General features: G+C 72.2%; 87 protein-coding genes, 2 pseudogenes and 1 riboswitch (1 of these 90 running past the window's edge). Of the genes and pseudogenes, 54 read left to right on the forward strand and 35 right to left on the reverse strand.

What is annotated here, in order from left to right; genetic code table 11:
• From frr to ACF07V_RS23845, 8 genes are all read left to right on the forward strand, one after another.
• A protein-coding gene (gene frr, locus ACF07V_RS23810; RefSeq protein ID WP_026057589.1) for a ribosome recycling factor crosses the window boundary here: on the forward strand, positions 1-394 show its 3' portion. It extends 164 nt beyond the left edge of the window; the window shows 394 of its 558 coding nt (coding positions 165-558); its start codon lies beyond the left edge, outside the window; the stop codon is at positions 392-394.
• Positions 394-1,497, forward strand: coding sequence for a phosphatidate cytidylyltransferase (locus ACF07V_RS23815; RefSeq protein ID WP_392156921.1), 1,104 nt, complete (start codon positions 394-396; stop codon positions 1,495-1,497). Before frr ends, ACF07V_RS23815 begins: the two co-directional genes overlap by 1 nt.
• Before the next feature lie 140 nt (positions 1,498-1,637).
• A complete protein-coding gene (locus ACF07V_RS23820) occupies positions 1,638-3,257 on the forward strand; it encodes an MFS transporter (protein WP_392156922.1) in 1,620 nt (539 codons plus the stop codon).
• A 58-nt stretch (positions 3,258-3,315) separates the two neighbouring features.
• On the forward strand, positions 3,316-4,422 hold the full coding sequence (gene rlmN / locus ACF07V_RS23825) for a 23S rRNA (adenine(2503)-C(2))-methyltransferase RlmN (RefSeq protein ID WP_033204794.1): 1,107 nt from the start codon (positions 3,316-3,318) through the stop codon (positions 4,420-4,422).
• Between the two features lie 29 nt (positions 4,423-4,451).
• A riboswitch (TPP riboswitch) is annotated at positions 4,452-4,561 on the forward strand.
• Positions 4,562-4,641: 80 nt separating this feature from the next.
• A complete protein-coding gene (locus tag ACF07V_RS23830) occupies positions 4,642-5,736 on the forward strand; it encodes a thiamine ABC transporter substrate binding subunit (protein WP_392156924.1) in 1,095 nt (364 codons plus the stop codon).
• A gap of 38 nt (positions 5,737-5,774) precedes the next feature.
• Complete coding sequence (locus ACF07V_RS23835) at positions 5,775-7,391, forward strand: ABC transporter permease (RefSeq protein WP_392157069.1); 1,617 nt, start codon at positions 5,775-5,777, stop codon at positions 7,389-7,391.
• Positions 7,391-8,413: an ABC transporter ATP-binding protein gene (locus tag ACF07V_RS23840; protein ID WP_392156926.1), complete on the forward strand. Its 1,023-nt coding sequence runs from the start codon at positions 7,391-7,393 to the stop codon at positions 8,411-8,413. The genes ACF07V_RS23835 and ACF07V_RS23840 overlap by 1 nt, the downstream gene beginning before the upstream one ends.
• 80 nt (positions 8,414-8,493) lie before the next feature.
• A complete protein-coding gene (locus tag ACF07V_RS23845) occupies positions 8,494-9,141 on the forward strand; it encodes a dihydrofolate reductase family protein (protein WP_392156927.1) in 648 nt (215 codons plus the stop codon).
• Here the strand turns inward: ACF07V_RS23845 and ACF07V_RS23850 are convergent.
• The 6 genes from ACF07V_RS23850 to ACF07V_RS23875 form a co-directional block, all read right to left on the reverse strand.
• Entirely contained in the window at positions 9,113-10,150 is a 1,038-nt protein-coding gene (locus ACF07V_RS23850) for a hypothetical protein (protein WP_392156929.1), read from the reverse strand. The two genes, ACF07V_RS23845 and ACF07V_RS23850, sit on opposite strands and share 29 nt — an antisense overlap.
• A gap of 78 nt (positions 10,151-10,228) precedes the next feature.
• Positions 10,229-11,365 carry an LOG family protein gene (locus ACF07V_RS23855; RefSeq protein ID WP_392156931.1) on the reverse strand — a complete coding sequence of 379 codons (1,137 nt, stop codon included), beginning with the start codon at positions 11,363-11,365 and terminating at the stop codon, positions 10,229-10,231.
• Positions 11,366-11,414: 49 nt separating this feature from the next.
• Positions 11,415-12,566: a hypothetical protein gene (locus ACF07V_RS23860; protein ID WP_392156933.1), complete on the reverse strand. Its 1,152-nt coding sequence runs from the start codon at positions 12,564-12,566 to the stop codon at positions 11,415-11,417.
• Positions 12,548-13,276 carry an ABC transporter ATP-binding protein gene (locus ACF07V_RS23865; protein WP_392156934.1) on the reverse strand — a complete coding sequence of 243 codons (729 nt, stop codon included), beginning with the start codon at positions 13,274-13,276 and terminating at the stop codon, positions 12,548-12,550. Before ACF07V_RS23865 ends, ACF07V_RS23860 begins: the two co-directional genes overlap by 19 nt.
• A 206-nt stretch (positions 13,277-13,482) precedes the next feature.
• On the reverse strand, positions 13,483-14,862 hold the full coding sequence (locus ACF07V_RS23870) for an aspartate aminotransferase family protein (protein WP_392156935.1): 1,380 nt from the start codon (positions 14,860-14,862) through the stop codon (positions 13,483-13,485).
• Complete coding sequence (locus ACF07V_RS23875) at positions 14,847-15,338, reverse strand: Lrp/AsnC family transcriptional regulator (protein ID WP_329850608.1); 492 nt, start codon at positions 15,336-15,338, stop codon at positions 14,847-14,849. The genes ACF07V_RS23870 and ACF07V_RS23875 overlap by 16 nt, the downstream gene beginning before the upstream one ends.
• Before the next feature lie 205 nt (positions 15,339-15,543).
• On the opposite strand from ACF07V_RS23875, the gene ACF07V_RS23880 reads away from it, so the two are divergent.
• The 4 genes and pseudogenes from ACF07V_RS23880 to ACF07V_RS23895 all read left to right on the forward strand — a co-directional run bounded on the left by ACF07V_RS23880 (position 15,544) and on the right by ACF07V_RS23895 (position 19,413).
• The gene (locus tag ACF07V_RS23880; RefSeq protein WP_392156937.1) at positions 15,544-16,980 is read left to right on the forward strand and encodes a gamma-aminobutyraldehyde dehydrogenase; all 1,437 of its coding nucleotides are present in this window, start codon (positions 15,544-15,546) and stop codon (positions 16,978-16,980) included.
• A gap of 143 nt (positions 16,981-17,123) precedes the next feature.
• Positions 17,124-18,287, forward strand: a complete 1,164-nt coding sequence (locus ACF07V_RS23885; RefSeq protein WP_392156939.1) for a PotD/PotF family extracellular solute-binding protein — start codon at positions 17,124-17,126, stop codon at positions 18,285-18,287.
• An 11-nt stretch (positions 18,288-18,298) separates the two neighbouring features.
• Positions 18,299-18,828: pseudogene (locus tag ACF07V_RS23890) on the forward strand (HXXEE domain-containing protein).
• 63 nt (positions 18,829-18,891) lie between these two features.
• Complete coding sequence (locus tag ACF07V_RS23895; RefSeq protein WP_392156941.1) at positions 18,892-19,413, forward strand: hypothetical protein; 522 nt, start codon at positions 18,892-18,894, stop codon at positions 19,411-19,413.
• Here ACF07V_RS23895 and ACF07V_RS23900 read toward each other — a convergent pair.
• From ACF07V_RS23900 to ACF07V_RS23925, 6 genes and pseudogenes are all read right to left on the reverse strand, one after another.
• On the reverse strand, positions 19,395-20,561 hold the full coding sequence (locus tag ACF07V_RS23900; protein WP_392157070.1) for a serine hydrolase domain-containing protein: 1,167 nt from the start codon (positions 20,559-20,561) through the stop codon (positions 19,395-19,397). The genes ACF07V_RS23895 and ACF07V_RS23900 overlap by 19 nt on opposite strands.
• 102 nt (positions 20,562-20,663) lie before the next feature.
• Positions 20,664-21,361 (reverse strand): annotated as a pseudogene (locus ACF07V_RS23905) (response regulator); the annotation flags it as partial.
• Positions 21,358-22,476: a sensor histidine kinase gene (locus ACF07V_RS23910; protein ID WP_392156943.1), complete on the reverse strand. Its 1,119-nt coding sequence runs from the start codon at positions 22,474-22,476 to the stop codon at positions 21,358-21,360. The gene ACF07V_RS23910 and the pseudogene ACF07V_RS23905, both read right to left, overlap by 4 nt.
• Before the next feature lie 14 nt (positions 22,477-22,490).
• Entirely contained in the window at positions 22,491-23,270 is a 780-nt protein-coding gene (locus ACF07V_RS23915) for an SAM-dependent methyltransferase (protein WP_392156945.1), read from the reverse strand.
• The gene (locus ACF07V_RS23920) at positions 23,267-23,956 is read right to left on the reverse strand and encodes a glycerophosphodiester phosphodiesterase (protein WP_392156947.1); all 690 of its coding nucleotides are present in this window, start codon (positions 23,954-23,956) and stop codon (positions 23,267-23,269) included. Before ACF07V_RS23920 ends, ACF07V_RS23915 begins: the two co-directional genes overlap by 4 nt.
• A gap of 19 nt (positions 23,957-23,975) precedes the next feature.
• Positions 23,976-25,007, reverse strand: a complete 1,032-nt coding sequence (locus ACF07V_RS23925) for an adenosine deaminase (RefSeq protein WP_392156949.1) — start codon at positions 25,005-25,007, stop codon at positions 23,976-23,978.
• A 75-nt stretch (positions 25,008-25,082) separates the two neighbouring features.
• Here ACF07V_RS23925 and ACF07V_RS23930 point away from each other — a divergent pair, with 75 nt between their 5' ends.
• Positions 25,083-25,766, forward strand: coding sequence for a DUF4190 domain-containing protein (locus ACF07V_RS23930; RefSeq protein WP_392156951.1), 684 nt, complete (start codon positions 25,083-25,085; stop codon positions 25,764-25,766).
• 57 nt (positions 25,767-25,823) lie between these two features.
• Here ACF07V_RS23930 and ACF07V_RS23935 read toward each other — a convergent pair whose 3' ends face one another.
• Complete coding sequence (locus tag ACF07V_RS23935) at positions 25,824-26,372, reverse strand: NADAR family protein (RefSeq protein WP_392156952.1); 549 nt, start codon at positions 26,370-26,372, stop codon at positions 25,824-25,826.
• Between the two features lie 175 nt (positions 26,373-26,547).
• Here ACF07V_RS23935 and ACF07V_RS23940 point away from each other — a divergent pair, with 175 nt between their 5' ends.
• The 8 genes from ACF07V_RS23940 (at position 26,548) to ACF07V_RS23975 (ending at position 36,234) form a co-directional block, all read left to right on the forward strand.
• The gene (locus tag ACF07V_RS23940; protein WP_392156954.1) at positions 26,548-28,062 is read left to right on the forward strand and encodes a gamma-aminobutyraldehyde dehydrogenase; all 1,515 of its coding nucleotides are present in this window, start codon (positions 26,548-26,550) and stop codon (positions 28,060-28,062) included.
• A 49-nt stretch (positions 28,063-28,111) separates the two neighbouring features.
• Positions 28,112-29,359, forward strand: coding sequence for a PotD/PotF family extracellular solute-binding protein (locus ACF07V_RS23945; RefSeq protein WP_392156956.1), 1,248 nt, complete (start codon positions 28,112-28,114; stop codon positions 29,357-29,359).
• Positions 29,360-29,402: 43 nt separating this feature from the next.
• On the forward strand, positions 29,403-30,572 hold the full coding sequence (locus ACF07V_RS23950; RefSeq protein ID WP_392156957.1) for an ABC transporter ATP-binding protein: 1,170 nt from the start codon (positions 29,403-29,405) through the stop codon (positions 30,570-30,572).
• Entirely contained in the window at positions 30,569-31,501 is a 933-nt protein-coding gene (locus ACF07V_RS23955; RefSeq protein ID WP_392156959.1) for an ABC transporter permease, read from the forward strand. Before ACF07V_RS23950 ends, ACF07V_RS23955 begins: the two co-directional genes overlap by 4 nt.
• A complete protein-coding gene (locus ACF07V_RS23960) occupies positions 31,501-32,295 on the forward strand; it encodes an ABC transporter permease (RefSeq protein ID WP_392156961.1) in 795 nt (264 codons plus the stop codon). The genes ACF07V_RS23955 and ACF07V_RS23960 overlap by 1 nt, the downstream gene beginning before the upstream one ends.
• A gap of 37 nt (positions 32,296-32,332) precedes the next feature.
• Positions 32,333-33,751: an NAD(P)/FAD-dependent oxidoreductase gene (locus tag ACF07V_RS23965; RefSeq protein ID WP_392156963.1), complete on the forward strand. Its 1,419-nt coding sequence runs from the start codon at positions 32,333-32,335 to the stop codon at positions 33,749-33,751.
• Between the two features lie 114 nt (positions 33,752-33,865).
• Positions 33,866-34,339: a hypothetical protein gene (locus tag ACF07V_RS23970; RefSeq protein WP_392156964.1), complete on the forward strand. Its 474-nt coding sequence runs from the start codon at positions 33,866-33,868 to the stop codon at positions 34,337-34,339.
• Between the two features lie 92 nt (positions 34,340-34,431).
• Positions 34,432-36,234 carry a chitinase gene (locus ACF07V_RS23975; protein ID WP_392156965.1) on the forward strand — a complete coding sequence of 601 codons (1,803 nt, stop codon included), beginning with the start codon at positions 34,432-34,434 and terminating at the stop codon, positions 36,232-36,234.
• A gap of 9 nt (positions 36,235-36,243) precedes the next feature.
• Here ACF07V_RS23975 and ACF07V_RS23980 read toward each other — a convergent pair whose 3' ends face one another.
• The 4 genes from ACF07V_RS23980 to gabT form a co-directional block, all read right to left on the reverse strand.
• Positions 36,244-37,533: an McrC family protein gene (locus ACF07V_RS23980; RefSeq protein WP_392156967.1), complete on the reverse strand. Its 1,290-nt coding sequence runs from the start codon at positions 37,531-37,533 to the stop codon at positions 36,244-36,246.
• Positions 37,523-39,985, reverse strand: a complete 2,463-nt coding sequence (locus ACF07V_RS23985) for an McrB family protein (protein ID WP_392156968.1) — start codon at positions 39,983-39,985, stop codon at positions 37,523-37,525. Before ACF07V_RS23985 ends, ACF07V_RS23980 begins: the two co-directional genes overlap by 11 nt.
• A complete protein-coding gene (locus ACF07V_RS23990) occupies positions 39,928-40,746 on the reverse strand; it encodes a phosphatase PAP2 family protein (RefSeq protein ID WP_392156969.1) in 819 nt (272 codons plus the stop codon). Before ACF07V_RS23990 ends, ACF07V_RS23985 begins: the two co-directional genes overlap by 58 nt.
• A gap of 100 nt (positions 40,747-40,846) precedes the next feature.
• Positions 40,847-42,181, reverse strand: coding sequence for a 4-aminobutyrate--2-oxoglutarate transaminase (gene gabT / locus ACF07V_RS23995; protein ID WP_392156971.1), 1,335 nt, complete (start codon positions 42,179-42,181; stop codon positions 40,847-40,849).
• A 688-nt stretch (positions 42,182-42,869) separates the two neighbouring features.
• On the opposite strand from gabT, the gene ACF07V_RS24000 reads away from it, so the two are divergent.
• The gene (locus ACF07V_RS24000) at positions 42,870-45,323 is read left to right on the forward strand and encodes an ATP/GTP-binding protein (protein ID WP_392157072.1); all 2,454 of its coding nucleotides are present in this window, start codon (positions 42,870-42,872) and stop codon (positions 45,321-45,323) included.
• A gap of 192 nt (positions 45,324-45,515) precedes the next feature.
• Positions 45,516-47,078, forward strand: coding sequence for a PucR family transcriptional regulator (locus tag ACF07V_RS24005; protein WP_392156973.1), 1,563 nt, complete (start codon positions 45,516-45,518; stop codon positions 47,076-47,078).
• A 79-nt stretch (positions 47,079-47,157) separates the two neighbouring features.
• Here the strand turns inward: ACF07V_RS24005 and ACF07V_RS24010 are convergent, their stop codons facing one another.
• On the reverse strand, positions 47,158-47,361 hold the full coding sequence (locus tag ACF07V_RS24010) for a hypothetical protein (protein ID WP_392156974.1): 204 nt from the start codon (positions 47,359-47,361) through the stop codon (positions 47,158-47,160).
• 151 nt (positions 47,362-47,512) lie between these two features.
• Here ACF07V_RS24010 and ACF07V_RS24015 point away from each other — a divergent pair, with 151 nt between their 5' ends.
• Both ACF07V_RS24015 and ACF07V_RS24020 read left to right on the forward strand, forming a co-directional pair.
• Positions 47,513-48,487, forward strand: coding sequence for an EamA family transporter (locus tag ACF07V_RS24015; protein ID WP_392156976.1), 975 nt, complete (start codon positions 47,513-47,515; stop codon positions 48,485-48,487).
• 163 nt (positions 48,488-48,650) lie between these two features.
• Positions 48,651-50,096: an aldehyde dehydrogenase family protein gene (locus tag ACF07V_RS24020; RefSeq protein ID WP_392156977.1), complete on the forward strand. Its 1,446-nt coding sequence runs from the start codon at positions 48,651-48,653 to the stop codon at positions 50,094-50,096.
• 61 nt (positions 50,097-50,157) lie between these two features.
• Here ACF07V_RS24020 and ACF07V_RS24025 read toward each other — a convergent pair whose 3' ends face one another.
• The gene (locus ACF07V_RS24025) at positions 50,158-50,460 is read right to left on the reverse strand and encodes a putative quinol monooxygenase (RefSeq protein WP_351189532.1); all 303 of its coding nucleotides are present in this window, start codon (positions 50,458-50,460) and stop codon (positions 50,158-50,160) included.
• A gap of 133 nt (positions 50,461-50,593) precedes the next feature.
• Between ACF07V_RS24025 and ACF07V_RS24030 the strand changes: the two genes are divergently transcribed.
• The 8 genes from ACF07V_RS24030 to ACF07V_RS24065 all read left to right on the forward strand — a co-directional run bounded on the left by ACF07V_RS24030 (position 50,594) and on the right by ACF07V_RS24065 (position 61,090).
• Positions 50,594-52,516, forward strand: coding sequence for an acyl-CoA dehydrogenase family protein (locus tag ACF07V_RS24030; protein ID WP_392156979.1), 1,923 nt, complete (start codon positions 50,594-50,596; stop codon positions 52,514-52,516).
• Between the two features lie 118 nt (positions 52,517-52,634).
• Positions 52,635-53,870, forward strand: coding sequence for a 3-phosphoshikimate 1-carboxyvinyltransferase (aroA, locus tag ACF07V_RS24035; protein ID WP_392156981.1), 1,236 nt, complete (start codon positions 52,635-52,637; stop codon positions 53,868-53,870).
• A 33-nt stretch (positions 53,871-53,903) separates the two neighbouring features.
• The gene (dxr, locus tag ACF07V_RS24040; RefSeq protein WP_392156982.1) at positions 53,904-55,154 is read left to right on the forward strand and encodes a 1-deoxy-D-xylulose-5-phosphate reductoisomerase; all 1,251 of its coding nucleotides are present in this window, start codon (positions 53,904-53,906) and stop codon (positions 55,152-55,154) included.
• A complete protein-coding gene (locus tag ACF07V_RS24045; protein ID WP_392156984.1) occupies positions 55,151-56,458 on the forward strand; it encodes a M50 family metallopeptidase in 1,308 nt (435 codons plus the stop codon). The genes dxr and ACF07V_RS24045 overlap by 4 nt, the downstream gene beginning before the upstream one ends.
• Before the next feature lie 103 nt (positions 56,459-56,561).
• Positions 56,562-57,719, forward strand: coding sequence for a flavodoxin-dependent (E)-4-hydroxy-3-methylbut-2-enyl-diphosphate synthase (gene ispG, locus ACF07V_RS24050; RefSeq protein ID WP_392156986.1), 1,158 nt, complete (start codon positions 56,562-56,564; stop codon positions 57,717-57,719).
• A 126-nt stretch (positions 57,720-57,845) separates the two neighbouring features.
• Positions 57,846-58,691 carry a GNAT family N-acetyltransferase gene (locus tag ACF07V_RS24055; RefSeq protein ID WP_392156988.1) on the forward strand — a complete coding sequence of 282 codons (846 nt, stop codon included), beginning with the start codon at positions 57,846-57,848 and terminating at the stop codon, positions 58,689-58,691.
• Positions 58,692-58,733: 42 nt separating this feature from the next.
• The gene (locus ACF07V_RS24060; protein ID WP_392156990.1) at positions 58,734-59,279 is read left to right on the forward strand and encodes a GNAT family N-acetyltransferase; all 546 of its coding nucleotides are present in this window, start codon (positions 58,734-58,736) and stop codon (positions 59,277-59,279) included.
• A 107-nt stretch (positions 59,280-59,386) separates the two neighbouring features.
• The gene (locus ACF07V_RS24065) at positions 59,387-61,090 is read left to right on the forward strand and encodes a proline--tRNA ligase (RefSeq protein ID WP_392156992.1); all 1,704 of its coding nucleotides are present in this window, start codon (positions 59,387-59,389) and stop codon (positions 61,088-61,090) included.
• Positions 61,091-61,491: 401 nt separating this feature from the next.
• Here the strand turns inward: ACF07V_RS24065 and ACF07V_RS24070 are convergent, their stop codons facing one another.
• From ACF07V_RS24070 to ACF07V_RS24085, 4 genes are all read right to left on the reverse strand, one after another.
• A complete protein-coding gene (locus tag ACF07V_RS24070; RefSeq protein ID WP_392156994.1) occupies positions 61,492-62,412 on the reverse strand; it encodes a slipin family protein in 921 nt (306 codons plus the stop codon).
• Between the two features lie 45 nt (positions 62,413-62,457).
• Positions 62,458-63,357, reverse strand: a complete 900-nt coding sequence (locus ACF07V_RS24075; RefSeq protein ID WP_392156996.1) for an aminoglycoside phosphotransferase family protein — start codon at positions 63,355-63,357, stop codon at positions 62,458-62,460.
• 67 nt (positions 63,358-63,424) lie between these two features.
• Complete coding sequence (locus ACF07V_RS24080) at positions 63,425-63,841, reverse strand: ferritin-like domain-containing protein (RefSeq protein WP_392156998.1); 417 nt, start codon at positions 63,839-63,841, stop codon at positions 63,425-63,427.
• Positions 63,838-64,389: a hypothetical protein gene (locus ACF07V_RS24085; RefSeq protein WP_392157000.1), complete on the reverse strand. Its 552-nt coding sequence runs from the start codon at positions 64,387-64,389 to the stop codon at positions 63,838-63,840. The genes ACF07V_RS24080 and ACF07V_RS24085 overlap by 4 nt, the downstream gene beginning before the upstream one ends.
• 168 nt (positions 64,390-64,557) lie before the next feature.
• Here ACF07V_RS24085 and rimP point away from each other — a divergent pair, with 168 nt between their 5' ends.
• The 9 genes from rimP (at position 64,558) to ACF07V_RS24130 (ending at position 76,101) form a co-directional block, all read left to right on the forward strand.
• Complete coding sequence (rimP, locus tag ACF07V_RS24090) at positions 64,558-65,055, forward strand: ribosome maturation factor RimP (protein ID WP_392157002.1); 498 nt, start codon at positions 64,558-64,560, stop codon at positions 65,053-65,055.
• 2 nt (positions 65,056-65,057) lie between these two features.
• Positions 65,058-66,053 carry a transcription termination factor NusA gene (nusA, locus tag ACF07V_RS24095; RefSeq protein WP_086832025.1) on the forward strand — a complete coding sequence of 332 codons (996 nt, stop codon included), beginning with the start codon at positions 65,058-65,060 and terminating at the stop codon, positions 66,051-66,053.
• A 74-nt stretch (positions 66,054-66,127) separates the two neighbouring features.
• Positions 66,128-66,409 carry a YlxR family protein gene (locus ACF07V_RS24100; RefSeq protein WP_078908518.1) on the forward strand — a complete coding sequence of 94 codons (282 nt, stop codon included), beginning with the start codon at positions 66,128-66,130 and terminating at the stop codon, positions 66,407-66,409.
• A gap of 149 nt (positions 66,410-66,558) precedes the next feature.
• Positions 66,559-69,648 carry a translation initiation factor IF-2 gene (infB, locus tag ACF07V_RS24105; RefSeq protein ID WP_392157004.1) on the forward strand — a complete coding sequence of 1,030 codons (3,090 nt, stop codon included), beginning with the start codon at positions 66,559-66,561 and terminating at the stop codon, positions 69,646-69,648.
• A 142-nt stretch (positions 69,649-69,790) separates the two neighbouring features.
• Complete coding sequence (locus ACF07V_RS24110; protein WP_392157006.1) at positions 69,791-70,084, forward strand: DUF503 domain-containing protein; 294 nt, start codon at positions 69,791-69,793, stop codon at positions 70,082-70,084.
• A 30-nt stretch (positions 70,085-70,114) separates the two neighbouring features.
• Positions 70,115-70,555, forward strand: a complete 441-nt coding sequence (rbfA, locus tag ACF07V_RS24115) for a 30S ribosome-binding factor RbfA (protein ID WP_189848183.1) — start codon at positions 70,115-70,117, stop codon at positions 70,553-70,555.
• Positions 70,552-71,451, forward strand: a complete 900-nt coding sequence (gene truB, locus ACF07V_RS24120; protein WP_392157008.1) for a tRNA pseudouridine(55) synthase TruB — start codon at positions 70,552-70,554, stop codon at positions 71,449-71,451. The genes rbfA and truB overlap by 4 nt, the downstream gene beginning before the upstream one ends.
• A gap of 204 nt (positions 71,452-71,655) precedes the next feature.
• Positions 71,656-75,108 carry a trypsin-like peptidase domain-containing protein gene (locus ACF07V_RS24125; protein ID WP_392157010.1) on the forward strand — a complete coding sequence of 1,151 codons (3,453 nt, stop codon included), beginning with the start codon at positions 71,656-71,658 and terminating at the stop codon, positions 75,106-75,108.
• Between the two features lie 39 nt (positions 75,109-75,147).
• Positions 75,148-76,101, forward strand: coding sequence for a bifunctional riboflavin kinase/FAD synthetase (locus ACF07V_RS24130; protein ID WP_392157012.1), 954 nt, complete (start codon positions 75,148-75,150; stop codon positions 76,099-76,101).
• A gap of 430 nt (positions 76,102-76,531) precedes the next feature.
• On the opposite strand, the gene ACF07V_RS24135 is transcribed toward ACF07V_RS24130, so the two are convergent.
• The 8 genes from ACF07V_RS24135 to eccE all read right to left on the reverse strand — a co-directional run bounded on the left by ACF07V_RS24135 (position 76,532) and on the right by eccE (position 88,020).
• Positions 76,532-77,494: an ABC transporter ATP-binding protein gene (locus ACF07V_RS24135; protein ID WP_392157013.1), complete on the reverse strand. Its 963-nt coding sequence runs from the start codon at positions 77,492-77,494 to the stop codon at positions 76,532-76,534.
• Positions 77,491-78,456, reverse strand: a complete 966-nt coding sequence (locus tag ACF07V_RS24140) for an ABC transporter ATP-binding protein (RefSeq protein ID WP_392157015.1) — start codon at positions 78,454-78,456, stop codon at positions 77,491-77,493. Before ACF07V_RS24140 ends, ACF07V_RS24135 begins: the two co-directional genes overlap by 4 nt.
• The gene (locus ACF07V_RS24145) at positions 78,453-79,349 is read right to left on the reverse strand and encodes an ABC transporter permease (protein ID WP_392157017.1); all 897 of its coding nucleotides are present in this window, start codon (positions 79,347-79,349) and stop codon (positions 78,453-78,455) included. Before ACF07V_RS24145 ends, ACF07V_RS24140 begins: the two co-directional genes overlap by 4 nt.
• Positions 79,346-80,407, reverse strand: a complete 1,062-nt coding sequence (locus ACF07V_RS24150; protein WP_392157018.1) for an ABC transporter permease — start codon at positions 80,405-80,407, stop codon at positions 79,346-79,348. Before ACF07V_RS24150 ends, ACF07V_RS24145 begins: the two co-directional genes overlap by 4 nt.
• 3 nt (positions 80,408-80,410) lie before the next feature.
• The gene (locus tag ACF07V_RS24155) at positions 80,411-82,243 is read right to left on the reverse strand and encodes an ABC transporter substrate-binding protein (RefSeq protein WP_392157074.1); all 1,833 of its coding nucleotides are present in this window, start codon (positions 82,241-82,243) and stop codon (positions 80,411-80,413) included.
• Between the two features lie 192 nt (positions 82,244-82,435).
• Positions 82,436-85,714 carry an SCO5717 family growth-regulating ATPase gene (locus ACF07V_RS24160; RefSeq protein WP_392157019.1) on the reverse strand — a complete coding sequence of 1,093 codons (3,279 nt, stop codon included), beginning with the start codon at positions 85,712-85,714 and terminating at the stop codon, positions 82,436-82,438.
• A gap of 228 nt (positions 85,715-85,942) precedes the next feature.
• Positions 85,943-86,716: a hypothetical protein gene (locus ACF07V_RS24165; protein ID WP_392157020.1), complete on the reverse strand. Its 774-nt coding sequence runs from the start codon at positions 86,714-86,716 to the stop codon at positions 85,943-85,945.
• The gene (gene eccE / locus ACF07V_RS24170) at positions 86,716-88,020 is read right to left on the reverse strand and encodes a type VII secretion protein EccE (protein WP_392157022.1); all 1,305 of its coding nucleotides are present in this window, start codon (positions 88,018-88,020) and stop codon (positions 86,716-86,718) included. Before eccE ends, ACF07V_RS24165 begins: the two co-directional genes overlap by 1 nt.
• 190 nt (positions 88,021-88,210) lie before the next feature.
• On the opposite strand from eccE, the gene eccB reads away from it, so the two are divergent.
• From eccB to ACF07V_RS24190, 4 genes are all read left to right on the forward strand, one after another.
• Positions 88,211-89,755 (forward strand): type VII secretion protein EccB, encoded by a 1,545-nt coding sequence (gene eccB, locus ACF07V_RS24175; protein WP_392157024.1) that lies wholly within the window; start codon positions 88,211-88,213, stop codon positions 89,753-89,755.
• A gap of 12 nt (positions 89,756-89,767) precedes the next feature.
• On the forward strand, positions 89,768-91,030 hold the full coding sequence (gene mycP, locus ACF07V_RS24180) for a type VII secretion-associated serine protease mycosin (protein WP_392157026.1): 1,263 nt from the start codon (positions 89,768-89,770) through the stop codon (positions 91,028-91,030).
• A gap of 190 nt (positions 91,031-91,220) precedes the next feature.
• On the forward strand, positions 91,221-91,571 hold the full coding sequence (locus ACF07V_RS24185) for a WXG100 family type VII secretion target (protein ID WP_351193332.1): 351 nt from the start codon (positions 91,221-91,223) through the stop codon (positions 91,569-91,571).
• Positions 91,572-91,624: 53 nt separating this feature from the next.
• Positions 91,625-91,915, forward strand: coding sequence for a WXG100 family type VII secretion target (locus tag ACF07V_RS24190; RefSeq protein ID WP_017235850.1), 291 nt, complete (start codon positions 91,625-91,627; stop codon positions 91,913-91,915).
• A 63-nt stretch (positions 91,916-91,978) separates the two neighbouring features.
• On the opposite strand, the gene ACF07V_RS24195 is transcribed toward ACF07V_RS24190, so the two are convergent.
• The gene (locus ACF07V_RS24195; RefSeq protein WP_392157028.1) at positions 91,979-92,263 is read right to left on the reverse strand and encodes a DUF397 domain-containing protein; all 285 of its coding nucleotides are present in this window, start codon (positions 92,261-92,263) and stop codon (positions 91,979-91,981) included.
• A gap of 119 nt (positions 92,264-92,382) precedes the next feature.
• Positions 92,383-96,336, reverse strand: coding sequence for a type VII secretion protein EccCa (gene eccCa, locus ACF07V_RS24200; protein ID WP_392157029.1), 3,954 nt, complete (start codon positions 96,334-96,336; stop codon positions 92,383-92,385).
• Positions 96,337-96,562: 226 nt separating this feature from the next.
• Here eccCa and eccD point away from each other — a divergent pair, with 226 nt between their 5' ends.
• The 6 genes from eccD (at position 96,563) to ACF07V_RS24230 (ending at position 103,641) form a co-directional block, all read left to right on the forward strand.
• Positions 96,563-98,035, forward strand: a complete 1,473-nt coding sequence (gene eccD / locus ACF07V_RS24205; RefSeq protein WP_392157031.1) for a type VII secretion integral membrane protein EccD — start codon at positions 96,563-96,565, stop codon at positions 98,033-98,035.
• Positions 98,036-98,238: 203 nt separating this feature from the next.
• Positions 98,239-98,529 carry a 30S ribosomal protein S15 gene (gene rpsO, locus ACF07V_RS24210; RefSeq protein WP_015036567.1) on the forward strand — a complete coding sequence of 97 codons (291 nt, stop codon included), beginning with the start codon at positions 98,239-98,241 and terminating at the stop codon, positions 98,527-98,529.
• A gap of 283 nt (positions 98,530-98,812) precedes the next feature.
• Positions 98,813-101,029: a polyribonucleotide nucleotidyltransferase gene (locus ACF07V_RS24215; protein WP_392157032.1), complete on the forward strand. Its 2,217-nt coding sequence runs from the start codon at positions 98,813-98,815 to the stop codon at positions 101,027-101,029.
• Positions 101,026-102,405, forward strand: a complete 1,380-nt coding sequence (locus tag ACF07V_RS24220) for a M16 family metallopeptidase (protein WP_392157034.1) — start codon at positions 101,026-101,028, stop codon at positions 102,403-102,405. The genes ACF07V_RS24215 and ACF07V_RS24220 overlap by 4 nt, the downstream gene beginning before the upstream one ends.
• Before the next feature lie 25 nt (positions 102,406-102,430).
• Complete coding sequence (gene dapB / locus ACF07V_RS24225) at positions 102,431-103,183, forward strand: 4-hydroxy-tetrahydrodipicolinate reductase (protein WP_392157036.1); 753 nt, start codon at positions 102,431-102,433, stop codon at positions 103,181-103,183.
• A 5-nt stretch (positions 103,184-103,188) separates the two neighbouring features.
• Positions 103,189-103,641 carry a hypothetical protein gene (locus tag ACF07V_RS24230; protein WP_392157037.1) on the forward strand — a complete coding sequence of 151 codons (453 nt, stop codon included), beginning with the start codon at positions 103,189-103,191 and terminating at the stop codon, positions 103,639-103,641.
• Here ACF07V_RS24230 and ACF07V_RS24235 read toward each other — a convergent pair.
• Together ACF07V_RS24235 and ACF07V_RS24240 are read right to left on the reverse strand one after the other, a co-directional pair.
• A complete protein-coding gene (locus ACF07V_RS24235; protein WP_392157039.1) occupies positions 103,631-104,191 on the reverse strand; it encodes a hypothetical protein in 561 nt (186 codons plus the stop codon). The two genes, ACF07V_RS24230 and ACF07V_RS24235, sit on opposite strands and share 11 nt — an antisense overlap.
• 54 nt (positions 104,192-104,245) lie before the next feature.
• Positions 104,246-104,485 carry a hypothetical protein gene (locus tag ACF07V_RS24240; protein WP_351193305.1) on the reverse strand — a complete coding sequence of 80 codons (240 nt, stop codon included), beginning with the start codon at positions 104,483-104,485 and terminating at the stop codon, positions 104,246-104,248.
• A 336-nt stretch (positions 104,486-104,821) separates the two neighbouring features.
• Between ACF07V_RS24240 and dapA the strand changes: the two genes are divergently transcribed.
• Together dapA and ACF07V_RS24250 are read left to right on the forward strand one after the other, a co-directional pair.
• On the forward strand, positions 104,822-105,721 hold the full coding sequence (gene dapA / locus ACF07V_RS24245; RefSeq protein ID WP_392157041.1) for a 4-hydroxy-tetrahydrodipicolinate synthase: 900 nt from the start codon (positions 104,822-104,824) through the stop codon (positions 105,719-105,721).
• 100 nt (positions 105,722-105,821) lie between these two features.
• The gene (locus ACF07V_RS24250) at positions 105,822-107,507 is read left to right on the forward strand and encodes a ribonuclease J (protein ID WP_392157043.1); all 1,686 of its coding nucleotides are present in this window, start codon (positions 105,822-105,824) and stop codon (positions 107,505-107,507) included.
• Positions 107,508-107,878 lie beyond the last annotated feature (371 nt).

The raw sequence follows: 107,878 nt of genomic DNA on the forward strand, positions 1-107,878 counted from the left end.
GTCCTTCTCCGTCCCGGAGCCGCGCATGGCCGTGGTGACGCCGTTCGACAAGAGCGCCCTGCGCAACATCGAGCAGGCGATCCGTGACTCGGACCTCGGCGTCAACCCGAGCAACGACGGCAACATCATCCGCGTGGTGTTCCCCGAGCTGACCGAGGAGCGCCGCCGGGAGTACATCAAGGTCGCCAAGGGCAAGGCCGAGGACTCGAAGATCTCGATCCGCTCGGTCCGCCGCAAGGCCAAGGAGACCATCGACAAGCTCGTCAAGGACGGCGAGGTCGGCGAGGACGAGGGCCGCCGCGCCGAGAAGGAGCTCGACGACACCACCGCGAAGTACGTCGCGCAGGTGGACGAGCTGCTCAAGCACAAGGAAGCCGAGCTGCTCGAGGTCTGATGAACGACTCTTCCTGGGGGGCCCCGGCCGGTACCGGCCGCGGGGGACCCGACCAGGGGCCCGCCCCGGCGGGTCCCGCATACGATCGGCATCAGGCGGCGCAGACTCGGCCCATGCCCATCGTGCCCGACGTTCCCGCCGGCGGATTCCAGGACGGTCACGGCCGGGGGGCCGCTCACCCGAGCGGTCCCCTGTTCCGTGACGAGACGCCGCACGAGCACCCGCAGGAGCCCATGTCCAGCCCCACCCCGCCTCCGCCGCCCGCGCCGACGGCGCCACGGCAGAAGAAGAGCGCGGGGCGCGACCTGGGCGCGGCCATAGGGGTCGGGGTCGGTCTCGGTGCCGTCATCATCGCGTCGCTGTTCATCTGGAAGCCGGCGTTCGTCGGAGTGATAGCGGTCGCCGTGGTCGTCGGCCTGTGGGAGCTCACCTCCCGCCTCCAGGAGCGCAAGGCGATCAAGGCCCCGCTGGTGCCGCTCGCGGTCGGCGGCGCGGCGATGGTCGTCGCCGGCTACGTCCGGGGCGCCGAGGGTGCCTGGGTGGCGATGGCCCTGACGGCGCTCGCGGTGCTCGTCTGGCGGATGACGGAGCCTCCCGAGGGCTACCTGAAGGACGTCACGGCGGGCGTCTTCGCCGCGTTCTACGTGCCGTTCCTGGCGACGTTCGTGGCGATGCTGCTCACCGCGGACGACGGGCCGCAGCGGGTGCTGACCTTCCTGATCCTGACCGTGGTCAGCGACACCGGGGCGTACGCGGTCGGCTGGCGCTTCGGCAAGCACAAGCTGGCCCCGCGGATCAGCCCCGGCAAGACCCGGGAGGGTCTGGTCGGCGCGGTGGCGTTCGCCATGGCGGCGGGCGCGCTGTGCATGGAGTTCATGATCGACGACGGTGCCTGGTGGCAGGGCCTGATCCTCGGTCTCGCGGTGGCGGCGAGCGCGACGCTCGGCGACCTCGGCGAGTCCATGATCAAGCGTGACCTGGGCATCAAGGACATGGGCACGCTGCTGCCGGGCCACGGCGGCATCATGGACCGCCTGGACTCACTGCTGCCGACGGCGCCGGTGGTGTGGCTGCTGCTCGCGCTGTTCGTCGGGACCGGCTGAGCCGTTCGACTCCGTTGTCCGTGGACGGGCCCGCTGCCTTCGTGGCAGCGGGCCCGTCCGCGTCTCAGGTGTTCCGCCATGTGGGGGGAAGCGGGAGGCAGCCCGGCGGTCCGTGCCCCGGCGCGGGAAGGTTGTCTCGCATGACATCTCCCACGGCACGGCCGGCCGAGCCGCCCTCCGGGGCCCTCTCGATCCTGCTGACCCTCGCGGCGGGGCAGTTCCTCATGGCGCTCGACAGCTCCGTCATGAACGTGTCGATCGCGACCGTGGCCGAGGACGTCGACACCACGATCACCGGGATCCAGGGCGCCATCACGGCGTACACGCTGGTGATGGCGATGCTCATGATCCCCGGGGGCAAGGTCGGCACGCTGATCGGCCGCAAGCGGGCCTTCATGATCGGCTGCTGCGTCTACGGCGCGGGCTCCCTCACCACCGCCCTCGCGCCGAACCTGCCGCTGCTGCTGTTCGGCTGGTCGTTCCTCGAAGGCGTCGGGGCCGCGCTCATCATGCCCGCGATCGTGGCCCTGGTGGCCGGCAACTTCCCCACGGAGCGGCGCCCCATGGCGTACGGCGTCGTCGCGGCGGCCGGAGCCGTCGCGATCGCGCTCGGGCCCCTCATCGGCGGCATCGCCACCACGTACTTCTCCTGGCGCTGGGTCTTCGCCGGCGAGGTGCTGCTGGTGCTTGTGATCCTCGTGTTCGCCCGCCGTATCGCCGACGCCGTCAGCGAGGAACGCCCGCGGGTCGACTACCTGGGCGCCCTGCTCTGCGCGGCCGGACTCGGGGTCTTCGTGTACGGCGTGCTCCGCTCCGACGAGTGGGGCTGGGTGCGGCCGAAGGCGGACGCGCCCGCCTGGCTCGGGGTGTCGCTCGTCGTGTGGCTGATGCTGGCGGGTCTCCTGCTGATCTGGCTCTTCCTGCGCTGGGAGGCCCGGCTCGTCGCCCGCCACCGGGAGCCGCTCGTCCACCCGGACATGCTGCGCAACCGGCAGCTGACCGGCGGCCTGACCATGTTCTTCTTCCAGTACCTCGTCCAGATGGGCGTCTTCTTCGTCGTCCCGCTCTATCTGTCGGTCGCGCTGGGGCTCTCCGCGCTCAGCACCGGCGCCCGGATCCTGCCCCTGTCGGTGACCCTGCTGGCCGCCGCCCTCCTGATCCCCCGGCTCTTCCCCGACGCCTCCCCGCGCCGGGTGGTACGGATCGGGGTGTTCGCGCTGCTCGCGGGCGCGATCGTGCTGATGGCCGCGCTCGACGCGGACGCCGGCGCCGAGGTCGTCACCGTGCCGCTGCTGCTCGTCGGATTCGGGATGGGCGCGCTGGCCTCCCAGCTCGGCGCCGTCACCGTGTCCGCCGTCCCGGACCGGCAGAGCGCGGAGGTCGGCGGCATCCAGAACTCCGTCACCAACCTCGGCGCCTCCATCGGCACCGCCCTCGCCGGATCGCTCATGATCGGCGTGCTCACGTCCTCGTTCCTGGCCTCCGTCGAACAGAACCCGGCGGTTCCCGCCGAGGTGAAGGAGACGGCTGCCGTGGAACTCGCGAGCGGCGTCCCCTTCCTCTCGGACGAGCAGCTCACCACCGCCCTGAACGAGGCCGGCGTCAGCCCGGAGGTGTCCGCGGCCGCGCTCGACGCGAACGCCGCCGCCCGCCTCGACGGCCTGCGCGCGGCCCTCGCGATCCTCGCCGCCGCCTCCGTCGTGTCGCTCTTCTTCACCTCCCGCATCCCCCGCACCCAGCCCGGCCGTCCCGCGCCGTGAGCCCCCACACCCTGCACGCGCAGGGACACCGGCGCGTGTCTGCGACACTGGTAGCACCATGCCGAAGCCCGGAGAACTCACTTTCGTCGCCCCCCGCGGAGCCAAGAAGCCGCCGCGGCACCTGGCCGACCTCTCGCCCGCCGAGCGGAAGGAGGCCGTCGCCGCGATCGGCGAGAAGCCGTTCCGCGCCAAGCAGCTGTCCACGCACTACTTCGCGCGGTACGCGCACGACCCCGCCGAGTGGACCGACATCCCGGCCGCCTCGCGGGAGAAGCTCGCCGGGGAGCTGCTGCCCGACCTGATGTCCGTGGTGCGGCACATCTCGTGCGACGACGACACCACCCGTAAGACCCTGTGGCGGCTGCACGACGGCACGCTCGTGGAGTCCGTGCTCATGCGCTACCCGGACCGGGTGACCATGTGCATCTCCTCGCAGGCCGGCTGCGGCATGAACTGCCCGTTCTGCGCGACCGGGCAGGCCGGGCTCGACCGGAACCTGTCGACCGCCGAGATCGTGCACCAGATCGTGGACGGCATGCGGTCCCTGCGCGACGGAGAGGTGCCCGGGGGACCGGCGCGGCTGTCCAACATCGTGTTCATGGGGATGGGCGAGCCGCTCGCCAACTACAAGCGGGTCGTCGGCGCGATCCGCCGGCTCACCGACCCGGAGCCCGACGGGCTCGGTCTCTCGCAGCGCGGCATCACCGTCTCCACCGTCGGGCTCGTGCCCGCGATGCTGCGCTTCGCCGACGAGGGCTTCAAGTGCCGCCTCGCGGTCTCGCTGCACGCCCCGGACGACGAGCTCCGCGACACCCTCGTGCCCGTCAACACGCGCTGGAAGGTGCGGGAGGTCCTCGACGCGGCCTGGGAGTACGCGGAGAAGTCCGGGCGCCGGATCTCCATCGAGTACGCCCTCATCCGGGACATCAACGACCAGGCCTGGCGCGGCGACCTGCTCGGCAGGCTGCTCAAGGGCAAGCGGGTGCACGTCAACCTGATCCCGCTGAACCCGACGCCCGGCTCGAAGTGGACGGCCTCCCGCCCGGAGGACGAGAAGGCCTTCGTCGAGGCGATCGCCCGCCACGGCGTGCCGGTGACCGTGCGGGACACCCGCGGTCAGGAGATCGACGGTGCCTGTGGACAGCTCGCGGCGGCCGAGCGCTGACCTTGTAGTCTGAGCTCGAACACATCTCCATATTCCGACAGGGGAGCGCCACAGCGCTGAGAGTGCGGTAACCGTAGACCGCAGACCCTCTGAACCTCGCCCAGGTCATTCTGGGTAGGAAGTTCGGTCGTAACTCAAGCTGTTGCGCCCTGCCCGCGCCCGGTCCGCCGGACGTGGGCAGGGCCGCGTCTCTTCCTGGTCATACCCAGGAGGAATCCAGTGAGCATCAAGAAGGCCGCCGCCGTCGCGATCGTCGCGGCGCTCGGCGTCACCAGCCTCGCCGCGTGCGGCACCGACGACGGCCAGGGCTCGGCCGGCAAGACCGACCGGCCCGCGCCGAAGACGGTGACGCTGGTGAGCCACGACTCGTTCAACGCCTCCAAGGAGGTGCTCGCCGACTTCACCAAGCAGACCGGTTTCACGGTCAAGGTGCTGAAGAGCGGCGACGCCGGCGAGGCCGTCAACAAGGAGATCCTGACCAAGGGCTCCCCGCAGGGCGACGTCTTCTTCGGCGTCGACAACACGCTGCTCTCCCGCGCCCTCGACAACGGGATCTTCGTGCCGTACGAGGCGAAGGGCCTGGACCGGATCCCGGCCGCGTACCAGCTGGACAAGGAGCACCGGGTCACCCCGATCGACTCCGGCGACATCTGCGTCAACTACGACAAGAAGTACTTCGCCGACAAGAAGCTGGCGCCGCCGCAGACCTTCGACGACCTCGCGAAGCCGGCGTACAAGGACCTGCTCGTGGTGGAGAACCCGGAGCGGTCCTCCCCGGGCCTCGGCTTCCTCCTCGGCACGGCCGCCAAGTACGGAGACGAGGGCTGGCAGGACTACTGGAAGAAGCTCAAGGCCAACGGTGTGAAGACCGTCGACAGCTGGGAGCTCGCCTACAACCAGGAGTTCTCCGGCTCGGCCGGCGGCAAGCAGGCCAAGGGCGACCGGCCGCTCGTGGTGTCGTACGCCTCCAGCCCGCCGGCCGAGGTGCTGTACGGCGAGCCGCAGCCGAAGGTCGCGCCCACCGGGGTCTCCACCGGCACCTGCTTCCGGCAGATCGAGTTCGCGGGCCTGCTGAACGGGGCGAAGAACCCCGAGGGCGGCAAGGCGCTGATCGACTTCCTGATCGCCAAGAAGTTCCAGGAGGACATGCCGCTCCAGATGTTCGTCAACCCGGTGGCGAAGGACGCGGCCCTGCCGGAGCTCTTCACCAAGCACGGCGTGGTGATCGAGAAGCCGGAGACCATGGCGCCCGAGAAGATCGCCGAGAAGCGTGACCCGTGGATCCAGCAGTGGTCGTCGCTCGTCCTGAAGTGACCCGCGACCTCAAGGGGAACGCGGCACGGCTGGGCCTCATGGCCCTGCCCGTCGCGTTCTTCGGGGTCTTCTTCGCCTGGCCCGTCGTGTCCATCGTGGACCGCGGGCTCCGGCCCGACGGCGCCTGGCGGTTCGGCCGGATCGGCGAGACTCTGGGCCGGCCGGACATCCTCGACGTGCTCGGCTTCACCGTGTGGCAGGCGCTCGCCTCCACCGGGCTCACCCTTCTGGTGGCGCTGCCCGGGGCGTACGTCTTCGCCCGCTTCGACTTCCCCGGCAAGAGCGTGCTGCGGGCGGTCGTCACGGTGCCGTTCGTGCTGCCCACCGTCCTCGTCGGCACGGCCTTCCTCGCGCTCGTCGGCCGGGGCGGGCTCACCGACGAGCTGTGGGGGCTGCGGCTCGACACCAGCGTGTGGGCGATCCTCCTCGCGCACGTCTTCTTCAACTACGCGGTCGTCGTCCGCACCGTCGGCGGCCTCTGGTCGCAGCTCGACCCGCGGCAGGAGGAGGCCGCCCGGGTCCTCGGCGCCTCGCGCTGGACGGCCTGGCGGACGGTGACACTGCCCGCGCTCGTGCCGGCGGTGGCCGCGGCCGCCCTGATGGTCTTCCTCTTCACCTTCACCTCCTTCGGCGTCGTGCAGATCCTCGGCGGGGACCAGTACTCCACCCTCGAGGCCGAGATCTACCGGCAGACCGCCCGGCTGCTCGACCTGCCGACGGCCGCCGTGCTCACGCTGGTGCAGTTCGTGGCCGTGGGCGCGATCCTCGGCGTGCACGGCTGGACGGTACGGCGGCGCGAGACCGCGCTCCGGCTCGTACCGGCCGAATCGGCCGCCCGCCGGCCGCGCGGCGCCGGGCAGTGGGCGCTGCTCGCGGGCGTCCTCGGCTCGGTGGCGCTGCTGATCCTGCTGCCGCTGGGTGTCCTCGTGGAGCGGTCCTTCGCCGGGCCGGACGGGTACGGGCTCGGCTACTACCGGGCGCTCGGCTCCCTCGACGAGTCCGGGACCTTCCTCGTCCCGCCGCTGGAGGCCATCGGGAACTCCCTGCGGTACGCGGTGGCCGCCACCGCCATCGCCGTGGCGATCGGCGGACTCGCCGCGGCGGCGCTCACCCGGCGGCGGGCCGGGCGGCTCGTGCGGGGCTTCGACGCGCTGCTCATGCTGCCGCTCGGGGTCTCCGCCGTCACCGTCGGCTTCGGCTTCCTCATCACGCTCGACGAGCCGCCGTTCGACCTGCGGGCCAGCTGGATCCTCGTCCCGCTCGCGCAGGCCCTGGTCGGCGTCCCCTTCGTCGTACGGACGATGCTGCCGGTCCTTCGCGCGGTGGACGAGCGGCTGCGGGAGGCCGCGGCCGTGCTCGGCGCCTCGCCCTGGCGGGCCTGGCGGGAGGTGGACCTGCCGCTGGTGCGGCGGGCGCTGCTCATCGCGGCCGGGTTCGCCTTCGCGGTGTCGCTCGGCGAGTTCGGCGCGACCGTCTTCATCGCCCGGCCCGAGAGCCCGACGCTGCCGGTGGCGGTGGCCCGGCTGCTCGGCCGGCCCGGCGCGCTCAATTACGGCCAGGCGATGGCCCTCTCGACGATTCTGATGGTGGTGTGCGCGGTGTCCCTGCTCCTCCTCGAGCGGCTCCGCACCGACCGGACCTCCGGGGAGTTCTGATGCTTTCGATCGAGGCCGCGACCGTACGGTTCGGGGAGCGGGCCGTGCTCGACGCCGTGGACCTGGAGGTCGCCGAGCACGAGATCGTGTGCGTGCTCGGCCCCAGCGGCAGCGGCAAGTCCACGATGCTGCGGTCCGTCGCCGGGCTCCAGGCGCTCGACGGGGGCCGGGTGCTGCTCGGCGGCGCCGACCAGGCGGGGGTGCCGGTGCACCGGCGGGGCGTCGGCCTGATGTTCCAGGACCACCAGCTGTTCCCGCAGCGGGACGTCGGCGGCAACGTCGCCTTCGGCCTCCGCATGCGGGGCGCCCGGAAGGCCGAGCAGGCGGAGCGGGTGCGGGAGCTGCTCGACCTCGTCGGCCTGCCGGGGGCCGAGCGGCGGTCCGTCGCCGCGCTCTCCGGCGGCGAGCAGCAGCGGGTGGCGCTCGCCCGTGCCCTGGCCCCCCGGCCCCGGCTCCTCATGCTGGACGAACCGCTCGGCCAGCTCGACCGGGGGCTGCGGGAGCGGCTCGTCGTCGAGCTGCGGCAGCTCTTCGGGCGGCTCGGGACGACCGTCCTCGCCGTCACCCACGACCAGGGCGAGGCCTTCGCGCTCGCCGACCGGGTCGTGGTCATGCGGGACGGGCGGATCGCCCAGTCGGGGACGCCGGTCGACGTGTGGCGGCGGCCCGCGTCGGAGTTCGTGGCGCGGTTCCTGGGCTTCGACAACGTGGTGGCGGCGCGGGTCACGGGCGGCGCCGCGGAGACCGTGTGGGGGAAGATCCCGGTGCCGGACGGCTCGCCGGAGGGGGAGCGGCGGCTCCTCGTCCGCCCGGGTGGCGTACGGCTCGTGGAGCAGCGTCCGGTCTGGACGGTGGAGTCGCGGACCTTCCGCGGCAGCCAGGTCCTCGTACGGCTCCGCCCGGCCGAGGGTCCCGCCCTGGAGGCCGAGCTGCCCGTCCGGGAGGCGCCGGAGGAGGGCGCCGGGGTGGGCGTGGAGTTCCGGGTGGAGGACGTGGTGGTGCTGGGGGACGACATGCCGTAGGGGATGCGATGAGTTTTCCCGGCCGGGGGAGTCTCCTGTTCGTACGACGTCCCACTGTCGACCACGCGGGAGGAACAGCCATGGGCCAGTTGCTCAGGGTGCAGAACTTCATGGTCTCGTCCGACGGATTCGGTACGGGGGAGGGCCAGAGCCTGGAACGGCCCTTCGGGCACGCGGATCCCGGCGAGCTGTTCTCGTGGGCGGGGGCCACGGCGAGCTGGCCGAACCGCACCGACCCCGGGGGCAGCCGGGGCCTCGACGACTACTTCACCCGGGACTTCGCCCGGAACATCGGCGCCGAGATCATGGGCCGCAACAAGTTCGGGCCCCAGCGCGGGCCCTGGGAGAACGAGGAGTGGAAGGGCTGGTGGGGCGACGAGCCGCCGTTCCACACGCCGGTGTTCGTCCTGACCCACCACCCGCGCCCGTCGTTCACGCTCTCCGACACCACGTTCCACTTCATCGACGCGGACCCGGCGGCGGCGCTCGGGACGGCGAAGGAGGCGGCCCGGGGGAAGGACGTCCGCCTGGGTGGCGGGGCCACCACGATCCGGGAGTTCCTCGACGCCGATCTCGTCGACACCCTGCACATCGCGGTGTCGCCGGTGAAGCTCGGGGCGGGGGTGAAGCTCTGGGACTCGCCCGACGAGCTGCTCGACCGCTACCACCGCGATGTCGTGCCCAGCCCGGGCGGTACCGTCACGCACCACCTCTACTGGCGGAAGTGAGCGGCTGGCAGCGCCCGCAGGCCGTACGGGTCGCCCGCTGGTACGCGCGGGTGGCCCGGCCGAGCGCGAGCCCGTAGCCGCAGAAGCCTCCGTAGGCGACGGCGACGACCCAGGGGGCGTGGTCCGCGATGCCCGTGTCGATCACGCCCGTCCAGGCCAGCAGGCCGAACGCGGCCAGGAACGCGCCGAACGGGGCGAGCGCGCCCGCCCCGGCCCAGCCGAGCGCGAGCAGCGGCAGCCGGGGCAGCCGCCGGCCCCACGGACGGGTCAGCGCGAGCGCGAGGGCCATGCCGACGAGGGCCAGGACGGCGGTGACGTCGACCCCGTGGTCGTACAGCCAGAGCCCCAGGTCGCTGGTGTACTCGGGGTCGGCGCCGGGACGGCCGACGCCCGTGTAGCCGGGGGTGACGCCCAGGGCCCAGGCGATCTTGAGGGCCGTGTACGGGACGAGGGCGGCGACGGCGACGAGTCCGGCGCGGGTGGTGTGCCGCCCGCCGGCGGCGGCGTGGCCGCGCCCGCCGCAGTGCGGGCACGTGCCGAGCGCCCGGCGGCGGTGCGCGAGCGCCGCGCGGCCCCAGAGCACCGCGCCGAGGACGGCGAGCGACTGGTTCACCAGGACGGCCCAGTCGACCGGTTCCTGGTTCCGGGACAGGAAGAACAGCAGATGGGTGGGGCTGAGGAGGGCGGGGAAGCCGGAGGTCAGGCAGAGTGCGACGACCGCCCAGGCCGCCGTCGACAGCCAGGGGACGCCGGGGCGGCGGAGCAGCGCGTACGCGAGGACGGCGGCGGCCCCGTACAGCAGCGCCGCGCCGGTCTCCGCCCCCGTCCCGGTGCCCTTGGCCAGCAGCGCGTAGCCGAAGGCGGGGCCCGTGAGGGCGGCGAGCGCCGCGCCCGCCGCGTACAGCAGCGACCAGACGAGCGCGGCACGGCCGGCCCAGGACGGCCACGCGGCCAGGAGCCTCTTCGGTGTCAGGGCCGGAGTCGGTGTCACGGCCGGGATCGGTGTCATGGCCCGAGCGTCCCGCCGCCGGCGCCCGCTCGCGTCGGCCCCCGGTCGCCACCGCCTCCGCCGCACGGCGGAGCCGGGCTACGCTCCGAGTCGCTCCAGGGCCGTCGGGGCCTCGTCGATCGAGTCGACCAGGGCGATCCGGGCCGCCATCGGGCGGTCGGTGGCCAGGGACTCCAGGAGGGGCCAGGCCGGGAGGTGGGTGGTCCAGTGGGTGCGGTTCACCAGGACCATCGGGGTCGGGGTGCCCCGGGAGCCGTAGTAGTTCGGGGTCGCGTTGTCGAAGATCTCCTGGACCGTGCCCGCCGCGCCCGGCAGGAAGACGATGCCCGCCGTCGAACGGGCGAGCAGGCCGTCCTCCCGGGTGGCGTTCGCGAAGTACTTGGCGATGTGCGCGGCGAAGGGGTTCGGCGGCTCGTGGCCGTAGAACCAGGTGGGGATCCCGACCGAGTCCCCGCCGTGCGGCCACAGGGCCCGTACCGCGAAGGCGGCGCGCGCCCAGTCCGTCACCGACGGGGCGAAGGACGGGGCCTTGGCGAGGAGGGCGAGGGACTCGTGGAGGGCCTCGTCCTCGTGGGGCGCCAGGTAGGCGCCGAGGTTCGCGGCCTCCATCGCGCCCGGTCCGCCGCCGGTCGCCACGGTCAGCCCGGTGCGGGCCAGGGTCCTGCCGAGCCGGGCCGCCCCCGCGTACGCCTCGGTGCCCCGGCCCATCGCGTGCCCGCCCATGACGCCGACGACCCTGGCCCCGTCGAGGTGTTCGTCGAGGGCGTCGGAGACGGCGTCGTCGTGGAGGGAGCGGAGCATCGAGGAGAAGATGTCGCCGTCGGACCTGGTCCGGAGGAACCACGCGTACGCGCGGAAGTCGGGCGTCGCCTCGTACCCGGTCTCGGCGATCCCCTCGAAGAGTTCCCCGGGGGTGTAGAGCCTGGCCCGGTACGGGTCGAAGGGCAGTTCGGGGACGGGCGGGAAGACGAGGGCCCCGTCGGCGCGGACCTTGGCGGCGGCCTCCGGCTCCATGGGGCAGCCGAGGAAGACCGCGTCGGCGGTGACGGCGGTGAGCAGGGCGAAGGTCCGGTCGGTGAGGTCGATCGACTGGATCCGTTGTCCGGCGAGCGAGCCGGGGCGGGCGAGCGCCGCGTCGAACTCGGCGAGGGTGTGGATCTCGCGTCCGTGCCCGCGCGGTCCGGGCGGGCGGTGTGCCGGGGGAAGCGTCGCCATGGGCCCACGATAGGGGCCGCCGTCCCGGGCGGCCCCTCGTGGCGGCGGCTCAGCCCGCCAGTGGCAGCGCCGCCAGTTCCGCGACCGCCCAGGTCAGCGGTGCGAAGACGGCGAACAGGGCGCCCGCGCGCAGCAGGGCCGCGGTGCGCAGGACCGTGGGCGGGGCGCCGATGCGGAGGAGGGCCTCGGTGGTGTGGGCCCGGCCCTGTCGGGACTCCAGCGCGGCGGTCAGGAGGCTGGCGGTGGTGCAGGCCAGGATCAGGGCCGCGCCGAGGCCGGTGAGCGGGCCGAAGGTGTCGGCGCCGGTGTCCGCGGCGTACAGCGTGGCCGCCGCGAGGGTGCCGGAGATCACCGCGCTGACCACGCCGAGGGGGCGGCCGATGCGGCGGGACTCGTCCATCAGGACGCGGCCCGCGAGCAGCCGGGTGGCGCCCGGCCGGACGGCCTGGAGGAGCCGGCCGCAGCCGAACGCGAGGCCCGGGCCCGCCATGGCGAGGCCCACGGCGGTGAGGACCCAGCCGGCGAGGACGCCCGCCGGGTTGCCGTCGAAGCCGCCCGGCAGCGGGAGGCCGCTCCGGGAGTCGCTCTGGCCCGCGTACGTCTCGATCGCCAGGCCGACCGCCACCAGGGCGGTTCCCCAGGGCAGCCCGGACGGCATCGTCTTCTCGGCGCCCTCGGGCGCCGCGGGCGCGGTGCGGGGGCGCAGGGCGAGGCCCGCCGCCGTGGCGGCGACGACGGGCAGGACGGCGAGCAGGGTGAGGGCGGCGGCGAGCGGGATCGGCTGGTCGGCGGCGAGGAGCTCGGCGGCGGCCCCGTCGAAGGGCAGCCCGGTGATGTCGCCGCGCAGGTGCAGGTAGAACAGGAGCGCGACCACGGAGCCGAGCGTGCAGGCGACGGCCGTCGAGGCGGCGGCGATCGCGGTGAGCCGGGCGGGTCCGAGGCCGACGGCGGAGAGTCCGGGGCGCGGCCGGGTGCTGGGGTCGGTGCGGGCCACCGCGACGGCGAGCTGGACGGTGGCGGCGAGCGGGAGGGCGCACCAGAGGAGCCGCAGCACCGAGGCGGAGGACCGGTCCGGGTGGCCGACGGCGTATCCGAGGGTGCACAGCAGGAGGAAGCCCACCCCCGCGGCGGCGGCGGCGACGAGCAGCCGGCGCGTCAGGACGAGGGGGTGGGTCCCGCGGGCTAGACGGAGAGCGAGCACGCGGCGACGCCCTCCGCCCCTGACACCGGGGGTACGGCGCCGACCCGGCGTCCGTCGAGCAGGGTGACGGTGCGGTCTGCCAGCGCGGCGACCTCGCCGTCGTGGGTGGCGAGGAGCACGGTGATGCCGTGCGAGCGGGCTGCGGCCGTGAGGGTGCGCAGGACCTGCGCGCCGTCGGCCCGGTGCAGGGTGGCGGTGGGTTCGTCGGCGAAGAGGACCGACGGGGTGGTGACCAGGGCGCGGGCGATCGCGATGCGCTGGCGCTGGGAGTGGGTGAGGGCGTGCGGCCGTTGGCGGGCGCAGCCGCCGATGTCGAGCCGCTCCAGCCACTCGGTGGCGGCGGTCTTCGCGGCCCGGTGGGAGGTCCCGCGGAGCAGCAGGGGCAGGGCGGTGTTCTCCCAGCCGGTGAGCTCGGGGACGAGGCCGGGCTCGGGGTCGATCCAGCCGAAGCGGTCGCGGCGGAGCCGTTCGCGCTGGGCGGGGCCCAGGGTGTGCACGGGGCCGCTGTTGAACCAGACCTCGCCCTGCTGGGCGACGAGCTGGCCGGAGAGGCAGCGCAGGAGGGTGGTCTTGCCGCTGCCGCGCGGGCCGACGACGGCGAGGATCTCGCCTTCGCGGACGCCGAGGGAGACGCCGCTGAGGGCGTCCGAACCGCCCAGGGCGCAGTGCAGGGAACGCGCCCAGAGCACGTCGTTGTCCGGTGGGGCCATCGCGTACACCTCGATGTCGGATCCGATACTCGCCTTCCCCCGTCCGGGGGAACGAAGGGACGGGCCTGTCGGTCACTCGGCACCGTAAGGATTCAGATCCGGTTGTACGGACAGCACACGGCCCGGGCAGCCGCCATCCACTCGGATGGCGGCATACCCGGGCCGTGGGGGTCACGCCGTGAGGGCGGCGTGATGCTGGGGGACCTTTAGAGCTTGGTCCACGCCTCGGTGAGCACGTTCCGCAGGATTCCCTCGATCTCGTCGAAGGTGCCCTGGTCGGCGATCAGCGGCGGGGCCAGCTGGATGACCGGGTCGCCACGGTCGTCGGCGCGGCAGTACAGGCCGTTGTCGAACAGCGCCTTGGACAGGAAGCCGTAGAGGACGCGCTCGGTCTCCTCGTCCGTGAAGGACTCCTTGGTGACCTTGTCCTTGACGAGCTCGATGCCGTAGAAGAAGCCGTTGCCGCGGACGTCGCCGACGATCGGGAGGTCGTGCAGCTTCTTCAGGGTGTTGAAGAAGTTGCCCTCCTGGTCCAGCACGTGCTGGTTCAGGCCTTCCTTGTCGAAGATGTCGAGGTTGGCGATCGCGACCGCCGACGACACCGGGTGGCCACCGAAGGTGTAGCCGTGCAGGAAGGTGTTGTCGCCCTTGTAGAACGGCTCGGCGATGCGGTCCGAGACGATGCAGGCACCGATCGGGGAGTAGCCCGAGGTCATGCCCTTGGCGCAGGTGATCATGTCCGGCACGTAGCCGAACTTGTCACAGGCGAACATCGTGCCGAGGCGGCCGAAGGCGCAGATCGTCTCGTCGGAGACGAGCAGCACGTCGTACTGGTCGCAGATCTCGCGGACGCGCTGGAAGTAGCCGGGCGGCGGCGGGAAGCAGCCACCGGCGTTCTGCACGGGCTCGAGGAAGACGGCCGCGACGGTCTCGGGGCCCTCGAAGAGGATCTGCTGCTCGATCTGGTCGGCGGCCCAGCGGCCGAAGGCCTCGGGGTCGTCGCCGTGGATCGGGGCGCGGTAGATGTTGGTGTTCGGCACCTTGTGCGCGCCGGGGACCAGCGGCTCGAAGGGGGCCTTCAGGGCCGGCAGGCCGGTGATGGACAGGGCGCCCTGCGGGGTGCCGTGGTAGGCGACCGCACGCGAGATGACCTTGTACTTGGTGTGCTTGCCCTGCAGCTTGAAGTACTGCTTGGCGAGCTTCCACGCGGTCTCGACGGCCTCGCCGCCACCGGTGGTGAAGAAGACCTTGTTGAGGTCGCCGGGGGCGTAGTCGGCGAGGCGCTCGGCGAGCTCCACGGCCTTGGGGTGCGCGTACGACCACACGGGGAAGAACGCGAGCTCCTGGGCCTGCTTGTACGCGACCTCGGCGAGTTCCTGGCGGCCGTGTCCGGCGTTGACCACGAAGAGACCCGCGAGACCGTCGAGGTAGCGCTTGCCCTTGTCGTCGAAGATGTAGGTGCCCTCACCACGCACGATGGTGGGGACGGGGTTGTTCTCGTAGGACGACATGCGGGTGAAGTGCATCCACAGGTGGTCGTACGCGGTCTTGGACAGGTCCTGGGTCACGGTTATCGAGTTCCCCACATATAGGTCTGCTTCTTGAGCTTGAGGTAGACGAAGCTCTCGGTGGAGCGAACGCCGGGGAGGGTGCGGATGCGCTTGTTGATCACATCCAGCAGGTGATCGTCGTCCTCGCAGACGATCTCCACCATCAGGTCGAAGGAGCCCGCGGTCATCACCACGTACTCGCACTCGGCCATGGCCGTCAGGGCTTCCGCGACCGGATCCAGGTCACCCTCGACGTTGATGCCGACCATCGCCTGCCGCCGGAATCCCACGGTGAGCGGGTCGGTGACGGCGACGATCTGCATGACGCCCTGGTCGAGGAGCTTCTGGACGCGCTGCCTCACGGCTGCTTCGGAGAGGCCCACGGCCTTTCCGATCGCCGCGTAGGGGCGGCGCCCGTCCTGCTGGAGCTGCTCGATGATCGCCAGGGAGACGGCATCGATCGTCGGGGACGAACCGGTTCCGGTTCTTGGGTCTGTGCTTCGACTGGCCACGACTTCACTGTGCACCGAGATGGGCAGTCATGCAAGCCCGGAGCGATGAAATTCGTTGTGAGAAGCTCAGGATCTTGCTGAATCCGAAGTTGCGAGGGGGCGGGGCTGTTGAAAGCGTCTGTCGAGCGATTAGGCTGAGGTGTCTCGCCCACCGGGACCCCGCACAAGGACGTGCGAAGACAGAACGTGACAGGAGGGGTGGCAAGTGACCACCGAGCTGCGCCGGCTGCGTAACTACATCAACGGGGAGTTCCGCGACGCGGCAGACGGCCGCACCATCGAGGTGACCAACCCGGCCACCGGCGAGGTGTACGCCACCTCCCCGCTCTCCGGGCAGGCCGACGTCGACGCCGCCATGGAGGCCGCCGCGGCCGCCTTCCCCGCCTGGCGCGACAGCACGCCGTCCGAGCGCCAGAAGGTGCTCCTCAAGATCGCCGACGCGTTCGAGGAGCGCGCCGAGGACCTCATCGCCGCCGAGGTGCTGAACACCGGCAAGCCGACCGCCCTCGTCGCGAGCGAGGAGGTCCCGCCGATGGTGGACCAGATCCGCTTCTTCGCGGGTGCCGCCCGGATGCTCGAGGGCCGCTCGGCCGGCGAGTACATGGAGGGCATGACCTCCATCATCCGCCGCGAGCCGGTCGGCGTCTGCGCGCAGGTCGCGCCGTGGAACTACCCGATGATGATGGCCGTGTGGAAGTTCGCCCCGGCCCTCGCCGCGGGCAACACCGTCGTCCTCAAGCCCTCGGACACGACCCCCGCGTCGACCGTCCTGATGGCCGAGATCATCGGGCAGATCGTCCCCAAGGGCGTCTTCAACGTCGTCTGCGGCGACCGCGAGACCGGCAAGGCGATGGTCGAGCACCCGACCCCGGCGATGGCGTCCATCACCGGTTCGGTCCGCGCCGGCATGCAGGTCGCCGAGTCGGCGGCCAAGGACGTCAAGCGCGTCCACCTGGAGCTGGGCGGCAAGGCCCCGGTCGTCGTCTTCGAGGACACCGACATCGAGGCCGCCGTCGGCGACATCTCGGTCGCGGGCTTCTTCAACGCCGGCCAGGACTGCACGGCCGCGACCCGTGTCCTCGTGCACGAGTCCATCCACGACGAGTTCGTCGCCGCCCTCGCCAAGGCCGCAGCCGAGACGAAGACCGGTCAGCCGGACGACGAGGACGTGCTGTACGGCCCGCTCAACAACGCCAACCAGCTGAAGCAGGTCGCCGGCTTCATCGAGCGCCTCCCGGCCCACGCCAAGGTCGAGGCCGGCGGTCACCGCGTCGGCGACAAGGGCTACTTCTACGCCCCGACCGTCGTCTCCGGCCTCAAGCAGGACGACGAGATCGTCCAGAACGAGGTCTTCGGCCCGGTCATCACCGTCCAGTCCTTCACGGACGAGGCCCAGGCCCTGGAGTTCGCGAACGGCGTCGAGTACGCCCTCGCCTCCTCCGTCTGGACCAAGGACCACGCGCGCGCGATGCGCATGTCCAAGGCCCTCGACTTCGGCTGCGTGTGGATCAACACCCACATCCCGCTCGTCGCCGAGATGCCCCACGGCGGCTACAAGAAGTCCGGCTACGGCAAGGACCTCTCCGCCTACGGCTTCGAGGACTACACGCGCATCAAGCACGTCATGACCTCCCTGGGCTGATCTCCTCAGGACCCCCGCGCGGCCCCGGCACCCATGATCGACAGGGTGTCGGGGCCGCGTGCCGTCGCTCGACGGACCGTCCATTGCCGCAGCTCGCGGCGGGGCGGAATGCTGCCGGTGTGAGAGCGACAGCCAGGAAACACATGTCCCGCCGGTCCCTCCTTCGCGGCATCGGCGGTGCCGGGGCCGCGACCCTGCTCGCCGGATGCGGGGTCCCCGCCGCCTACGTCGACGAGGGCGACCGGTCCGGCCGGGACCTCTCGGCGCGCGACCGGACGCTCGAGTTCGCCAACTGGCCGCTGTACATCGACACCGACGACGACGACACCTCGAAGCGCCCCACCCTGGACGCCTTCCGGAAGCGGACCGGCATCTCCGTCCGGTACACCGAGGAGATCAACGACAACGACGAGTTCTTCGGCAAGATCAGCCCGTCCCTGATGAACCACCAGGAGACCGGGCGCGACCTGATCGTCGTCAGCGACTGGATGGCCGCCCGCTTCGTCCGCCTCGGCTGGGTCCAGGAGATGGACCGCGCCGCCCAGCCGAACGTCGCGAAGCACCTCAACCCCCAGCTCTCCGATCCCGCCTTCGACCCCGGCCGGCGGCACAGCGTGCCCTGGCAGTCCGGGATCACCGGCATCGCGTACAACCGGAAGAAGCTCGGCCGGGAGCTGCGCTCCACCAAGGAGCTGTGGGCCGACGACCTGCGCGGAAAGGTCACGCTGCTGTCCGGGCTCGACGAGTCCATGGCGCTGCTCCTGATGGGCAACGGCGTCGACGTGTCCCGGTGGACCGGCGACGACTTCCACGCCCTGTGCGAGCAGATCGAGGGGCTCGTCCGGGCCAGGCACATCCGGCGCTTCACCGGCAACGACTACATCAAGGACCTGTCCACCGGCGACGTCCTCGCCTGCCAGGCCTACTCCGGCGACGTCATCCAGCTCCAGGCCGACAACCCGGACATCGAGTTCGTCGTCCCCGAGGAGGGCGCCGAACTGTGGGCCGAGTCCCTCATGGTCCCCAACCTCGCCCAGCACAAGTCCAACGCCGAGAAGCTCGTCGACTACTACTACGAGCCCGAGGTCGCCGCCGAACTCGCCGCCTGGGTCAACTACGTCTGCCCGGTCCCGGCCGCCCAGGACGTCCTCGCGGACTCCGGCGACGAGGAGCTGGTGGCCCTGGCCGAGGACCCGCTGATCTTCCCGGACGCCGACATGCGCGGCCGGCTCGCCATCGCCCGCGACATCACCGCCGAGGAGCGCCAGGGGTTCGCGAAGAGGTGGAACTCGATCGTCGGCCTGTGAGTTGAGCGATCATGACGGACGCGCGCATCAACCCCCTTGTCACCTATGGCCTGTTCCTCGCCTGGGCCGTGCACGACGCCGAGGAGCTCGTGCGCGGGCCGCGCTGGGTCCGGGAGAACCTGCCGGCGCTGCGCGAGCGGTGGCCCGGAGTGCCGGAGTCGTGTGGAAGGCCGTCGAGTCCGTCGACGAGCGTGAATTCGCCGCCGCCGTCGGGGTGATGGCGGTGATCGTCGGCGCCGCCTCCGTGGCGGGCGCGCGCTCCGGCGGCCGGTCGGCCTTCTATCAGGGGGCGGTGACCGGCTTCGGGCTGCACGGGCTCGTCCATCTCGCGCAGGCCGCCGTCGTACGGGACGCGACCCCCGGCGCGCCCACCTCGCCGCTCGTCGTCATCCCCTTCTCCCTGTGGGCCCGCGCCCGGCTGCGGCGGGCCGGGGTGCTGCGGCCGGTCCGGCTCGGGGGAGTGGTGACGGGGCTCGCGGTGGCGGCGGGGGCGACGGTGGTCTCGCACGCCGTGGGGCGCAGGGTCGCCGCTCGCTTCTGAACGCGCTCAAAAACAACCACCCCTCTTTTCTGAACACGTTCAAGAGGGGTGTACGTTGTCCCCATGAGCGACACGAACGGGCCGAGAGCCCTTCTCACGCGCATCCGCGTCTGGCTGATCGTCTTCGTCGTCTGCCTGGTGCTCAGCGGGGCCACCGCCTTCCCGCTGGTCACCGAACTCCGGCTCCTCGACTCCGCGTTGGCCGGGTGGGCCGATCCGGTGGCCGAGGCGCTGCCCCGGCTCGCCGAGTGGATCCACCGGGTGCGGGGCGGCCTCGACACGGCCGACGCCGAAGCCCCGTACCTGCTCTACGGCACCGACTGGCTGGCCTTCGCCCACCTCGTCATCGCGGTCGCCTTCTACGGCCCCTACCGCGACCCCGTCCGCAACATCTGGGTCATCGAGTTCGGCATGATCGCCTGCGTCGGCATAGTCCCACTGGCTCTGATCTGCGGACCGATCCGGGGCATCCCCTTCTGGTGGTCGGTCATCGACATGTCCTTCGGCGTCATCGGCATCCTGCCGCTGCTCCACGTCCGCCGGATGATCAAGCGACTTGAGGCCGCTCATTCCGGCAGGCCGTAGGCCGCCACCATCAGGCGCAGGGCCGTCTTGTTCATGTCCTGGCCCTTGGCGTCGGTCGCGTTGACGCTGTAAACGAGGGTGCGGGCGCCGTCGCGGGTCGAGGCGATGGCCGTGTTGTAGCCCCAGCGGCCACCGGTCTTGCCCCAGACCTCCCGCCCGCCGAGCTTCTTCATCGACAGACCGGCGGAGAACGCGGCCGGGTTGCCGCTCGTGAAGTCCGGGACCTTCGGGAGCGTGAACATCTCCTCCAGGAGCGGGCCGCGCACCACGCCGCCCTTGAACAGGACCTGCGTGAATCGCTCCAGGTCGGCGGTGGTCGAGATCAGGTCCCCCGCCGCCCAGCCGTCCGTGACCCCCCACACCGACACGTCGCGCAGTCCGGTCGAGCCGTCGTCGAGCCGCATCGTCTGGTAGCCGTGGTTGTACGGGCCGCGGATCTCCGGGTCCGCGCCCGGGAAGTACGTGTCCCGCAGCCCGAGCGGCCGCAGGATCCGCCGCTCCACCTGGTGCTCGTACGAGTCGCCCGTGACCCGCTCCACGATCAGCCCGGCGATCGTGTACCCGATGTTCAGGTAGTGCTGCTTCGTGCCCGGCCGGAACTCGCGCGGCTGCGAGGTCGCCGAGCGGACCAGCTCCTCCGGGGTGTGGACGGTGAAGCGGTTCGCGTACCACTCCTCGACGGTCTCCCCGGGCGTGTCGGCGGCCGGGATGCCGTGCGTGTGGTTCAGGAGCTGGCGCACGGTCACCGTGGCGTAGCGGCCGGGGATCAGGTCCGGGAGGTACGACTTGGCGGGCCGGTCCAGATCGATCCGGCCCTCGGCGGCCAGCTGGAGGACGGTCGCGGCGGTGAACACCTTCGTCACCGAACCGGCCCGGAAGCGGGCGGCCGGGTCCGCCGGGGCGTTCGACTCCAGGTCGTGGACGCCGGCGCTGCCCTGCCAGGAGCCCTCGGTGCCGCCGACCCGGACCAGCGCGGCCGTCGCGTCGGCCCGGGGGAGTCCCGCGATCACCGCGCTCAGGTCGGGGCTCGACGCCTGGGACGCGGCCGTCGCCGCGGCCGGGGCCGCGAAGGCCGGGGTGAGCGCCGGGCCGGCCGCGACGCCCAGGACCAGCGCGGCGGCGAGCAGGGTGCGGGTGGACTTCCTCATGGTCAACTCCGGTGGTGTGAGCCGTTGTTCTCGATGGCTCCATCCTGCTGACCTGCGGCGATCCACGGATCGCCCGCACCGGCGGTCTTCGGCGGGCCCGTTCCTCCCCGGCGCGGGGGAGGAACGGGGCCGGCTCATCCCCCGGGCGGGGGAGAGCCCGCCGCGACCAGACCCGTCTCGTACGCGCAGATCACCGCCTGGATGCGGTCCCGCAGCCCCAGCTTGGCGAGCACGTTCCCCACATGAGTCTTCACCGTGTGGTCGCTGACCACCAGCTCCGCCGCGATCTCGGCGTTCGACAGGCCCCGCGCGAGCAGCAGCAGCGTCTCGCGCTCCCGGCCGGTGAGCACGTCGAGCCGCGGATCGGTCCGCCGCGGGCCGCCCGCCGTGTACTGCTCCACCAGGCGTCGCGCCACGGACGGCGCGAGCAGCGAGTCGCCCGCCGCCACCACCCGTACCGCGTGCACCAGATCGTCCCGCCGCACGTCCTTGAGGAGGAAACCGCTCGCGCCCGCGTGCAGCGCCTCGTACACATACGCGTCGGTGTCGAAGGTCGTCAGCATCACCGTCCGGCAGCCGGACTCCGCGCTGATCGCCCGGCAGGCCTCGATGCCGTCCGTCCGGGGCATCCGGATGTCGAGCAGCGCCACGTCCGGCGCGAGCCGGCGCACCGCCTCGACGGCCTCCGTGCCGTCCCCGGCCTCCGCCACCACCTCGATGTCCGGCTGCGCGTCCAGGATCATCGCGAAGCCGCTGCGGACCAGTTCCTGGTCGTCCGCGACCACCACGCGGATCGTCATTCCTTCTCCTCCCCCACGGGCAGCAGGACCCGCACCTCGAACCCCCGGCCGCCGGGACCGGCGCCCGTCTCCGCCGTCCCGCCGTGCGCGGCGGCCCGCTCCCGGATGCCGACCAGACCGTGCCCGCCGGGACCGCCCTGCGGGCCGCGCCCGTCGTCGGTCACCGTGATCCGCAGGACGCCGTCGGCGTGGGCGAGCCGGACGTCGACCGCACGGGCCCGGGCGTGCTTCACCACGTTCGTCAGCGCCTCCTGCACGATCCGGTAGACGCTCGCCCCGGTCGCCGCGGGCAGCGCACGTACCCCGCCCTCCGTCGCGTACCCGACGGTCAGACCGCCGGCCCGCACCCGCTCCAGGAGTGCGGGGAGGTCCACGAGGTCCGGCTGCGGCTCCCGCGGGGCCGCCGTCTCACCGCCCTCGCGCAGCAGGCCCAGCATCTGCCGCAGCTGCACCATCGCCTCCCGGCCCGTCGCCGAGATCGCCTCGAACGCCGCCTCGGCGCGCTCCGGCGCCGCCCGCACCGCGACCGGGCCCGCCTCCGCCTGCACCACCATGAGACTCACCGCGTGCGACAGGATGTCGTGCATCTCCCGGGCGATCCTGGCCCGTTCACGCGCGGCGGCCTGCTCGGCCTCCACCCGCTGCGCCCGCTGCCGGGCGTCGGTGAGCCGCCCGAAGACATAGGCCGCGCCGAACACGAAGAGGGAGAAGGTCAGTTCGCGCACCGACTGGGTGTTGAGCCACACCGAGGCCGGCACCGCGACCACCATGAGCGCCGCCGTCACCAGCCGCTGCCACGGCGCCGCGAGCACCGCGATCGTGTAGACGCTCACCAGACCCGTGTACGGCAGCGGCTGCCCCGGCCCCTCGACGGCCAGCTTGTACAGCGCGCTCGTCGCCAGGATCGCCAGCAGCACCGTCATCGGCGCCCGTCGCCGCCACACCAGCGGCACCACGGTGAGCGTCGTCAGTCCGTACGCCGGCCAGGTCGCCGGTTCGAGCTCGGGCCCGCGCGGCACCACGAACGGCATCGTCATCGCCGCCTGCACGACGAGAGCCAGTCCGATGTCCACCGCCCGGGGATGGGCGGCCCCCCAGGTGCGCAGCTCCCGCATCCCCCGTATGCGCATTACGGCTTGCGGCCCACCGCGCCGAACTGCGCCACCACGGCTCCCTCGTCGGAGCGCCACCGGGAGCAGGACACGATGCCCGGCTCAAGGAGGTCGAGGCCGTCGAAGAAGGAGGCGAACTCCTCGCGGGTGCGGGCGGTGATCGGCGGCGTCGCGTTCTCGTTCCAGAACTCCATCGCCGCCTTGTTGCCCTCGCCGCCGAGCTCCTGCTCCAGCGTCGGATGGGTCAGCACCAGGTAGCTGCCGGAGGGGACGGCGGCCATCAGGGTCCGCACGACCGACCGGGCCTTGTCGGTGTCCAGCACGAAATTGAGGATGCCGAGCATCATCACCGCGACCGGGCGGGACAGGTCGAGCGTGCCGACGGCCGCCGCCACGATCCGCTCCGGGTCGTGGGCGTCGGCGTCGACGTACTCCGTGACCCCCTCCGGGGCGCTCGTCAGGAGCGCCCGGGCGTGCGTGAGGACGATCGGGTCGTTGTCGACGTAGACGATCCGGGCGTCGGGGGCGACCCGCTGCGCCACCTCGTGGGTGTTGTCGGCGGTCGGCAGGCCCGTACCGATGTCCAGGAACTGGCGGACGCCCGCCTCGGCGGCCAGATGGGTCACCGCGCGGCCGAGGAACGCCCGGTCCGCGCGGGCCACTTCGCCGATGCTCGGATAGAAGCCGGTGACCTGGTCGCCGACGGCGCGGTCCACCGGATAGTTGTCCTTGCCGCCCAGCCAGTAGTTCCACACCCGGGCGTTGTGGGCGATGTCGGTCCTGATCCGGTCGTTCATTCGCGAGCCTTTCGCAGCACGGCGGCGAGTGCGTCGACCCGGTTCGTGGTGACCGAGTCGACCCCGTTCTTGATCAGCTTACGCATGGTGCGCTTGGTGTCCGCCGTCCAGGCCGAGACCAGCAGCCCGTCCCGGTGGACCCGCTCGGTCAGCTCCCGACTCACCAGGCCGAAACGGTAGTTGAGCCACTTCGGCCGTACGGCGTCGAGCAGCATGCGGCGGGGCGGGGCGAGAGACGTCCACGTCAGGGCGATCTCGGCGGCCGGGTCGGCGGCCCGCACCTGGAGCATGGCGACCGCGCCCGCGCAGTAGGAGACGCGCTCGCCGGCCCCGCACTCGCGGACCGTCCGGACGATCGTGCGGACCGAGTCCTCGTTCCCGCCGGGCAGGTCCAGCATCAGCCGGTGGTCCCCCGCGGTGAGCAGCGCCTCGCGCAGGGTCGGCACCCCGCCGAAGGTGAGCTCGTGCAGCAGCTCGTGCGAGAGGCCGGAGAGCGGCCGGTCGTGGCCCCACAGCCGCTTCAGGGTGTCGTCGTGGAGGAGGACGGGCACCCCGTCCTTCGTCAGCCGGACGTCGATCTCGACCGCGTCCGCCCCCTGCTCGATCGCCGAGGCGATCGAGGGGAGCGTGTTCTCACGGACGCGGTACGGGTCGCCGCGGTGGGCGACGACAGTCACAGGGCGCATGGCCCCATTCTCGTCGCCGTCAGCGCGCCAGCCAGTCGTTCGTGTACGTGTCGATCTCGGTGGCGATCCGGGCCTTGCCGTCCGCGTCGAGGAAGGAGGCCTCCACCGCGTTCTTGGCGAGGGCGGCGACACCGCGCTCGTCGAGGCCGAGGAGACGGGCGGCGACGGCGTACTCGTTGTTGAGGTCCGTGCCGAACATCGGCGGGTCGTCGCTGTTGATCGTCACGAGGACCCCGGCGTCGACGAACTGCCGGATCGGGTGCTCGTCCAGGGTGGCGACGGCCCGGGTGGCGATGTTCGACGTCGGGCAGACCTCCAGGGCGATCCGGTGCTCGGCGAGGTACGCCAGGAGCGCCGGGTCCTGGGCGGAGCTGGTGCCGTGGCCGATGCGCTCGGCGCCCAGCTCGCGGATCGCGTCCCAGACGGTCTGGGGGCCCGTCGTCTCGCCGGCGTGCGGGACGGAGTGGAGGCCGGCCGCGCGGGCCAGGTCGAAGTACGGCTTGAACTGCGGGCGCGGCACACCGATCTCCGGGCCGCCGAGACCGAAGGAGACCAGGCCCTCCGGGCGCAGCCCGTCCGTGGTGGCGAGCCGCGCGGTCTCCTCGGCGGAGACCAGGCCGGCCTCGCCGGGGATGTCGAAGCACCAGCGCAGGACCGTGCCGAACTCGGCCTCGGCGGCCTTGCGGGCGTCCTCGATCGCCGCCATGAAGGCGCGCTCGTCGATGCCGCGGCGGGTGGAGGAGTACGGGGTGATGGTCAGCTCGGCGTAGCGGATGTTCTGCCGGGCCATGTCCCGCGCGATCTCGAAGGTCAGCAGCCGGACGTCCTCCGGGGTGCGGACCAGGTCGACGACGGACAGGTAGACGTCGATGAAGTGGGCGAAGTCCGTGAACGTGAAGTAGTCGGCGATCGCCTCCGGGTCCGTGGGGACCTTGGAGTCCGGGTGCCGGGCCGCGAGCTCGGAGACGATCCGCGGGGACGCGGAGCCGACGTGGTGGACGTGCAGCTCGGCTTTGGGAAGTCCCGCGATGAAGGCGTGGAGATCGGTCATCCGATCATCGTAGGCCGGGCCGTTCCCTCGCAGGGGCGAGGTCGTAACATGACGTGACCACAATGGGGGAGGCCCATGTCTGACAACCGAGACCAGTCGCGGGGCGGGTACGACCCGACGGACCCGTGGGCTCCGCCGAACCGCGACGGGGTGGAACTGAGCAAGCCGGCGACGCCGTCGCCCTCGCCGGTGCACGACCAGCCGACCATGACGTCCTTCCCGGCCGCGCCGGGAGGCCCCGGCACGCCCGGCGGGGACGTCCCGCCGCCGCCGGTCGCCCCCGGCGGCCCGGCGGCCACGCCCGGGTACGGCTACCCGGCGGCCACGCCGCCGGCGGGCGGGTACGGCTACCCGGCGGCGACGCCGACCCCGGCCACCTCGGGGTACGGCTACCCCGGCTACGGGCAGACCGGCCAGCCCGGCTGGCAGCAGGCCCCGTCCAACGGCATGGGGACGACCGCGATGGTGCTCGGCATCATCGCGGTGGCCGGATTCTGTATGTACGGCCTCGGGGTGATCCTCGGCGTCCTGGCACTGATCTTCGGCATCATCGGTCTGAAGAAGGTCGGCCGGGGCGAGGCGACGAACCGGGGCATGGCGATCGCGGGCATCGTGCTGGGGTCGATCGGCACGCTGGTCAGCGCCGTCTTCCTGGGCTTCATCATCTGGGCGATCGCGCAGGACTCCTCGTCCTTCGACGAGGGGTACGACGAGGACCCGTTCGCCTCGGTCCTGCAGATCGAGCAGAGCGGTCGCTGACGCCCGTACACACGCGAAGGGCCCCGCACCTCCCCGAGGCGCGGGGCCCTTCGCGTGTCACGCGGCGCGCAGCCGCTCCCGCGCCTCCATCAGCGCGAAGCCCAGCAGATTGAGCCCGCGCCAGCGCGCCGGGTCGTGGGCGCCGGGGTCGTCGGCGGCGAGTCCGATGCCCCAGACGCGGTCCAGCGGGCTGGCCTCCACCAGGACCCGCTCGCCCGTGCCCACGAGGAAGGCGCGCAGGGCCTCGTCCGAGGAGAACTTGTGGACGCTGCCCTCGACGACGATCCCGAACCGCTCGCGCTCCCAGACCGCGTCGTCGAAGCCGCGGACGAGCCGGCCCGCCTTCTTGGCCTCCGCGGGGGTACGGGCGGTCAGCGCGGCCCGCTCGGCGTCGGCGTCCCGGAAGAGGCGGGCCTTGGCGGCCATCATCCAGTGCTCGGCGGTCGCGTAGGCCACGCCGTCGACCTCGAAGGGCGCCGGCCACCACTGGCTCAGACAGCTCTTCGTCAGCTGTCCGTCCGGGGCCGGACGGTGGCCCCAGAAGTGCAGCCACTTCACCCTGTCACCCCTGGTGACCTGCTGCGTCAGCTCTTCGATCTTGGTCATACATGCGAGTCTGGCATCCGCCACGGACACTCCGTACGGAGATTTTCAGGCCACCTCGACACATGGTCGACCGAATCCGTCGCGTAACCAAAAGGCAACAACGGAATCCCTTGTTGGGTGGTCGTCCCTCTGTCAGGATCGGCACTCAATTCGAGCTGGGACAACGGAGAGCGTCATGACCAACCGCTTCCAGGTGACGGACCGCTTCGCGGACGGCGCGCAGTACATCGGCGGAAGGCTTCGCGCCGGAACCTCAGGTCAGGAACACAGCGTGATCGACCCGGCGACGGGCGAGAGCGTCTACACCTACGCCCTCGCCTCCACGGCCGACGTGGACGAGGCCGTCGCCGCCGCCAAGGCCGCCTTCCCCGGCTGGGCGGGAGCCACCCCGGGCGAGCGCTCCGACGCGCTGCACCGCCTCGCGGGGGTCCTCGCCGACTGGGCCGAGGACATCGCCAGGGTGGAGTCGCTCCAGTGCGGCAAGCCGCTCAAGCTGACCACCGAGTTCGACGTGCCCGGCACGATCGACAACACGGCCTTCTTCGCGGGGGCGGCCCGCCACCTCCAGGGCCAGTCGGCCGCCGAGTACACCGGCGACCACACCTCGTACATCCGGCGCGAACCGATCGGCGTCGTCGGCTCCATCGCCCCCTGGAACTACCCGCTCCAGATGGCCGCCTGGAAGATCCTCCCGGCGATCGCCGCCGGCAACACGATCGTCCTGAAGCCCGCCGAGCTCACCCCGCTGACCTCGCTGATGTTCGCGCAGGCGGCGAAGGAGGCCGGCATCCCCGACGGTGTCATCAACATCGTCAGCGGCGCCGGGCGCGTCGTCGGCGAGCACCTCGTCGGCCACCCCGACGTCGTCATGACCTCCTTCACCGGCTCCACCCCCGTCGGCAAGCGGGTCGCCGAGGTCGCCACCGCCACCGTGAAGCGGCTCCACCTCGAACTCGGCGGCAAGGCCCCGTTCCTCGTCTTCGACGACGCCGACCTGGAGGCCGCCGCCCAGGGCGCGGTCGCCGCCTCCCTCATCAACAGCGGCCAGGACTGCACCGCCGCCACGCGCGCGTACGTCCAGCGCCCGCTCTTCGACGCCTTCGTCGCCCGGGTCGCCGAGCTCATGGAGACCGTCCGCGTCGGCGACCCCTTCGAGTCCGGCACCGACCTCGGACCGCTCGTCAGCCACCGTCACCGCGACAGCGTCGCCGGCTTCGTCGAGCGCGCCCGCGGCTACGCCACGGTCGTCACCGGCGGAGAAGCCCCTGGTGGAGAGCTCAAGAACGGCGCATACTACCGTCCCACCCTGATCATCGGTGCCGCGCAGGACAGCGAGGTCGTGCAGTCGGAGATCTTCGGTCCGGTCCTGGTGGCCCTGCCCTTCGACGGCGACGACGAGGGCATCAGGCTCGCCAACGACACCCCCTACGGCCTCGCCGCCTCCGCGTGGAGCCGGGACGTCTACCGGGCCAACCGTGCCACGCGGGAGATCAAGGCGGGATGTGTGTGGGTCAACGACCACATCCCGATCATCAGCGAGATGCCCCACGGAGGCACCAAGGCCTCCGGCTACGGAAAGGACATGTCGGCCTACTCCTTCGAGGAGTACACGCAGGTCAAGCATGTGATGTTCGACAACACCGCGGTGGCGGCGAAGGACTGGCACCGCACGATCTTCGGGGACCGATAGCAATCCGCCGCCCGACCAGCGGCCCACTCATCCCGAAAGGGCACAGCGCATGGAGCAGTACGAGCCCGACAGCCTGTCCGCCGCGCAGCTGGCGGCGATACGGCGGAGCATGACGAGCGGCCGGGGCGCCCTCAGCCGCCGTTCGATGCTGCGCGCGGGCGGCGTCGGCGCCCTCACGGTCGGCGGTCTCGCCGGCCTGAGCGCCTGTGGCATCCCGCCGGCCAAGCGTGAGGGCAACGGCCCCGCGTCCATCGACGCCTCGGCCAAGGAGAAGAGCGTCGCCTTCTCCAACTGGACCGAGTACATGGACGTCAGCGAGGACGAGAAGTCCCGCCCGACCCTGGAGGCGTTCGCCAAACGCACCGGGATCAAGGTCAAGTACACCGAGGACATCAACGACAACGTCGAGTTCTTCGGCAAGATCAAGCCGCAGCTCGCGGCCGGCCAGGACACCGGCCGCGACCTGATCTGCGTCACCGACTGGCTCGCCGCCCGCATCATCCGGCTCGGCTGGGCCCAGAAGCTCGACCCGGCCAACCTGCCCAACGCGTACGCGAACCTGTCCTCGCAGTTCCGCCGCCCCGACTGGGACCCGGGCCGCTCCTACTCGTACCCGTGGACGGGCATCTCGACCGTCATCGCGTACAACTCCAAGGCGACCGGCGGCAAGAAGGTCGACTCGGTCACCCAGCTCCTCGACGACCCCTCGCTCAAGGGCCGGGTCGGCTTCCTCACCGAGATGCGCGACTCCGTCGGCATGACCCTGCTCGACATGGGCAAGGACCCGGGGAACTTCACGGACGCCGACTACGACGCGGCGATCGGCCGCCTCCAGAAGGGCGTCGACAAGAAGCAGATCCGCCGCTTCACCGGCAACGACTACACCTCGGACCTGGACAAGGGCGACATAGCCGCCTGTCTCGCCTGGGCCGGAGACATCATCCAGCTCCAGGCGGACAACCCGGACATCAAGTACGCGATCCCGTCCGCCGGTTACATCACCTCCAGCGACAACCTGCTCGTCCCCGCGCAGGCCCGGCACAAGACGAACGCCGAGAAGCTCATCGACTACTACTACGAGCTTCCCGTCGCCGCCCAGCTCGCCGCGTACATCAACTACGTCTGCCCCGTCGACGGGGTGAAGGACGAGCTCACCAAGATCGACCCCGAGCTCGCGAACAACACGCTGATCCTCCCGGACAAGGCCATGGCCAAGAAGTCGCACGCCTTCCGCTCGCTCAGCAGCGCGGAGGAGACGGCGTACGAGGAGAAGTTCGCCAAGCTCATCGGCGCCTGAGTCCGGCCTCGTCCACCTCTCTCACTCCCTGGGACCGCAACCCATGACTGACAAGACTGCTCACACTGGAAAGAACACGGGCGGCGGCGACGTCCGTCTCACCGGGATCAGCAAGTCGTACGGCTCCTTCAACGCCGTCCACCCGCTCGACCTGACCGTCCCGCAGGGCTCCTTCTTCGCCCTGCTCGGCGCCTCCGGCTGCGGCAAGACCACCACGCTGCGCATGATCGCCGGCCTGGAGGACCCCACCACCGGCACCGTCTTCCTCGGCGACACGGACGTCACCGACCTCCCGCCGTACAAGCGGCCGGTCAACACCGTCTTCCAGTCCTACGCGCTCTTCCCGCACATGGACATCTCCGAGAACATCGCCTTCGGCCTGCGCCGCCGCGGCATCAAGTCGGTGAAGAAGCAGGTCGACGACATGATCGACCTCGTCCAGCTCGGCGAGCACGCCCACAAGAAGCCGCACCAGCTCTCCGGCGGCCAGCAGCAGCGCGTCGCCGTGGCCCGCGCGCTCATCAACCACCCGCAGGTGCTGCTCCTCGACGAGCCGCTCGGCGCCCTCGACCTCAAGCTGCGCCGCCAGATGCAGCTGGAGCTCAAGCGGATCCAGACCGAGGTCGGCATCACCTTCGTGCACGTCACCCACGACCAGGAGGAGGCCATGACCATGGCCGACCAGGTCGCGGTCATGAACGGCGGCCGGGTCGAGCAGCTCGGTGCCCCCGCCGACCTGTACGAGAACCCGCAGACCACCTTCGTCGCCAACTTCCTCGGCACCTCGAACCTGATCGAGGCCGAGGTCCTGGAGACCGGCTCCGACGTGCTCGTCACGGCCGGCGGCGGCAAGCTCAAGGTCCCCGGCGACCGCTGTACCCCGGCCGTCCGCCAGGGCGGCAAGGTCCTCGTGGGCGTCCGCCCCGAGAAGATCTCGCTCGCGCACGCCGACGACGCGGGCTCGATCGCCGACGGCCGCAACCGGGTGACCGGCCGGATCGTCGACTCCTCCTTCATCGGTGTCTCCACCCAGTACGTGGTGAACTCCCCGGCGGGCGCGGAGCTCCAGGTCTACGAGCAGAACATCGAGAGGGACGCGCGACTCCGCCCCGGTGCCGAGGTCGTCCTGCACTGGAACCCGGCCCACACCTTCGGCCTCGACGCGGCGCAGGACATCGACGCGGGCGTGGAGACGGTGGAGGACGCCGGATGAGTACCTCCACGCTCACGAAAGAGGCCGCGGACCCGATAGAGGAACCGGTTCTGCGCAAGCCCTCCACCCGCAAGCGGCTGGTCCCGTACTGGCTGCTGCTGCCCGGCATCGTCTGGCTGCTCGTCTTCTTCGCGCTGCCGATGATCTACCAGGCCTCCACCTCGGTGCAGACCGGCTCCCTGGAGAAGGGCTTCGAGGTCACCTGGCACTTCCAGACCTACTGGGACGCCTTCCAGGAGTACTGGCCGCAGTTCGTCCGCTCCCTGCTGTACGCCGGGACCGCGACCCTGCTCTGCCTGCTGCTCGGCTACCCGCTGGCGTACCTGATCGCCTTCAAGGCCGGCCGCTGGCGCAACCTGCTCCTCGTCCTCGTCATCGCGCCGTTCTTCACCAGCTTCCTCATCCGCACGCTCGCGTGGAAGACGATCCTGGCCGACGACAGCGTGGTGGTGGAGGCGCTCAACGCCCTCCACTTCCTGGACGTCACCAGCTGGCTCGGCTGGACCGAGGGCGACCGCGTCCTCGCCACCCCGATGGCGGTGGTCTGCGGTCTCACGTACAACTTCCTGCCCTTCATGATCCTGCCCCTCTACACCTCCCTGGAGCGGATCGACGGCCGGCTGCACGAGGCCGCGCAGGACCTGTACGCCTCCCCGGCGACCACCTTCCGCAAGGTGACCTTCCCGCTGTCGATGCCCGGCGTCGTCTCCGGCACCCTGCTCACCTTCATCCCGGCGAGCGGTGACTACGTCAACGCCGAACTGCTCGGCTCGACCGACACCAAGATGGTCGGCAACGTCATCCAGTCGCAGTTCCTGCGCGTCCTCGACTACCCGACGGCGGCCGCGCTCTCCTTCATCCTCATGGCGATCGTGCTCGGCATGGTCACCGTCTACATCCGCCGTGCGGGAACGGAGGACCTGGTCTGATGCGCTGGATCCGCAAGAACCTGGTCGTCATCGCGGGCCTGCTCACGCTCGCGTACATGATCCTGCCGAACCTCGTGGTGATGGCCTTCTCCTTCAACAGGCCGAAGGGACGCTTCAACTACTCCTGGCAGGAGTTCTCGCTCGACGCCTGGAAGGACCCCTGCGGCGTCGCCGACATGTGCGAGTCGCTCTCGCTCTCGCTCCAGCTCGCCGCCTGGGCGACGCTCGGCGCCGTCGTCCTCGGCACGATGATCGCCTTCGCGCTGGTCCGCTACCGCTTCCGGGCGCGCGGCGCGATCAACTCGCTGATCTTCCTGCCGATGGCGATGCCCGAGGTCGTCATGGCCGCCTCGCTGCTCACGCTCTTCCTCAACATGGGCATCGAGCTGGGCTTCTGGACGGTCCTGATCGCCCACATCATGTTCTGTCTGTCGTTCGTCGTGACGGCGGTCAAGGCCCGGGTCATGTCCATGGACCCGCGCCTGGAGGAGGCCGCGCGCGACCTCTACGCCGGGCCCACGCAGACCTTCCTGCGGGTCACCCTGCCGATCGCCGCGCCCGGCATCGCCGCCGGCGCGCTGCTCGCCTTCGCGCTCTCGTTCGACGACTTCATCATCACCAACTTCAACGCGGGCTCCACCGTCACCTTCCCCATGTTCGTCTGGGGCTCGGCGCAGCGCGGAACCCCCGTTCAGATCAACGTCATCGGCACCGCGATGTTCGTCCTCGCGGTACTGATGGTCGCGGCCGGGCAGATCATCACGAACCGGCGCAAGAAAACAGCAACGGCCTGAGCGAAAGACGTCTCAGGCACCGAAGGAGTTGGAAACCATGGCCCCAGTCGCCATGCGTCTCGCTGCACAATCTCTCTCCGACGCCCAGCCCGTCCCCTTCTGGCTGGAAGACCCCGGCAAGCCCGGAGCCCTGCCCGCCCTCACCGGCACCGAGAAGTGCGATCTCCTCGTGGTCGGCGGCGGATACAGCGGACTGTGGACCGCGCTCCTCGCCAAGGAGCGCGACCCCTCCCGGGACGTCGTACTGATCGAAGGCCGCGAGGTGGGCTGGGCCGCCTCGGGCCGCAACGGAGGCTTCTGCGCGGCCTCCCTCACCCACGGCTTCGGCAACGGACTCGCCCGCTGGCCGGGCGAACTGCCCAAGCTGGAGCGGCTCGGCGAGCGCAACCTCGACGCCATCGAGGAGACCGTCGCCCGCTACTCCCTGGACTGCGAGTTCGAGCGCACCGGCGAGATCGACGTCGCCACCGAGCCGTACCAGGTGGACGAGCTCCACGAGTGGTACGAGGAGGCCGGCCGGCTCGGTCTCGCCGAGGGCCTGGAGTTCCTGGACCGGGACGCCGTACGGGCCGAGGTCGACTCGCCGACCTTCCTCGGCGGCATGTGGGACAAGCGCGGCGTCGCCATGGTCCACCCCGCCAAGCTCGCCTGGGGCCTGAAGCGGGCCTGCCTCGACCTGGGCGTCCGGATCTACGAGAACACCCCCGGGCTCCAGCTGGTCTCGGTGGGCGCCGGAATGGGCGTCCGCACCCCGTACGGCAAGGTCGTCGCCGGCCGGGTCGCGCTCGGCACCAACGTCTTCCCGTCGCTGGTCAGGCGCGTCCGGGCGTACACCGTCCCGGTCTACGACTACGCCCTGATGACCGAGCCGCTCAGCCCCGAGCAGCTCGCCTCGGTCGGCTGGAAGAACCGGCAGGGACTCGGCGACTCCGCCAACCAGTTCCACTACTTCCGGATCACCGCCGACCACCGCATCCTGTGGGGCGGCTACGACGCGGTGTACCCGTACGGCGGCAAGCTCAGCGCCGAGATGGACCACCGCCCGGAGACGTACCTCAAGCTCGCCGAGCACTTCTTCCGCTGCTTCCCGCAGCTGGAGGGGCTCCGCTTCAGCCACGCCTGGGGCGGTGCGATCGACACCTGCTCGCGCTTCTCGGCCTTCTTCGGCACGGCCCACCAGGGCAAGGTGGCGTACGCGGCCGGGTTCACCGGGCTCGGCGTCGGCGCCACCCGCTTCGGCGGGGACGTGATGCTCGACCTGCTCGCGGGGGAGCGCACCGAGCGCACCGACCTGCAGATGGTCCGCTCCAAGCCGCTGCCGTTCCCACCCGAGCCGGTCGCCTGGGCCGGAATCGGCATCACCAAGTGGTCGCTCGCCCGCGCCGACGAGAACGGCGGCCGGCGCAATCTGTGGCTGAAGGCCATGGACCGGCTCGGCCTCGGCTTCGACAGCTGAGCACCACTGTGACGCAGGTCACAACCGGACGGTAGTCGAAGCCGCGTAAGAGAAGCCCCCGTACCCGCTCTCTCCGGGTGGACATCGAGTCCACACGGAGAGGAGAACGTCGCGATGACTGGTACGGGGGCTTCTGGCGCCAAGGCCGCGGTGGAGTGGCTCGCCTCGGTCGCGCCGGATCCCGAGGCCTGCCGGTGGGAGTGGGAGCGCAACCCCCACGGGGTCGCGCTGCTGCCCGCCGGCAGGCGCTGGGACGTGCTGATCCTGCCGGGGGAGCTCGGCTATCCCACGCTCGACGTGCTGACCCGGCTCGTGGACCGGCCCGGCCCGGTCCTGGCCGACTTCGGTGAGGCCCGGATGGGCTTCTTCGTCCCGCCGGGCACCGCCGCCCGCTGGCTCGGCACCGGGGTGCGCGGCGCGGGCTCCGGCACCTGGATCGTCGTCCCGTACCCGGGGCGGGTGACCGGTGCGGCGCGCTGGCTGGTGGCGCCGGACGGCCTGGGCACCCTCACCGACGCCTCGCTCCTGGAGCTGGCGATGCACGAGGCGGCGGGTCAACTGGCCAGGGGGCAGGCGGGATCCGAGTAGAGCCCCGGCCGTACAGAGGTCTTGACCACTTGATTGGTCTGGACCATGCTGTGGCGCGCTCCACCTCGATTCCCCCACACCCGGAGGCAGTTGTGGACCGCACCAGACCCCTCACCCTGCTCCTGGCGGGCTCCCTCGCCGCCGGCGGGCTCCTCGCACTCACCCCCGCGGCCCAGGCCGCCGACACCGAACTCGCCCGCAACGGCGGCTTCGAAGTCGGCCTCGACGGCTGGAGCTGCACGGCGGGCAGCGGCGCCGTCGTCCCGTCACCCGTACACGGCGGGACGAAGGCGCTCCAGGCGACCCCGGCCGGCAGCGACAACGCCAGGTGCTCCCAGACCGTCACCGTCAAACCCAACTCCAGCTACACCCTGAGCGGCTGGGTCCGCGGCAGCTACGTCTACCTCGGCGCCTCCGGCACCGGCACCACCGACGTCTCCACCTGGACGGCCTCCGCCCCCGACTGGCAGAAGCTCAGCACCTCGTTCACCACGGGCGCCTCCACCACCTCGGTCACGATCTACACCCACGGCTGGTACGGCACCCCCGCCTACCAGGCCGACGACCTCTCCCTGTACGGCCCCGGCGGCGATCCGGTCCAGCTCCCGACCGCCCCCACCGGGCTCACCGCCGGCTCCCCGACCTCCACCTCCGTACCGCTGAGCTGGACCGCGGTCTCCGGCGCAACCTCGTACCACGTCTACCAGGGGACGACCAGGATCCAGACGGTCACCACCCCCTCGGCCACCGTCTCCGGGCTCACGGCCTCCACCCCGTACACCTTCCAGGTCACCGCCGTGAACAGCGCCGGCGAGTCCCCGAAGTCGGCCGCCGTGACCGCGACCACGACCTCCGGCGGCGGAGGCGGGGGCGGCGGACTGCCCGCGCACGCCCTCGTCGGCTACCTCCACGCGAGCTTCGCCAACGGCTCCGGCTACACCCGCATGGCCGACGTCCCCGACTCCTGGGACGTCATCGACCTCGCCTTCGGCGAACCCACCTCGGTGACCTCGGGCGACATCCGCTTCACCCTCTGCCCGGCGACCGAATGCCCGAACGTCGAATCCCTCGCGGACTTCAAGGCGGCGATCAAGGCCAAGCAGGCCGCCGGCAAGAAGGTCCTCATCTCCATCGGCGGCCAGAACGGCCAGGTGCAGCTCTCCACCACCGCGGCCCGCGACACCTTCGTCTCCTCCGTCTCGAAGATCATCGACGAGTACGGGCTCGACGGCCTCGACATCGACTTCGAGGGACACTCGCTCTCGCTCCAGACCGGCGACACCGACTTCCGGAACCCGACCAGCCCGGTCGTCGTCAACCTGATCCAGGCGGTCAAGACCCTCAAGGCCAGGTACGGCGCGAAGTTCGTCCTCACGATGGCCCCGGAGACCTTCTTCGTCCAGCTCGGCTACCAGTACTACGGCTCCGGCCCCTGGGGCGGCCAGGACCCCCGCGCCGGCGCCTACCTGCCGGTCATCCACGCCCTGCGCGACGACCTGACCCTGCTCCACGTCCAGGACTACAACTCGGGCTCCATCATGGGCCTCGACAACCAGTACCACTCGATGGGCGGCGCCGACTTCCACATCGCCATGACCGACATGCTCCTCACCGGCTTCCCGGTCGCCGGCAACACGGACCGCTTCTTCCCGCCCCTCCGCCCCGAACAGGTCGCCATCGGCCTCCCCGCCTCCACCCAGGCGGGCAACGGCCACACGACCCCGGCCGAGGTGAACAAGGCCCTCGACTGCCTCACGAAGAAGACGAACTGCGGCACCTACCAGACCCACGGCACCTGGCCGTCCCTGCGCGGCCTGATGACCTGGTCGATCAACTGGGACCGGTACAACCAGGGGGAGTTCGCGAAGAACTTCGACGCCTACGCCTGGAGCTGACCGGCGGCTTCAGGGCAGCACGTCCCGGAACAGCCGGGCCGGCACCCGATGCGGCTCCGGCCCGGCCAGTTCCGCCAGGGCCGAGCGGAGATCGACCGGGACCGAGCGGACCCGGGCCGTCACCGGCCCGCCGACCGTGCGCACGGCGACCCGCCCCCGTTCCACCGAGGCGTCTCCCGGGTGGAGCAGGACACAGACGGGAGGCACCCCTTCCCCCAGGCGGCCGAGCGCGTGGGCGTAGAAGAACGCCTGGTACAGATCCTCGGTGGAGAGCTTCTTCTCCCCGTAGAGCTTGTACTTCACGTCCACCGGCAGCCGGTACGGCCCGTCGGCCCGGTGGCCGGAGATCAGTACGTCCGGCCGCACGGAGCCGTGGCTCCGGCCCGTGCGCTCGTCGAACAGCACCTTCGACTGCCGCGACTGGCCGTCCACCCGCAGACCCGATCCGCTCGATCCCCGCTCCAGGAGCCGGGTGACGAAAGCCTCGAACAGCCGGTTCATGTCGACGAGGAACGCCCGCGCGGCCAGCGGCCCGGACGTGAAGAGGTCGTCCATGCCGCCACCCGACAGGAGCAGGCCGGCCCACAGGTGCGCGGGCCGGTAGTGCTCGTTGTGCCGGTGGTACTCAAGGGCCGACAACGCCGCCCGGACGTCCCCCAGCGGGGTCGGCGCATGCTGGGCGAACAGCCCCGCGGCGCGGCGGGCACGGGCGCGGACCGCGGGCGCCCGCGCCGTCCGCGCGGCGACGGCCAGCGCGGCCGCGCAGAGACGGTTGTCGGCGATGTCCGCGTCGTGCTCCTCGAAGCGGCAGGCCAACCGGTCGAGGCGGCCGTGGTGGCGCAGCAGCTGGCGATCGGGCAGGAGTCTGCCGCGGACGACCCGCAGGTCGTCCTCCACGGCCAGATAGTCGCGCCGCACCCCGTGGCGCAGCAGCCGCTCACCGTGCTCGGTGACCATGAGGCACACCAGGTCGCGCAGGTTCGGCGCGCCGCCCACGAAGCCCTGGGCCGTGGGCAGCGGGTCGCGCGCGCCGCCCCACGCGTGGTCCATCATCCGCAGCACGTCGAGGTCGGTCCCGAGGTACTTCGGGCGCACACGGATCTCGCAGCTCTCCAGGCGGACGGTTCCCACGTACTGGTACGCGGTCACCTCCACGCGGCCGCCGGAGAGTTCGCGGATCCGCAGGCGCGAGCGGAGGGCGGAGTCGGCCAGGAGCAGCCGGTCGGGGTCCGTGAGGCGGACGTCCTCGAAGACCTGGGTGCCGTACTCGACGAGTTCGAGCACGCCGTCACTCGGCACCGGTGCCGACCTGGAGTTCCTCGTACAGCCGGGTGACCAGGGTCTCGTCGGAGACGTCCCGGAGGGTGTGGGCGGCGGTGTCGACGAGACCCTCGCCCAGGAAGGCGGCGAGCAGGCCGTAGTCCTCGTACGCGTACTCCTGGAGCAGCGGAAGGATCTCGCCCCGGACGATCGCGGCGAACTCGGCCGCGGTGGACACGGCCGTGCCCTCCGGCAGGAAGAAGGCGTGGCCTATCTGCTTCTCGCGGTCGAGGTGGGTCCTGATGCGCCGGTTGAGCTCGTCGAGGAAGTCCGCGAGGTGCAGCTGGTCGACCCTGCGGTCCTGCAGCGGCCGCGAGTCGGGGAGGAGTTCGAGGAAGGCGAACCGGCGGCGGACGGCCGAGTCGAGCATCCGCACCGAACGGTCGGCGGTGTTCATCGTGCCGAGGAGACGGACGTTCGGGGGAACGCGGAAGGTGTCCCCGGTGAGCGGCAGAGTGACGGGTAGCCCGCGCTTGTCCTTCTCCAGGACGGTGATCAACTCGCCCAGGATGCGCGGAAGGTTGCCCCGGTTCAGCTCGTCCACGATCACCAGATACAGCCGGCCGGGGTCGGCGGCCGCGGTCTCGCAGACCCGCTTGAAGACACCGGCGGTCGGTTCCAGACTGAGCCCGGCCACGCCCTTGACCGGGCGCAGACCCTCGACGAAGTCCTCGTAGCCGTAGCTCGGATGGAAGGTGACCACGGTCAGCCGCCCGGACTCGCTCAGCGCCCCGACGGTCGCGTCGAAGGCCTTGCTCCCCGGTTCCGCGAGGGGGTCGACCCCCGCCAGGTCGTCGGACAGCTCGCCCAGCCGCCGCACGGCGTAGCGGAGCGCGTGGTAGGTCTTCCCGGTTCCCGGCGGGCCGAACAGGACGGCCTGGCCGCGCCGCTCCAGGGCGTCGTCGATGCGCTGGAGGTCCTCGTCGAGCGGGGGGATCTCCACCGCCTCCCCGGAGTCCTCGGGGGCGTCGTCAGGGGCCTCGGTGTGCCCGGCGAGCGAGACGCGCTGGATCTTCCGCCAGAGCGCCGCGGGGACGTCCGTGACGAGGCTCGTGCCCCAGTCGGCCACCGGCTCGTCGAGTCTGCCCGCGTGCTCCTCGTCCCACTCGACCGTGACCGCGTGCCACGGAGGGCGCTCGGAGTCGAGGTGCGGAAGCCACCCGTAGCCGTTGCCCACGACCCGGCCCACGCCGAGGACCTCGCTCTTGCCGGCGGTCGCGACCACCCGGTCGCCGACCCGCAGGTCGAGAAGGCGCCAGACCTCGGCGGCCTGTGCCGTGAGCTTCTGCCCGGACGGCCCGGAGTCCGCGTACGCCGCGACGAAGGCGGAGGTGAAGTCCTCCTGGTCGGCGTACCTGTGCAGATCCCCGACGCGGTCCAGGTCGACGGCGGCGACCCCGGCGGCCACGAAGGAGCCCCAGCCGGCGCCCGGGGCGGACGCGTCGACCCGGACCACCCGGGCGGCCGTCCTCCGCGCGGGCGCCCACCAGTCGAGGAAGTGCCAGACGAGCTGCGGTGGCCAGCCCTCGAACCGGGAGTCGTCGTCGATGAGGGACTTCAGCAGCTCCTTGCGCGCGAACGGCTGGAGCTTCGCGGCCGATCCGGGCGACAGCCGGTCCAGGTAGTGATGGGTGAAGCTGTCCGAGTACACCGGCAGCGTCGCCTCGGGCGCGTAGACCCGCAGGGTCTTCGCCACGACCATGATCCCGGAACGCACGGCGACGATGTCGTCGATGTCCCGCACCCGGCCCTCGCGGGCGGCCGTCACGGCGGCGACGATGCCGGCCCGCACCTGCTCCCACGCCTCCGTGACGTTCCCGTACCGCTTGTCGTGCCACCAGGCGCCGTGGTTCTGCCGGTACACGAAGTGCTTCTTGGCCGTGCCGCCCGTAATGCTGCCCAGCGCCTTGCTGCCGAACTCGAGCGCATGGCTGTACACCTGACCCGGGCTGTCCGGCTGCCCCAGGGCGTAGCGGTCGAGGGCCAGCGCCGGCCATTCCTCCCAGGGGAACGCGGCCCGGATCTCCGCCGCCTCGCGGTCCGCGTCCTCCACGGCCGCCCGGTGGCGCGAGCGGTCGAAGACGCGCAGGGCTTCGTCGATCGGCCAGTACGGAAGGGTCTCGGCGTGGCTCTCGGTGACCGGCCGCAGAGCGCAGGAGCAGACACCCGTGAGCGGCCGGCCCCGCTGGTTGCGCAGCCCGATGGAGAGCGCGTGGGCGGCGGGGTCCTCGGCGTCGAGCAGGCGCCGCCACAGCAGCCCGTCCGGATCGGGGTGGCGCGGGAGCCGGTCGGGGTCGGTCAGGTGCGTACAGCGCGCGTCGTGATGGATCTTGCTGCCATGGGTGGGGAGGATGACCTCTCCCGCCGAGGGGATCAGCTCGTACGCCCGTCCTCCGACCGTGACGGCGAACCGCCGCCCTTCGTCCCCCATGGGTCCTCCCCCTCGCTGCCGCCCGGTGCGGGTCGACCGTACCGCGCGGCGAGGACGGGCCAGTGCAGCAGGAGCACGGACAGGGCGACCGAGGCCAGGACGTCCAGGGGCCAGTGGAAGCCGCGCAGGATCAGGCCCGCCCCCGTGATCGCCGTCAGTGCGGCCGCCACGGGGATCAGGCGGTTCGAGACGAGGAAGGCCGCGCCGAAGTAGGCGACCATGGCCGTGGCCGTGTGGCCCGAGGGGTAGTAGCCGTGGGCCCAGGGTTCCAGCGGGCCGGGGCGGGCCGTCCACTCCTTCAGCGGAATCACCAGGAGCGGTACGGCGGCCATGGCGAGGCCCGCGTGCGCGGCGGCCGCGCGGCGGCCCCGCCACACCGCGTACGCCATCGCGCAGGCGAGGACCGGGAGGGCGACCGTCATGTTGCCGAGGTCGGAGGCGAGTTCGCTCAGGGGCCGGGGGACCGTGTCCACCAGGGACCGGGACACCCGCTCGTCGAGCCTGGCCAAGGGGCCGTGGACGAGCACCTGCCAGGTCACGACGGCGAGGGCGACGAGCGCCGAGAAGAGAGCCGGCCGCCCTGGAACAGGGGGGGTGGTTCCAGGGCGGCCGAGGGGATCGGGCTGCCGCGCGCCCCGGGGGGTGTGGGGCGGGCGGCCATCCGATCGGTGAGGAGTTCCGGGGCACGAGGCCCCGGTGGTGTGCGCAATGGCACGGTGTGGACGGGGCTGGGGAGGCTCCGCCCGGGGTGTTTCTCTCATCTGCAGAAACCGTACGTCACGCGACGGGGGGCCGACAGCGGGAAACGCATCCCGCCATCGGCCCCCCACAGAGTCTTCACACCGTGTGCCGGTTCGGTCCTCAGATGGTCGCGAGCGCGGCCTCGATGACGTCCAGGCCCTCGTTGAGGAGGTCCTCGCCGATGACCAGCGGCGGCAGGAAGCGGAGCACGTTGCCGTAGGTGCCGCAGGTCAGGACGAGCACGCCCTCGTTGTGGCAGTACTTGGCGAGCGCGGCGGCGGCCTCGGCGTGCGGCTCCTTCGTCGCCGGGTCCTTCACCAGCTCGATGGCGATCATGGCGCCGCGGCCACGGATGTCACCGATGACCGGGAACTTCTCCTGCATGGCGGTGAGGCGGCCCTTCATGACCTCCTCGATGCGCTTGGCCTTGCCGTTGAGGTCGAGCTCCTTCATCGTCTCGATGGAGCCGAGCGCACCGGCGCACGCCACCGGGTTGCCGCCGTAGGTGCCGCCCAGACCGCCGCCGTGGACGGAGTCCATGATCTCGGCGCGGCCGGTGACGGCGGCGAGCGGCAGCCCGCCCGCGATGCCCTTGGCGGTGGTGATGAGGTCCGGGACGATGCCCTCGTCCTCGCACGCGAACCACTGGCCCGTGCGGCAGAAGCCGGCCTGGATCTCGTCCGCGACGAAGACGATGCCGTTGTCGTTGGCGAACTTCACGATCGCCGGCAGGAAGCCCTTGGCCGGCTCGATGAAGCCACCCTCGCCGAGGACCGGCTCGATGACGATCGCGGCGACGTTCTCGGCGCCGATCTGCTTCGTGATGTTGTCGATCGCCTGGGCGGCGGCCTCGGGGCCGCAGTTCTCGGCGCCCGTGGGCCAGCGGTAGCCGTAGGCCACCGGCACGCGGTAGACCTCGGGGGCGAACGGACCGAAGCCCTGCTTGTACGGCATGTTCTTCGCCGTCATGCCCATGGTGAGGTTCGTACGGCCGTGGTAGCCGTGGTCGAAGACGACGACGGCCTGGCGCTTGGTGTACGAGCGGGCGATCTTCACCGCGTTCTCGACGGCCTCGGCGCCCGAGTTGAACAGCGCGGACTTCTTGGCGTGGTCGCCCGGGGTCAGCTCGGCCAGCGCCTCGCAGACCTCCACGTAACCCTCGTACGGCGTCACCATGAAACAGGTGTGGGTGAAGTCCTGGAGCTGCGCGGACGCGCGGCGCACGACGGCCTCGGCGGACGCGCCGACCGAGGTCACGGCGATGCCGGAGCCGAAGTCGATCAGGCGGTTGCCGTCGACGTCCTCGATGATGCCGCCGCCGGCCCGCGCGGTGAAGACGGGCAGCGTGGAGCCGACGCCACCGGCGACCGTGTCGAGACGGCGGGCCTGAAGCTCCTGCGACTTCGGACCGGGGATGGCGGTGACGACGCGCCGCTCCTGCGGGACAGCGTTCATGCGGGGCTCCTGGGGGTGTTCTGGACGCACTTGCGGGTTTCCTCCGCAGGCTAGGCGCGGGGGAGGGGGTGCGGCATGCGCCGATCGGGAGTGGTGGCGGGTGTGTCGTTGTCCGGGATGGACATGACGGCTCCGCTTCCGCGCCTCGGGCACGTCCGGACACGTCGGAGCGGCCCTCGGCCGTACGGGTGGTCGAATCCCCTCCCGGGGCCGCCGGGCCCACTAGATTGACGGTGGCACAGACGCGGCGACCTGGCTGGTCAGGGGGCAGGGGTTCATGGAGACCGACGGCACGTACGAGTCACGCGACACCAGGGGAGGCGCGGTCCCGCGCCCAACGGCGCCGCCGACCGACGGCCGGGCCCCCGGGACCCCGCCGCAGGCGCGCCCGGGCGAGCCTGCGGGTGCGGCCGGTCCCGCCCCGGTCCCTCCGGCCGACGGCCGGGCTGGCGGCGGCCGGGCTGCCGACGGCCGGGCAGTCGGCACGCCGGTGCCCGACCCGGACCCGTCGGCCTACGGCGGACCCGCGGGCACGCCGGTGCCCGACCCGGACCCGTCGGCCTACGGCGGACCCGCGGGCACGCCGGTGCCCGACCCGGACCCGTCGGCCTACGGCCGACCCGCGGGCACGCCGGTGCCGGCGCCGGGCACGCCCGTGCCCGCGCCGCCGCGCGTGCCGCCGCGGCCGATGACGGCACCCGGGGCGACAGGGGCGCCTGTCGTTCCCGGGGCACCCGGGGCGCCTACGGGTTCCGGGGCGCTCGGGGCTCCCGGGACGTCGGGCACTCCCGGGGCGCTGGGTGCTCCAGAGGGGTCCGGTGCTCCAGGGACGTCCGGTCCCCCCGGGCCGTCGGCCGCTCCGGGGCTCCCCGTCGCCCCGCCCGTCGTCGCCTGGCTCGATGCCCCGCGGCCCGAGGCCTCGCCCGGGATCTGGCGGTTTCGGCATGTGCCACCGCCGCCGCCCAAGGAGGCGCGGAAGCTCGCGCCCGTCACCGTGGCCGGCCTGCTGATCCCGCTCGTCCTGGGGCTGCTGCTCTGGTCGGCCTGGCGACGCGGAGCCGTCCCGTACGAGTGGATCCCGCTCGCCACCTTCACCCCCTCCGAGTGGTGGTACGCCGGAGGCACCTCACCCCGCGACTGGCACGGCGCCGAGGCCCACGTCGTCTACGACGGGGTCTTCTTCGCCGTCCTCCTCTACGCGATGGCCCGCCTCGGAGCCTGGGCCGAACTCGCCCGCCACCTCCTCGCCGACCGTCGCCCGCCCGTGCGCGCCGCGCTCACGGCGGGCGCCGCGCTGATCGCCCTGACGTTCGTCTGGCCGGACGCCTTCCCCGGCGTCGGCTGGGACGCGCTGCCGGTGGTCGCGCCGCTGCTCTCCCTCGTGGTGCTCCTCGGCGGCGGCTACGACGTCCTCGCGTCGCCCGTCCTCGTCTACACCCTGTACGGCCTGATCACGGCCGCCGTGCTCTGGCCCTTCGCCCGCCTCGGCGACTGGCCCGGCCTGGTCCGCGGGTGGCTCAAGGCCCGCGCCGCCACGACGGACGGCACCCCGCCGCCGCTCGACCCCACCGCGCCCGTACCGCTCTCGCAGTGGCCCGAGCTGCGGGCGGCCGGGCAGCCGCGGGCGGCGGACCTGCTCGCCGCCGAACTCCTCGCCGGACGCATGAACGACGTGGACTGCGCCCGGGTCCGCCGGAGCCTGGAGCCGGGCCACGAGCGGACCGGCCTCGCTGCCTTCGTCGACAGCGTGTACCGGCAGGGCGCCGCGGCCGGGACGCACCCCTCGGGCGACCGCGACCTGCCGGGCCGCACCGCCACCCACGACCTCCTCCTCGGGCAGGTCCGCATCGGCCGCTGCGCGGCCGAAGGACGCAACCCGGCCGCCTACCGGGGCGTCGGCCTCGCCCTCGAACCGGCCGCCCTCGCCACCTCCCTCCTGGTCGTGGGCCCCTCCGGCGCCGGGAAGACCACGCGCCTGACCGGACCCGTCGTCGAGTCCCTCACCCTGCAGGCCCTCACCGGAGCCTGCGCGGTCGTCGCCGTGGGCACGGCGGACGCGCCCCTCGGTCCGGACGCCGCCTACGACGTCGTGGTCCGGCCCGGCGACCCGGCCTCGCCCTACGACCTCGACCTGTACGCCGGCCTCCCCGACCCCGACGAGGCGGCGGCGCTGCTCGCGGAAGGCCTGGCGGGCGACGTCGACGGCCTCGACGTCCGGCGCGCCGCCACCGTCCTCGCCCAGCTCATCGGCCCCTACCGGGCGGCGCACGGCCGCTTCCCGTCCGTGCCGGTGCTCCGCGAACTCCTCGAAGCGGGCCCGGAGACGCTGACCGCGCTCCTCGGCCTGCTCCCGGCCGACGCCGCGGCCATGCGCCGCGAGCTGGAGGCCCGGATCCGGCAGGCCGGCACCGCCTCCGACGCCGGGCCGCTCCTCGCGGACCGTCTGTCGCTCCTCGACCGGCCGGCCTTCGCCGAGTTCTTCGGCGCCGACGGGAGCGACGTCCGGCCCTTCTCGCTGAAGTCCGTCGTCCACCACCCGCTGCGGGTCCGGATCAAGCTGCCGGAGCGCGGTCACGAGGAGGCCTCGCGGCTCCTCGCCCGGCTGCTCCTCGCCCAGTTCCTGGCGGCGGCCCGGACGGGCACCAAGCGCCCGCACTTCGTGTCCCTCGTCCTCGACGACGCCCACGGGGCGCTCACCGCGGGCACCGTCCGCTCCCTCCAGCGGCTGCGCCCGCACAACGCCGGAGTCGTCCTGGGGCTCCGTACCCTCGGCGAGGTGCCCGAGGCCCTGCACGGTCCGCTGCTCGGCGCCGTCGGCTGCCGGGTGGCGCTCTCCGGCATCACCACCTGGGACGGCCGGGGCTTCGCCGAGACCTGGGGCAAGGAGTGGGTGGAGACCACCGAGGTGGCGCACCACACCGTCTTCGCCCACCAGCCGATGACCCGGTTCATCCACTTCCTGCGCAAGAAGGTGACGGGCGTGGCCGTCACCACGGACGCGGTCACGACCCGGAAGGTCGAGCGCGAGCGCTGGTCCGCCTCGGAGCTCGCCCACGCGGTGCCGCCGGGCCACGCCGTGGTGTCCCTGACCACGGCCCAGGGCGCGCACACCCCGCCGGTCCTGGTCGACCTGCGCGGCTGAGCGGTCGTCCCGCGCGGGGTGGGCCGCCCCTCGGTCCCTCGTACGGCCGCCCCGTCTCACCCCTCGCGCGGCTGAGCGGGCTCCCGGCGGTCCTGGCACAATCGGGGGCGCCGCTCAGCTGAGCGGCGCCCCCCGCCTCCGTGCACGGCTCCCCCCGCGCGCGGTCCTCGCTCAAAGGTCCGACGGTCCCCAATGCCGCCCACCCTCGCCTCGCTCGTGCAGCACTCCGCCCTCAAGCTCATCGTCCGTGCCGGTGAGGACCGCCTGGACACCCCCGTCCGCTGGGCGCACGTCAGCGAGCTCGCCGATCCCGTCCCGTACATGGAGGGCGGTGAACTCCTCCTCACCACCGCGCTCACGCTCGACGCCGAGGACCTGGAGGCGATGCGCCGCTATGTGCGGCGGCTGCTCGGCGCCGGCGTGGTCGGGCTCGGCTTCGCCGTGGGCGTCAACTACGAGGAGATTCCGCCGGCCCTGCTCGACGCGGCGCGCGAGGAGCATCTGCCGCTGCTCGAAGTGCCGCGCCGGACCCCGTTCCTCGCCATCAGCAAGGCCGTGTCGGCGGCCATCTCCGCCGACCAGTACCGGGCCGTCACGGCCGGCTTCGAGGCCCAGCGCGAGCTGACCCGCGCGGCGCTCGCCGAGGGCCCCGAGGCCGTCGTCGCCCGGCTCGCCGCGCACGTCGACGGCTGGGCCGCGCTGTACGACGCCTCCGGCACCGTCGTCGCCGTCTCGCCCGACTGGGCGGCGCGCCGGGCCGCCCGGCTCACCCCCGACGTGGAGCGGCTGCGCGAGCGGCCCGCGCCCGCCAGCGCGGTCGTCGGCGGTACGGACGACCGCGTCGAGCTCCAGTCGCTCGGCACCGGGCGCCGGGTGCGGGGCGCCCTCGCGGTCGGTACGGGCGCGCCGCTCGGCACGGCCGAGCGGTACGCGGTGCACTCGGCGATCGCCCTGCTCACCCTCACGACGGAACGTTCCCGCTCGCTCCAGGCGGCGGAGCAGCGGCTCGGCGCGGCCGTGCTGCGGCTGATGCTCGCGGGCCAGCCCGAGCCGGCCCGCGCGGTGGCCGGGGACCTGTACGGAGGGCTGCTCGACGCCCCGTACCGGCTGCTCGTCGCCGAGCCCGCGGGCGGAGAGCCGGCCGGGGAGCCGCCGCTGCCGGTGCTCGCCGAGGCCCTGGAGGCGGCCGCCGCCCGCGCGGGCGAGGCGGTGCTGACCGTCGCCGAGAGCGCGCAGCGGCTCGTCGTCCTCGCCGGGGACGGGGGCGCGGTGGTCGCCGCCTGCGAGGGGTACGCGGAGCGGGAGGCGGACGAGGCCGGTGTCGTCGTCGGCCTCTCGGCCCCGGCGGGCCCGAGCGGTGCGGCGGCCGCGTACAAGCAGGCCGAGCAGGCGCTCTCGGTCGCCCGGCGGCGCGGCAGGGCGCTCGTCGAGCACGAGGACCTGGCGGCGGGCTCGGTCCTCCCGCTCCTCGCCGACGAGGCCGTCCGGGCCTTCGCCGACGGGATGCTCCGTGCGCTGCGGGAGCACGACGCGACCGGCCGCGGCGACCTGGTGGCCTCGCTGCGCGCCTGGCTCTCCCGGCACGGTCAGTGGGACGCGGCGGCGGCGGACCTGGGCGTCCACCGGCACACGCTGCGGTACCGGATGCGCCGGGTGGAGGAGATCCTCGGCCGTTCCCTGGACGATCCGGACGTCCGGATGGAGCTGTGGCTGGCCCTGAAGGCGACGGGCGAGGACGGCAGCGGGGCCTCCTAGCCAGGGCCTGTCTTCGGGATCAGGCGAGGCGCGGTGCCAGGCGCCGCGAGCCCGGCCTGATCGACAAGACACCGCCTGGCTAGTCCGAGCCGAGGGAGCTCGCGTCGTCGCCTCCGCCCCGCTTCCGGCTCCGGCGCTGTCCGTCGCGGACCAGCTCGCCGCCCAGCAGGGTCACGGTGGCCACGGCGCGCACCCAGCGGGGCCCGCCGCGCGACGCCCACACCACGCAGCCGCAGCCGGCGACGGCCAGGACCAGGACGCCGATCAGTACGTAAAGGATCATGCTTTCCCCCCGGGGGTCGTACGGTCCCGGTCATCCTCCCACCCCTCCGGAAGACCCGGCCGGCCCCCGTGCCGTCCGAATTCCGCTACGCCTGCCCGGATCCGGGCAATTTTCTTGGTCATCGGGGCCGGAACTCCCTACTCTCCTGCTCATGACAAGCCCCGCCGTCGACCCGGCCCCCGAGACGCACCCGGCCGCCCCCGCACCCCGTACCGAAGCCCGTACCGCCGCCCCCGCCCGCCGGATCACCGGCGCCGTCTGGGCCGCGCTCGGCATCGTGTACGTCGTCTGGGGCTCCACGTACCTCGGGATCCGGATCGTCGTCGAGACCCTCCCGCCGTTCCTCTCCGGCGGCGCCCGCTTCGTCACCGCCGGCCTGCTCCTCGCCGCGATCGTCGCCTGGCGCCAGGGCCCCGCCGCGCTCAAGGTCACCCGCCGGGAACTCGGCTCCGCCGTCCTCGTCGGCCTGCTCCTCATCCTCGGCGGCAACGGCCTCGTCGTCCTCGCCGAGACCTCCATACCCTCCGGCCTCGCCGCCCTCCTCGTCGCCGCCGTCCCCGTCTGGGTCGTCCTGCTCCGCACGGTCTTCGGCGACCGCCCCGGCCTCGGCGCCTTCGGCGGCGTCCTCCTCGGCTTCGCGGGCCTCGGCGTCCTCACCGTCCCCGGCCTGAGTGGCGAGGTGAAGATCGGCGGCGTCCTGCTCGTCCTCGTCGCGGCCCTGCTGTGGTCCGCCGGCTCCGTCTCCTCCGCCCGGCTGCCCATGCCGGCCAACCCGTTCACGGCGAGCGCGTACGAGATGCTGGCCGGCGGCCTCGCCGCCCTCGCCCTCGGCCTCGTACGCGGCGAACACCACGGCCTCGACCTGGGCGCCGTCTCCGGCCGCTCCTGGGCCGCCCTCGCGTACCTGATCGTCTTCGGCTCGCTCGTCGCCTTCACCGCGTACGCCTGGCTCCTCCAGTCCGCCCCGGTCTCCCTCGCCGCCACCTACGCCTACGTGAACCCGGTCGTCGCCGTCCTCCTCGGCGCCCTCGTCCTGAACGAGGCCCTGACCTGGCCGATCCTCCTCGGCGGCGCGATCGTCGTCGGCGCCGTCTGCCTCATCGTCTCGACCGAGCGACGCCGCTGACCCTCCGGCGCGGGAACACGGGCCGACCGTCCACTTCGGCCGAAGCGGACAGAGTCGCCACCCCCACTACTCCATACCGGACAAGCCCGCGCCCGCCGTCCCGGCCCTACGGTGTCACCAGAGCAATCGCTCGCACCCCCGAAACGGAAAGGGCCGGGACGCAATGACGACCACCCACGCCTTCTGGCTCGCCGGCCGTGAGGCCACCGGCGACGCCACCTTCGACGTCACGAACTCGTACGACGGACGTCTGGTCGGCAAGGTCAGCGTGCCCACCGAGGCCCAGGTCGAGGAGGCCGTCGCCGCCGCGCACGCCGTCGTCGACGAGTTCGCCGCGACCCCGGCGCACGTCCGCGCCGCCGCCCTCGACCACGTGTCGAAGCGGCTCGCCGAGCGCACCGAGGAGATCGCCCAGCTGATCTCCGCCGAGAACGGCAAGCCCATCAAGTGGGCCCGCGGCGAGGTCGGCCGTGCCGTCTCCGTCTTCCGTTTCGCCGCCGAGGAGGCCCGCCGCTGGAACGCCGGCGAGGCCCAGCGCCTGGACACCGAGGCCGGCGGCGCGGGCCGCCTCGCCCTCACGCGCCGCATCCCGAAGGGCGTCGTCCTCGGCATCGCACCGTTCAACTTCCCGCTGAACCTCAGCGCCCACAAGGTCGCCCCGGCCATCGCCGTCGGCGCCCCGATCATCCTCAAGCCGGCCCCGTCGACCCCGATCTCCTCCCTGATCCTGGGCGAGATCCTGGCCGAGACCGACCTGCCGGCCGGCTCCTGGTCGATCCTGACCGTGCCGAACGACCGCATGCCCGCCCTGGTCCAGGACGAGCGCCTCCCGGTCATCTCCTTCACCGGCTCCGACAAGGTCGGCTACGCCATCCAGCAGTCGGTGCCGCACAAGCACTGCACCCTGGAGCTCGGCGGCAACGCCGCGGCCGTCGTCCTGCCCGACTGGTCCTCCGAGGCCGACCTGGACTGGGCCGCGAGCCGCATCGCGACCTTCTCCAACTACCAGGGCGGCCAGTCCTGCATCTCCGTGCAGCGCGTGATCGCCGACGCCTCGGTCTACGACCGCCTGGTGCCGAAGATCGTCGCCGCCGTCGAGGCGCAGGTCACCGGCGACCCGGCGGACGACGCCACCGACGTCGGCCCGCTCGTCGACGAGAACGCCGCCAAGCGCGTCGAGTCCTGGGTCGACGAGGCCGTCGCGGCCGGCGCGAAGCTGCTCGCCGGCGGCAAGCGCGAGGGCGCCACCTACGCCCCGACCGTCCTCACCGACCTCCCGGCCGATGTCACCCTGGCCCGCGCCGAGGTCTTCGGCCCGGTCCTGACCATCGCCAGGGTCGACGGCGAGGCCGAGGCCTTCGCCGCGGTCAACGACTCGGACTTCGGCCTCCAGGCCGGTGTCTTCACCCACGACCTGCAGACCGCCTTCCGCGCCCACCGCGCCCTGGAGGTCGGCGGCGTGATCGTCGGCGACGTCCCCTCGTACCGCGCCGACCAGATGCCGTACGGCGGTGCCAAGCGCTCCGGCGTCGGCCGCGAGGGCGTCAAGTACGCGATGGACGACTACACCTACGAGCGCGTGCTCGTCCTGACGGGCCTCGCCCTGTAAGGCGTACGCCACGAGACCAGGCGGTCCGAGCCCACTGTGCGGGGGCTCGGGCCGCCTTTCCTCATGAGACGGGCGCGTCCACGAGGCGGACGACCTCGGCCGGTCCCGCGCGGAACGCCTTGTTCGCGGCGTCGGCCGCGACCATGTGCGGGGCGACGTCGTGCGCGGCGAGCGCCTCGGCCGAGGCCCAGCGCTCGATCAGGGCGAAGCGGTCGGGATCGTCGGCCACCCGGTGGAGGTCGTACTGCAGGCAGCCCTCCTCGGCGCGCACCAGGGGTGCGAGCGCCTCGAAGGCGGCGAGCTGTTCCGCGCCGCGGCCGGGCAGCGTGGCGACGAGGACGATGAGCTTGATCGGCTGAGACATGCCGCGGACCCTACGCGCGGCCCCGCCGGACGGTCGGAGCGTCTCACCAGGAGGACAAACCCGGAGGGATCCCCTCCTCTTTCCGGACCCGCCGGAATCGGGTACGACGGACAGGAAGCCCAAGGAGGTGTCCATGTCCGCACCCACCCGGCGGCCCAAGGTCACCGAGCGCGAGGCCCGGCAGGTCGCCGAGGCCGCGCGCGAGCAGGACTGGCGGAAACCCAGCTTCGCCAAGGAGCTGTTCCTCGGCCGTTTCCGTCTCGACCTCGTGCACCCGCACCCACTGCCCGCCGCCGAGGACGTCCGCCGCGGCGAGGCCTTCCTCGCCGTCCTCCGCGACTTCTGCGAGACCCGGATCGACGGCGCCCGCATCGAACGCGAGGCCCGCATCCCCGACGAGACGATCACCGGACTCAAGGAGCTCGGCGCCCTCGGGATGAAGATCGACCCGGCGTACGGCGGGCTCGGCCTCACCCAGCTGTACTACAACCGCGCCCTCGCCCTCGTCGGCTCCGCGAGCCCCGCCGTCGGCGCCCTCCTCTCCGCGCATCAGTCGATCGGCGTACCGCAGCCGCTGAAACTCTTCGGCACCCAGGAGCAGAAGGACGCCTTCCTGCCCCGGCTCGCCCGCACCGACCTCTCCGCCTTCCTCCTCACCGAACCCGACGTCGGCTCCGACCCGGCGCGCCTCGCCACCACCGCCGTACCGGACGGGGACACGTACGTCCTCGACGGCGTGAAGCTGTGGACCACCAACGGCGTCGTCGCCGACCTGCTCGTCGTCATGGCCCGCGTCCCCGCCTCCGAGGGGCACCACGGCGGCATCACCGCCTTCGTCGTCGAGGCCGACGCCCCCGGCATCACCGTCGAACACCGCAACTCCTTCATGGGCCTGCGCGGCCTGGAGAACGGCGTCACCCGCTTCCACGGCGTACGGGTCCCCGCCGGCCACCGCATCGGCCCCGAGGGCGCCGGCCTCAAGATCGCCCTCACCACGCTCAACACCGGCCGGCTCTCCCTGCCCGCCGCCTGCGCCGGCGCCGCCAAGTGGTGCCTGAAGATCGCCCGCGAATGGTCGGGGGAGCGCGAGCAGTGGGGCAGGCCGATCGGCCGCCACGAAGCCGTCTCGACCAAGATCTCCTTCATCGCGGCCACCGCGTTCGCCCTGGAGGCCGTCGTCGACCTCGCCTCCCAGATGGCCGACGAGGACCGCAACGACATCCGCATCGAGGCCGCCCTCGCCAAGCTGTACGGCTCCGAGAAGGCCTGGCTGATCGCCGACGAACTCGTCCAGATCCGGGGCGGCCGCGGCTACGAGACCGCCGACTCGCTCGCCGCCCGCGGCGAACGGGCCGTCCCCGCCGAACAGCTCCTGCGCGACCTGCGGATCAACCGGATCTTCGAGGGCTCGACCGAGATCATGCACCTGCTGATCGCCCGCGAGGCCGTCGACGCCCACCTCTCCGTCGCCGGGGACCTCATCGACCCCGAGAAGTCCCTCGCCGACAAGGCGCGGGCGGGCGCGCGGGCGGGTGGCTTCTACGCCCGTTGGTTGCCGGGGCTCGTCGCCGGTACGGGACAGCTCCCCGGTGCGTACGGGGAGTTCGGCGCCCTGGCGGGCCACCTCCGGTACGTGGAGCGGACGTCCCGCAAGCTCGCGCGGTCCACCTTCTACGCGATGTCCCGCTGGCAGGGCCGCATGGAACTGAAGCAGGCGTTCCTGGGCCGGATCGTGGACATCGGCGCGGAGCTCTTCGCGATGAGCGCCGCCTGCGTCCGCGCCGAACTCCTCCGCACCACCTCGGACCACGGCCCCGAGGCCCACCGGCTTGCCGACGCCTTCTGCCGCCAGGCCCGCCTCCGCGTCGACGAACTCTTCACCCGCCTCTGGTCCAACACGGACGACCTCGACCGGCGGGTGTCCGACGGCGTCCTCGCGGGCCGCTACACCTGGCTGGAGGCGGGCATCGTGGACCCGAGCGGCGAGGGCCCCTGGATCGCGGACGCGACCCCGGGCCCGTCGCGAGAGGAGAACGTCCACCGCCGAATCCCCTAACGCAGGCTTGCCGCCGGGGCGGCGCCCACCCCGTTGCGGGCGCGGGCCCGTACGGGGGCGTCGTCCACGTGGCGGACCGGGCCGCGAGGGAGCCGCGGGTCACGGCAGGATGACCCCCGTGACCGTCATCGACATCCCCGGCTCCAAGTCCGTCACCGCCCGCGCGCTCTTCCTCGCCGCCGCCGCCGAGGGCACCACCACCCTCCTGCGTCCGCTCGTCTCCGACGACACCGAGGGCTTCGCCGAGGGCCTCACCGCCCTCGGCTACGCCGTCCGCCGCGAGCCCGGCGCCTGGCACATCGAGGGCCGCCCCGCCGGGCCCGGGACGGACAGCGCCGAGGTCTACTGCCGCGACGGCGCGACCACCGCCCGCTTCCTCCCCACCCTCGTCGCCGCCGGCCACGGCACGTACCGCTTCGACGCCTCCCCGCAGATGCGCCGCCGTCCCCTCGGTCCCCTCAGCACGGCCCTGCGCGACCTCGGGGTCGACCTGCGGCACGGCGAGAAGGACGGCCACCACCCGCTCTCCGTGCACGCCGCCGGCGTGAAGGGCGGTGCGCTCACCCTCGACGCCGGGCAGTCGTCCCAGTACCTGACGGCGCTGCTCATGCTCGGCCCGCTCACCGCCGAGGGCCTCGACATCACCGTCACGGACCTGGTCTCGGAGCCGTACGTGGAGATCACGCTCGCGATGATGCGGTCCTTCGGGGCGGAGGTCACCCGGGACGGCCGTACGTACCGGGTCGCCCCCACCGGCTACCGCGCGCCCACCTACGGCATCGAGCCCGACGCCTCCACCGCCAGCTACTTCTTCGCCGCCGCGGCCCTCGAACCGGGCCGCTCCGTCACCGTCCCCGGCCTGGGGGCCGGCGCCCTCCAGGGCGACCTGGCCTTCGTCGACGTGCTGCGCCGGATGGGCGCCGACGTCGAGATCACGGACGCGGGGACGACCGTCCGCTCCACCGGCACCCTCCGTGGCCTGACCGTCAACATGCGGGACATCTCGGACACGATGCCGACCCTCGCCGCGATCGCGCCGTTCGCCGACGGCCCGGTCCGCATCGAGGACGTCGCCAACACCCGGGTCAAGGAGTGCGACCGGCTCGACGCCTGCGCCGAGAACCTCCGGCGCCTCGGCATCACCGTCGAGACCGGTCCCGACTGGATCGAGATCCACCCCGGCACCCCGTCCGGGCCCGTCGAGATCGCCACCCACGGCGACCACCGGATCGTCATGTCCTTCGCGGTCACGGCCCTCCGCACCCCCGGGATCACCTTCGACGACCCCGGGTGTGTGAAGAAGACCTTCCCGGACTTCCATCGCGCCTTCGAGGCATTCGTCGGCACCCCCTGAAGACTCCACAGTGTTTGCGGCAAGAATGGGGGCATGAGCGACCGCCCCTCTCCTCTCGCCGACCCGCACATCGCCTTCGACGTCTCCGAAGGACGCCGGGACATCGTCGTCCTCGGCTCGACCGGGTCCATCGGCACCCAGGCCATCGACCTGGTGCTGCGCAACCCCGACCGCTTCCGGGTCACCGCCCTGGCCGCCTCCGGCGGCCGGGTCGGACTGCTCGCCGAGCAGGCTCACCGGCTGAAGGTCGCCGCGGTCGCCGTGGCCCGCGAGGAGGCGCTGCCCGAGCTGCGCGAGGCGCTGAAGGCGCTGTACGGCTCCGAGCCCCTGCCCGAGCTCCTGGCGGGGCCGGACGCCGCGACCCGGCTGGCCGCCTCCCCGTGCCACACCGTCCTCAACGGCATCACCGGCTCCATCGGCCTCGCGCCCACCCTCGCCGCCCTCGAAGCCGGCCGCACCCTCGCCCTCGCCAACAAGGAGTCGCTGATCGTCGGCGGCCCCCTGGTGAAGGCGCTCGCCAAGCCGGGCCAGATCATCCCGGTCGACTCCGAGCACGCGGCCCTCTTCCAGGCGCTCGCCGCCGGCACCCGCGGCGACGTCCGCAAGCTGGTCGTCACGGCCTCCGGAGGCCCCTTCCGCGGCCGTACGCGCGAGCAGCTGGCCCATGTCACCCGCGAGGACGCGCTCGCCCACCCGACCTGGGCGATGGGCCCGGTGATCACGGTGAACAGCGCGACCCTGGTGAACAAGGGCCTGGAGGTCATCGAGGCCCACCTGCTCTACGACATCCCGTTCGACCGCATCGAGGTCGTCGTCCACCCCCAGTCGTACGTCCACTCGATGGTCGAGTTCACGGACGGCTCCACGCTCGCCCAGGCCACCCCGCCGGACATGCGCGGCCCGATCGCCATCGGCATCGGCTGGCCCGAGCGCGTCCCGGACGCGGCCCCCGCCTTCGACTGGACCAAGGCCTCCACCTGGGAGTTCTTCCCGCTCGACACGGAGGCCTTCCCGTCCGTCGGCCTGGCCCGGCACGTGGGCGAGCTGGGCGGCACCGCCCCCGCCGTCTTCAACGCCGCGAACGAGGAGTGCGTGGAGGCGTTTCTCGCCGGACGCCTGCCGTTCAACGGAATCATGGATACGGTCACTGCGGTCGTCACCGAGCACGGAAAGCCCAGCGGGGGAACCTCGCTGACGGTGTCGGACGTCCTCGAAGCGGAGACCTGGGCGCGCGCCCGGGCCCGAGAGCTCGCAGCGAAGGCAACAGCGGAGGCCCGCGCATGACCGAAATGCTCCTGTACGCCCTGGGCATCGTGCTGTTCGCCCTCGGTCTCCTCGTCTCCATCGCGTGGCACGAGCTCGGCCACCTCTCCACGGCCAAGCTCTTCGGCATCCGCGTGCCGCAGTACATGGTCGGCTTCGGCCCGACCATCTGGTCGAGGAAGCGCGGCGAGACCGAGTACGGCATCAAGGCCATCCCGGCCGGCGGCTACATCCGCATGATCGGCATGTTCCCGCCGGGCGAGGACGGCAAGATCGAGGCCCGTTCCACCTCGCCCTGGCGCTCCATGATCGAGGACGCCCGCGAGGCCTCGTACGAGGAGCTCCAGGAGGGCGACGAGACGCGGCTGTTCTACACGCGCAAGCCGTGGAAGCGCGTGATCGTGATGTTCGCCGGACCGTTCATGAACCTGGTCCTGGCGGCGGCGCTGTTCTTCGGCTCGATGATGACCCTCGGCATCGAGGGCCAGACCACCCAGGTCGCGGGCGTGCAGAAGTGCGTCATCAAGCAGAGCGAGAAGCGCGAGAAGTGCCGGGCGGGCGACCCCGTCTCCCCGGCGTTCAAGGCCGGACTCCAGCAGGGCGACAGGATCGTCGCCTTCAACGGCGCTCCGGTGTCCGACTGGGACACCCTCTCCGACCGCATCCGCGACACCATCGGCCCCGCCACCGTCACCGTCGAGCGGGCCGGACAGCGCATCGACCTGCACCCCACCCTGGTCTCCAACGAGGTGCCGAAGAAGGACGCGGACGGCAAGCTCGTCCAGCCCTTGGACTACGGTCCGGCCGGCTACCTCGGCTTCGCCTCCAAGACCGAGGTCGCGCCCCTCACCTTCGGCGAGACCACCGAGCGCATGACCGATCTCCTGCAGACCGGCGTCCACTCGGTCATCGCCCTGCCCGGCAAGATCCCCGGCCTGTGGGACGCCACCTTCGGCGACGGCGAGCGCGCGGAGGACTCCCCGGTCGGCGTCCTCGGCGCCGCCCGGATCACCGGCGAGCTCATGACCGTCGAGGCCCCGCCCGAGCGGATCCTCGTCTACTTCATGAACATCCTGGTGATGTTCAACGTCTCGCTGTTCCTGTTCAACATGCTCCCGCTGCTGCCGCTCGACGGCGGTCACATCGCGGGCGCCCTGTGGGAGTCCGTGCGCCGTCACGTCGCCCGGATCTTCAAGCGCCCCGACCCCGGCCCGTTCGACGTGGCCAAGCTGATGCCCGCCGCCTACGTGGTGGCCGGTGTCTTCGTCTGCTTCACGCTGCTCGTCCTCGCCGCCGACATCGTCAACCCGGTGAAGATCACGTAGCTCCCAGGGGGGCCTGACCCGGTGGTGTCAGGCCTCCCGCCCCCGGGGCGGTAACCTCGGAACCCTGAGCCCGCCGACGCACAACCTTGAGGTTGCACTTCAGATGACCGCGATTTCTCTCGGTATCCCGACCGTTCCGACCCGGCTCGCCGAGCGGCGCAAGAGCCGCCAGATCCAGGTCGGCAGCGTGGCCGTCGGCGGTGACGCGCCCGTCTCCGTCCAGTCGATGACGACGACCCGCACCTCCGACATCGGCGCCACGCTCCAGCAGATCGCCGAGCTGACCGCCTCCGGCTGCCAGATCGTGCGCGTGGCCTGCCCCACGCAGGACGACGCCGACGCGCTCGCCACGATCGCCCGGAAGTCCTCCATCCCGGTCATCGCCGACATCCACTTCCAGCCGAAGTACGTCTTCGCCGCGATCGACGCCGGCTGCGCGGCCGTCCGCGTCAACCCGGGCAACATCAAGCAGTTCGACGACAAGGTCAAGGAGATCGCCAGGGCCGCGAAGGACGCCGGCACCCCGATCCGGATCGGCGTGAACGCCGGCTCGCTCGACGCCCGCCTCCTGAAGAAGTACGGCAGGGCCACCCCCGAGGCGCTCGTCGAGTCCGCCCTCTGGGAGGCCTCCCTCTTCGAGGAGCACGACTTCCGCGACATCAAGATCTCGGTCAAGCACAACGACCCGGTGATCATGGTCGAGGCCTACCGCCAGCTCGCCGCCCAGTGCGACTACCCGCTGCACCTCGGCGTCACCGAGGCGGGCCCGGCCTTCCAGGGCACCATCAAGTCGGCCGTCGCCTTCGGCGCCCTGCTCTCCCAGGGCATCGGCGACACCATCCGCGTCTCCCTCTCCGCGCCGCCGGCCGAGGAGATCAAGGTCGGCATGCAGATCCTGGAGTCGCTGAACCTGCGCCAGCGCCGCCTGGAGATCGTCTCCTGCCCGTCCTGCGGCCGCGCCCAGGTCGACGTCTACAAGCTCGCCGAGGAGGTCACCGCCGGCCTCGACGGCATGACCGTCCCGCTGCGCGTCGCCGTCATGGGCTGCGTCGTCAACGGCCCCGGCGAGGCCCGCGAGGCCGACCTCGGCGTCGCCTCCGGCAACGGCAAGGGCCAGATCTTCGTCAAGGGCGAGGTCATCAAGACCGTCCCCGAGTCGAAGATCGTCGAGACCCTCATCGAAGAGGCGCTCAAGATCGCCGAGCAGATGGAGAAGGACGGCGTCGCCAGCGGCGAGCCGACGGTCGCCATCGGCGCCTGACATTTCCTGCGGCGTGAAGCCCCTCCACCCCACCCGGTGGAGGGGCTTCATGTGCGTGACGGGACCCGCCGCGGGGCACGGGGGTACAGTGCGGAGACCAGCAGATCCGTACCGTGAGGCCCCCTCGTGCTGACAGAGACCACCACTCGGGTCCTCGAACCCGCCGACCTCGGCGCCGCGCTCGCCGTCCTGGAGAGCGCCCCCGTCGAGAACGCCTTCGTGACCGCCCGCGTCCAGGTCGCCGGGCTCGATCCCTGGCGCCTCGGCGGCGAGATGTGGGGCTGGTACACCGAGGGCAGGCTCCGCTCGCTCTGCTACTCCGGCGCCAACCTCGTGCCCATCTGCGCCACCCCCGAAGCCATCCGCGCCTTCGCCGACCGGGCCCGCCGGATCGGCCGCCGCTGCTCCTCGATCGTCGGCCCCGCCGAGGCCACCGGGGAGCTGTGGCGGCTCCTGGAGCCCAGCTGGGGCCCCGCGAGGGACGTCCGCGCCCGCCAGCCCCTGATGGTCGCCGAGGCGCCCTCCGTCACCGTCGCGCCCGATCCGCTGGTGCGCCGCGTCCGCAAGGACGAGATGGAGGTGATCATGCCCGCCAGCGTGGCCATGTTCACCGAGGAGGTCGGCGTCTCCCCGCTCGCCAACGACGGAGGACTGCTCTACCAGGCCCGCGTCGCCGAGCTCGTCGGCGCCGGCCGCTCCTTCGCCCGCATCGAGGACGGCAAGGTCGTCTTCAAGGCCGAGATCGGCGCCGCCACCCGCCAGGCCTGCCAGATCCAGGGCGTCTGGGTCGCCCCCGAGCACCGCGGCAAGGGCCTCTCCGAGACGGGCATGGCCGCCGTCCTCCAGTACGCCCTCGCCGACGTCGCCCCCGTCGTCAGCCTGTACGTCAACGACTTCAACACCCCGGCGAGGGCCGCGTACCGCCGCGTCGGCTTCCGCGAGACCGGCGCCTTCATGAGCGTGCTGTTCTGAACGAGCTGTCCGAGGCGGGCGGGCGCTTGTAGGGTGCGCCGCATGGATGACGCAGAGGTCGTGATCGGTCCGGTCAATCTCGCCGCCCGGGTGGACGAGGCCCTCGCCGTGCAGGCGGTCGCCTTCGGCCTGGACGCGGGCGAGGTCGCCGTACGCCGCCACATCGTGCTGCGCCACCTCCTCAGCCCCGGCGCCCGCGCCTATGGGGCCACCACCCCCGACGGACGGCTCGTCGGCTTCGTGTACGGGATGCCCAACGACCGCACCCACTGGTGGTCCACCGTCGTCGAGACGTACCTGCGGGCCACCGGCACCGCCGACTGGCTCGACGACTCCTTCGTCATCACCGAACTCCACGTCCACCCCGGCTTCCAGGGCCGGGGCGTCGGCCGCGAGCTGATCACCACCATCACCGACACCGCCGACGAGAAGCGCTCGATCCTCTCCGCGATCGACACCGACAGCCCCGCCCGCGGCCTCTACCGGTCCCTCGGCTACGTCGACCTCGCCCGGCAGGTCCACTTCCCCAGCGCCCCCCGCCCCTACGCGGTCATGGGCGCCCCGCTCCCGCTCAAGCGCCGGAACTGATTTCTCCTGCCAGGGGCGGCCCGGCTAACCTCGGGCCATCACCTCCCCCAAGCTCTCGGCTGCGTTCGAGCAGGGGGGACCCCCAGCCCGGCAGGAGTACGAGAACCATGGCCAACGCACCGGTCCAGCGCATGTCCCAGTTGATGGCGAAGACGCTGCGCGACGACCCGGCGGACGCCGAGGTCCTCAGCCACAAGCTCCTCGTCCGCGCCGGCTACGTCCGCCGCACCGCCGCCGGCATCTGGAGCTGGCTGCCCCTCGGCAAGAAGGTCCTCTCCAACATCGAGCGGATCGTCCGCGAGGAGATGGACGCCATCGGCGCGCAGGAGGTCACCCTGCCCGCGCTGCTGCCCCGTGAGCCGTACGAGGCGACCGGCCGCTGGGACGAGTACGGCGCCGAGCTCTTCCGCCTCCAGGACCGCAAGGGCGGCGACTACCTCCTCGGCCCGACCCACGAGGAGATCTTCACCCTCCTGGTGAAGGACCAGTGCTCGTCCTACAAGGACCTGCCCGTGATCCTCTACCAGATCCAGAACAAGTTCCGCGACGAGGCCCGCCCCCGCGCCGGCATCCTGCGCGGCCGCGAGTTCCTCATGAAGGACTCGTACTCCTTCGACACGGAGGACGAGGGCCTCGCCCAGTCCTACGCCCTGCACCGCCAGGCCTACCGGCGCGTCTTCGAGCGCCTCGGCCTCGACTACCGCATCGTCGCCGCCACCGCCGGCGCCATGGGCGGCTCGAAGTCCGAGGAGTTCCTCGCCCCCGCCGAGGCCGGCGAGGACACCTTCGCCGACTGCCCGAACTGCGACTTCGCCGCGAACACCGAAGCGGTGTACCAGACGGTGAAGCCGGTCGACGGCTCGGCCGTCGCCGCCGCCGAGGAGATCCCCACCCCCGACACCCCGACGATCGAGACCCTCGCGGCCTCCCTCGGCGTGCCGGCCTCCGCGACCCTCAAGAACCTCCTCGTGAAGGTCGACGGCGAGATCGTCGCCATCGGCGTCCCCGGCGACCGCGAGGTCGACATGGACAAGGTCGAGGAGCACTTCGGCCCGACCGCCACGGTCGAGCTGGTGACGGAGGAGGACTTCGCGCAGCGCGCCGACCTCGTCCGCGGCTACGTCGGCCCCCAGGGCCTGGAGAAGGTCACCTACATCGCCGACCCGCGCGTGGCGCCCGGCACCGCGTGGATCACGGGTGCCAACAAGGAGGGCATGCACGCGAAGAACGTCGTCGCGGGCCGTGACTTCGAGGTCGCCGAGTACGTCGACGTCGTCGTCGTCCAGGAGGGCGACCCGTGCCCCAAGTGCGGCACCGGCCTGAAGCTGGACCGCGCGATCGAGATCGGCCACATCTTCCAGCTCGGCCGCAAGTACGCCGACGCCCTCAAGCTCGACGTCCTCGGCCAGAACGGCAAGCCGGTCCGCGTGACCATGGGCTCGTACGGCATCGGCGTCTCGCGTGCCGTCGCCGCCCTGGCCGAGCAGACCGCCGACGAGAAGGGCCTGTGCTGGCCCGCCGAGGTCGCCCCGGCCGACGTCCACGTCGTCGCCGCCGGCAAGGCGCTCCAGACCGAGCTGGCCCTGGAGGTCTCGGAGAAGCTCTCCGCGGCCGGCCTCCGCGTCCTGGTCGACGACCGCGCGGGCGTCTCCCCGGGCGTCAAGTTCACCGACGCGGAGCTCATGGGTGTCCCGAAGATCCTCGTCGCGGGGCGCCGCTCGGGTGAGGGCGTGGTGGAGCTGAAGGACCGGCGCACGGGCGAGCGCGAGGAACTCACGGTCGCCGAGGCCCTCACCCGCCTGACGGCGTAACCCCAACGGGGGGCGGGGCCGACACCCGACTTGGGCGGCGCCCCGCGCCCCGCCGCCGTGCGGGCCCGCGCCCCGGGGCAGGCGGTGCCCCTCCCCGGGGCTTCGCCCCGCCCGTGTGGGCCCATGCCCCGCTGGGGCGGGACGGGTGGGCACACGGGACGGCGCCCTCAGCGGCGCCTCCGCGTTCCGCGCCTGGACCCGCACCACGTGTGCGCCGCCGCCCGGGGTGCGGGTTCAGGCTCGGGAGCCTCTGGCGCCGGCAGGGCGTGGGTCCGTTGTGCCCACCCTCCCCCAAGTCTCGGCTTCGCTCGAGCAGGCGGAACCCCCCATCGCCTCTTGCGGAACGCCTGCCCGCAACGGGGTGGGTGTCGGCCCGGTGGAGGGGCTGCTCGCAGCGGCGGTCACGCGCCCGTTTCGCGTGGCGTCGGTTCCACCGACGGCCCCGTCAGGTCCTCGACCGCCTCCTCCGCCGCCGCCCGCCCCTTCAGATACGCCTCGCTCAGCGGCGCCACCGGCGCCACCGGCGCCTCCTCCGCCGCCGCCTCCACCTCCCCAGGCCCCCCCGGCGTCGCGCGTTCCAGGAACCGCAGGAGTTCCACCGGGATCGGCAGGACCAGCGTCGAGTTCTTCTCGGCGGACACCGCCATCACCGTCTGCAGCAGCCGGAGCTGCAGCGCGGCCGGCTGGTCCGACATCACCCCCGCCGCCTCCGCCAGCTTCTTCGAGGCCTGGAGCTCCGCGTCCGCGTTGATGACCCGCGCCCGCCGCTCCCGGTCCGCCTCCGCCTGCCGGGCCATCGAGCGCTTCATCGTCTCCGGCAGGGACACGTCCTTGATCTCGACCCGGTCGATCGCGACGCCCCAGCCCATCGCGGGGCTGTCGAGCATCAGCTCAAGACCCTGGTTGAGCTTCTCCCGGTTCGACAGCAAGTCGTCGAGGTCGCTCTTGCCGATGATCGACCGCAGCGAGGTCTGCGCCATCTGGGAGACCGCGAACTTGTAGTCCTCGACGCGGACGAGCGCGTCGGCCGCGTCGATGACCTTGAAGTAGACGACCGCGTCGACCCGCACCGTCACGTTGTCGCGGGTGATGCCCTCCTGCGCGGGCACGGGCATCGTGACGATCTGCATGTTCACCTTGTGCAGGCGGTCGACGACCGGAACGATCATCGTGAAGCCGGGGGAGCGGATGTCGTTGCGCAGCCGCCCGAAGCGGAAGACGACACCACGCTCGTACTGCTTGACCACCCGCGCCGCCGCGCCCGCGTACACCGCGGCCGCCGCGGCCACGCCGGCCGCCGCCATCAGCAGCTCTTGGATCATCACGGCCCCCTGGATTGAGCCGAACGGTACAAAAAGGGTATTCCCTTACAGCCAGCTCGCGAACTCCAGAAGCAGCTCGGCGTCCTGCCGCCGTCCCGCCGTCAGCGCCCGCGTCCCCGATTCGACCGCGCGGAACAGGGTCCAGCCGCGCAGCCGCTCCCGGTCCAGGTCGAGGGAGTCCGCCAGCTTGTTGACCCGCCGCCGGGCCGCCGAGGCGCCCGAGGACGCGGCCACCAGGTCCTCGACCCGGTCCCGTACGAGCCGGGCGAGGTCGTAGGCGCGCTCGCCCACCAGCGGCTCGGGGCCGACCGCCAGCCAGGGCGTCCGGTCGCCGGCGAGCACCTTGCCCTGCCGGAAGTTCCCGTGCAGCAGGACCGTCTCCGTCTCGGCCGCCACCAGCTCCTCGCGGGCCGTGAGCGCCGCCGCCGTCAGTGCCCCGGTCGCCGGGTCCGCGCGGTACGGCTCCATCGCCCCGGCCTGCCGGGCCGTCCGCTCCTCCGCCGTCTCGAAACCGTGTCCGGCCGGGGGCTCGACCCACAGCTTCCGTACGGTGCCCGCGGCCTCCAGGAGCGCCTTCGCCTCCGGCAGGGAGCGCAGCGAGACCTCGGGGTGCAGCCGTTCGAGGACGAGCGCGCCCTCCCCGGCCTCGTCGAGGAGCTGGGCCGCTCCCCAGCCGTTCCAGTGCGCCAGCGCGTCCCGTTCGAGGTCCGGCCGGGTGAACGGCGGCGCGATCTTGAGCGCGGCGGGGGAGCCGTCGGAACGCCGGACGAGCACGACCAGGCTGCTCCGTCCGCCGGGGGCCATCACCCGTTCGGTGTCCAGGGACGCCTGGGCGAGCGCCTGCTCGGCGAGGCCGGGCAGCTTTCCGAGCCACTCGGCCGCCGCGGCGTCCCCGTACGTCTCACCGAGCGTCCTGGCCAGCCGCTGCGGCGGTTCGAAACCCATGCGTACGTTGTTCCTTCGGTCGGTGCGGGACTCGGTCGGGGCGGGAGGGCACCCGCTCGGGGCGGGACTAGACCCGCTCGGCGAGCCCAGGAAAGGTTACGTCGCTGCCGCGCCAGCGGACGGCCCGTACCGCCGCCTCCCGGAGCGCGGCGGCCGCCGCGCCCCGCGCGCGGCCCTCGGTGGCGCGGACGAGGTCGGAGTAGACCCCGGCCACCCGGTCCTCCAGGACCGCCGCGAGCCGTACCGCGCCGGCCGTGTCCGCGACGGGGAACGGCAGCTCGTACGCGGCCTCCGCCGCCACCGGCGTCCCGCCGAGGTCCCGCACGGTCCGGCGCAGCGCGTCGCGCCGGGCCCGGTGGGCCTCGTACGCGGAGGTGGCCTCGGCCCGCCGCTCGGTGCCGATCCGGGCGCCGACGACCCCGTACCCGTACACCGCGGCGTGCTCGGCGGCCAGCGCGGCCTGGGTCGCGACGAGGGCGCTCATGCCCGGGCTCCTTCGGTCAGCAGATAGGCGTGGGCGGCGCCGGAGGCCGCCACGGAGGCGAGCAGCCGGGCGTACTCGGGCGGGGCGGTGAGCAGTGCGGCGGTGTGCCCGTCGGAGGCCGTGCGTTCGGCGGCGGCGAGCTCCTTGAGGGCGGCCCGGGGGTCGGTCGCCACCCGTACGGGCGTGGGGGAGGCCGTGGGCTTGCGGGAGGGCGATGCGGAGGCCCCGGCCGTCGCCGGCCGCACCGTCGTGCCCCCCTCCCCGAGCGCCTTCGTGTGCGCCGCCACCGCGCTCCGCAGCGGGGTCAGCCGGGGCGCCAGGGCGGGATGGGCGGCGAGCGTCGCGTCGTAACGTTCCAGCAGGCCGCGCGCGGCGGTCACCGACCGCAGCCGCAGGGCCGCCTCGGCGCGTGCCACCCGTTCGGCCTCGACCTCGGCGGCGCTCGGCCGCCGGGGCCCGCCGTCCGGCGAGGAGGTGCAGGCCGCGAGGGCCGTCGCTCCCGCCGCCGCGCCCGCCACCAGGAGTGCGCGCCTGCCCGTCGTCGTCACGCCTTCTCCCCCGTCTGCCGTCCGCCGTCGAAGATCGCCGAGATCACCGCAGGCGAGCGTACCCGCGGGCCCCGGGGCGATGGACGGCAACACCCTCCCGGACCGGATACCCTTTGTGCTGACACGCGACGAACCCACAACAGCACACGCGGCCGAGGAGTCACCCGGATGAGCACCACCCAGAGCGACAGGCTGCGCGGACTCGTGGAGCCGCTCGTCGCCGCGAAGGACCTTGATCTGGAAGAGATCGAGGTGTCCCGGGCCGGCCGCCGCGGACTGCTGCGGATCGTCGTCGACTCGGACGAGGGCGTGGAGCTGGACGCCTGTGCCGAGCTGAGCCGCGAGATCTCCGAGAAGCTCGACGAGACCGACGCGATGGGCGAGGGCGAGTACGTCCTCGAGGTCAGCTCCCCGGGTGCCGAGCGCCCCCTCACCGAGCACCGCCACTACGTGCGCGCCACCGGCCGTCTGGCCAGGCTCCAGCTGGTCGAGGGCGGCGACCTGGTCGCGCGCATCCTCGCCGTGGACGAGGACGGCCTCGACATGGAGGTGCCGGGCGTGAAGGGGCGCAAGCCCACCGCCCGCCGGGTCGAGTTCGCCGAGATCGCCAAGGCGCGTGTCGAGATCGAGTTCAACCGCAAGGACAAGAAGGAAGAGGAGGCGTAGCCGTGGACATCGACGTGAAGCTCCTGAAGGGCTTGGCACAGGAGAAGGAAATCTCCTTCGAGATGCTGGTCGAGGCGATCGAGTCGGCCCTCCTCATCGCGTACCACCGCACCCCCGACGCCCGTCGCCACGCGCGCGTGGAGCTGAACCGGGCCACCGGTCACGTGACGGTGTGGGCGAAGGAGGACCCCTCCGACCTGGAGGAGGGCCAGGAGCCCAAGGACTTCGACGACACCCCGTCGGACTTCGGCCGGATCGCGGCGAGCACCGCCCGTCAGGTCATCCAGCAGCGGCTGCGGGACGCCGAGAACGACGTGACCTTCGGCGAGTACGCCCGCCGCGAGGGCGATGTCGTCGCCGGTGTGGTGCAGCAGGGCAAGGACCCGAAGAACGTCCTCGTCAAGCTGGACGACAAGCTGGAGGCCATCCTTCCGGTGCAGGAGCAGGTGCCGGGCGAGGAGTACACGCACGGCCTGCGGCTGCGCACGTACGTCGTCCGGGTGGCGAAGGGTGTCCGCGGTCCGTCCGTCACCCTCTCGCGCACCCACCCGAACCTGGTGAAGAAGCTCTTCGCCCTGGAGGTGCCGGAGATCGCCGACGGTTCCGTCGAGATCGCGGCGATCGCCCGCGAGGCCGGTCACCGCACCAAGATCGCCGTGCGTTCCACCCGTTCGGGCCTGAACCCCAAGGGCGCCTGCATCGGCCCGATGGGCAGCCGCGTCCGCAACGTGATGGCGGAGCTGCTCGGCGAGAAGATCGACATCGTCGACTGGTCGGACGACCCGGCCGAGATGGTGGCGAACGCGCTCTCGCCGGCGCGGGTCTCCAAGGTCGAGGTCGTGGACCTCGCCGCCCGCTCCGCGCGGGTGACGGTGCCGGACTACCAGCTGTCGCTCGCGATCGGCAAGGAGGGCCAGAACGCCCGCCTCGCCGCGCGTCTGACCGGCTGGCGGATCGACATCCGTCCGGACACGGAGCCGGCCGGTCCGCAGGACTGAGACCGTTTTTGGCCAACAGCTGTTCGATTTCTGCCCCAAACGGGTGAGGTCGGTGCGGGGAGGTAGACTTAATAGTGTCTGGCCGGACGCATGCCTGCGCGTGCCCTGAGCGAACCTGTGTGGGATGCCGGGAGCGAGCGGCCAAGAGCGATCTGCTGCGGATCGTGGTGAATAAGGACGAGTGCGTTCCTGATCATCGCGGTACGCTGCCCGGCCGGGGTGCGTACCTGCACCCCGCCGTGGTCTGTCTCGACCTGGCGGTCCGCCGCCGGGCCTTCCCGAGGGCCTTCAAGGTCCAGGGACCGCTCGACACGGAGGCGCTCCGCCACCACGTCGAGCAGGCGGCACCGCAGTGAACAAGAAGTACGGCACGGAACACCGTGCGGTCAGGTACCTCGCGAGTTGGAAGTAGGTCGAGATTGCGATGAGCACTCGATGAGTACGCGATGAGTACGCCCATGAAGTAGCGACGGTCCGGCGGTAACCGGACCTATAAAGGAGCGAAGTGGCTAAGGTCCGGGTATACGAACTCGCCAAGGAGTTCGGTGTGGAGAGCAAGGTCGTCATGGCCAAGCTCCAAGAACTCGGTGAATTCGTCCGTTCGGCGTCCTCGACGATCGAGGCGCCGGTCGTGCGCAAGTTGACTGACGCTTTGCAGGGTTCCGGCGGCAACGCCGGCAAGACCGCTGCCAAGCCCGGCGCGCCCCGCAAGGCGACGCCTTCCCCCGCGGCGCCGTCTCCGGCGGCCGTGGCACGTCCCGCTGCTCCGAAGCCCGGCGCCCCGGCCCCCAAGCCGGCCCCCGCCGCGCCTGCGGCGCCGGCTCCGGTCACTCCGGCCGCGCCCGCGAGCAGCACCCCCTCTCCGGCTCCGGCCGCTTCGGGCCCCCGCCCGGGCCCGAAGCCCGCGCCCAAGCCGGTCACGCCGGCTCCGGCCGCCCCCGAGTTCACCGCGCCTCCGTCGGCTCCCGCCGCCGGTCAGCGCCCGGGTGGCGCCACCCCGGGACCCCGTCCCACCGGCGAGCGTCCCGCCCGTCCGGGTCAGGGTGCGCCCCGCCCGCAGGGCCAGGGTGCTCCGCGCCCCGGCGGCCAGCAGGCCCCCCGTCCGGGCGGTGCCCGTCCGGCCGGTCCCCGTCCGGGCAACAACCCCTTCACCTCGGGTGGCTCCACCGGAATGGCGCGCCCGCAGGCGCCCCGTCCGGGTGGCGGCGCTCCCCGTCCCGGCGGCCCCGGTGCCGTTCCGGGCGCCCCGCGTCCGCAGGGTGGCCCCGGTGGCGCCCCGCGTCCGCAGGGTCAGGGCGGTGCCCGCCCCACCCCCGGTGGCATGCCTCGTCCGCAGGCTCCCCGTCCGGGCGGCGCGCCCGGCGGTAACCGTCCGAACCCGGGCATGATGCCGCAGCGTCCCGCTGCCGGCCCGCGTCCCGGTCCCGGCGGTCGTGGCCCCGGTGGCCCCGGCGGTCGTCCGGGCGGTCCCGGCGGCGGCGGCGGTCGTCCCGGCTTCGCCGGTCGTCCGGCCGGTCCCGGCGGTGGCGGCGGCGGCTTCGCCGGTCGTCCCGGTGGTCCCGGTGGCGGCGGCGGTCGTCCGGGTGGTCCCGGCGGCGGTGGCGGCGGCTTCGGCGGTCGTCCCGGTGGCTTCGGTGGCCGTCCCGGTGGTCCGGGTGGCCGTGGTGGCACGCAGGGCGCCTTCGGTCGTCCCGGCGGTCCCGCGCGTCGTGGTCGCAAGTCGAAGCGTCAGAGGCGTCAGGAGTACGAGGCCATGCAGGCCCCGTCCGTGGGCGGCGTGATGCTTCCCCGCGGTGGCGGCGAGGTCATTCGTCTGTCGCGCGGTGCCTCCCTCACCGACTTCGCCGAGAAGATCGGCGCCAACCCGGCGTCGCTCGTCGCGGTGATGATGAACCTCGGCGAGATGGTCACGGCGACGCAGTCCGTCTCCGACGACACGCTGCAGATGCTCGGCGACGAGATGAACTACCAGGTTCAGATCGTTTCGCCCGAGGAGGAGGACCGCGAGCTGCTCGAGTCCTTCGACATCGAGTTCGGCGAGGACGAGGGCGGCGAAGAGGCCCTGGTCTCCCGTCCGCCGGTCGTGACCGTCATGGGTCACGTCGACCACGGTAAGACCCGACTCCTCGACGCGATCCGCAAGACCAACGTGGTCGCGGGCGAGGCCGGTGGCATCACCCAGCACATCGGTGCCTACCAGGTCTCCACCCAGGTCAACGACGAAGAGCGTCGCATCACCTTCATCGACACCCCGGGTCACGAGGCGTTCACCGCCATGCGTGCCCGTGGTGCGAAGTCGACCGACATCGCGATCCTCGTGGTCGCGGCCAACGACGGCGTCATGCCGCAGACGATCGAGGCGCTCAACCACGCCAAGGCCGCCGGCGTCCCGATCGTCGTCGCGGTCAACAAGATCGACGTCGAGGGTGCCGACCCGGTCAAGGTCCGCGGCCAGCTGACCGAGTTCGGTCTGGTGGCCGAGGAGTACGGCGGCGACACGATGTTCGTCGACATCTCCGCCAAGCAGGGTCTGCACATCGACTCCCTGCTGGAGGCCGTGATCCTCACCGCCGACGCCTCGCTCGACCTTCGGGCCAACCCGAACCAGGACGCGCAGGGTATTGCGATCGAGTCCCACCTCGACCGCGGTCGCGGTGCCGTCTCGACCGTCCTGGTCCAGCGCGGAACGCTGCGCATCGGCGACACCGTGGTGGTCGGCGACGCGTACGGCCGTGTCCGGGCGATGCTCGACGACAAGGGCAACAACGTCGAGGAGGCGACCCCGTCGACTCCCGTCCTCGTCCTGGGTCTCACCAACGTCCCGGGTGCCGGCGACAACCTCCTGGTCGTCGACGAGGACCGTACGGCCCGCCAGATCGCCGAGAAGCGCGCTGCGCGTGAGCGCAACGCCGCCTTCGCCAAGCGCGTCCGCCGGGTGTCCCTCGAGGACCTCGACAAGGTGCTCAAGGCCGGTCTCGTCCAGGAACTCAACCTCATCATCAAGGGCGACGCGTCCGGTGCGGTCGAGGCCCTCGAGGCCTCGCTGCTCCAGCTCGACGTCGGCGAAGAGGTCGACATCCGCGTCCTGCACCGTGGTGTGGGTGCGGTCACCGAGTCGGACATCGACCTGGCCATGGGCTCCGACGCCATCGTCATCGGCTACAACGTCCGTGCGGCCGGCCGTGCCGCGCAGATGGCGGAGCGCGAGGGCGTCGACGTCCGGTACTACTCGGTCATCTACCAGGCGATCGAGGAGATCGAGGCGGCGCTCAAGGGCCTCCTCAAGCCGGAGTACGAAGAGGTCGAGCTCGGTACGGCGGAGATCCGCGAGGTCTTCCGCTCGTCCAAGCTGGGCAACATCGCCGGTGTCCTCATCCGCTCGGGCGAGGTCAAGCGCAACACCAAGGCGCGCCTCCTCCGCGACGGCAAGGTCATCGCGGAGAACCTCAACATCGAGGGTCTGCGCCGCTTCAAGGACGACGTCACCGAGATCCGCGAGGGCTTCGAGGGTGGTATCAACCTCGGAAACTTCAACGACATCAAGATCGACGACGTCATCGCGACGTACGAGATGCGCGAGAAGCCGCGCGCGTAACGCGTAGGGCTGCGTCCGGGGCCGGTCGGCGGAAGTATTTCCGTCGATCGGCCCCGGCCGTTGCGTGTACGGTTCTGGTGTCCCTGCCAAGCGACGGCGTGGCAGGCCACCGAACCCGAACCGGCGGGACATCCGGCACTACATGTACGTGGGGACTCTGTCCTTCGACCTGCTCCTCGGCGACGTCCACTCGTTGAAGGAGAAACGCTCCGTCGTCCGGCCCATCGTCGCCGAGCTCCAGCGCAAGTTCTCCGTGAGCGCGGCAGAGGTGGGCGACCAGGAACTCCATCGCAGGGCCCGTCTCGGTGTCGCGCTGGTGTCCGGGGACCCGGGGTTCCTCTCGGGCGTGCTCGACCGCTGTGAGCGGCTCGTCGCCGCACGCCCGGAGGTGGAGCTGCTTTCGGTGCGCCGCAGGCTCCACACTGATGAAGACTGATTTGAGCAAGGCAAAGAAGGAGAAGGACCAGTGGCCGACAACGCGCGGGCGAAGAAGCTGGCAGACCTCATCCGGGAGGTGGTCGCCGAGAAGCTGCAGCGCGGCATCAAGGACCCCCGCCTGGGTACGCACGTGACCATCACGGACACCCGCGTCACCGGTGACCTGCGGGAGGCCACGGTCTTCTACACGGTCTACGGCGACGACGAGGACCGCGCGAGCGCCGCGGCCGGCCTGGAGAGCGCCAAGGGCATCCTCCGTTCGGCCGTGGGCCGGGCGGCGGGGACCAAGTTCACCCCGACCCTGGCCTTCGTGGCCGACGCCCTCCCGGAGAACGCCCGCACCATCGAGGACCTCCTCGACAAGGCGCGCGCCTCGGACGCCCAGGTGCGTCAGGCCTCCTCGGGCGCCACCTTCGCGGGTGAAGCCGACCCCTACAAGAAGCCGGGCGAGGACGAAGCCGCCGAATGAGCAACACGACCAAGACGCCCGACGGCCTTGTCATCGTCGACAAGCCGTCGGGCTTCACTTCGCACGACGTCGTGGCCAAGATGCGCGGGATCGCCAGGACCCGCCGCGTCGGCCACGCCGGCACGCTCGACCCCATGGCCACGGGCGTCCTCGTCCTCGGCGTGGAGCGGGCCACCAAGCTCCTCGGTCACCTCGCGCTGACCGAGAAGGAGTACCTGGGCACCATCCGCCTGGGGCAGACGACGATCACCGACGACGCCGAGGGCGAGATCACGGCGTCGGTCGACGCTTCGAAGGTCACCCGCGAGCAGATCGACGCGGGCGTCGCCGAGCTGACCGGCGCCATCATGCAGGTGCCGTCGAAGGTCTCCGCGATCAAGATCGACGGCAAGCGGTCGTACGCGCGCGTGCGCGGCGGCGAGGAGTTCGAGATCCCGGCCCGCCCGGTGACCGTCTCCTCCTTCCGGGTGTACGACGTCCGCGAGGCGACCGCCGAGGACGGCACGCCCGTCGTCGACCTGGTCGTCTCGGTGGTGTGCTCCTCCGGCACGTACATCCGGGCGCTCGCCCGCGACCTCGGCGCCGGACTCGGCGTGGGCGGCCATCTGACCGCTCTGCGCCGCACCCGGGTCGGCCCCTACAAGCTGGACTCGGCCAGGACCCTGGACCAGCTGCAGGAGGACCTCACGGTCATGCCGGTCGCCGACGCGGCCGCGGCGGCGTTCCCGCGCTGGGACGTCGACGAGAAGCGGGCCCGGCTGCTGCTCAACGGCGTCCGCCTGGAGATGCCGGAGTACCCGAAGGGGCCCGTCGCGGTCTTCGGACCGGAAGGGAAGCTGCTCGCGCTGGTCGAGGACCAGCGGGGCAAGGCGAAGAGCCTGGCCGTCTTCGGCTGAGCCGATCCCTCTGTCGTGGGGCGGGCACGCGCGCGTGCCCGCCCCACGTCTTTCCCCCCTCGTTTCCCCCGGGAAGTGTCTGTCCCGCGGAGCCGCCGAAATTCACCCCATCGGGGAGGCGCTCGGAGTGAACGGGGGAGTGTCAGGGGGCGCGTTCTCCCGTGAGCGCCTCCGGGTGATCACCGGCCGCCTACCGTCGACACCATGGGAAGCGGGGACCTGGCGACGCTGGTGCGCATCTGCGATCCGGCGGGCCGGCCACGCGGCACCGGTTTCCTCGCCGACCACCACGGAACGGTCGTCACCAGCCACGAAGCCGTCGACGGACTCAGCCGTGTCGTCCTGCACGCCCCCGGCGACCGGACCTGGCTCGCCGAGGCCGAGGCCGTCACGCCGCTGCCCGAGAGCGGCCTCGCGCTCGTACGGACCGAAGGACTCGGCGGCCGGCCGCTGCCGCTCGCGACCCGGCCCGAGATCGAACCCGGCACGTACGTGCGGATCGCCGCACAGGGCTGGCGCGAGGCCCGAGTCCTCGGCCCCGCCGCCGTCACGTACACCGCCGCCGACCGCTTCCACGCCCTCGCCGACGCCCTCGAACTCGCCATCGGCACCGAAGGCGCCGACGCGCTCCGCCGCGGCGGACAGGCCGCCGGAGGCCCCGTCCTCGACACCGTCACCGGCACCGTCCTCGCCGTCCTCGGCACCGCCCTGCACGGCGACCGGCAGGCCGCCGGATACGCCGTCCCGCTCCGGCCCGCCGGACCCCTCACCGCCCTCCTGCGGCGCAACGCGGCCACCGTCCCCGCGTACGGACCCGACCTCAACCTCGCCGCGATCCTCGAACTCACCGCCACCTCCACCGGACCCGTACGCGAGCCCGACCCCTGGCCCGAGCCCGTCGAACGGCCCGACTGCGTCCGCGAGTTCACCCGCTTCACGGCCGGCCACACCCCCGTCCTCGCCCTCGTCGGCGCCCCCGGCACCGGCCGCACCACCGCCCTCGCCGCGCTCTGCGCCCGCCGCGCCCGGGGGGTCGCACCCGCGCCCACCGTCCGGCTGCGCGGCGCCGACCTGCGCGCCGAGGACCAGACGCTCGCCGACGCCGTCGGCCGCGCCCTGCACCAGGCCGGCCGGATCGTCGCCGCCTCCGGGGCGCTCGGCGACACCACCACCGCCACCCCGGAGCGGGCCGCCGCCCTCGCCCGGGACGCCGGCCGCCCGCTCCTCGTCGTCCTCGACGGCCCCGAGGAGATGCCACCGCTCCTCGCCCACCGGCTCGCCGACTGGACCACCGCCACCGAAAGCTGGCTCCGCGCCCACCAGGTCCACCTCGTCACCGCCTGCCGCCCCGAGCACTGGGAACAGGCCGGCACGCTCTACACCCCGGGCGCCCTGCACCGCCCGACGACGGGCGCCGACGACGGCCTGCCCGCCGCGCTCGCCCTCGGGCCGTACTCCGCGACGGAGGCCCGTGCCGTCCGCGAGGGGTACGGGATCGGGGAGACGGACCTCGCCCCGGCGGACGCCCGGCACCCGCTCGCCCTGCGGCTGCTCGCCGAGGTGCGGGCCGCGCTGCCCGGGGAGGTGCCGGGGCGGCCCGGGCGCGAGGAGATCTTCACCGCCTACCTGGACCTGATGTGCCTGCGGGCCGCCGTCCGGATCGCCGCGGACGCCCGGCCGCTCGTCCGCGGGACGGCCGTCCGCCGGCTCGCCGCGCGCGTCACCGGCCGGCTCCACGAGGCGGCCCGCCGGTGCCTCGGCCCCGGGCACGGCGTCCTCGACCGGGCCTCCTTCGAGGAACTGTTCCCCTGGCGCGAGGGCTGGGCCTCGGCCGTCCTCACCGAGGGCCTCCTCGTCCCGGCGGGATCCGGCTACCGCTTCGCCCACGAGGAACTCGCCGACTGGGTCCAGGCGGCCCACCTGGACCTGGACACGGCGCTGGACGGCCTGGTGCACGGGCGCGACGAGCATCCGGGGGAGGGGAAGGGGGAGGGGGAGGGTCCGAACGACATCCCCGCCGTGCTGCCGCCCGTTCCCCGACACAGGATCGGGCCGGTACTGCAGGCCTTGCTGCTCCTGCACCACGAACGTGGCCCCGCCGGCCTGGCACCCCGACTCGCCGGACTCGCCGAGGCACTCGACCGGTTCGCGGGGGAGGGACGGGGCGGGGACGGCGGGGACGGGGCCTGGTGGGCCGCGCGCCTCTTTCGGGAGAGCGTGCGGCGCCTGCCGGACCCGCGCCCGTACCTGCCCGTCCTGCGCCAGCTCGCCGACCTGATCGGGTCCCGCCCGGAACGACACCCGGTGTTCGCCCCCTTCGGCCCCGCGTTCTGGCTGGCCCTCCCGCTCGGCAAGGACGAACGCATCGACCTCCTGCGCCGCCTGGTCCCGGCCGACCCGCCGACCTGCGGGGCGCGCGGTGGCGAACGGAGTCTGGACGCCGTCGCCGGAATGCTCGTCGCCGACCCCCGGGGCGTTCAGCCGCTGCTCTGCCGCTGGTTCGGCGACCCCCGGCACGCCGTCGCCACCGCCGCCCAGGCACTCCTGCACACCCACCGGGCCCTCGCCGTCGACGACCTCTGCGAGGCGCTCGTCGCCACCGCCCATCCGCTCGCCGACGGCCTCCTCGCCGCCCTCGCCCAGGACGAGCCCTCCGCGCTCTGCCGGGCCGTCGACCGCTGGGCCCACGACGACGGGCGCCCGGAGCGGCGCGTCGCGGCCGCCGCGTACGGACAGCTCGTCGCCGGGCACGTCACCACCTCCGCCGACCGCGAGCTCCTCCGCTACGCCGCCCTCGCCCTCCTCGCCCGCCCCGGCGACCAGACCCTCCACGGCGCCGCCCTCGGCCTCCTCGTCCGCGACCCGCACAGCCGCGCCCGACACCTCCCGCGCGCCCTTGCGGAGCCCGGGGTGCCCGCGTCGGCGCTCGCCGAGGCCCTCGCGACCCACCCCGAAGAGGTCCTCGCCGCCTTCCGGACCCGTCTGCACGGCACCGGCGAGGCACAGTCCGCCGCCCTGCGGGCCCTCGCCGAGGTCGACACGCCCGCCCTGGCCCGCCGGATCGCCGCCCTCGTCCGCGACCACGCCGCCCGCCACCCCGAGGGCGCCCCGCTCGTCGCCGCCTTCGTCGACCGCCGCTTCGAGGACGGCCCGGCCGCCAGGGCGGTCCTCTTCCCGCTGGTCACGGGCCTCATCCGGGGCCGCCCCGCCTCGCTCCGGCGCGCCCTCGCCCCCGTCCTCGCCGCCCCCGGCAGCGGAGCCTCCCGCCATCTGCGGGCCGAGCTGCTCGACGTACTCCTGGAGCACGAGCGGTACGAGGCCGAGATCGGGGAGCTGACCGTCGTGGAGGCCCTGCTGCGGGCCGCCGCGGAGGGCGCGGAGCAGCGCAGCGCGCCCCGCACCCGGGAGCTCGTCCTCCGGGCCGGCGCGCTGTGCGTCCGTACACCGGAGGGCGCCTGGCGGCTCGACGGGGCCCTCGCCGGGGCCGTCCGTGAGCTGCCCGCCTTCGCCGCGCTCCTCGCCTCCTGGCTGGTCGCCGCTCCGGAGGAGTGGGCTCCGCTGCTCGGTGCGGGGACCCTCCAGGCGCTGCGGAGCCCCGGCACTGCCATGCCGATGCGTACCGACGGCCGTGGACATGGCAGTCTTAGACCTGCGTAAAGGCGAACAGGGCGAACAGGCGGACGAGGAGCGGTCACAGTGCAGCGCTGGCGTGGCTTGGAGGACATCCCCCAGGACTGGGGACGCAGCGTCGTCACCATCGGCTCCTACGACGGGGTGCACCGCGGACACCAGCTGATCATCGGGCGTGCCGTCGAGCGCGCCCGGGAGCTGGGCGTCCCCTCCGTCGTCGTCACCTTCGACCCGCACCCCTCCGAGGTCGTGCGCCCCGGCAGCCACCCGCCGCTGCTCGCCCCGCACCACCGGCGTGCCGAGCTCATCGCGGAGCTCGGCGTGGACGCGGTGCTCGTGCTGCCGTTCACCGCCGAGTTCTCCCAGCTGTCCCCGGCCGACTTCATCGTGAAGGTACTGGTCGACAAGCTGCACGCGAAGGCCGTCATCGAGGGCCCCAACTTCCGCTTCGGGCACCGGGCCGCCGGCAACGTCGCGTTCCTCACCGAGCTCGGTGCCACCTACGACTACGAGGTCGAGGTCATCGACCTGTACGTCAGCGGGGCCGCCGGCGGCGGCGAGCCCTTCTCCTCCACCCTCACCCGCCGCCTCGTCGCCGAGGGCGACATGACCGGCGCCGCCGAGATCCTCGGCCGCCCGCACCGGGTCGAGGGCATCGTCGTCCGCGGCGCGCAGCGCGGCCGCGAGCTCGGCTTCCCGACGGCCAACGTCGAGACCCTGCCGCACACGGCGATCCCGGCGGACGGGGTGTACGCGGGCTGGCTGACGGCCGCGGGGGAGCGGATGCCGGCGGCGATCTCGGTCGGCACGAACCCGCAGTTCGACGGCACGGAGCGGACGGTCGAGGCGTACGCGATCGACCGCGAGGGCCTCGACCTGTACGGGCTGCACGTGGCCGTGGACTTCCTGGCGTACGTGCGGGGCATGCTCAAGTTCGACACGCTGGACGATCTGCTGCAGGCGATGGCGGGCGATGTGAAGCGCAGCCGCGAACTGACGGACGACTACGACCGCACCTGACGCCCCTGGCCGGGCGGTACCCCACCCGCGGCTTCGCCCCGCCCCGCACGGCCGTCGTGTCGGCCCCGTGCCCCGCGCCCGCGTGGGCCCACGCCCCGCCCGTGTGGGCAATCGTCCCGCTGGGGCGGGACGGGTGGGCACACGGGACGGCGCCCCTGGCGGCGCCTCCGCGTTCCGCGCCCTGACCCGCACCACGTGTGCGCCGCCGCCAGGGGCGCGGGTTCAGGCGCGGGAGCCTCTGGCGCCGGCAGGGGCGCCGTCCGTTGTGCCCACCCGCCCCCAAGTTCTCGGCTTCGGTCGAGCAGGGGGGACCCCCATCGCCCTTTGCGGAACGCCTGCCCACAACGGGGGGTGGGTACCGCCCCGGTGGGACCAGCGCCCGCAACGGGGTGGCGTCGCGCCGGCGGAAGGACTGGCCGCAATCAGGGGCTCAGGTCCGCGTTACCCAGTGGCACGCCACCGCCTGTTCCCCCCCGCCCCCCAGGACCGGCAGGTCCTCGCCCCGGCAGCGGTCCGCGACCGGCGTCGCCTCGCCCGAGGCGAGGAGCTGGCAGCGGGCGTGGAAGCGGCAGCCGGACGGGATGCGGGACGGGTCCGGCGGCTCGCCGGTCAGCACCACCGGGGCGCCCTCCGACTCCGGAAGCACAGACAACAGCGCCCGCGTGTACGGGTGTTGAGGGTTCGTCAGGACGGACTCCACCGTGCCGGTCTCCACCACCCGGCCCAGGTACATCACGGCCACCCGGTCCGCGATGTTCCACGCGAGCCCCAGATCGTGCGTCACCACCAGCGCGGACAGGCCGAGTTCGTCGCGCAGCCGCAGCAGCAGCGCCAGGATCTCGCCCCGTACGGACGCGTCGAGGGAGGCCACCGGCTCGTCGGCGACGATCAGTTCGGGTTCCAGGACGAGCGCGCCCGCGATGACCACGCGCTGCCGCTGCCCGCCGGACAGCTCGTGCGGGTAGCGGAGGAAGAACCGCTCAGGGGGGCGGAGCCCGGCCCGGGACAGGGCCTCGGCGACGGCCGTCCGTTCGTCCCCCTCGTACCCGTGGATCCGCAGCCCCTCCGCCACCGCGTCGTACACGGTGTGCCGGGGGTTCAGCGAGCCGCTCGGGTCCTGGAGGACCAGCTGCGCCCGCTTCCGGTAGGCCCTGAGCGCCCCCGAGGAGTACGCGAGCGGCTGCCCGTCGAAGGTGACCGCCCCGGCCGTGGGCCGGACCAGGCCGAGCAGGGAGCGGGCCAGCGTCGTCTTGCCGCAGCCCGACTCGCCGACCAGGGCCACGATCTCCCCGGCGCCGATGTCCAGGTCCACGCCGTCCACCGCGCGCGCGGGCGGCGCGCCCCGCCGCCCGGGGAAGGTCACGTGCAGTCCGCGCGCCGACAGCAGGCTCATGAGGTGCTCCCCACGTGTACGCAGGCGGCCCGGCGCCCCGCGCCCGCCTCCCGCAGTTCCTGATCGAGCTCCGCGCAGGCGTCCACCGCCACCGGGCAGCGCGGGTGGAAGGTGCAGCCGCCGGGCAGGTCCGCCGGGTCCGGCGGGTCGCCGGGCAGTCCGCGCGGCGCCCGCCGGGACGCGAGGTCGCCGATCCGGGGGAACGCGGAGGACAGGGCCCGCCCGTACGGGTGCGCGGCCGCCTCGTACACCGCCCGCGCCGGCCCCTCCTCGACGATCCGGCCCGCGTACATCACGGCGAGCCGGTCGCAGGTGTCGGCGAGGACCGCCAGGTCGTGGCTGATCATCAGGAGGCTGATGGACTGCTCGGCGACGAGCCGCTCGATCAGCCGCAGGATCTGCGCCTGGATCATCACGTCGAGCGCGGTCGTCGGTTCGTCGGCGACGATCAGCCGCGGGTCGCAGGCGAGCGCCATCGCGATCATCACGCGCTGCCGCTGCCCGCCGGACAGCTCGTGCGGATAGGCGGAGGCCCGGGCCGCCGGGAGGCCGACGTGTTCGAGCAGCTCGCCGACCCGGGTGCGGGCCGCCGCCGGGGTCGCCCGGCCGTGCACGAGCAGCGGCTCGGCGATCTGGTCGCCGATCCGGTGCACCGCGTTCAGCGAGTGCATCGCGCCCTGGAAGACGATCGACGCGCCGGCCCAGCGCACGGCCCGCAGACGCCCCCACGACATGGCGAGGACGTCGTCCCCGTCGAGCAGGATCTCGCCCTCGATCCGCGCCGAGGCCGGAAGCAGCCGCAGCAGCGCGAGCGCGAGCGTGGACTTTCCGCAGCCCGACTCGCCGGCCACGCCCAGCTTGGTCCCCGGCTCCAGGGTCAGGTCGACCCCGCGCACGGCGGGCACGGCGGCCGCGCCCGACCCGTACGTGACTCTGAGGTCCCGCACCTCGAGGAGGCTCATCGCCCCACCCCCAGCTTCGGGTTCAGTACGGACTCCACGGCCCGGCCGCAGAGCGTGAACGCGAGCGCGACCAGCGCGATCGCGATCCCGGGCGGTGCCAGGTACCACCAGTGCCCGGAGGAGACGGCGCCCGCCTCCCGGGCGTCCTGGAGCATTCCGCCCCAGGAGACCACCGTCGGGTCGCCCAGGCCGAGGAAGGCGAGGGTCGCCTCGGTGAGGATGGCGGTCGAGATGCCGAGGGTGGTCTGTGCGAGGACCAGCGGCATCACGTTCGGCAGCACGTGCCGGGTCATGACGTGCCGGTGGCCGCCGCCGAGGGCGGTCGCCCGCTCGATGTACGGGCGGGACTCCACCGCGATGGTCTGCGCCCGTACGAGCCGGGCGGTGGTCGGCCAGGAGGTCACGCCGATGGCGAGGACCACCGTCCACATCGACCGGGACATGACCGTGGCGAGGACGATCGCGAGCACCAGCGTCGGCATGACCAGGAACCAGTCGGTGATCCGCATGACGACGGTCGAGAACCAGCCGCCGTAGTGCCCGGCGATGATGCCCACCAGCGTCCCGATGGCGACCGAGAGGGCCGCCGCGAGCAGACCGACGAGCAGCGAGATCCGGGCGCCCCAGATCAGCAGGCCGAGCAGCGAGCGCCCGAACTGGTCGGTGCCGAGCGGGAACTCGGCGCTCGGCGGCTCCAGGGCCGTGCCCGGTGCCTCCGTCACCGACTGCACGTCGGCGCCGACGGTCAGCGGGGCGGTGAGCGCGAGCAGGGCGATCAGGGCGAGGCCGAGGAGGCCGTAGAGACCGGCGCGGTGGGTCCGGTACGAGGTCCAGAAGCGCGCGACCGAACCCTTGCGGCGCTCCCATGCGAGAGAACGTGTCGGAGAGGTCATCGGCCCACCCGGGGGTCGAGCAGCGGATAGAGCAGGTCGGCGATCAGGTTCATCAGGATCATCGCTCCGGCGAAGACCACGAACAGGCCCTGCACGAGCGGCAGATCGGGCACGCTCAGCGCCTGGTAGAAGAGCCCGCCGAGCCCCGGCCAGGAGAACACCGTCTCCACCAGGATCGAACCGGCCGCCACATGGCCCAGGTTGATGAAGATCATGGTGACGGTCGGAAGCAGCGCGTTCGGCACGGCGTGCCGGCGGCGCACGACGTCGTCCCGCAGCCCCTTCGCCCGCGCCGTCGTCAGATAGTCGCCGCCCATCTCGTCGAGGAGCGAGGACCGCATCACGAGCAGGGTCTGCGCGTAGCCGACGGCGACGAGCGTGACCACGGGCAGGACCAGGTGGTGGGCGACGTCCAGGACGTACGCGAAGCCGGTCTCGCCCGTGCCCGACTCCATGCCGCCGGTCGGGAAGAGTCCCGGGATCGGCCCCATGCCCACCGAGAAGACGATGATGAGGAGCAGCCCCAGCCAGAAGGAGGGCACCGACCACAGGGTCAGCGCGATCCCGGTGTTCAGCTTGTCGCCGAGGCCGCCGTGCCGCCAGGCCGAGCGGGTGCCCAGCCACAGCCCGAGCGCCGAGTAGATCACCACGGCGACCCCGGTGAGCAGCAGCGTCGCCGGGAGCTTCTCCGCGATGAGGTCCCCGACGGGGGCGCGGAACTGGAAGGAGGTGCCGAGGTCGCCGCTGAGCGCCTTGGCGCAGTAGTCGGTGAACTGCTGCCACAGCGGCAGGTCGAGCCCGAACTGGCGCCGCAGTGTGGCGAGTTGCTCGGCGGAGGTGGGCACGCCGTGGGTCATCGCCTTCACCGGGTCACCGGGGATGATCCGGAAGAGGAAGAAGCTGGTGACCAGGACGGCGAGGAGCGAGACGAGCGCGCCGCCCAGCTTCCCCGCCGCGTGGCGGAGGTAGCCGAGGGAGGAACCGGTGCGGGGTGCGCCGTCCGTGGCGCGGGCCTTCTCGGCCCGCGCCACGTCGGCGGGGGTGCTTGCCGTCGTCACGTACTACTCGCGGTCGTCGGCGGTGGAGCGGCGGCGCAGACCGAGGAAGACGCCGAGACCGACCACGACGACCACGGCCGCGGCGATGCCGACGATCACCCCGGTGGACGAGCCGCTGCCGGAGTCCTCGGCCTGGGCGGTGGGCACGGCGGACCACCAGCTCCAGTAGCCGTCCTGGCCCCACAGGTTCCCGGCGGCCTCGGGCATGGTGGTGATGGACTTGATCTGGTCCGTGCGGTACGCCTCCAGGGCGTTCGGGTAGGCCATGATGTTCATGTACCCCGTGTCGTACAGCCGGGACTGCATCCGCTTCACCAGATCCGCCCGCTTGGCCGCGTCGTACTCGACCGCCTGCTGCGCGTAGAGCCCGTCGAACTCCTTGTCGCAGATGAAGTTGTCGGTGGCGCCGGAGTCCTTCGGGGTCGCCGGGAGCGTGCCGCAGGTGTGGATGGAGAGGACGTAGTCCGGGTCGGGGTTGACCGACCAGCCGTCGAACGCGAGGTCGTAGTCGCCCTTGACCCACGGGTCGGAGACGCTGTCCAGGCACTCGACCTTCAGGCCGATGCCGAGCTTGCCCCACCACTCCTGGAGGTACTTGCCGACCGCCTTGTCGTTGGGGTCGGTGGCGTGACAGAGGATCCGGAACTCCAGGGGCTTGCCGTCCTTGCCGAGCCGCTTGCCGGCGGCGTCCTTCCGGTATCCGGCGGCGTCGAGGGCCTTCTCCGCCCCGGCCGGGTCGTACGCCCGCTTCTGCGCGGTCTCCGGCTTCCAGAAGTACGAGCCGAAGCGCGGCGGGATGTACCCCTCGCCCTCGACGGCGTGGCCCTGGAAGACCTTGTCGACGAGGGTGGTGCGGTCGACGGCGAGGAAGAGCGCCTTGCGCACCTCCGGGTCGAGCAGCGCCTTGTTGCCGTTGCCGAAGGTCTTGCCGTCCTGGGCCTTGGCGCCCGGGTTGGTGGCGAGGGCGTAGAAGCGGCGGCCGGGGGCGTCGTTGACCTTGATGTCGTTCTGGGTCTTCAGGGCGGCTGCCTGGGCGGGTGTCAGGTTCGGTACGAAGGACACCTCGCCCTTCTGCAGCGCGGCGACGGCGGCGTCCCCGTCCTTGTAGTACTTGAAGACCAGCTCGTCGAACTTGGGCGCGCCCCGCCAGAACTTCTTGTTCGGCTTGAGCTTGATGTACTGGTCGACCTTGAAGTCCGTGATGACGAAGGGGCCGTTCCCGACGATCGGGAAGGTCTTGTCGTTGTTGAACTTCGAGAAGTCGGTGACCTTCTCCCAGACGTGCTTGGGCACGATCGGGACGTCGAGGGCCGTCATCGTCGCCTGCGGCTTCTTCAGCTCGATGACGAGGGTCTGCGGGTCGGGGGCGGTGACCTTCTTGAAGTTGGCCGTGAAGCTGCCGTTGGCGGTGGCGGCGTTCGGGTCGGTCATCATCTTGTTGAAGGTCCAGGCCGCGTCCTCGGCGGTGGCCTGCTGTCCGTCGGACCAGGTCGAGTCCTTGCGGATCGTGTACGTCCACGTCAGCTTGTCGGGCGAGGACGTCCACGCGGTCGCGAGACCCGGGACGGTGTGGGCGTCCTTCGGGTCGTAGTTCGTGAGGTACTCGTACGCCAGCCGGTGGATGCTGGTCGAGGTGAGCTTCTGGGCGAGGAACGGGCTCAGCGAGTCGATGCTCTGCGAGACGGCGACCGTGAGGGTGGTGCCGCCGGACTTCTCGTCCTCCGCCTGCGCGGTGCCGGGGACGACGGCGAGGGAGCCGGTGGCGAGACCGGTGGCGAGCAGCAGTCGGAGGGCTCTTCGGGCAGGGGTGCGGCGGGGTGGAACCTTCGTGACCATGACCATGGGACGTGACCTCGCGTCGGAGTTTCTGTCGTGGATCTTGGGCTGACGATGGGTGAAGCGAAGGTGTATCAGCGGTGGTCTGCCGTCGTCAACGATCGCTCAAACCCCTTGTGGGCTGCGGGAACGCCAAGAGGCTCCGTATCGGTGAGCCGATACGGAGCCTCATTGGTCTAATCCTGTGACGCCCTACTGCTGAGGGGCTGGCGGCGCCTGCGGAGGGCCTTGCGGGTCCGCCTGCGGGGGCAGCGGCTGCCCCGGCTGAGACTCGCTTCCGTCCTGCGGCTGCTGCCAGGCCTGCGGCACGCCCGGCTGCCCGGGCTGCCCCGGCTGCGGCGGGTACGGCTGACCCGGCGGGGGGCCGTAGGGCTGTCCGGGGACGGGCTGGCCGGGCGCGAACTGACCCGGCATCGGACCGGCCTGACCGGGCACCTGACCCGGCATGGGCTGTCCCGGCATGGGCTGGCCCGGCATCGGCTGTCCCGGCTGCGGGTAGGCCTGCGGCGGGTACGGCTGACCGGGCTGCGGCGCCTGGGGAGCGTACGGCTGACCGGGGGCCGGCTGTCCGGGAGCGAACTGGCCGGGCAGCGGCTGACCGGGCACCTGACCCGGCATCGGCTGACCCGGCATCGGCTGACCGGGCATCGGCTGTCCGGGGACCGGCTGTCCGGGAGCGAACTGTCCCGGCATCGGCTGACCCGGCATGGGCTTACCGGGCATGGGCTGTCCCGGCATGGGCTGTCCCGGCATCGGCTGACCCGGCATCGGAGGGGCCATGTGCGGCGGCATCGCGCCCTGGCCGTCACCGGTCCACAGCCCCTGCGCCTGCTGCGCCCGTACGAAGTCCTCGGCCACCATCGCCGAGAGGTGGAAGTACGCCTCCCGGGTCTTCGGCCGCATCATGTCGAGGTCGACCTCGGCGCCGGCGGACAGGTGCTCGTCGAAGGGCACGACCACGACACCGCGGCAGCGGGTCTGGAAGTGCTGCACGATGTCCTCGACCTTGATCATCTTGCCGGTCTCGCGGACGCCGGAGATGACCGTGATGGAGCGCTGCACCAGGTCCGCGTAGCCGTGGGCCGAGAGCCAGTCGAGCGTCGTCGAGGCGCTGGAGGCGCCGTCCACGGAAGGCGTGGAGATGATGATCAGCTGATCGGCCAGGTCGAGGACCCCGCGCATGGCGCTGTACAGCAGACCCGTACCCGAGTCGGTGAGGATGATCGGGTACTGCTTGCCGAGGACGTCGATCGCGCGCCGGTAGTCCTCGTCGTTGAAGGTCGTCGAGACGGCCGGGTCCACGTCGTTGGCGAGGATCTCCAGGCCGGACGGCGCCTGCGAGGTGAACCGGCGGATGTCCATGTACGAGTTCAGGTACGGGATCGCCTGCACCAGGTCGCGGATGGTCGCCCCGGTCTCGCGCCGCACCCGGCGGCCGAGCGTGCCGGCGTCCGGGTTGGCGTCGATCGCCAGGATCTTGTCCTGGCGCTCGGTGGCGAGGGTCGCGCCGAGCGCGGTGGTCGTCGTGGTCTTGCCGACACCGCCCTTGAGCGAGATGACCGCGATCCGGTAGCAGGAGAGGACCGGCGTGCGGATCAGGTCCAGCTTCCGCTGCCGCTCCGCCTCCTCCTTCTTGCCGCCGAGCTTGAAGCGGTTGGCGGCCCCGGGGTTCCGGCTGGACTTGGGCTTCTGCTTGTTGTTGCGCAGGAGCCGGTCGGAGGAGAGCTCGACGGCCGCGTTGTAGCCGAGCGGGGCGCCCGGCACGGAACGCTCCCGCTGGTCGTGCGTCACCGGCGAGGGCCAGGCGGCACCGGTCCGCGGATCCACCGGCGGCTGACCGTCGTACGGCGGCTGCGGAGCCTGCGCGGCCTGCGGGGGTACGGCTCCGGGGTGCGGGTAGCCGTAGCCGCCGGGCGCCTGCGCCTGCGGCGGGACACCGCCGGGCGCGCCGGGCTGCTGCGGGTAGCCGTAACCGGCCTGCTGCGGAGGCGTCCCGGGGTGCGGGAAGCCGTAACCGCCCTGCGGGGCCGGCGGCTGGGGGGCCTGCGGGGCCTGGGGCTCCTGGGCGGGCTGCGGGTAGCCGTAACCGGCGGGCGCCTGGGGCTCAGCCTGCGGCGGTACAGCCGGCCAGGGCGCGGCGGGCGGCATCGGCGCGGCCTGCGGCACCGGCTGGGCACCCGGGGCGGGCTGCGCGGGCCACTGCTGCGCGGGCTCGGGGGTGGCCGGCTGGAAGGAGGGGGGCAGCGGCGGCAGCCCGGCCTGCGGGCCCGCGGCCGGGTACGGCCCGGGAGCGGCCGGGGCGCCGGGGAAGGCTCCCGGAGCGCCGGCGGCGGTGTCGTACGGGCCGGGGGCCGCGCCGGGCCCGAAGCCCTGCGGCGCGTCGGCGACGGGCTGCGCGGCAGGGAGGGGGGCGGCGGGAGCGGTGGAGGCCTCCGCCTCGGTGCCGGTCTCGACACCCGTCTCCGTCCCGGTCTCCGTCTCCGCGACGGGCGCGGCCGGCTCGTCCTCAGGGCCGGCGGTGTCGGAGGCGGCGGCCTCGGCCGTCTCCACGTCGTCCGAACCCTCCGAACCGTCCGACGAGCTCGACGCCTCGGCAGCCGCCGCGTCGTCGGTGTCCGTGGGAATGCCGTCCGCGCCGTCGGCGGCGAAGTCGCCGGGAACGGCAGGGGAGTCCTGTGCGGCGTCCGCCGCGTCGGCGGTGGCGGGCGCCGAGGAACCGGCGGAGCCCTCCGAGCCCTCCGCGTCCTCCGCCTTCTCGGCCGTGCGCTCGGCGATCTCGCGCTGGAGGGCGGCGGGGGAGAACCGCATCGTGGCGCCGCTCTCGATCTCCCCGCCCCCGAACGAGGCCGCGGCCGCGGGCGTCTCCGGAGCGGGCGCCGGGACGGACGGAACGGACGGCGGGGAGGCGGGCGACAGCGAGGCGTCGGCCACCGGCGCACCCGGCACCGGAGCACCAGGCACCGGCGCACCCGGCACCGGCGCTCCGGGCCCGAACGCGGGCGCGCCCGCGGCAGGCGTGACGGCAGTAGGCGTGACAGGACCAGGCATGACAGGACCGGGCGCGGCAGGCGCGGCCTCACCCGGTGCACCGAACGGAGGAACCCCCGCCGGAGGCACCGTGCCGGCCTGCGGCACCGGTGCGGGAGCCACGGGCGGCGCGACGGGCGGGGTCGCCGGAACGGGCGCGGGCGCGGGAGCCGCGGGCACCACAGGCGGGGCCGGCGGGGCGATGTTCCAGCTGGGCTCGAAGCCGCTGCCGGCGGGGAGACCCGGCACGGCGACCGGCGCTCCGCTCGGCGGCGGGGGAGTGGCACCGCCCGCCCCCGTACCGCCCGACGCGTTCTGCGTGTACCAGGCGGGCGGGGTGTAGTCGATGGTGAACTCACCCGTCATCTCGGCGGGATCCGCGTCGGACTGATCGTCGGCGGGCGGATTCCAACCCCCGGGGATCTCGTCGCGATCGCCGTTCACTTTGCCTCCTGGTGTGGTCGAGCACCCTTGTGCCGTGGTGGGCGGGGCCCTTCCACCCTAATCGCCGCGGGCCGCCCCCGGGCAGGGCCGACGGCCCCTCCGCGCCCGCCTCCGCGAACCCGTCCGGGCCCCAAGTGACCCGGTCGCGCCGCAGAGTGAGAACCCCCACCGTTCAAAACGATGCAAAAACGGACGTACTTGAACGACCTCGCGCTCTGAGGCCGCCGTTCAGTCCATGCGGCGCGCGCCGCCCAACAATCCGGTCTCGGCGTCCGTCGCCTGCGTCATCACGAACTGGCGGTCGTTCTGCGTGCACCAGAGGGTCACCCCGTCGGCGAGCGTGGACAGCGCCTCGTACTCGTGCTGCGGCAGGCTCATGATCCGGCCGATCTGCGCCGCCTCGTCGGGGGACACCCGCTGGACCCCGACCAGGGAGGACTTCTCCAGGAGCCGGGGCGCCACCGGGCTCAGATAGGGCAGCAGCGTCACCACCGACTGCCAGGGCGCCGACACGACCCGGCCGCGCGGCGGCCGCATGCCGCAGTCGCGCACCACGACCACCGGACTGCCCGCCGAGGCACCCTGCGGCGGCACCCGGCCCACGTCGTGCAGCGTGATGCACGGCTGGCCGCCGCCCGCGGCCTGCGCGAGGGCCGTCCACGCCTGCGCGCGGCCGGTCTCGACCGCCACCCGGGCGCCCGTCGCGGCCGCCCGCAGGGCCAGGACCTGCGCGGTCCACAGACCGCCGATGAGGGTGACGTCGTACGGGACGGGCCGGTTGATGCCGAGCACGGCCGGGCGGCTCTCGGCGTCCACGCCGATCACCATGCCGTCGTCGCCGACCGGCAGGGCCAGCGCCTCCAGCTGTTCCAGGGGTACGGAGTGCCGGTCGCGGCGCGGCCCGACGAGCCCGAAACCGAACCGGGGCCGCGTGGCCCGCCCCGTACGCCGGGACGGAGCGGCGGAAGAGGAAGGCTGGGTACCGAAGGAGGCGGTGGACATCAGCGCGCACCCCCCAGCGGCAGCGTCGCCAGGACGCCGGGCACCTGTTCCCGGTCGAGGCGCACCAGACCCGTCCTCACCCCGCGCGCCGCACGCTCCAGCTCGTGCCGCGCGGCCACCAGTTCCTCGTCGCTGCGTCCGGTGATCCGCACGTGTCCGGTCACCGTCACCTCCTGCCGGTCTCCGCCGCTCAGCGTCAGGCTGAACGTCGTCGCGAGCGCGGGCAGCGAGGTCAGCAGGGCCACCAGCTGCGGCATCGACGCACCCGCGCCGCCGCTCCGGCCGCCCAACTGGGGCCAGCGCCCCACCCAGTACGTCGTGTGCCGCCGGTCGTCCACCCGCCAGGTCCGCGCGGTCTCCTGGGTCCTGCGCCCCTGCGCCTGCCCCCGGCCCGCCTGCGCTATCGCCATCGGGCTGGCGCAACTCGACGTGGCGAGCGCGGAGGTCAGCTCCTGCTCCGTCAGCACGCTCGCCCGGAACCCGGCGCCCGCGAGCCGGCTCGCCAGCTGGTCCGCCGCCCGCACCACGCACTTCTGGGCGCCGGTCATGCCGCCGCCGCGCGCGGCGACCGCCTCCGGGCACAGCTCGGGGTCGAGCTTGAGCGCGATCCAGGTGATCCGCACGGCCGGGGAACCCGTCTGCGCCTGCAGCGGCCCGTAGTTGCGGGCCGCCATCGACTGCGCGGGCAGGTGCGGCGCGGGCGCCGGCTGCGTGTGCTGCACGATCTGCGCCGACTCCAGGCGGATGCCGTCCACACTCAGCACGTCCCGGACGAGCCCGACGGGCAGCGGCTTCGCGGCGCGGTCCGGGCGCAGCGCCGTGCCGTCCGACTCGACCCGCAGGACGGCCGTCAGGAACGTGCCGTCGCCGACCATCCCGACCGGACGCCGGTCACGGTCGCTGTACGCGTAGGTCCGCAGCGCCGGATCGCACTCCACGAGCGGCGCGAACCCCGGCTCGGTGCCCTCCGGCACCGTGAGCGAGGCCGCCCGGCGCGAGCGGGCGCGCAGCGCGAGGAAGGTGCCCAGCCACTCGGGCAGCGAACGGCGGTGCCGGCGCACCACGGCGAGCAGCAGCAGCACGACGGCGAGCACACCCGCGGGAACGAGCAGCATCGGCTCGACGACCCAGGCGAGGAGCAGCAGCGCCGCAGCCACCTCGATCAGTACGAGCTGTTGCAATCGGAACGAACCGAAGTGTCCGGGACGTGCCTGGAGCCTCGGTGAGACCGAGGGGACGGGTCCCGTGGACGGGGGTGTGGAGGCAGCGGCCGCGGCGGGCCGCCTCCGCCTCGCGGAAGCCATGATGGAGAATCCCCCTCAATTCGTCCCGATGACCCTGGCCCGCCAGGGCTTTGGCGGCCGGATCACCCTACCCGCCCCACGAACCCCACGGGACAGCAGGCATAGTAGGGGGCCGGTCCGAAGGCCGGGGCCCGGGTGTCATCGCCCGGGGGCCCCGCGCGAAGATCGCGCCTGACGAGAATGGGGACTCATGGCATCGCGGCGGGACGAGCTCAACGCGTACACCTTTGCGAAGAAGCGCACGGTGGCGGCATTCCTCCAACCCTCGCCGTCCGGTACGGAGGAGGGGGCGCCGAAGCCGCTGCGCGCGGTCGTCCCCGGCCTGATCGTCTCCGCGCTCGTCGTCGCCGGTTTCGGCGCCTGGGGCATGTTCAGCCCCACGGCCCCCAAGGGCTGGGACACCCCCGGCACCCGGGTCATCGTCGGCAAGCAGTCGACGACCCGTTACGTCGTCCTGGAGACCGGCAAGGGCAAGGACAAGAAGACCCTGCTCCACCCCGTCCTCAACCTCGCCTCCGCCCGGCTGCTGCTCAACCCCGACCAGTTCCAGGTCATCCAGGTCGACGACAAGAAGCTCGACGAGGGCAAGCCGCCGCGCGGTGCCATCCTCGGCATCCCGTACGCCCCCGACCGGCTGCCCGTCGCGGAGGACGCCGGCAAGAAGAAGCGCTGGGCCGTCTGCGAGCAGCCCGGCGGCGGCAAGGGCGCCAGCGTGCAGAAGGCGACCTTCCTCTTCGCCGAGCGCGACGCCCGGCGGACCGAGGGCGCGAACCAGCTGAAGAACGGGGAGGTCCTGTACGTCAAGGGCCAGAAGGGCAGCGCCCAGTTCCTCGTCGACCACACCGGCACCAAGTACCCGGTGAAGGCCGACCGGCCCGGGCTCCTCACCGCCCTCGTCGGTCTCGGCAAGGAGCCGCAGGCCGTCACCGACGACTGGCTCGCCACCCTGAAGACCGGCGACGAGATCGACTTCCCGCACATCGACGGCCAGGTCGGCACCCCCACCGACATCCCCGACAGCACCCTCGACGGGACCGAGAACCGGATCGGCATGGTCCTCCTCGCCCAGACCGGCTCGGGCCCCCAGTACTACGTCGTGCTCCCCGGCCGGATCCAGCCCGTCACCCCCTTCACCGCCTGGCTGCTCATCAACTCGCCGGAGACCCGCGACCTGGACATGGACGGCGAGGCCACCACGGTCGACGCCCCCAACTTCGTCCCGGACCCCACCCTCTTCCACGCCGGCGTCCACTGGCCCACGCTGAAGTCCAAGCAGGTCAACGCCGCCACCGGCGAAGGCGCCCGCGACACCGTCTGCAGCGTCCTCACCGACGTCAGCGAGAAGGGCGACACCAAGCTCACCACCTGGGCCGGCAGCACGTACCCCGCCGACATCACGGCCGGCGGCACCAGCACGTACGTCACCCCCGGCACCGGCCTCCTCTACACCCAGATCCAGGGCAAGCAGAAGACGCCCGACGGCTCCCTCTTCCTCGTCACCGACACCGGCCTGCGGTACGCCGTCCAGGCCAACGGAGACAGCGACTCCGCCCACTCCGAGATCGGCGCGGGCGAGCAGAAGCAGACCGACGGCAGGCCGGAACCCAGCGACGCCCAGAAGCGTCTCGGCTACGAGAAGGTCCAGCCGGTCCTCGTACCGATCGAATGGTCGGAGTTCCTCTCCAAGGGGCCACGGCTTGACACCAACAGCGCGCGTCAGCCGCAGGGTTCCTAGGGGGTGGCACCGGTGACGACGACGAACCGCACGGTCGCCCTGCTCGCCGCGGGCACCCTCACGGCCCTCCTCGCCGCGCCCGCCGCGGTCGCCGCACCCGGCCGGCCGGGCCCCGACGGCCCGGCCCTCGACGGCAGCGGCGAGTGCACCTTCCCGATGAAGAAGCAGATCGAGGGCACCCCCTGGCCGCTCCAGCGGGTCCTCCTCGACGAGCTCTGGCAGGACACCAAGGGCAAGGGCGTCCGGGTCGCCGTCATCGACACCGGCGTCGACGACGTCAACCCGCAGCTGCGCAAGGCCGTCGACGCCAAGTCGGGCAAGGACTACCTCAAGCCCGACAAGAACAACCCCTCCTACGGCGACGACAAGCGCGGCAAGACCGACGGCACCGTCGACGAGGTCGGGCACGGCACCAAGGTCGCGGGCATCATCGCCGCCCGCCCCCGGAACGGCACCGGCTTCGTCGGCCTCGCCCCCGAGGCCACGATCATCCCGATCCGGCAGAACGACGAGAAGAACAGCGGCAAGTCCGACACCATGGCCCAGGCGATCGACTACGCCCTGCTCAAGGGCGCCGGGGTCATCAACATCTCGCAGGACACCACCCAGCCCCTGACCCCGGACTCGCCCATGGGCAAGGCCGTGGCCAGGGCGATCGCGAAGGACGTCGTCGTCGTCGCCTCCGCGGGCAACGACGGCATGGACGGGAAGTCCAAGAAGACCTACCCCGCGGCGTTCCCCGGGGTCCTCGCCGTCGCCTCCTCCGACCGCAACAACGAACGCGCCGCCTTCTCCCAGTCCGGCGACTTCGTGGGCGTCGCCGCCCCCGGCGTGGACATCGTCTCCACCGTCCCCGGCGGCGGGCAGTGCGTCGACAACGGCACCAGCTTCTCCGCCCCGTACGTCGCCGGCGTCGCGACCCTGCTCCGCGCCAAGTACCCGGAGTGGACCGCGGCCCAGATCGTCACCCGTATCGAGCAGACCGCCGTCCGCTCGGTCAACGGCCGTGACGACCACGTCGGTTGGGGAGTGATCGACCCGGTGCGGGCGCTCGCCGACCAGCCCGGGACGCCCGCCTCCTCGCCCGTGCCCGACCCGGGCCCGGCCAAGCCGCCGGCTCCCGAGCCGGCCCGTCTGGCGCTGTCGGAGACGCCCCAGGAGCGCTCCGAACGGCTCGCCACCTACACGTTGGGGATCGGAGGCGTCCTGGTGGCCGTGGTCGCCGGGACCGCCACCGTGATCCGCGACAGCCGCCGCAGAAGGGAGGCCCGATGACGCGCGTACCGGTCAAGTATCGGGTGCTCCCTTTGCAGTTGGAACTGCCGCCGTCAATGGCTACAGTGACCGCTGGGGGCACGGCAGTGCGAACCCAGCACGGGGGCGGCATCAGAAGATTCCCGTCCGCATCAAGACCGGAAGGCCCGACGGCCCGTCCGTCGCAGCCACCGAAGGAAGAAGGGGCAAGATGTCGAAAGACCTGAACGTAACCAGTGCCGAACAAGTCAAGCTCGCCGGCCGGATCCAGGACTTCTCCGACGAGCTCCAGGCCCGCATCACCTCCCTCAACGGCGTGGTGGACCGCGTTCAGGCGGGCTGGCAGGGCGCTGCGAGCAAGGAGTACGACCGGGTCCAGAACGACCTGAACCAGCGCCTGCGCAGCATGCGCGCCGAGCTCACGAAGCTCGAGGAGATCATGCGCATGAGCGCCGACGGGTTCTCGCAGGAGGAGGAGGACCGTCTGCGGTCCTTCCGTCAGATGGACAACAGCTCCGGTGCCGGCGCCTCCGGTGGCCAGAGCGCCATCCTCGGCATCTGAGCCGTCCGACCCGACCAGTCCTCCGCGCCACTCTCACCCGAGGAGTCAAGACCATGACCACTGCGGTCAATTACGACACCGTGACGCAGGCGGCGGCCGACACCCGCCTCACCTCCAGCACCCTCACGCAGAAGCTCGACGACCTCATGGCCGAGGTCAACCGCGTCGCCTCCAACTGGGAAGGCGAGGCGAAGATCGCCTACCGCGAGAGCCAGGACCGCCTGACCCGCGACATGGCCGGCATGAACCAGGACCTGGCGCGCATCGCCCAGCTCCTCGACGAGTCGGTCGCCGGCTACCAGGACACCGACAAGGGCAACGCGGCCCGGTTCCGCATGATGTGAGTCCTTGCACGCACGCGTGAGGGGGTGGCCCGTTCCGACGGGCCACCCCCTCACGCATGTCCGCTAGCGCAGATCGAACTCGCCGTCACGGGCCCCCAGGACGAACGCGTCCCACTCGGCCTTCGTGTAGCGCAGCACGGTGTCCTTGTCGAGGGACGAGCGCATCGCCACCGCGCCCTCGGGCAGCCGGGCGATCTCCACGCGCTCCTCGTCCGGGCTCGTCCCCGGGGCGCCCTCCCACTCGACGCCGGAGATGTCGAGCGCGTACAGCTCCTCCTTCTGGCGCTCCTTCTCGGCGGCCAGAGCGGCGTCCGCGCTCTCGGTGGTGGTCTCGTGGGCGTCGGTCATCGGCGCTTCCCCTTCGCGGTGGTCGAGCGGTCCCTCCCACATTAGTGGGAGGGACCGCTCCGCTCCGGGCTGTTCCGCGAGCTCCCCGCCGTTCGGGAACTCCGGGCCGCTCCCCGGACTCAGTGCTGTTCCGGCAGCCAGCCCAGCTGCACCAGCGGCGTCCCCCGCTTCCGCGACACGAACGTGCCCCGACCCGGAGGCATCGGCCGCGCCCGGACACTGCCGAGGATGTCGCCCTCCTGCGGGTCGCCGGAGAGGATCACGCCCTGCGCGCCCAGCTCCCGCATCCGCTGCATGAACGGCTCGTACATCGCGCGGGAGGCGCCCGCCTGGCTGCGCGCCACGATGAACCGGATGCCGACGTCCCGCGCGAACGGCAGGTTCTCCACCAGAACCGCGAGCGGGTTCCCCGAGTTGGTGGCCACCAGCTCGAAGTCGTCGACCAGGACGAACAGTTGGGGACCCGACCACCAGCTGCGGTCGCGCAGCTGCTGCGGCGTGATGTCGGGCTTCGGCGCCCGCTTCGTCATCACCGTGTTGACCGCGTCCATGTGCATCTGCATGGCCGAGGCCATCGGCGCGTACTCCAGGAGGTGCGAGGGCGCCACGGCCTCCAGCATCGTCCGCCGGTAGTCGCCCACCACGATCCGCGCCTGCTCCGGCGAGTACCGCTCGCACAGCTGCTTGGCGATCAGCCGCAGCAGCGCCGTCTTGCCGGACTCGCTCTCGCCGAAGATCAGGAAGAACGGATCCGACTCGAAGTCGACGAACACCGGCTCCAGGTTCGTCTCGTCGATGCCGATCGCGATGCCGTGCTGCGGGTACTCGAAGCCCTTCGGCAGCTGCTCCGCCGGCAGCTTGCGCGGCAGCAGCCGCACCGCCGGCGCCGGGGCCCCGGTCCAGCTCGCCTTCACGGCCTGGACGAAGGCCGCCGTGCCGTCCGCCAGGTCGGCGGACGAGCTCGACCCGTCGATCCGCGGCAGCGCCCCCATGAAGTGCAGCTTCTCCGGCACCTGGCCACGGCCCGGCACGCCGGTCGGCACGTTCGCCGCCACCTTCCGGTCGAACTCGGAGTCCATGACGTCACCGAGCCGCAGTTCGAGCCGGCCCAGCATCTGGTCCTTGAGCGCCGCCCGCACCTCCATGTACCGGGCGGCGGTGATCACCACGTGGATGCCGTAGCCCAGACCGCGCGCCGCGATGTCGGAGACGATCGGCTCCAGCATGTCGTAGTCGTTGCGGAAGCTCCCCCAGCCGTCCACGATCAGGAAGACGTCGCCCCAGGCCTCGCCCGGCAGCTCGCCCGCCGCCCGCTTGCGCCGGTAGGTCGCGATCGAGTCGATGGAGTGCGCGCGGAAGAACTCCTCCCGCCGGTTCAGGACGCCCATGACCTCCGCGACCGTCCGGCGCACCCGCTCGGGGTCGAGCCGGGACGCCACCCCGCCGACGTGCGGCAGATCGGCCAGCGACACCATGCCGCCACCACCGAAGTCCAGGCAGTAGAACTGCACTTCGGCCGGCGTGTGGGTGAGCGCGAACGAGGAGACGAGCGTCCGCATGATCGTCGACTTGCCGGACTGCGGACCGCCGACCACCATCATGTGACCGGCCGCGCCGGAGAAGTCCCGGTACAGCACCTCGCGCCGCTGCTCGAACGGCTTGTCGATGAGGCCGAGCGGCACGGTGAGCGCGCCCTGACGCGTGTACTCCGTCGCCGTGAGCCCCCGGTCCGCGGTCTGCGCGAGCCCCGGAAGCAGCTGGTCCAGCGAGGGCGCCTGGTCGAGCGGCGGCAGCCACACCTGGTGCGCCGGCACCCCCTGGCCCTCCAGGCGCCGCACGATGACGTCGAGGACGGTGTCCGCGAGCGCGTCGTCCTCCTCGCTGCGCTGCGCCGTCAGATAGGCCGGGTCCGGTGCCGCGTACACGACCGGCACCGGGGCCGCCGTGAACAGCGCGGGCCGCCGCTCCACCGGCATCTGCCCGATCTCCAGACGCGGCCCGCCCGTCCGGTACGTCCCCGAGACGTACGCCGCCTTGAAGCGGGTCATCTCGTCCGTGCCGAACTTCAGGTAGCCGGAACCCGGCACCGACGGCAGGTGGTACGCGTCCGGGACACCGATCGCCGTGCGCGACTCCGCCGCCGAGAAGGTCCGCAGACCGATCCGGTACGAGAGGTACGTGTCCAGGCCGCGCAGCTTGCCCTCTTCAAGGCGCTGCGAGGCGAGCAGCAGATGGACACCCAGCGAACGGCCGATGCGGCCGATCTGGATGAACATGTCGATGAAGTCCGGCTTGGCGGTGAGGAGTTCGGAGAACTCGTCGATCACCAGGACCAGCGAGGCCAGCGGCTCCAGAGGAGCACCCGCCGCCCGCGCCTTCTCGTAGTCGTGGATGTTGGCGTAGTTGCCCGCCGAGCGCAGCAGCTCCTGCCGCCGCTGGAGCTCGCCGCGGATCGCGTCGCCCATGCGGTCCACGAGCGTCAGGTCGTCGGCCAGGTTGGTGATGACCGCCGCCACGTGCGGCATCTGCGACATGCCCGCGAAGGTCGCGCCGCCCTTGAAGTCCGCGAGGACGAAGTTCAGCGTCTCCGAGGAGTGCGTCACCGCGAGACCGAGCACCAGCGTGCGCAGCAGCTCCGACTTGCCGGAACCCGTCGCGCCGACGCACAGACCGTGCGGGCCCATGCCCTCCTGCGCCGCCTCCTTCAGGTCCAGCATGACCGGCTGGCCGTCCTCGCCGACACCGATCGGCACCCGGAGCCGCTCGGCCACCGACCGGGGCCGCCAGGTCCGCGCCACGTCCACCGAGGCCGCGTCGCCGAGGTTCAGCAGATCCGTGAAGTCCAGGTTGGCGAGGAGCGGCTCGTCGTCGTCCCCGCCGCCCATCCGCAGCGGCGCCAGCTGCCGGGCCAGCGCCTCGGCCGCCGGCAGCGAGATGCCGTCCGGCAGCCCCTCGTACGCGAAGCCGCCGCCCGACTCCAGACGCAGCCGGCCCGGCCGTACCACCACCGAGAGGCCACCGCGCGGCTCGTCGAGCTCACCGGAGACGACCTCCACGATCGTCACGCCCTGCAGGCCCTCCGGGGCCGCGAGCATCGAGTCCGGCGGCACCATCCCGCCGTCGAGCACCACCACCACGTGCGGTTGGTCGAGCACCGGCGCGCTCTCCCGGGAGAACCGGGTCCGCCCGTCCAGCTTCGAGCGGACCAGGTTCTCCAGCTCACCGAGGTCGTCGCCGAACAGACGCTTCGTACCCGCCCCGTCGACCTGCCCCGGCACCTGGGTGTGCGGCAGCCACTTCGTCCAGTCCCAGCGCTCCTGCGCCGGCCGCGCCGCCACCACGGCGAGCATCAGGTCGTCGGGGGAGTGCAGCGTCACCAGCTGCGCCACGAGCGCCCGCGCCGCCGCCTGCGCCGACTCCGGCTCGCCCGACACCGTCACGTGGTAGAACGCCCGCATCGAGACCGCCATCGGCAGCCCGTCCAACGTGCCGTGCACCGCGAGGAACTGCTGCATCGCACCCGCACACAGCGGCTCCAGCTCGTCCACCGGAGCCGTGTCCGGCGCCACGAGCGGCGTCGCCAACTGCTGGGCCCCGAGGCCGATCCGCGCCTGCCCGAAGTCATGGTCGCCGACCCGCCGCTCCCACACCCGGGAACCCTCGGCCACCACCGACCACAGCTGCTCAGGAGCGGGGTGCAGATACAGCTGCGCGTCCCGCTGCTTGCGCGCCGTGCGCCGGACCGTACGCCGGGTCTGCGCGAGGTATTTGAGGTAGTCGCGGCGGACATCGGCCATTTGCCCCTGCGTACCGCGACGGAATCTCACGAACTGGGCGACGGCCATCGCGACCGTCGACGCCAGCATCAGCGTGCCCATGATCCGCATGATCGGCGACGGCGTCATGAAGAAGAAGACGACCGAAGAACCCATGCCGAGCATCGGCAGGAGCTGCATCAGCGCCGACTCCTGCTGCCCCCGCGGAAGTTCCGGCGGAGACTCCAGGACCAGTTCCTCACCGGGCACTTCCGGAGGAAGGGACCTCGGCGGGCGTTTGACGACGATCTGGCTCACCGGCGCATCAATCCCTCGTTGGAGGCGGGCTCGTGGCGGGAGCATCCGCACGCCACCCCTGTCGGCAGCCGAGCGCGCGGACTTCCCCCATGGGACGGCGATCCTACTTGCAGCCCCCACCGGCCGTCCCCGGTAGGGTGGCGCGCGCATCGTGCGCAACCGCGAATCAGAACGGGCGCAACCGCGAATCCGACGGGCGCAACCGCGAATCAGGGGGTCCACACACGTGAGTACGACCGCAGCGACCGGCTTCTGCCGCGTCACCGTCGTGGCGCCGGACAGCCGCATCGACGTCGCGCTCCCGGAGGACATCGCCGTCGCCGACGTCTACCCGGAGATCCTGCGCCTCACCGGCCAGACCCAGGCGGCCGGCACCCCGACCGGCTACCACCTGGTCCGCCGCGACGGATCCGTCCTCGACGGCGCCCGCACCCTCGCCGCCCAGCAGGTCCTCGACGGCGAGGTGCTCTCCCTGCGCCCCTTCGCCCAGTCCCTGCCGCCGGCCGTCTACGACGACGTGTCCGACGCCGTCGCCTCCGCCGTCACCCGCGACCGGCACCTGTGGAGCGACGAGCTGCTGCGCGGCGCCGGACTCGTCGGCGGCGTGCTGCTCCTCGTCCTCATGGGCTTCGTCCTCTGGTTCGCCGACCCGGTCCGCCACGACATGCACAGCCTCCCCGGGATCATCGCGGGCGCCGCCGGCCTCCTCCTCACCGCCTTCGCCGGCGTCCGCGCCCGCGTCTACGCGGACCGGGCGACCGCCGTCGCCCTCGGCCTCGGCGCCCTGCCGCTGCTCCTCATCGCCGGCTCCGGCATCATCGCCGCCGACGCCGGCCAGGGCCCCGGCCGCCTGCAGTTCCTGCTCGGCTGCGTCACCGTCCTCGTCGCCTCCGTGGCCCTCGTCGCGCTCACCCCCAGCGGTGACGCCCCCTTCGTGGCCGCCACCTTCCTCGCCGGCGTCGGCACCCTCGCCACCTTCCTGATGATCCTCACGGAGGCCACCGCCACCGAGGCGGCCGCCGCCTGCGCCCCCGTCGCCATCGGCCTCGTCGCCTTCCTGCCCGGCCTCTCCGCCCGTTTCGCCCGCCTCCCCATCGGCTACGCCGCCCCGCGCAGCGCCACCGACGACGAGTTCCTCGGCGACCCGCAGCAGGGCGAGGAGGCGCAGCCCGTCGACGGCGAGCGCATCGCGCTCCAGGCCCGGCGCGGCCACGAGATGCTCCTCGGCCTGGTCGGCGGCTGCGCGGCCGTCGTCGTCGGCACCGCCGCCGTCCTCGGCTTCGCCGGGAACGTCTGGGGCCAGCTCCTCGCCCTCACCGCCGGCCTCGCGATGCTGCTGCGCGCCCGGCTCTTCCGGTACACCTCGCAGGTCGCCTGCGTCCTCGTCGCCGGCATCGCCGCCATCGCGCTGCTCGTCCTCGGCCTCTCCCTCAACCCGCCGGCCGACCTGGTCAAGGACCTCCTGATGTACGGGGACCGCGGCGGCCTCGACATCCGTACGATCTGGCTGACCGCCGCCGTCGCCGCCGGCGCCGCGCTGATCACCGCGATCGGCCTGATCATCCCGAGGAAGGGCCTCTCGCCCTTCTGGGGCCGGCTGCTCGACCTGGCCGAGGGCTTCGTCCTGCTCTCCCTCGTCCCGCTCGCCCTCGCCGTCCTCGACGTCTTCACCCGGGTCCGCTCCCTCACCAGCAAGTGAGGCACCGGGCGACGGACCGCTCCGCCGCCCTGGTACGCTGTGTGACGGCCGTTTGTGTACGCGCTCCCGGAAAGCCCCCGAGATCACTCGGAAGCCTCTGGAAGCTGCGCCCATCGGACCTTCGCCCGTGAAGTCACGGAAGCTTCCCCTGAGACCCAGACCAGGGGCACTCGCGGGCGCACGAACACCTAGAGGAGATCCGCGTGGCTCTCGACGCCGCTGTCAAGAAGCAGATCATGGCCGAGTTCGGCACCAAGGAGGGCGACACCGGCTCCCCCGAGGTCCAGGTCGCCATGCTGTCCCGTCGCATCTCGGACCTGACCGAGCACCTCAAGCAGCACAAGCACGACCACCACTCCCGCCGTGGTCTGCTGATCCTGGTCGGCCAGCGCCGCCGCCTGCTGCAGTACCTGGCCAAGAAGGACATCCAGCGCTTCCGTACGCTGGTCGACCGCCTCGGCATCCGCCGCGGTGCGGCCGGCGGCGCCAAGTAAGACGCCGTAGAGGGAGCGGTTCCCACTTTCAGGGGGCCGCTCCCTTTGCTGTACGTGCACAAAGTGCGCATCGGCACTTAGTCTGGTCGCACAACCCCATACGACGAGCGCGAAGCCGCCGGCCAGCCGCCGGTCCTCGGTAGTGGCCCCCGGAAACGAATGCCCGGGTGCTTCGATCGAAGACCGGCCCGCACCCTAGGCGAGCTTCTCCGCCCCCGTCGCACACCGTCCCCGGCCACACGGGCCGAAGGACGCAAAGACGAACACGTAGGAGAAACCCATAGTGGAGAACGAGACCCACTACGCCGAGGCCGTCATCGACAACGGCGCCTTCGGTACCCGCACCATCCGCTTCGAGACCGGCCGTCTGGCCAAGCAGGCCGCCGGCTCCGCCGTCGCCTACCTGGACGACGACACGATGGTCCTCTCCGCGACCACCGCCTCGAAGCGCCCCAAGGACCAGCTCGACTTCTTCCCCCTGACGGTGGACGTCGAGGAGCGGATGTACGCGGCCGGCAAGATCCCCGGCTCCTTCTTCCGCCGTGAGGGCCGCCCCTCCGAGGACGCCGTCCTCACCTGCCGTCTGATCGACCGGCCGCTGCGCCCCTCCTTCAAGAAGGGCCTGCGCAACGAGATCCAGATCGTCGAGACGATCATGGCGCTCAACCCCGACCACCTGTACGACGTGGTCGCGATCAACGCCGCCTCCTGCTCCACGCAGCTGGCCGGCCTGCCCTTCTCCGGCCCGATCGGCGGCACGCGTGTCGCCCTGATCAAGGGCCAGTGGGTCGCGTTCCCGACGCACACCGAGCTCGAGGACGCCGTCTTCGACATGGTCGTCGCCGGTCGCGTCCTGGAGGACGGCGACGTCGCGATCATGATGGTCGAGGCCGAGGCCACCGAGAAGACCATCCAGCTGGTCAAGGGCGGCGCCGAGGCGCCGACCGAGGAGGTCGTCGCCGCCGGTCTCGAGGCCGCGAAGCCCTTCATCAAGGTCCTCTGCAAGGCCCAGTCGGACCTCGCCGCCAAGGCCGCCAAGCCCACCGGCGAGTTCCCGGTCTACCTCGACTACCAGGACGACGTCCTGGAGGCGCTCTCCGCCGCCGTCAAGGGCGAGCTCGCCCAGGCGCTCACCATCGCCGGCAAGCAGGAGCGCGAGACCGAGCTCGACCGCATCAAGGACCTCGCCGCCGAGAAGCTCCTCCCGGCCTTCGAGGGCCGTGAGAAGGAGATCTCGGGTGCCTACCGCGCGCTGACCAAGAAGCTGGTCCGCGAGCGGATCATCAAGGACAAGGTCCGCATCGACGGCCGCGGCATCACGGACATCCGTACGCTCGCCGCCGAGGTCGAGGCCATCCCGCGCGTGCACGGCTCGGCGCTGTTCGAGCGTGGCGAGACCCAGATCCTGGGCGTCACCACCCTCAACATGCTCCGCATGGAGCAGCAGCTGGACACCCTCTCCCCGGTGACCCGCAAGCGCTACATGCACAACTACAACTTCCCGCCGTACTCCGTCGGCGAGACCGGCCGCGTGGGCTCGCCCAAGCGCCGCGAGATCGGCCACGGCGCCCTCGCCGAGCGCGCCCTCGTGCCGGTCCTCCCGACCCGCGAGGAGTTCCCCTACGCGATCCGCCAGGTGTCCGAGGCCCTCGGCTCCAACGGTTCGACGTCCATGGGCTCGGTCTGCGCCTCCACCATGTCCCTGCTGAACGCCGGTGTGCCGCTGAAGGCCCCCGTCGCCGGTATCGCCATGGGTCTGATCTCCGAGGAGATCGACGGCCAGACGCACTACGTCGCCCTCACCGACATCCTCGGTGCGGAGGACGCCTTCGGCGACATGGACTTCAAGGTCGCCGGTACGAAGGAGTTCGTCACCGCCCTCCAGCTCGACACCAAGCTGGACGGCATCCCGGCCTCCGTCCTGGCCGCGGCCCTCAAGCAGGCCCGCGACGCCCGCCTCCACATCCTCGACGTGATGATGGAAGCGATCGACACGCCGGACGAGATGTCCCCGAACGCCCCGCGGATCATCACCGTCAAGATCCCCGTGGACAAGATCGGTGAGGTCATCGGCCCCAAGGGCAAGATGATCAACCAGATCCAGGAGGACACCGGCGCCGAGATCACGATCGAGGACGACGGCACCATCTACATCGGTGCCGCCGACGGCCCGGCCGCCGAGGCCGCCCGCGCCACGATCAACGGCATCGCCAACCCGACCATGCCGGAGGTCGGCGAGCGCTACCTGGGTACGGTCGTCAAGACCACCACCTTCGGTGCCTTCGTCTCCCTGCTCCCGGGCAAGGACGGCCTGCTGCACATCTCGCAGATCCGCAAGCTCGCCGGTGGCAAGCGCGTGGAGAACGTCGAGGACGTGCTCGCGATCGGCTCCAAGGTCCAGGTCGAGATCGCCGAGATCGACCAGCGCGGCAAGCTCTCCCTGATCCCCGTGATCGCGGACGAGGACGCCGAGGGTGACAAGGACGACGCTGCCAAGTGACGTCCCGTAGTTCCCGCGCGACGGCCCGCCCCTCTTCGGAGGGGCGGGCCGTCGCCCGTACCCAAACGCTTCTCCCGGGCAGGGACGGCATCGGCACGGTCCGCCGCACGACCCTCCCCGGCGGCCTGCGGATCGTCACCGAGACCCTCCCCTCGGTGCGCTCCGCCACCTTCGGCATCTGGGCGCACGTCGGCTCCCGCGACGAGACCCCGACGCTCAACGGCGCGACCCACTACCTGGAGCACCTCCTCTTCAAGGGCACCCACAAGCGGTCCGCCCTCGACATCTCCGCCGCGATCGACGCGGTCGGCGGCGAGATGAACGCCTTCACGGCGAAGGAGTACACCTGCTACTACGCCCGGGTCCTCGACACCGACCTGCCGCTGGCGATCGACGTCGTCTGCGACATGCTCACCGACTCGCTGATCCTCGACGAGGACGTGGACGCCGAGCGCGGCGTCATCCTCGAAGAGATCGCGATGACCGAGGACGACCCCGGTGACGTCGTGCACGAGCTGTTCGCGCAGACGATGTTCGGCGACACCCCGCTGGGCCGCCCGGTCCTCGGCACCGTCGACACGATCAACGCGCTCAGCCGCGGCCAGATCGCCCGCTTCTACAAGAAGCACTACGACCCGACCCATCTGGTCGTCGCCGCCGCCGGCAACGTCGACCACGCCACGGTGGTACGCCAGGTCCGCCGCGCCTTCGAGAAGGCCGGCGCCCTGACCCGTACCGACGCCCGGCCGGTCGCCCCCCGCGAGGGGGCGCGCACCCTCCGCACGGCGGGCCGTGTGGAGCTCCTCAACCGCAAGACGGAGCAGGCCCACGTGGTCCTCGGCATGCCGGGCCTGGCCCGCACCGACGAGCGCCGCTGGGCCCTCGGCGTGCTGAACACCGCCCTCGGCGGCGGGATGTCCTCCCGCCTCTTCCAGGAGGTCCGCGAGAAGCGCGGCCTGGCCTACAGCGTGTACTCGTACACCTCGGGCTTCGCCGACTGCGGCCTCTTCGGGGTGTACGCGGGCTGCCGGCCCGGCCAGGTCCACGACGTCCTGAAGATCTGCCGTGACGAGCTCGACAAGGTCGCCTCCGACGGCCTCACGGACGAGGAGATCACCCGCGCCGTCGGGCAGCTCTCCGGCTCGACCGTGCTCGGCCTGGAGGACACCGGCGCGCTGATGAACCGCATCGGCAAGAGCGAGCTGTGCTGGGGCACCCAGATGTCGGTCGACGACATGCTGACCCGGATCGCGGCGGTCACCCCGGACGAGGTCCGCGAGGTCGCCCGCGATGTACTGGAGCAGCGGCCCTCGCTGTCGGTGATCGGCCCGCTGAAGGACAAGCAGGCGGACCGCCTCCACCAGGCCGTCTCCTGATCGACAAGTCCCCTAAGGAAGAGCAATGAGCAAGCTGCGCGTGGCGGTCCTCGGAGCCAAGGGCCGCATCGGCTCCGAGGCGGTCAGGGCCGTCGAGGCCGCCGAGGACATGGAACTGGTCGCGGCCCTCGGCCGCGGCGACGGTCTGGAGTCGCTCACCGAGGCGGGCGCCCAGGTCGTCGTCGAGCTGACCACCCCGGACTCCGTGATGGAGAACCTCGACTTCTGCGTGCGCCACGGCATCCACGCGGTGGTCGGCACCACCGGCTGGACCGAGGACCGTCTCGCGCAGCTCAAGGGCTGGCTCGCGGCCTCCCCGGCGACCGGCGTCCTCATCGCGCCGAACTTCTCCATCGGCGCGGTCCTCACCATGAAGTTCGCGCAGATCGCGGCCCCGTACTTCGAGTCGGTCGAGGTCGTCGAGCTGCACCACCCGAACAAGGTGGACGCCCCCTCCGGCACCGCCACCCGCACCGCCCAGCTGATCGCCGAGGCCCGGTCGAAGGCAGGCTGCGCTCCGCAGCCCGACGCCACGACCACCGCCCTGGACGGGGCGCGCGGGGCGAACGTCGACGGCGTCCCCGTGCACGCCGTACGCCTCCGGGGCCTGCTGGCCCACCAGGAGGTGCTGCTCGGCGGTGAGGGCGAGACCCTCACGGTCCGGCACGACTCGCTGCACCACTCCAGCTTCATGCCGGGCATCCTCCTGGGCGCCCGCCGCGTGACCACCACTCCGGGCCTCACCTTCGGCCTGGAGCACTTCCTGGACCTGGGCTGACGGCCATGGGCGGAAAGATCACGTACGTCTTCCTGGCCACCGTGCTCGTGCTCGTCTTCGGAGTGGTGGCGATGGAGGGCGTCCTGCTCCTCCTCACGGGCGAGCCGGCCGCCATGGGCATGGGCGCCGTGGCGTTCCTGCTGCCCGCCGTCGGCGGCTGGTTCCTCTGGAAGAACACCAGCTTCGCGCGCCGGGCCAACCGCCTGGCCGCGGAGCTGGAGGCCGAGGGCGGCCTGCCCGTCGACGAGCTGCAGCGCACGGAGGGCGGCCGGATCCTCCGGGACTCGGCCGACGAGGTCTTCGCTCGGCGCAAGGCCGAGACGGAGGACTCACCCGAGGACTGGCGCTGCTGGTTCCGGCTCGCGGTGGCCTACCACGACGCCCGGGACACCCCCCGGGCGCGCAAGGCGATGCAGCGCGCCATCGCGCTCCACGAGGGGCGTCCGGTCAGCGCGTAGCGGCCGGGGCCGTGCCGTACTCGGCGGTCCAGGCCTCGACCGAGTCGGCCGCCCGGTCGAAGGCCTCGACCCGGGAGAGGAAGTCGGCGTTGTGGTCGGTGAGCAGCAGCAGCTGCTCACCACCCTGCCGGTCGAGCACCAGGGCCTGGCCCTGGACGGTACGGGGGAGTCCCAGCCAGCGGACCGGCTGCTGGGCGGTGCGTACGGAGGTCACCTTCGCCCAGGGCACGGTGACGGTCGAGAGGAAGCCCACGCGCCGCACGCCGGCGCGGCTCACCCAGGCGCCCATGCGCAGCGACCGCAGGGCGGCCGCGATGACGAGCGCGGCGATGCCGAAGGTGACGCCCGCGCCGCCGAAGGCACCGGCGAACGCGATGATCACGGCGGCGAGCAGGACGAACGAGGCGAGCAGCAGCGCGAGCGCCGCCGCCCCCACCCGCCACGAGCCCGGCCGGTACGGACGGCGCCACTGATCGTGGTCGTCGAACGGCAGGGCGACTTGGTCGGTCGTGTCAAAAGCACGGTCGGCCGTCAGAAAGGGCAGGGGCACGACAGGTCCTCACTCACAAGCACGCTCGAAGGGGCAGTGCCCGGTGAGGCTACCTCAGCGGTTGTCGGAGGCCTCGGACTGCTGCTGACGAGTGGCCGAGTCACCCGACTGGAGCGAGGGCATCCCGAAGATGAGGGACCCGACGAGGCCGGCCACGACGGTCAGCCCGAGCAGGCTGCGACCCACGATCTGCGAGGCACTGAGGCGCTCCCGGGGCGGTGGAGTGACGTTACTGCGGAAGTGGTCGGCCTCCGCGACGAACGCGAACGGTACGGCCTCTCGCCGGCGGAACATCAGAGCCACTCTCCTCATTTGTCGTCATGCGTCACAGGTACAGACGACGGAACAGACGTTTTGGTGCCCTTTTTCATCAAACCGGCCGTATCTCATCCTCCGGTAGGACGCGGTCGTGGGGGAGGTCGCAGCCATTGGAGGACTGTGCAGCCCGGTGCGGCACACATGTCCGAACACACGATGCGAAGTGTCCGTATTGCGACGTTTCACGAAGTTCATCTAGGCTGATCAAACGGACCCGGCGCTGCCTGAACCCCCGAGCAGGCAGCGCCGGGCTCCCTTTCTCCTGTCCCCCTAAGGGACACCAGGCGCTGAGCAGCGAGTAGCGTGTTACCCATGGCTCCGATCTCCACTCCGCAGACCCCCTTCGGGCGGGTCCTCACCGCCATGGTCACGCCCTTCACGGCGGACGGCGCACTCGACCTCGACGGCGCCCAGCGACTCGCCACCCACCTGGTGGACGCGGGCAACGACGGTCTCGTCATCAACGGGACCACCGGCGAGTCCCCGACCACCAGCGACGCGGAGAAATCGGAGCTCGTACGAGCGGTACTGGAGGCGGTCGGCGACCGCGCCCACGTCGTCGCCGGCATCGGCACCAACGACACCCACCACTCCATCGAACTGGCCCGCACCGCCGAGCGCGACGGCGCCCACGGCCTGCTCGCCGTCACGCCGTACTACAACAAGCCCCCGCAGGAGGGCCTGTACCGCCACTTCTCGGCCATCGCCGACGCCACCGGCCTCCCGGTCATGCTGTACGACATTCCCGGCCGCAGCGGCGTCCCGATCGACACCGAGACGATCGTCCGCCTCGCCGAGCACCCGCGCATCGTCGCCAACAAGGACGCCAAGGGCGACCTCGGCCGCGCCAGCTGGGCCATCGCCCGCTCCGGCCTCGCCTGGTACTCCGGCGACGACATGCTCAACCTGCCGCTGCTCTCCGTCGGCGCCTGCGGCTTCGTCTCCGTCGTCGGCCACCTGGTCACCCCGGAGCTCCGCGCCCTCCTCGACGCCCACCTCGGCGGCGAGGTCCAGAAGGCCACCGAGATCCACCAGAAGCTGCTCCCGGTCTACACCGGCATGTTCCGCACCCAGGGCGTCATGACCACCAAGGCCGCCCTCGCCCTCCAGGGCCTCCCGGCCGGCCCGCTGCGCCCGCCGCTCGTCGAGCTCTCCCCGGAGGAGACGGCCCAGCTCAAGGTCGACCTGGCCGCCGGCGGGGTAGAACTCTGACAACAGACTTCACAACTGAACACTGACAACAGCAAGTGCACGATTGTCATGCGCGCCACGTGCCCGACCGGTACGTGGCGCGCATGGTGAGGAGAGTCTTTTGAGTCATCCGCATCCTGAACTCGGCGCCCCGCCGAAGCTGCCCAAGGGCGGCCTGCGCGTCATCCCGCTCGGTGGCCTCGGCGAGATCGGCCGCAACATGACGGTCTTCGAGTTCGACGGCCGTCTGCTGATCGTCGACTGCGGCGTCCTCTTCCCCGAGGAGGAGCAGCCCGGCATCGACCTGATCCTGCCGGACTTCACCATCATCCGGGACCGCCTCGACGACATCGAGGGCATCGTGCTCACGCACGGCCACGAGGACCACATCGGTGCCGTCCCGTACCTGCTCCGGCTGAAGCCGGACATCCCGCTCATCGGCTCCAAGCTGACCCTCGCCCTCATCGAGGCGAAGCTCCAGGAGCACCGCATCCGCCCCTACACCCTCGAGGTGAAGGAGGGCGACCGCGAGAACCTGGGCCCCTTCGACTGCGAGTTCGTCGCGGTCAACCACTCCATCCCGGACGCCCTGGCCGTCGCCATCCGCACCCCCGCGGGCATGGCCGTCGCCACCGGCGACTTCAAGATGGACCAGCTCCCGATGGACGGTCGCCTGACCGACCTCCACGCGTTCGCGCGGCTCAGCGAGGAGGGCATCGACCTCCTCCTGTCCGACTCGACGAACGCCGAGGTCCCGGGCTTCGTCCCGCCGGAGCGGGACATCTCGAACGTCCTGCGGAACGTCTTCGCGAACGCCCCGAAGCGCATCATCGTGGCCAGCTTCGCCAGCCACGTGCACCGCATCCAGCAGATCATCGACGCCGCCCACGAATACGGCCGCCGGGTCGCCTTCGTCGGCCGCTCGATGGTCCGGAACATGGGCATCGCCCGCGACCTGGGCTACCTCCGGGTCCCGGCCGGCCTCGTCGTGGACGTGAAGACCCTCGACGACCTGCCGGACGACGAGGTCGTGCTGGTCTGCACGGGTTCCCAGGGCGAGCCCATGGCGGCCCTGTCCCGCATGGCCAACCGCGACCACCAGATCCGCATCGTCCCCGGCGACACGGTGATCCTCGCGTCCTCCCTCATCCCGGGCAACGAGAACGCGGTCTACCGCGTGATCAACGGCCTGACCCGCTGGGGCGCGAACGTGGTCCACAAGGGCAACGCCAAGGTCCACGTCTCGGGCCACGCCTCGGCCGGCGAGCTGCTGTACTTCTACAACATCTGCAAGCCGAAGAACCTCATGCCGGTCCACGGCGAATGGCGCCACCTGCGCGCCAACGCCGAGCTCGGCGCGATGACGGGGATCCCCAAGGACCACATCGTCATCGCCGAGGACGGCGTCGTCGTCGACCTGGTCGACGGCCGCGCCCGCATCACCGGCAAGGTCCAGGCGGGCTATGTGTACGTGGACGGCCTCTCGGTCGGCGACGTCACCGAGACCTCCCTCAAGGACCGCCGCATCCTCGGCGAGGAAGGCATCATCTCGGTCTTCCTGGTGGTCGACTCCTCCACCGGCAAGATCGTGGGCGGCCCGAACATCCACGCCCGAGGCTCCGGCATCGAGGACTCCGCCTTCGACGCGGTGATCCCGAAGATCGACCAGGCCCTCAACAAGTCGGCCCAGGACGGCGTCGTCGAACCCCACCAGCTCCAGCAGCTGATCCGCCGCACCGTCGGCAAGTGGGTCTCCGACACCTACCGCCGCCGCCCGATGATCCTCCCGGTCGTCGTGGAGGTCTGAGCCGCCTGACCAGCGCGTCACCGGAGCGGGGCCCCTCGATTTGCATCGGGGCGCCCCGCTCCAGTACGTTTACGGCTCCGCCAGATCGGGAAGTCCCCGGCGCCGACGTGCGCCCGGAGGAGGAACCGGGAGGCGGGAAATCCGACTCAGAACTTCTGATAAAGTCGGAACACGCCGGAAGGCCTCGAAGAAAAACAAATTCGGGACCGGAAAGCACCGAGGAAATCGGATCGGAAAGATCTGATAGAGTCGGAAACGAAGGAAGCGCCCGGAAGTCCTGGAAACAGGAACGAAGGAAGCGTCCGCACCTTGAGAACTCAACAGCGTGCCAAAAATCAACGCCAGATTAGTTGATACCCCGTCCATCTTCG

This window comes from Streptomyces sp. NPDC015661 (genome assembly GCF_043077765.1).
Taxonomy (GTDB): Bacteria; Actinomycetota; Actinomycetes; order Streptomycetales; family Streptomycetaceae; genus Streptomyces.

Excerpts from the sequence above, each read along its gene's own strand:
- rlmN (WP_033204794.1), top strand. The coding sequence starts at position 3,316 with ATGCCGAAGCCCGGAGAACTCACTTTCGTCGCCCCCCGCGGAGCCAAG.
- ACF07V_RS24030 (WP_392156979.1), top strand. The coding sequence starts at position 50,594 with ATGTCCGCACCCACCCGGCGGCCCAAGGTCACCGAGCGCGAGGCCCGG.
- ACF07V_RS24145 (WP_392157017.1), bottom strand. The coding sequence starts at position 79,349 with ATGACCTCTCCGACACGTTCTCTCGCATGGGAGCGCCGCAAGGGTTCG.
- ispG (WP_392156986.1), top strand. The coding sequence starts at position 56,562 with ATGACCGCGATTTCTCTCGGTATCCCGACCGTTCCGACCCGGCTCGCC.
- ACF07V_RS24155 (WP_392157074.1), bottom strand. The coding sequence starts at position 82,243 with ATGGTCACGAAGGTTCCACCCCGCCGCACCCCTGCCCGAAGAGCCCTC.
- ACF07V_RS24240 (WP_351193305.1), bottom strand. The coding sequence starts at position 104,485 with ATGTTCCGCCGGCGAGAGGCCGTACCGTTCGCGTTCGTCGCGGAGGCC.
- ACF07V_RS23935 (WP_392156952.1), bottom strand. The coding sequence starts at position 26,372 with ATGACCAAGATCGAAGAGCTGACGCAGCAGGTCACCAGGGGTGACAGG.
- ACF07V_RS23945 (WP_392156956.1), top strand. The coding sequence starts at position 28,112 with ATGGAGCAGTACGAGCCCGACAGCCTGTCCGCCGCGCAGCTGGCGGCG.
- ACF07V_RS23950 (WP_392156957.1), top strand. The coding sequence starts at position 29,403 with ATGACTGACAAGACTGCTCACACTGGAAAGAACACGGGCGGCGGCGAC.
- ACF07V_RS23940 (WP_392156954.1), top strand. The coding sequence starts at position 26,548 with ATGACCAACCGCTTCCAGGTGACGGACCGCTTCGCGGACGGCGCGCAG.
- ACF07V_RS24080 (WP_392156998.1), bottom strand. The coding sequence starts at position 63,841 with ATGAGCGCCCTCGTCGCGACCCAGGCCGCGCTGGCCGCCGAGCACGCC.
- dapA (WP_392157041.1), top strand. The coding sequence starts at position 104,822 with ATGGCTCCGATCTCCACTCCGCAGACCCCCTTCGGGCGGGTCCTCACC.
- ACF07V_RS23900 (WP_392157070.1), bottom strand. The coding sequence starts at position 20,561 with ATGAGGAAGTCCACCCGCACCCTGCTCGCCGCCGCGCTGGTCCTGGGC.
- ACF07V_RS23990 (WP_392156969.1), bottom strand. The coding sequence starts at position 40,746 with ATGAGAGAAACACCCCGGGCGGAGCCTCCCCAGCCCCGTCCACACCGT.
- ACF07V_RS24005 (WP_392156973.1), top strand. The coding sequence starts at position 45,516 with ATGCCGCCCACCCTCGCCTCGCTCGTGCAGCACTCCGCCCTCAAGCTC.
- ACF07V_RS24185 (WP_351193332.1), top strand. The coding sequence starts at position 91,221 with ATGTCGAAAGACCTGAACGTAACCAGTGCCGAACAAGTCAAGCTCGCC.
- eccB (WP_392157024.1), top strand. The coding sequence starts at position 88,211 with ATGGCATCGCGGCGGGACGAGCTCAACGCGTACACCTTTGCGAAGAAG.
- ACF07V_RS23845 (WP_392156927.1), top strand. The coding sequence starts at position 8,494 with ATGGGCCAGTTGCTCAGGGTGCAGAACTTCATGGTCTCGTCCGACGGA.
- ACF07V_RS24135 (WP_392157013.1), bottom strand. The coding sequence starts at position 77,494 with ATGAGCCTGCTGTCGGCGCGCGGACTGCACGTGACCTTCCCCGGGCGG.
- ACF07V_RS23920 (WP_392156947.1), bottom strand. The coding sequence starts at position 23,956 with ATGCGCCCTGTGACTGTCGTCGCCCACCGCGGCGACCCGTACCGCGTC.
- ACF07V_RS24010 (WP_392156974.1), bottom strand. The coding sequence starts at position 47,361 with ATGATCCTTTACGTACTGATCGGCGTCCTGGTCCTGGCCGTCGCCGGC.
- ACF07V_RS24165 (WP_392157020.1), bottom strand. The coding sequence starts at position 86,716 with ATGTCCACCGCCTCCTTCGGTACCCAGCCTTCCTCTTCCGCCGCTCCG.
- ACF07V_RS24015 (WP_392156976.1), top strand. The coding sequence starts at position 47,513 with ATGACAAGCCCCGCCGTCGACCCGGCCCCCGAGACGCACCCGGCCGCC.
- ACF07V_RS23855 (WP_392156931.1), bottom strand. The coding sequence starts at position 11,365 with ATGGCGACGCTTCCCCCGGCACACCGCCCGCCCGGACCGCGCGGGCAC.
- ACF07V_RS23865 (WP_392156934.1), bottom strand. The coding sequence starts at position 13,276 with ATGGCCCCACCGGACAACGACGTGCTCTGGGCGCGTTCCCTGCACTGC.
- ACF07V_RS23850 (WP_392156929.1), bottom strand. The coding sequence starts at position 10,150 with ATGACACCGATCCCGGCCGTGACACCGACTCCGGCCCTGACACCGAAG.
- ACF07V_RS24075 (WP_392156996.1), bottom strand. The coding sequence starts at position 63,357 with ATGGGTTTCGAACCGCCGCAGCGGCTGGCCAGGACGCTCGGTGAGACG.
- ACF07V_RS23960 (WP_392156961.1), top strand. The coding sequence starts at position 31,501 with ATGCGCTGGATCCGCAAGAACCTGGTCGTCATCGCGGGCCTGCTCACG.
- ACF07V_RS23925 (WP_392156949.1), bottom strand. The coding sequence starts at position 25,007 with ATGACCGATCTCCACGCCTTCATCGCGGGACTTCCCAAAGCCGAGCTG.
- ACF07V_RS24020 (WP_392156977.1), top strand. The coding sequence starts at position 48,651 with ATGACGACCACCCACGCCTTCTGGCTCGCCGGCCGTGAGGCCACCGGC.
- rimP (WP_392157002.1), top strand. The coding sequence starts at position 64,558 with ATGAGCACCACCCAGAGCGACAGGCTGCGCGGACTCGTGGAGCCGCTC.
- ACF07V_RS23985 (WP_392156968.1), bottom strand. The coding sequence starts at position 39,985 with ATGGGGGACGAAGGGCGGCGGTTCGCCGTCACGGTCGGAGGACGGGCG.
- ACF07V_RS24190 (WP_017235850.1), top strand. The coding sequence starts at position 91,625 with ATGACCACTGCGGTCAATTACGACACCGTGACGCAGGCGGCGGCCGAC.
- ACF07V_RS24070 (WP_392156994.1), bottom strand. The coding sequence starts at position 62,412 with ATGATCCAAGAGCTGCTGATGGCGGCGGCCGGCGTGGCCGCGGCGGCC.
- ACF07V_RS23910 (WP_392156943.1), bottom strand. The coding sequence starts at position 22,476 with ATGCGGGAGCTGCGCACCTGGGGGGCCGCCCATCCCCGGGCGGTGGAC.
- ACF07V_RS24000 (WP_392157072.1), top strand. The coding sequence starts at position 42,870 with ATGACGGCACCCGGGGCGACAGGGGCGCCTGTCGTTCCCGGGGCACCC.
- ACF07V_RS23955 (WP_392156959.1), top strand. The coding sequence starts at position 30,569 with ATGAGTACCTCCACGCTCACGAAAGAGGCCGCGGACCCGATAGAGGAA.
- ACF07V_RS24060 (WP_392156990.1), top strand. The coding sequence starts at position 58,734 with ATGGATGACGCAGAGGTCGTGATCGGTCCGGTCAATCTCGCCGCCCGG.
- ACF07V_RS23970 (WP_392156964.1), top strand. The coding sequence starts at position 33,866 with ATGACTGGTACGGGGGCTTCTGGCGCCAAGGCCGCGGTGGAGTGGCTC.
- ACF07V_RS24110 (WP_392157006.1), top strand. The coding sequence starts at position 69,791 with ATGTACGTGGGGACTCTGTCCTTCGACCTGCTCCTCGGCGACGTCCAC.
- ACF07V_RS24065 (WP_392156992.1), top strand. The coding sequence starts at position 59,387 with ATGGCCAACGCACCGGTCCAGCGCATGTCCCAGTTGATGGCGAAGACG.
- ACF07V_RS24045 (WP_392156984.1), top strand. The coding sequence starts at position 55,151 with ATGACCGAAATGCTCCTGTACGCCCTGGGCATCGTGCTGTTCGCCCTC.
- gabT (WP_392156971.1), bottom strand. The coding sequence starts at position 42,181 with ATGAACGCTGTCCCGCAGGAGCGGCGCGTCGTCACCGCCATCCCCGGT.
- ACF07V_RS23840 (WP_392156926.1), top strand. The coding sequence starts at position 7,391 with ATGCTTTCGATCGAGGCCGCGACCGTACGGTTCGGGGAGCGGGCCGTG.
- ACF07V_RS23895 (WP_392156941.1), top strand. The coding sequence starts at position 18,892 with ATGAGCGACACGAACGGGCCGAGAGCCCTTCTCACGCGCATCCGCGTC.
- ACF07V_RS23885 (WP_392156939.1), top strand. The coding sequence starts at position 17,124 with ATGTCCCGCCGGTCCCTCCTTCGCGGCATCGGCGGTGCCGGGGCCGCG.
- truB (WP_392157008.1), top strand. The coding sequence starts at position 70,552 with ATGAGCAACACGACCAAGACGCCCGACGGCCTTGTCATCGTCGACAAG.
- ACF07V_RS23815 (WP_392156921.1), top strand. The coding sequence starts at position 394 with ATGAACGACTCTTCCTGGGGGGCCCCGGCCGGTACCGGCCGCGGGGGA.
- ACF07V_RS24230 (WP_392157037.1), top strand. The coding sequence starts at position 103,189 with ATGGGCGGAAAGATCACGTACGTCTTCCTGGCCACCGTGCTCGTGCTC.
- ACF07V_RS24195 (WP_392157028.1), bottom strand. The coding sequence starts at position 92,263 with ATGACCGACGCCCACGAGACCACCACCGAGAGCGCGGACGCCGCTCTG.
- ACF07V_RS23965 (WP_392156963.1), top strand. The coding sequence starts at position 32,333 with ATGGCCCCAGTCGCCATGCGTCTCGCTGCACAATCTCTCTCCGACGCC.
- eccE (WP_392157022.1), bottom strand. The coding sequence starts at position 88,020 with ATGGCTTCCGCGAGGCGGAGGCGGCCCGCCGCGGCCGCTGCCTCCACA.
- ACF07V_RS23930 (WP_392156951.1), top strand. The coding sequence starts at position 25,083 with ATGTCTGACAACCGAGACCAGTCGCGGGGCGGGTACGACCCGACGGAC.
- ACF07V_RS23915 (WP_392156945.1), bottom strand. The coding sequence starts at position 23,270 with ATGAACGACCGGATCAGGACCGACATCGCCCACAACGCCCGGGTGTGG.
- ACF07V_RS24125 (WP_392157010.1), top strand. The coding sequence starts at position 71,656 with ATGGGAAGCGGGGACCTGGCGACGCTGGTGCGCATCTGCGATCCGGCG.
- ACF07V_RS23820 (WP_392156922.1), top strand. The coding sequence starts at position 1,638 with ATGACATCTCCCACGGCACGGCCGGCCGAGCCGCCCTCCGGGGCCCTC.
- ACF07V_RS24025 (WP_351189532.1), bottom strand. The coding sequence starts at position 50,460 with ATGTCTCAGCCGATCAAGCTCATCGTCCTCGTCGCCACGCTGCCCGGC.
- ACF07V_RS23835 (WP_392157069.1), top strand. The coding sequence starts at position 5,775 with ATGGCCCTGCCCGTCGCGTTCTTCGGGGTCTTCTTCGCCTGGCCCGTC.
- ACF07V_RS24140 (WP_392157015.1), bottom strand. The coding sequence starts at position 78,456 with ATGAGCCTCCTCGAGGTGCGGGACCTCAGAGTCACGTACGGGTCGGGC.
- dapB (WP_392157036.1), top strand. The coding sequence starts at position 102,431 with ATGAGCAAGCTGCGCGTGGCGGTCCTCGGAGCCAAGGGCCGCATCGGC.
- dxr (WP_392156982.1), top strand. The coding sequence starts at position 53,904 with ATGAGCGACCGCCCCTCTCCTCTCGCCGACCCGCACATCGCCTTCGAC.